This is a genomic window from Lysobacterales bacterium (genome assembly GCA_019634735.1).
In the GTDB taxonomy this organism is placed as follows: Bacteria; Pseudomonadota; Gammaproteobacteria; order Xanthomonadales; family UBA2363; genus Pseudofulvimonas.
Window position 1 is genome coordinate 1 of sequence record JAHCAT010000002.1, and the last position, 115,343, is coordinate 115,343.

At 71.6% G+C, this 115,343-nt stretch carries 87 protein-coding genes, 2 tRNA genes, 3 rRNA genes and 1 riboswitch (1 of these 93 running past the window's edge); of the genes, 55 read left to right on the forward strand and 37 right to left on the reverse strand.

The annotated features are described in order from the left end of the window. The 5 genes from KF823_02745 to rrf form a co-directional block, all read left to right on the forward strand. Positions 1 to 458, forward strand: a 16S ribosomal RNA gene (locus KF823_02745); the annotation flags it as partial. Positions 459 to 604: 146 nt separating this feature from the next. Further along, positions 605 to 681 (forward strand) — tRNA-Ile (locus KF823_02750). A 7-nt stretch (positions 682 to 688) separates the two neighbouring features. After that, a tRNA-Ala gene (locus tag KF823_02755) sits at positions 689 to 764 on the forward strand. Positions 765 to 950: 186 nt separating this feature from the next. Beyond that, a 23S ribosomal RNA gene (locus tag KF823_02760) occupies positions 951 to 3,832 on the forward strand. A 92-nt stretch (positions 3,833 to 3,924) separates the two neighbouring features. Further along, positions 3,925 to 4,039, forward strand: a 5S ribosomal RNA gene (rrf, locus tag KF823_02765). A 179-nt stretch (positions 4,040 to 4,218) separates the two neighbouring features. Here rrf and KF823_02770 read toward each other — a convergent pair. Both KF823_02770 and KF823_02775 read right to left on the reverse strand, forming a co-directional pair. Then, complete coding sequence (locus tag KF823_02770; GenBank protein MBX3724818.1) at positions 4,219 to 5,853, reverse strand: acyl-CoA dehydrogenase family protein; 1,635 nt, start codon at positions 5,851 to 5,853, stop codon at positions 4,219 to 4,221. A 4-nt stretch (positions 5,854 to 5,857) separates the two neighbouring features. Beyond that, complete coding sequence (locus KF823_02775) at positions 5,858 to 8,224, reverse strand: prolyl oligopeptidase family serine peptidase (GenBank protein MBX3724819.1); 2,367 nt, start codon at positions 8,222 to 8,224, stop codon at positions 5,858 to 5,860. Between the two features lie 185 nt (positions 8,225 to 8,409). On the opposite strand from KF823_02775, the gene KF823_02780 reads away from it, so the two are divergent. Next, entirely contained in the window at positions 8,410 to 11,538 is a 3,129-nt protein-coding gene (locus tag KF823_02780) for an ankyrin repeat domain-containing protein (protein ID MBX3724820.1), read from the forward strand. 195 nt (positions 11,539 to 11,733) lie between these two features. Here the strand turns inward: KF823_02780 and KF823_02785 are convergent, their stop codons facing one another. The 3 genes from KF823_02785 to trxA form a co-directional block, all read right to left on the reverse strand. Further along, complete coding sequence (locus KF823_02785) at positions 11,734 to 13,227, reverse strand: hypothetical protein (GenBank protein MBX3724821.1); 1,494 nt, start codon at positions 13,225 to 13,227, stop codon at positions 11,734 to 11,736. Between the two features lie 174 nt (positions 13,228 to 13,401). Continuing rightward, positions 13,402 to 14,658 (reverse strand): transcription termination factor Rho, encoded by a 1,257-nt coding sequence (gene rho / locus KF823_02790; protein MBX3724822.1) that lies wholly within the window; start codon positions 14,656 to 14,658, stop codon positions 13,402 to 13,404. A 212-nt stretch (positions 14,659 to 14,870) separates the two neighbouring features. Next, entirely contained in the window at positions 14,871 to 15,206 is a 336-nt protein-coding gene (gene trxA, locus KF823_02795; protein ID MBX3724823.1) for a thioredoxin, read from the reverse strand. Positions 15,207 to 15,377: 171 nt separating this feature from the next. On the opposite strand from trxA, the gene KF823_02800 reads away from it, so the two are divergent. The 8 genes from KF823_02800 to KF823_02835 all read left to right on the forward strand — a co-directional run bounded on the left by KF823_02800 (position 15,378) and on the right by KF823_02835 (position 25,477). Further along, positions 15,378 to 17,105, forward strand: a complete 1,728-nt coding sequence (locus KF823_02800) for a DEAD/DEAH box helicase (protein MBX3724824.1) — start codon at positions 15,378 to 15,380, stop codon at positions 17,103 to 17,105. A gap of 114 nt (positions 17,106 to 17,219) precedes the next feature. After that, a complete protein-coding gene (gspC, locus tag KF823_02805; GenBank protein MBX3724825.1) occupies positions 17,220 to 18,125 on the forward strand; it encodes a type II secretion system protein GspC in 906 nt (301 codons plus the stop codon). Further along, positions 18,122 to 20,155 carry a type II secretion system secretin GspD gene (gene gspD, locus KF823_02810; GenBank protein MBX3724826.1) on the forward strand — a complete coding sequence of 678 codons (2,034 nt, stop codon included), beginning with the start codon at positions 18,122 to 18,124 and terminating at the stop codon, positions 20,153 to 20,155. The genes gspC and gspD overlap by 4 nt, the downstream gene beginning before the upstream one ends. Next, complete coding sequence (gene gspE / locus KF823_02815; GenBank protein MBX3724827.1) at positions 20,142 to 21,620, forward strand: type II secretion system ATPase GspE; 1,479 nt, start codon at positions 20,142 to 20,144, stop codon at positions 21,618 to 21,620. The genes gspD and gspE overlap by 14 nt, the downstream gene beginning before the upstream one ends. A gap of 467 nt (positions 21,621 to 22,087) precedes the next feature. Then, the gene (locus tag KF823_02820; protein MBX3724828.1) at positions 22,088 to 22,942 is read left to right on the forward strand and encodes a hypothetical protein; all 855 of its coding nucleotides are present in this window, start codon (positions 22,088 to 22,090) and stop codon (positions 22,940 to 22,942) included. 11 nt (positions 22,943 to 22,953) lie between these two features. Then, positions 22,954 to 24,174 (forward strand): DUF4785 family protein, encoded by a 1,221-nt coding sequence (locus KF823_02825; protein ID MBX3724829.1) that lies wholly within the window; start codon positions 22,954 to 22,956, stop codon positions 24,172 to 24,174. 151 nt (positions 24,175 to 24,325) lie between these two features. Beyond that, positions 24,326 to 24,832 carry a hypothetical protein gene (locus KF823_02830; protein ID MBX3724830.1) on the forward strand — a complete coding sequence of 169 codons (507 nt, stop codon included), beginning with the start codon at positions 24,326 to 24,328 and terminating at the stop codon, positions 24,830 to 24,832. A 105-nt stretch (positions 24,833 to 24,937) separates the two neighbouring features. Then, positions 24,938 to 25,477 (forward strand): hypothetical protein, encoded by a 540-nt coding sequence (locus KF823_02835; GenBank protein ID MBX3724831.1) that lies wholly within the window; start codon positions 24,938 to 24,940, stop codon positions 25,475 to 25,477. Positions 25,478 to 25,523: 46 nt separating this feature from the next. On the opposite strand, the gene KF823_02840 is transcribed toward KF823_02835, so the two are convergent. The 3 genes from KF823_02840 to proB form a co-directional block, all read right to left on the reverse strand. Next, a complete protein-coding gene (locus KF823_02840; protein ID MBX3724832.1) occupies positions 25,524 to 26,219 on the reverse strand; it encodes a hypothetical protein in 696 nt (231 codons plus the stop codon). Positions 26,220 to 26,371: 152 nt separating this feature from the next. Beyond that, positions 26,372 to 27,646, reverse strand: coding sequence for a glutamate-5-semialdehyde dehydrogenase (locus tag KF823_02845; protein MBX3724833.1), 1,275 nt, complete (start codon positions 27,644 to 27,646; stop codon positions 26,372 to 26,374). Positions 27,647 to 27,724: 78 nt separating this feature from the next. Continuing rightward, positions 27,725 to 28,822 (reverse strand): glutamate 5-kinase, encoded by a 1,098-nt coding sequence (gene proB / locus KF823_02850; GenBank protein ID MBX3724834.1) that lies wholly within the window; start codon positions 28,820 to 28,822, stop codon positions 27,725 to 27,727. A gap of 68 nt (positions 28,823 to 28,890) precedes the next feature. Continuing rightward, a riboswitch (cobalamin riboswitch) is annotated at positions 28,891 to 29,097 on the forward strand. Positions 29,098 to 29,327: 230 nt separating this feature from the next. Here proB and KF823_02855 point away from each other — a divergent pair. The 3 genes from KF823_02855 to KF823_02865 are packed head-to-tail and all read left to right on the forward strand — an operon-like array spanning position 29,328 to position 33,098. Beyond that, positions 29,328 to 31,739: a ribonucleoside-diphosphate reductase subunit alpha gene (locus KF823_02855; protein ID MBX3724835.1), complete on the forward strand. Its 2,412-nt coding sequence runs from the start codon at positions 29,328 to 29,330 to the stop codon at positions 31,737 to 31,739. After that, a complete protein-coding gene (locus KF823_02860; GenBank protein MBX3724836.1) occupies positions 31,736 to 32,755 on the forward strand; it encodes a ribonucleotide-diphosphate reductase subunit beta in 1,020 nt (339 codons plus the stop codon). Before KF823_02855 ends, KF823_02860 begins: the two co-directional genes overlap by 4 nt. After that, complete coding sequence (locus KF823_02865) at positions 32,742 to 33,098, forward strand: acyl-CoA thioesterase (GenBank protein ID MBX3724837.1); 357 nt, start codon at positions 32,742 to 32,744, stop codon at positions 33,096 to 33,098. Before KF823_02860 ends, KF823_02865 begins: the two co-directional genes overlap by 14 nt. A 280-nt stretch (positions 33,099 to 33,378) precedes the next feature. On the opposite strand, the gene KF823_02870 is transcribed toward KF823_02865, so the two are convergent. The 4 genes from KF823_02870 to KF823_02885 all read right to left on the reverse strand — a co-directional run bounded on the left by KF823_02870 (position 33,379) and on the right by KF823_02885 (position 38,651). Next, positions 33,379 to 33,654: an EF-hand domain-containing protein gene (locus KF823_02870; GenBank protein ID MBX3724838.1), complete on the reverse strand. Its 276-nt coding sequence runs from the start codon at positions 33,652 to 33,654 to the stop codon at positions 33,379 to 33,381. Between the two features lie 174 nt (positions 33,655 to 33,828). Further along, entirely contained in the window at positions 33,829 to 35,049 is a 1,221-nt protein-coding gene (locus KF823_02875; protein MBX3724839.1) for a hypothetical protein, read from the reverse strand. A gap of 277 nt (positions 35,050 to 35,326) precedes the next feature. Further along, positions 35,327 to 36,307 carry a PQQ-binding-like beta-propeller repeat protein gene (locus KF823_02880; protein MBX3724840.1) on the reverse strand — a complete coding sequence of 327 codons (981 nt, stop codon included), beginning with the start codon at positions 36,305 to 36,307 and terminating at the stop codon, positions 35,327 to 35,329. Positions 36,308 to 36,344: 37 nt separating this feature from the next. Beyond that, the gene (locus tag KF823_02885; protein ID MBX3724841.1) at positions 36,345 to 38,651 is read right to left on the reverse strand and encodes a hypothetical protein; all 2,307 of its coding nucleotides are present in this window, start codon (positions 38,649 to 38,651) and stop codon (positions 36,345 to 36,347) included. A 618-nt stretch (positions 38,652 to 39,269) separates the two neighbouring features. Between KF823_02885 and KF823_02890 the strand changes: the two genes are divergently transcribed. The 8 genes from KF823_02890 (at position 39,270) to KF823_02925 (ending at position 46,437) form a co-directional block, all read left to right on the forward strand. Continuing rightward, positions 39,270 to 39,941, forward strand: a complete 672-nt coding sequence (locus KF823_02890) for a Bax inhibitor-1 family protein (GenBank protein MBX3724842.1) — start codon at positions 39,270 to 39,272, stop codon at positions 39,939 to 39,941. 133 nt (positions 39,942 to 40,074) lie between these two features. Beyond that, complete coding sequence (locus KF823_02895) at positions 40,075 to 41,013, forward strand: hypothetical protein (protein MBX3724843.1); 939 nt, start codon at positions 40,075 to 40,077, stop codon at positions 41,011 to 41,013. 60 nt (positions 41,014 to 41,073) lie between these two features. Next, on the forward strand, positions 41,074 to 42,036 hold the full coding sequence (locus KF823_02900; protein ID MBX3724844.1) for a pyridoxal-phosphate dependent enzyme: 963 nt from the start codon (positions 41,074 to 41,076) through the stop codon (positions 42,034 to 42,036). Positions 42,037 to 42,551: 515 nt separating this feature from the next. Further along, entirely contained in the window at positions 42,552 to 42,989 is a 438-nt protein-coding gene (locus KF823_02905) for a cell wall hydrolase (protein ID MBX3724845.1), read from the forward strand. A gap of 126 nt (positions 42,990 to 43,115) precedes the next feature. Next, positions 43,116 to 43,550, forward strand: a complete 435-nt coding sequence (locus KF823_02910; GenBank protein MBX3724846.1) for an META domain-containing protein — start codon at positions 43,116 to 43,118, stop codon at positions 43,548 to 43,550. Positions 43,551 to 43,557: 7 nt separating this feature from the next. After that, on the forward strand, positions 43,558 to 44,595 hold the full coding sequence (locus KF823_02915) for a PAS domain-containing sensor histidine kinase (protein MBX3724847.1): 1,038 nt from the start codon (positions 43,558 to 43,560) through the stop codon (positions 44,593 to 44,595). Then, positions 44,592 to 45,992 (forward strand): nitrogen regulation protein NR(I), encoded by a 1,401-nt coding sequence (ntrC, locus tag KF823_02920; protein MBX3724848.1) that lies wholly within the window; start codon positions 44,592 to 44,594, stop codon positions 45,990 to 45,992. The genes KF823_02915 and ntrC overlap by 4 nt, the downstream gene beginning before the upstream one ends. Continuing rightward, positions 45,982 to 46,437: a GNAT family N-acetyltransferase gene (locus tag KF823_02925; protein ID MBX3724849.1), complete on the forward strand. Its 456-nt coding sequence runs from the start codon at positions 45,982 to 45,984 to the stop codon at positions 46,435 to 46,437. Before ntrC ends, KF823_02925 begins: the two co-directional genes overlap by 11 nt. A gap of 56 nt (positions 46,438 to 46,493) precedes the next feature. Here KF823_02925 and KF823_02930 read toward each other — a convergent pair whose 3' ends face one another. The 4 genes from KF823_02930 to KF823_02945 all read right to left on the reverse strand — a co-directional run bounded on the left by KF823_02930 (position 46,494) and on the right by KF823_02945 (position 52,941). Then, positions 46,494 to 48,788 (reverse strand): hypothetical protein, encoded by a 2,295-nt coding sequence (locus KF823_02930; protein MBX3724850.1) that lies wholly within the window; start codon positions 48,786 to 48,788, stop codon positions 46,494 to 46,496. 59 nt (positions 48,789 to 48,847) lie between these two features. Next, positions 48,848 to 51,031, reverse strand: a complete 2,184-nt coding sequence (locus tag KF823_02935; protein MBX3724851.1) for a hypothetical protein — start codon at positions 51,029 to 51,031, stop codon at positions 48,848 to 48,850. 94 nt (positions 51,032 to 51,125) lie between these two features. Further along, the gene (locus tag KF823_02940) at positions 51,126 to 52,214 is read right to left on the reverse strand and encodes an alpha/beta fold hydrolase (GenBank protein MBX3724852.1); all 1,089 of its coding nucleotides are present in this window, start codon (positions 52,212 to 52,214) and stop codon (positions 51,126 to 51,128) included. After that, entirely contained in the window at positions 52,117 to 52,941 is an 825-nt protein-coding gene (locus KF823_02945; protein ID MBX3724853.1) for a 1-acyl-sn-glycerol-3-phosphate acyltransferase, read from the reverse strand. The genes KF823_02940 and KF823_02945 overlap by 98 nt, the downstream gene beginning before the upstream one ends. 115 nt (positions 52,942 to 53,056) lie before the next feature. Here KF823_02945 and KF823_02950 point away from each other — a divergent pair, with 115 nt between their 5' ends. Then, entirely contained in the window at positions 53,057 to 53,623 is a 567-nt protein-coding gene (locus KF823_02950; protein ID MBX3724854.1) for a DUF2845 domain-containing protein, read from the forward strand. 103 nt (positions 53,624 to 53,726) lie between these two features. Further along, positions 53,727 to 55,124, forward strand: coding sequence for a hypothetical protein (locus KF823_02955; GenBank protein MBX3724855.1), 1,398 nt, complete (start codon positions 53,727 to 53,729; stop codon positions 55,122 to 55,124). Positions 55,125 to 55,215: 91 nt separating this feature from the next. On the opposite strand, the gene KF823_02960 is transcribed toward KF823_02955, so the two are convergent. From KF823_02960 to rsgA, 3 genes are read right to left on the reverse strand one after another with little or no spacing between them, the layout of a single operon-like run. Further along, a complete protein-coding gene (locus KF823_02960) occupies positions 55,216 to 57,192 on the reverse strand; it encodes a UvrD-helicase domain-containing protein (protein MBX3724856.1) in 1,977 nt (658 codons plus the stop codon). Positions 57,193 to 57,250: 58 nt separating this feature from the next. Continuing rightward, positions 57,251 to 58,501, reverse strand: coding sequence for a DUF1704 domain-containing protein (locus tag KF823_02965; protein ID MBX3724857.1), 1,251 nt, complete (start codon positions 58,499 to 58,501; stop codon positions 57,251 to 57,253). Further along, a complete protein-coding gene (gene rsgA, locus KF823_02970) occupies positions 58,498 to 59,562 on the reverse strand; it encodes a ribosome small subunit-dependent GTPase A (GenBank protein MBX3724858.1) in 1,065 nt (354 codons plus the stop codon). Before rsgA ends, KF823_02965 begins: the two co-directional genes overlap by 4 nt. A 61-nt stretch (positions 59,563 to 59,623) precedes the next feature. On the opposite strand from rsgA, the gene KF823_02975 reads away from it, so the two are divergent. From KF823_02975 to KF823_02985, 3 genes are all read left to right on the forward strand, one after another. Then, on the forward strand, positions 59,624 to 59,995 hold the full coding sequence (locus tag KF823_02975) for a DUF4345 family protein (GenBank protein ID MBX3724859.1): 372 nt from the start codon (positions 59,624 to 59,626) through the stop codon (positions 59,993 to 59,995). 81 nt (positions 59,996 to 60,076) lie between these two features. Beyond that, positions 60,077 to 61,312: an aminotransferase class I/II-fold pyridoxal phosphate-dependent enzyme gene (locus KF823_02980; protein ID MBX3724860.1), complete on the forward strand. Its 1,236-nt coding sequence runs from the start codon at positions 60,077 to 60,079 to the stop codon at positions 61,310 to 61,312. Between the two features lie 9 nt (positions 61,313 to 61,321). Continuing rightward, positions 61,322 to 61,924, forward strand: a complete 603-nt coding sequence (locus tag KF823_02985) for an SGNH/GDSL hydrolase family protein (GenBank protein ID MBX3724861.1) — start codon at positions 61,322 to 61,324, stop codon at positions 61,922 to 61,924. 154 nt (positions 61,925 to 62,078) lie between these two features. Here the strand turns inward: KF823_02985 and KF823_02990 are convergent, their stop codons facing one another. From KF823_02990 to KF823_03025, 8 genes are all read right to left on the reverse strand, one after another. Next, a complete protein-coding gene (locus KF823_02990) occupies positions 62,079 to 62,903 on the reverse strand; it encodes a polysaccharide deacetylase family protein (protein ID MBX3724862.1) in 825 nt (274 codons plus the stop codon). A 36-nt stretch (positions 62,904 to 62,939) separates the two neighbouring features. Next, on the reverse strand, positions 62,940 to 63,701 hold the full coding sequence (locus tag KF823_02995; GenBank protein MBX3724863.1) for a hypothetical protein: 762 nt from the start codon (positions 63,699 to 63,701) through the stop codon (positions 62,940 to 62,942). A 139-nt stretch (positions 63,702 to 63,840) separates the two neighbouring features. After that, complete coding sequence (locus tag KF823_03000; GenBank protein MBX3724864.1) at positions 63,841 to 64,230, reverse strand: MAPEG family protein; 390 nt, start codon at positions 64,228 to 64,230, stop codon at positions 63,841 to 63,843. Between the two features lie 286 nt (positions 64,231 to 64,516). Then, positions 64,517 to 65,782: a hypothetical protein gene (locus KF823_03005; GenBank protein MBX3724865.1), complete on the reverse strand. Its 1,266-nt coding sequence runs from the start codon at positions 65,780 to 65,782 to the stop codon at positions 64,517 to 64,519. After that, a complete protein-coding gene (locus KF823_03010) occupies positions 65,779 to 66,939 on the reverse strand; it encodes a uroporphyrinogen-III C-methyltransferase (GenBank protein ID MBX3724866.1) in 1,161 nt (386 codons plus the stop codon). Before KF823_03010 ends, KF823_03005 begins: the two co-directional genes overlap by 4 nt. Before the next feature lie 147 nt (positions 66,940 to 67,086). Further along, positions 67,087 to 67,926 carry a uroporphyrinogen-III synthase gene (locus KF823_03015; GenBank protein MBX3724867.1) on the reverse strand — a complete coding sequence of 280 codons (840 nt, stop codon included), beginning with the start codon at positions 67,924 to 67,926 and terminating at the stop codon, positions 67,087 to 67,089. A 197-nt stretch (positions 67,927 to 68,123) separates the two neighbouring features. Further along, positions 68,124 to 68,705, reverse strand: coding sequence for a fibronectin type III domain-containing protein (locus tag KF823_03020; protein MBX3724868.1), 582 nt, complete (start codon positions 68,703 to 68,705; stop codon positions 68,124 to 68,126). A gap of 51 nt (positions 68,706 to 68,756) precedes the next feature. After that, a complete protein-coding gene (locus KF823_03025; GenBank protein ID MBX3724869.1) occupies positions 68,757 to 69,173 on the reverse strand; it encodes a hypothetical protein in 417 nt (138 codons plus the stop codon). A 360-nt stretch (positions 69,174 to 69,533) separates the two neighbouring features. Between KF823_03025 and KF823_03030 the strand changes: the two genes are divergently transcribed. The 5 genes from KF823_03030 (at position 69,534) to KF823_03050 (ending at position 72,880) form a co-directional block, all read left to right on the forward strand. After that, complete coding sequence (locus tag KF823_03030) at positions 69,534 to 70,025, forward strand: YiiD C-terminal domain-containing protein (protein MBX3724870.1); 492 nt, start codon at positions 69,534 to 69,536, stop codon at positions 70,023 to 70,025. Positions 70,026 to 70,029: 4 nt separating this feature from the next. After that, positions 70,030 to 70,446, forward strand: a complete 417-nt coding sequence (locus KF823_03035; protein ID MBX3724871.1) for a hypothetical protein — start codon at positions 70,030 to 70,032, stop codon at positions 70,444 to 70,446. 328 nt (positions 70,447 to 70,774) lie between these two features. Next, a complete protein-coding gene (locus KF823_03040; GenBank protein ID MBX3724872.1) occupies positions 70,775 to 71,206 on the forward strand; it encodes a rhodanese-like domain-containing protein in 432 nt (143 codons plus the stop codon). Between the two features lie 140 nt (positions 71,207 to 71,346). After that, entirely contained in the window at positions 71,347 to 71,847 is a 501-nt protein-coding gene (secB, locus tag KF823_03045) for a protein-export chaperone SecB (GenBank protein ID MBX3724873.1), read from the forward strand. A 7-nt stretch (positions 71,848 to 71,854) separates the two neighbouring features. Further along, complete coding sequence (locus KF823_03050) at positions 71,855 to 72,880, forward strand: NAD(P)-dependent glycerol-3-phosphate dehydrogenase (GenBank protein MBX3724874.1); 1,026 nt, start codon at positions 71,855 to 71,857, stop codon at positions 72,878 to 72,880. Between the two features lie 70 nt (positions 72,881 to 72,950). Here KF823_03050 and KF823_03055 read toward each other — a convergent pair whose 3' ends face one another. Both KF823_03055 and KF823_03060 read right to left on the reverse strand, forming a co-directional pair. Next, positions 72,951 to 73,670 carry an outer membrane beta-barrel protein gene (locus KF823_03055; GenBank protein MBX3724875.1) on the reverse strand — a complete coding sequence of 240 codons (720 nt, stop codon included), beginning with the start codon at positions 73,668 to 73,670 and terminating at the stop codon, positions 72,951 to 72,953. Positions 73,671 to 73,770: 100 nt separating this feature from the next. After that, positions 73,771 to 74,256, reverse strand: a complete 486-nt coding sequence (locus KF823_03060) for a tRNA (cytidine(34)-2'-O)-methyltransferase (GenBank protein MBX3724876.1) — start codon at positions 74,254 to 74,256, stop codon at positions 73,771 to 73,773. Between the two features lie 130 nt (positions 74,257 to 74,386). Between KF823_03060 and KF823_03065 the strand changes: the two genes are divergently transcribed. Continuing rightward, entirely contained in the window at positions 74,387 to 76,177 is a 1,791-nt protein-coding gene (locus tag KF823_03065) for a trypsin-like peptidase domain-containing protein (protein ID MBX3724877.1), read from the forward strand. A gap of 66 nt (positions 76,178 to 76,243) precedes the next feature. Here the strand turns inward: KF823_03065 and KF823_03070 are convergent, their stop codons facing one another. Then, positions 76,244 to 77,023 carry a hypothetical protein gene (locus KF823_03070; protein ID MBX3724878.1) on the reverse strand — a complete coding sequence of 260 codons (780 nt, stop codon included), beginning with the start codon at positions 77,021 to 77,023 and terminating at the stop codon, positions 76,244 to 76,246. Between the two features lie 135 nt (positions 77,024 to 77,158). Here KF823_03070 and KF823_03075 point away from each other — a divergent pair, with 135 nt between their 5' ends. Both KF823_03075 and KF823_03080 read left to right on the forward strand, forming a co-directional pair. Beyond that, the gene (locus KF823_03075; GenBank protein MBX3724879.1) at positions 77,159 to 79,990 is read left to right on the forward strand and encodes an insulinase family protein; all 2,832 of its coding nucleotides are present in this window, start codon (positions 77,159 to 77,161) and stop codon (positions 79,988 to 79,990) included. Between the two features lie 171 nt (positions 79,991 to 80,161). Continuing rightward, entirely contained in the window at positions 80,162 to 80,482 is a 321-nt protein-coding gene (locus KF823_03080; protein MBX3724880.1) for a DUF4156 domain-containing protein, read from the forward strand. A 543-nt stretch (positions 80,483 to 81,025) separates the two neighbouring features. On the opposite strand, the gene polA is transcribed toward KF823_03080, so the two are convergent. Further along, a complete protein-coding gene (polA, locus tag KF823_03085) occupies positions 81,026 to 83,770 on the reverse strand; it encodes a DNA polymerase I (GenBank protein MBX3724881.1) in 2,745 nt (914 codons plus the stop codon). A gap of 143 nt (positions 83,771 to 83,913) precedes the next feature. On the opposite strand from polA, the gene KF823_03090 reads away from it, so the two are divergent. Both KF823_03090 and KF823_03095 read left to right on the forward strand, forming a co-directional pair. Continuing rightward, entirely contained in the window at positions 83,914 to 84,453 is a 540-nt protein-coding gene (locus KF823_03090) for a TRAP transporter small permease subunit (GenBank protein MBX3724882.1), read from the forward strand. Beyond that, on the forward strand, positions 84,450 to 85,823 hold the full coding sequence (locus KF823_03095; protein ID MBX3724883.1) for a TRAP transporter large permease subunit: 1,374 nt from the start codon (positions 84,450 to 84,452) through the stop codon (positions 85,821 to 85,823). The genes KF823_03090 and KF823_03095 overlap by 4 nt, the downstream gene beginning before the upstream one ends. A 63-nt stretch (positions 85,824 to 85,886) precedes the next feature. Here KF823_03095 and KF823_03100 read toward each other — a convergent pair whose 3' ends face one another. Together KF823_03100 and KF823_03105 are read right to left on the reverse strand one after the other, a co-directional pair. Further along, positions 85,887 to 86,984, reverse strand: a complete 1,098-nt coding sequence (locus KF823_03100; protein ID MBX3724884.1) for a TRAP transporter substrate-binding protein — start codon at positions 86,982 to 86,984, stop codon at positions 85,887 to 85,889. Positions 86,985 to 87,116: 132 nt separating this feature from the next. Beyond that, a complete protein-coding gene (locus KF823_03105) occupies positions 87,117 to 87,944 on the reverse strand; it encodes a hypothetical protein (protein MBX3724885.1) in 828 nt (275 codons plus the stop codon). Positions 87,945 to 88,273: 329 nt separating this feature from the next. Here KF823_03105 and KF823_03110 point away from each other — a divergent pair, with 329 nt between their 5' ends. After that, entirely contained in the window at positions 88,274 to 89,737 is a 1,464-nt protein-coding gene (locus tag KF823_03110) for a hypothetical protein (GenBank protein MBX3724886.1), read from the forward strand. A 178-nt stretch (positions 89,738 to 89,915) separates the two neighbouring features. Continuing rightward, complete coding sequence (locus KF823_03115) at positions 89,916 to 90,605, forward strand: hypothetical protein (protein ID MBX3724887.1); 690 nt, start codon at positions 89,916 to 89,918, stop codon at positions 90,603 to 90,605. Between the two features lie 16 nt (positions 90,606 to 90,621). Here KF823_03115 and KF823_03120 read toward each other — a convergent pair whose 3' ends face one another. Then, complete coding sequence (locus KF823_03120) at positions 90,622 to 91,347, reverse strand: SIMPL domain-containing protein (GenBank protein MBX3724888.1); 726 nt, start codon at positions 91,345 to 91,347, stop codon at positions 90,622 to 90,624. Positions 91,348 to 91,518: 171 nt separating this feature from the next. Here KF823_03120 and KF823_03125 point away from each other — a divergent pair, with 171 nt between their 5' ends. From KF823_03125 to KF823_03170, 10 genes are all read left to right on the forward strand, one after another. Continuing rightward, positions 91,519 to 94,311 carry a molybdopterin-dependent oxidoreductase gene (locus tag KF823_03125; GenBank protein ID MBX3724889.1) on the forward strand — a complete coding sequence of 931 codons (2,793 nt, stop codon included), beginning with the start codon at positions 91,519 to 91,521 and terminating at the stop codon, positions 94,309 to 94,311. Further along, on the forward strand, positions 94,304 to 94,948 hold the full coding sequence (locus KF823_03130) for a 2-hydroxychromene-2-carboxylate isomerase (GenBank protein ID MBX3724890.1): 645 nt from the start codon (positions 94,304 to 94,306) through the stop codon (positions 94,946 to 94,948). Before KF823_03125 ends, KF823_03130 begins: the two co-directional genes overlap by 8 nt. A gap of 20 nt (positions 94,949 to 94,968) precedes the next feature. Then, on the forward strand, positions 94,969 to 96,738 hold the full coding sequence (locus KF823_03135; protein ID MBX3724891.1) for an SLC13 family permease: 1,770 nt from the start codon (positions 94,969 to 94,971) through the stop codon (positions 96,736 to 96,738). Between the two features lie 241 nt (positions 96,739 to 96,979). After that, positions 96,980 to 98,608 carry a DUF4394 domain-containing protein gene (locus KF823_03140; GenBank protein ID MBX3724892.1) on the forward strand — a complete coding sequence of 543 codons (1,629 nt, stop codon included), beginning with the start codon at positions 96,980 to 96,982 and terminating at the stop codon, positions 98,606 to 98,608. A 159-nt stretch (positions 98,609 to 98,767) separates the two neighbouring features. After that, positions 98,768 to 99,637 carry a response regulator gene (locus tag KF823_03145; protein ID MBX3724893.1) on the forward strand — a complete coding sequence of 290 codons (870 nt, stop codon included), beginning with the start codon at positions 98,768 to 98,770 and terminating at the stop codon, positions 99,635 to 99,637. 186 nt (positions 99,638 to 99,823) lie between these two features. Next, positions 99,824 to 102,877 carry a hypothetical protein gene (locus KF823_03150; GenBank protein MBX3724894.1) on the forward strand — a complete coding sequence of 1,018 codons (3,054 nt, stop codon included), beginning with the start codon at positions 99,824 to 99,826 and terminating at the stop codon, positions 102,875 to 102,877. Positions 102,878 to 103,055: 178 nt separating this feature from the next. After that, positions 103,056 to 103,982, forward strand: a complete 927-nt coding sequence (locus KF823_03155) for an SDR family NAD(P)-dependent oxidoreductase (GenBank protein ID MBX3724895.1) — start codon at positions 103,056 to 103,058, stop codon at positions 103,980 to 103,982. A gap of 190 nt (positions 103,983 to 104,172) precedes the next feature. Beyond that, on the forward strand, positions 104,173 to 106,938 hold the full coding sequence (locus KF823_03160) for a winged helix-turn-helix domain-containing protein (GenBank protein MBX3724896.1): 2,766 nt from the start codon (positions 104,173 to 104,175) through the stop codon (positions 106,936 to 106,938). A 209-nt stretch (positions 106,939 to 107,147) separates the two neighbouring features. Further along, positions 107,148 to 107,975, forward strand: a complete 828-nt coding sequence (locus KF823_03165) for a hypothetical protein (protein MBX3724897.1) — start codon at positions 107,148 to 107,150, stop codon at positions 107,973 to 107,975. 456 nt (positions 107,976 to 108,431) lie between these two features. Then, on the forward strand, positions 108,432 to 110,081 hold the full coding sequence (locus KF823_03170) for a hypothetical protein (GenBank protein MBX3724898.1): 1,650 nt from the start codon (positions 108,432 to 108,434) through the stop codon (positions 110,079 to 110,081). A gap of 36 nt (positions 110,082 to 110,117) precedes the next feature. On the opposite strand, the gene KF823_03175 is transcribed toward KF823_03170, so the two are convergent. After that, on the reverse strand, positions 110,118 to 110,669 hold the full coding sequence (locus KF823_03175; GenBank protein MBX3724899.1) for a CHRD domain-containing protein: 552 nt from the start codon (positions 110,667 to 110,669) through the stop codon (positions 110,118 to 110,120). A 131-nt stretch (positions 110,670 to 110,800) separates the two neighbouring features. Here KF823_03175 and KF823_03180 point away from each other — a divergent pair, with 131 nt between their 5' ends. From KF823_03180 to KF823_03190, 3 genes are all read left to right on the forward strand, one after another. Next, positions 110,801 to 111,703 carry an SDR family NAD(P)-dependent oxidoreductase gene (locus KF823_03180; GenBank protein MBX3724900.1) on the forward strand — a complete coding sequence of 301 codons (903 nt, stop codon included), beginning with the start codon at positions 110,801 to 110,803 and terminating at the stop codon, positions 111,701 to 111,703. A gap of 202 nt (positions 111,704 to 111,905) precedes the next feature. Then, positions 111,906 to 113,858, forward strand: coding sequence for a S9 family peptidase (locus KF823_03185; GenBank protein MBX3724901.1), 1,953 nt, complete (start codon positions 111,906 to 111,908; stop codon positions 113,856 to 113,858). A gap of 46 nt (positions 113,859 to 113,904) precedes the next feature. Then, entirely contained in the window at positions 113,905 to 114,729 is an 825-nt protein-coding gene (locus KF823_03190) for a hypothetical protein (protein ID MBX3724902.1), read from the forward strand. 81 nt (positions 114,730 to 114,810) lie between these two features. Here KF823_03190 and KF823_03195 read toward each other — a convergent pair whose 3' ends face one another. Together KF823_03195 and KF823_03200 are read right to left on the reverse strand one after the other, a co-directional pair. After that, positions 114,811 to 115,167: a multicopper oxidase domain-containing protein gene (locus KF823_03195; GenBank protein ID MBX3724903.1), complete on the reverse strand. Its 357-nt coding sequence runs from the start codon at positions 115,165 to 115,167 to the stop codon at positions 114,811 to 114,813. Between the two features lie 20 nt (positions 115,168 to 115,187). Further along, a protein-coding gene (locus KF823_03200; protein MBX3724904.1) for a tetratricopeptide repeat protein crosses the window boundary here: on the reverse strand, positions 115,188 to 115,343 show its final stretch. Its footprint extends 2,181 nt past the window's final position; 156 of the gene's 2,337 nt are visible here — the last part of the coding sequence; its start codon lies off the right edge, out of view; the stop codon is at positions 115,188 to 115,190.

Below are 115,343 nucleotides of genomic sequence, written 5' to 3' on the forward strand. Positions count from 1 at the left end.
GGGTTAAGTCCCGCAACGAGCGCAACCCTTGTCCTTAGTTGCCAGCACGTAATGGTGGGAACTCTAAGGAGACTGCCGGTGACAAACCGGAGGAAGGTGGGGATGACGTCAAGTCATCATGGCCCTTACGGCCAGGGCTACACACGTACTACAATGGTCGGTACAGAGGGTTGCGATACCGCGAGGTGGAGCCAATCCCAGAAAGCCGATCTCAGTCCGGATCGGAGTCTGCAACTCGACTCCGTGAAGTCGGAATCGCTAGTAATCGCGGATCAGCATTGTCGCGGTGAATACGTTCCCGGGCCTTGTACACACCGCCCGTCACACCATGGGAGTGGGCTGCTCCAGAAGCAGGTAGCGTAACCGCAAGGGGCGCGCTTGCCACGGAGTGGTTCATGACTGGGGTGAAGTCGTAACAAGGTAGCCGTATCGGAAGGTGCGGCTGGATCACCTCCTTTAGAGCATGGCTTCGCCGGTTCGAGGCGTCCACACAAGGCACTTGCACGTTCAGAGAAGCCGGCAGCACGGCGCTGAAACGGACGATCCGCGAGGAGCGTTCGTTTCGTTGCGTCTGCGCCACGGGTCATGGACCCGCAACAGATTTGGGTCTGTAGCTCAGGTGGTTAGAGCGCACCCCTGATAAGGGTGAGGCCGGTGGTTCGAGTCCTCCCAGACCCACCATTCCGCCGGGGCCATAGCTCAGCTGGGAGAGCACCTGCTTTGCAAGCAGGGGGTCGTCGGTTCGAACCCGACTGGCTCCACCAGACCTCTGAACGCAGCGCATACGAATTGAATGAAACCGGGTCGGCGTTGAGGCCGGTCGGGTGTTCTTTGAAAACTTGGGACGTAACAAGCGTTTTGGCTCGAACGAGTCGAACGTGTCGTTGAGGCAAGTAGGCGAAGCAACACGAGTTGTTTGCGTGTGACCCCGAGGCTTCTTGGGGTTATATGGTCAAGCGACTAAGCGCATACGGTGGATGCCTTGGCGGTCAGAGGCGATGAAGGACGTGGCAGCCTGCGAAAAGGGCCGGGGAGCTGGCAACGAGCTTTGATCCGGTCATGTCCGAATGGGGAAACCCACCGCGCAAGCGGTATCCCGTGCTGAATACATAGGTGCGGGAAGCGAACCCGGGGAACTGAAATATCTCAGTACCTGGAGGAAAAGAAATCAACCGAGATTCCCTGAGTAGCGACGAGCGAACGGGGAACAGCCCAAAAGTCGTGCAAGTTCTAGAGGAACGGCCTGGAAAGGCCGGCCATAGAAGGTGATAGCCCGGTACTCGAAAGGGCTTGTGCGATGAAAGTGAGTAGGGCGGGGCACGTGAAACCCTGTCTGAACATGGGGGGACCATCCTCCAAGGCTAAATACTCCTGACCGACCGATAGCGAACCAGTACCGTGAGGGAAAGGCGAAAAGAACCCCGGAGAGGGGAGTGAAATAGAACCTGAAACCGTATGCGTACAAGCAGTCAGAGCCCTGAAAGGGGTGATGGCGTACCTTTTGTATAATGGGTCAGCGACTTACGTTGTGTGGCGAGCTTAACCGTCTAGGGGAGGCGAAGGGAAACCGAGTCTGAACAGGGCGCACAGTCGCACGGCGTAGACCCGAAACCGGGTGATCTATCCATGCCCAGGGTGAAGGTCCGGTAACACGGACTGGAGGCCCGAACCCACTCCCGTTGCAAAGGTAGGGGATGAGGTGTGGATAGGAGTGAAAAGCTAATCGAACCCGGAGATAGCTGGTTCTCCTCGAAAGCTATTTAGGTAGCGCCTCGTGTATCACTGCTGGGGGTAGAGCACTGTTATGGCTAGCGGGTCATCGCGACTTAGCAAACCATGGCAAACTCCGAATACCAGCACGTGCAAGCACGGGAGACACACGGCGGGTGCTAACGTCCGTCGTGAAAAGGGAAACAACCCAGACCCGCAGCTAAGGTCCCAAAATCATGGCTAAGTGGTGAACGAAGTGGGAAGGCATAGACAGCCAGGAGGTTGGCTTAGAAGCAGCCACCCTTTAAAGAAAGCGTAATAGCTCACTGGTCGAGTCGGCCCGCGCGGAAGATTTAACGGGGCTCAAGCCATGTACCGAAGCTCGGGGTTCATCCGCAAGGGTGAGCGGTAGAGGAGCGTTCCGTACGCCTGTGAAGGTGAGTCGAGAGGCTTGCTGGAGGTATCGGAAGTGCGAATGCTGACATGAGTAACGATAAGGGGGGTGAAAAGCCCCCCCGCCGAAAGCCCAAGGTTTCCTCGCGCAACGTTCATCGGCGCAGGGTGAGTCGGTCCCTAAGGCGAGGCGGAAACGCGTAGTCGATGGGAAGCTGGTTAATATTCCAGCACTTCATCGTGATGCGATGGGGGGACGGAGAAGGGTAGGTGTACCGGGCGTTGGTTGTCCCGGGGAAAGGCGGTAGGCATGAGGGTTAGGCAAATCCGGCCCTCTTTATGCCGAGCACCGAGACGAGTCCTTTTGGACGAAGTCACTGATCCCACGCTTCCAGGAAAAGCCCCTAAGCTTCAGTCACGATGGAACCGTACCGCAATCCGACACAGGTAGGCAGGGTGAGAATCCCAAGGCGCTTGAGAGAACTCGGGTGAAGGAACTAGGCAACATAGCACCGTAACTTCGGGAGAAGGTGCGCCCGGAGGCGTGGCTCCATGCGGAGCTGAGCGTTTCCGGGCCGCAGTGACCAGGCCGCTGCGACTGTTTATCAAAAACACAGCACTCTGCAAACACGAAAGTGGACGTATAGGGTGTGACACCTGCCCGGTGCCGGAAGGTTAATTGATGGGGTCAGCCGCAAGGCGAAGCTCTTGATCGAAGCCCCGGTAAACGGCGGCCGTAACTATAACGGTCCTAAGGTAGCGAAATTCCTTGTCGGGTAAGTTCCGACCTGCACGAATGGTGTAACGACAGCGGCGCTGTCTCCACCCGAGACTCAGTGAAATTGAAATCGCTGTGAAGATGCAGCGTTCCCGCGGCAAGACGGAAAGACCCCGTGAACCTTTACTATAGCTTTACACTGAACGTTGAGTTCGTCTGTGTAGGATAGGTGGGAGGCTATGAAACCAGGACGCTAGTCTTGGCGGAGCCATCCTTGAAATACCACCCTGATGTGCTTGACGTTCTAACCTGGGCCCGTGATCCGGGTCGGGGACCGTGTATGGTGGGTAGTTTGACTGGGGCGGTCTCCTCCCAAAGAGTAACGGAGGAGCACGAAGGTGCGCTCAGCACGGTCGGACATCGTGCAGTGTGTGTAAGGGCATAAGCGCGCTTGACTGCGAGATCGACGGATCAAGCAGGTACGAAAGTAGGTCCTAGTGATCCGGTGGTTCTGTATGGAAGGGCCATCGCTCAACGGATAAAAGGTACTCCGGGGATAACAGGCTGATACCGCCCAAGAGTTCATATCGACGGCGGTGTTTGGCACCTCGATGTCGGCTCATCACATCCTGGGGCTGTAGTCGGTCCCAAGGGTATGGCTGTTCGCCATTTAAAGTGGTACGCGAGCTGGGTTCAGAACGTCGTGAGACAGTTCGGTCCCTATCTGTCGTGGGCGTTGGAGATTTGAGGGGGGCTGCTCCTAGTACGAGAGGACCGGAGTGGACGTGCCTCTGGTGTTCCGGTTGTCATGCCAATGGCATTGCCGGGTAGCTATGCACGGAAGAGATAACCGCTGAAAGCATCTAAGCGGGAAACTCGCCCCAAGATGAGATCTCCCGGGACACAAGTCCCCTGAAGGCACCAGGAAGACCACCTGGTTGATAGGCGCGATGTGGAAGGGTGGCAACACCTTGAGCTAACGCGTACTAATGCGCCGTGCGGCTTGATCCTATCCCTCAATCCTCACTGACACGTCTCTCCCACAGGCCTCAGAGCATGGACAAAATCCATGCACAAACCCTTGCTACATCCACCAACTTATTCCTGGCGACCATAGCGGTGTGGTACCACCCGATCCCATCCCGAACTCGGAAGTGAAACGCACAAGCGCCGATGGTAGTGTGGCCTAAGCCATGCGAGAGTAGGTCATCGCCAGGAGCTTCATCCAAACGCCCCGCGCAGCAATGCAGCGGGGCGTTTACTTTGCGCGGGATCAAATGGCGATGCGCGGGTGGAAACCCGGGGAAGAGAGGCCCGCGGAAACGCCGGGATCGAGGGCCATCGACACGCGACGGGATCGGTGGAACCCACCTGGCGGCGGGGGTCGGGAGTGCCCCTCAGGCGGCAGGCAGGGCCCGGTCGACGAGCGACCGACAGTCGATGCCGTCTGGAAGCTGGCCGAAACAAGCCGCCGGCTGTCCCAGCCGCGCGCCGATGAATGCGTGGGCGACGCTGGCAGGCGCGTGCTCGCGCAGGACGCCCGCCTGGACCAGTTGCGCGACATTGGCGGCCAGGCGGCGCGCCGACGCTTCAAGCGCATCGTCTGGCGTGGCTTCCAGCGCGGCGCGGCAGGTTCGCCAACGCGCCCGGGCGATGGCATCGCTGTCGCACAGCGGGGCCAGGAGGTTGTCAAGGGCGGCCAGGGTGCCCTGATCGCGTGTCGCTCGCAGCAGGTCGAGGCACTGGATGTTGCCGCAGCCTTCCCAGATCGAATTCAGGGGCGCCTCGCGATAGAGCCGCGCGAGTGGCGATTCCTCGACATAGCCGATGCCGCCCAGGCATTCCATGGCCTCGTTCACCACGGCCGGCGCGCGCCTGCAGATCCAGAACTTCCCGAGCGGGGTCAAGACCCGTGCAAGCGCCGCCTCGCCCGCATCGCCAGCGGAGGCGTCGATGGCACGGGCGGTGCGCAACGCAAGAGACATGGCCGCCTCGGACTCCAGCGCGAGGTCGGCCAGCACCGCCGCCATCAGCGGCTGCTCGCGCAACAGCCGGCCGAACGCGCGCCGGTGGCTTACATGATGCAAGGCCTGGAACAGCGCCTGGCGCATCAGCGCGGCCGATCCCACCATGCAGTCCAGGCGCGTCAGCGCCACCATCTGCAGGATGGTGGCGACGCCACGGCCCTCGTCGCCGATCCGCCAGGCCAGGGCCTGGTCGAACTCCACTTCGGACGAGGCATTGGCGTGGTTGCCGAGCTTGTCCTTGAGGCGCATCAGGCGCAGGCCGTTGCGGCTGCCGGCCGAGCGCCAGCGCGGCAGCAGAAAGCAGCTCAGCCCGCCTTCGGCCTGTGCCAGCACGACGAAGGCATCCGACATCGGTGCCGAGAAGAACCACTTGTGGCCGGTCAGCAGGTAGCTGCCGTCGGCCTGCCGGTCCGCGCGGGTGGTGTTGCTGCGGACATCCGACCCGCCCTGCTTCTCGGTCATCCCCATGCCGATCAGCAGACCGTGCTTGCCGGAGCGGTGGGCATCCGTGGCGTCGTAGTGGTCCGACAGGACACCGCGCAACCAGTCTTCGCCGAGCGCCCCGGCCTGGCGCAGCACAGGGACCGCGGCATAGGTCATGGTCAGCGGGCAATTGCTGCCGGGTTCCGCCTGGTGGTGCAGGTACTCCATGGCCGCGCGCGCGACGTGGGCGCCCGGCCGGTCATCCTGCCAGGGCCCGGCATGCAATCCGTGGCCGACGGCGATCGACATGACCTCGTGATAGGCGCGATCGTATTCGACGGCATCGACGCGGTGGCCGTAGCGGTCATGGCTGTGCAGCCGGGGCCGGTTGCGGGCGGCCAGCTCGCCGAGCGCCATCAGTTCGCCGCCGGCCAGCGCGCCGTAGGCCTCCAGGGTTTGCTCCGCCCACCCGGCACCGTTGGCGGCCACGGCTTCGACGAGCGGAAGGTCCGCGCGGTAGAGGTTGAAAACCGGGAAAGGCGGTGGCTGGTTGCTCACCTGGTGGGTCGCCGCCACCGCCACGTCCTCAGTGCACGCCGCGCAGGTTGCGCTCGAACAGCTTGAGCACCCGGCGGTACTGGTCCAGCCAGCTCTCCGGATGGACGTAGCCGTGCCGCTCCAGCGGGTAGCTGGCCAGCTCCCAGTCTTCCTTGCGCAGCTCGATGAGGCGCTGCGCCAGCATCACCGCGTCCTGGTAGAACACGTTGTCGTCCATCATGCCGTGCGCGATCAGGAGGTGGCCCCGAAGGTTCTCCGCGTATTCGATCGGCGAACTGATCCGGTGCGCTTCCGGATCGACGTCCGGAGTGTTCAGGATGTTGGCGGTGTAGCCGTGGTTGTAGTGGCGCCAGTCGGTGACCGGCCGCAACGCGGCGCCCGCATGGAAGCGGTCCGGCTCGCGGAACAGCGCCATCAGCGCCATGAAGCCGCCATACGAGCCGCCGTAGACGCCGACACGTTCCGGATCGCCCTGGTGATGCTCGACCAGCCAGTCGAGTCCGTCGACCAGGTCCTCCAGCTCCGGGTGGCCCATGCGACGGTAGATGGCCGTGCGCCAGTCGCGTCCGTAGCCTGCGGAGGCCCGGAAGTCCATGTCCAGTACGAGGTAGCCCCGCTCGACCAGCAGGTGGTGGAACATCTGCTCCCGGTAGTACTGCGGGAAACGGTGGTGGCTGTTCTGCAGGTAGCCTGCGCCATGAACGAACAGCACGATCGGGTAGCGCCTGCCGGGCTCCATGCGGGCGGGCCTGTAGAGCTTCGACCAGACCGCATCGGCCTGGTGGCTGGATGGTACGGCCACCACCTCCATGTCGGGCCACTCGATGGCCCGGTAGGCCGCGGTGCGGGTGTCGGTGAGCGTACGCAGCGATCGGCTGCCGAGATCCAGCACCGCCAGCTGCGTCGGCACATGGGTCGAGGAGTGCAGGACCAGCGCCCGGCGCTGGTCCGGCGACACCACGTAGCGCTCGACGCCGCGCAGTTCGGTCAGGCGACGGGGGGTGCCGCCGTCGACCGCCACTTCGTAGAGGTCGAACATGGTCGGCTGTTCGGCGTTGCCGATGAAGATGAACCGCCTGCCGTCCGCCATCAGCGTCGGAGACTGCGCTTCGAACCGGCCCTGGGTGAGCGCCCGGGCCGCACCGGTGCCCACCGGCTTCAGGTAGAGGTGCCCGAAACCGCTGCGCTCGCTCTGGAACCAGAGCGTACGGCCGTCGGGCAGCCAGCCGAAATCGTTGAAGGTCCAGCCGATCCATGCCGTGTCGGTGAGCCTGTCCTCGACCGCGAGGTCGGCGCCCTGCACGTCCGGAGCCATCGAGACCAGCCAGCGGTCCTTGTTGTCGACCGATCGGAGCATCAGGGCAAGACGGGATCCTTCCGCGTTCCAGCGGCTGCCCAGCAGAGACACGGCGCGTTGCTCAGGCGCCTTGGGAGCCGCGGGATTGCCCTCACGAAGAAAGGCCAGCGGGTCCTCGGCCACGCCCGGCAGCTTGCCCAGGTCGATGGGCTGGCGGGTACGCGTCTGGATGTCCAGCAATTCGAACTGCACGCCCTGAGGCAAGTTCCTGCCGACCCGCGTGCGCACCTCCTCGATCTCGGTGTAGCCGGATTCGGTGACGTACAGCGGCATCTTGCCCCGCTCACCCGCCTCGGCGGATTCGGCGGCAGTGACGATCAGGAGCCAGCGCCCGTTCGGGGACGGCTCGCTGGCAACCAGCCTGCGCCCCTTGCCCAGAAACCAGGGTGCCGGCGCCCGGCTGCTGTCGACCCCTCGCTGACGCAGGTCCTCGGAGCGCTCAGCTGCGCGATCGGCGCGTTGCCTCGCGAGCGTGTCGAACAGGCGAAGCTGCACCTGGCGCAGCAGCTCGTCCTTGCCGGCCGAGTCGGGCTCGTCTTCCATGCGCAGGTCGATCAGCGGCCTGGCCATGCCGGTGGCGGCGTCCATGATCAGCCAGCGCTCGCCGGCGCGGACCAGGACCCGGCCATCGGCCATGAAGCGGGGCTCGGCCAGGCCATCGACACCCCGGCTCAGCTGAGTCAGCCGGCCGCTGCGCAAATCGCGGATGAACAGGTCGCCATTGCGCAGGAACAGGGCCCGGCGGCGATCGCGATCGAACACAGGCGCCGCACCATCCAGGACAGCCAGGCGATCGTCGCCGACCGCGGCGTCGCGTTCGCCGCGCAGGTTGATCGCGCGCGTGTCCCGCAACGGACTGCCGGCGCGCTTGATGCGATAGAGCGCTTCGCGGCCGTCCAGGGACCACCATGCGTCCTCGACCGGAGGTCCGATCCAGTCCGGGTGTTCCATGATCTGCTCGAGGTCCGGCAGGGCGGCACGGGCCAGGGCGGGGATCAGGGCCATCAGGGCGGCCAGCAGGAGCGCGGTTCTTCGCATCGGCGTCGGGTTCCGGGTGGGGTGATTGCAGGATAGGACAAGGCGGCGCACCCGGCGGCCGAGCCGCCGCATGGACACGCCGATCGGTCGCGGCGGCGCCCGATCCGCTCGAAGCCCCCGGCGGACCCGCCCCGGATGCCGTCGCTGGCGGGAGGAGGCTGCCAATCCCCGGTAGACTTCCGGTCATGGTCGAACCTGCCATTCCGGACCGGGTGCCCCGAGCCTCAGCATCCATCGGCGTCCTGGCCGGCGCATCGGCCGCAATCCTGCTTCATTCCATCGCCGAGCCGTTGCCAGCCCTGCTGCTTTCGTTCGCCTGCTGGTCGCTGGCGCTTGCCCTGCTGCCTGCGTGGTCGATGCCGCACCTGCGCCTGGCCACCGCAGCCGGCCTCGTTCTTGCCCATGGCGCGGTGCTTGCGGTGCTGATTTTCCCTGCGCTGTGGTGGTGGTGGAACGCGGCATCCCTGTCGGCTGCCCTGGCAATTGCTCTGGCGATCGCACTGGCCGTGGTCCTGGCAATGCCCTGCTGGCTTGCGCCGGCCCTCTCCGAAGCGGACGGCAATGGGCGTTCAGGCGTGCGCGCGGCCCTCGCCAGGGCCAGGTCGCTGACCGCGCTGGACGAGGCGCTTCTGTGGCGGGGGCTGCTGCCGATGACGATGCAGGTGCTGGCGCTGGCAGCGCCGATCCTGATGGCCTCGGCCGCCGCCCGGGCCTCGGGCTGGCCGGTGCTGCTCGCCATCGCGGCAACCGGCCTGATGCTGGGGTTCGCCGCGCAACGCATGCAAGCGGGCGCAGCCACCCCGGCACCGGGCGACGCCGAGCAGCCGCCCGCGGCCATTCCGTTGCCGGTACCCGCCGACCCCGGAGAGCGGACCTGGCTGCTGCGGCAGTCCTTGCGCGCCGGCGAGGTGGACCATGCACTGGCCCTCCTTGCCGCAGGTGCCGACGTACTCGCCCCGGCCTGGCCGGACGAGCCGGAGCAGCGCTGCGCGTTGATCATCGCCGCCGGCATGAACGATTCGCGGCCGCTGCGCGCCATGCTGGCTGCCGGTATCGATGTCAATCACGCGGCACAGGGGATGACACCCCTGCTTGTGGCCACGCGCGCCAGCTACTACGGACGTCCGGAAACCGTGCTCGCGCTGATCGCCAACGGCGCCGACGCCATGGCGCGCTGTCCTGAGGGGCGCACTCCGCTGCACCACGCTGCGTTGAGCGTCGACCCGGCGGTCGCGGCCACCCTGCTCGACGCCGGCACCGCGATCGACGCGTCCGACGACGAGGGGCACACGCCGCTCTCGCTCGCCTGCTCGGTCGGCAATGCCGCCGTCGTGCGCCTGCTGCTCGAGCGCCAGGCGTCGCTGGCGGTGCCGGGCGCGTTGCCGGCACTTGCGGCGGCGGCGCAGGCGGGCGAGGGCGACCCGCGGATTCTCGGCTGGCTGCTCCAGGCCAAGGCGCCGTTGGCCGCTGCCGATGCCCAGGGTTGGACCGCCCTGCATCACGCCGCCGCCGCCGGCAACCGACTCGCCGCGGAGCGGCTGATCGATGCGGGCGCCGACGTCGGTGCCCGCGACCAGCGCGGGCGGACACCGCTGCACCTGGCCTGGCTTGCCTCGGAGACGGACGCTGCACTGTGCGAACTGCTGCTGCGGGCCGGCGCCGATGCGGACGTCGCCGACGACGAAGGCCACACTCCGCGCGCGCTGCAGGCGGCCCGCTCTCCTCAGCCGGCGTTGCCGCTCGAGGCGGGCGCCGCGGATCCCGGCGTCGAGCTCGGGGAGGTGCTGCTGGCCGACGGCCAGGCTGCGGCGCTGACCGCCTGGCTGGCCCGCGCCGGAGATCCGCAACGGGTCCGGCTGGCCCTCGCCGCCGCACGTCTGGGTGCCCGCCGGGCCCTGGCCGACGCACTGGCGCGGCCTTTGTCCGCAGACGCCGTCGACGACCTCGACCAGCCGGCTCTGGCCGCGGCCCTGGCCGACGCCGAACCTTCGCTTGCCCTGCTGCGCGCCCTGCCGGCCGCCGGCGTGAGCGTGGCCGGCGGCGCCTGGCTGGCCAGGCTGCTTGCCTGCGGCGTGGGGCCGGTGGAGCAGCTCGAGTCGGTGGCCCTTGCCTGGCTGGAAGCGGGTGCGGACCCGTTCGCCCCCTGCGAAGGTGCATCGCCGCTGACGTTGGCCAGCGCGGCCGGCTGCGAGCGCCTGCTGGGCGTGCTGCTCGAACGGGGGTGCGACCCGCGCCAGGCCGATCGGGCGGGGTCGACCCCCCTGCACCATGCGCTGCGCCAGCCCGACGAACTGGCTCTGCAGATGGTGTGCAAGCTGCTGGCCGCCGGTGCCGACCCGGGTCAGCCGGACTGTGCCGGGGAAACGGCGCTGGCGCAGGCCCAGGCCGAGGGCCGAACCACCCTGCTGCCCTGGCTGCGCTGGTCGGACTGGAGGCTGCCGGGCCGTCGCCTCTCCGGGCATGACCTGGTGGCCGCGGCGGCGGTGGGGGACCTGGCGGCGGTCCGCCGTCTGCGCGCGCTCGGAATCCCGGCCGAAGGTCGCGACCCCCAGGGCTGCACGCCCCTGATCCGTGCCGCCGGCGGTGGCCATGCCGGGGTGGTGGCGGCCCTGCTGGCCTCCGGGGCCGACCTTTCGTCGCGCTCGCATTCGGGCATGTCGCCGTTGAGCGCTGCCGTGGTGGCCGGCCACGAGGCCGTGGTCACGCTTCTGCTGGAGGCAGGCGCTGCGCCCGAGCAGCGGCTCGCTGGAGAGGCCACCGCCCTGGTCGTGGCTGCCGCCTGCGGTGCGGTTGGCAGCGTCCGCGCCCTGCTGTCCGCAGGCGCATCTGTGATCGCCCGCGACAGCAATGGCAACGCGCCCTTGCACGCCGCCGCCGGCTTCGCCTTCGGAAGCCGGGATGCGTCCCGTGTGCGCGCGTTGCTGCTTGAGCTGCTGTCCGCGGGCGCGACCGTCGATGCCAGCAACCATGCCGGACTGACGCCCCTGCACGTGGCCTGCGGTGCGGCGGCTGCGGCGCCACCGGACAGCGTCGGCGTCGAGGCGGCGCTCGACGTGCTGCTTTCCCGCTCCTCCGCGCATGCCATGGTCGACCGCAAGGGTTGCCTGCCGCTGCATTACGCGGCCGCGAACGGCCTGGCTGGCAGCGTGCGGCGTCTGGTGGCGCGGGGTGCCGACGCCGGCCAGCGCGACCATGGTGGCTGGAGCGCGCTGGACTACGCTGTCCGCTACGGCCACAGCGACGTGGTCAACGACCTGCAGCGGGCTGCCGGGTCCTACGCCGCGGCGCCCGCGGTGCCGTTACGCCCGGCCTGAGTCCTCGGGGGCGCGGGTCGGAAACCGGCTGACACGACCTGCAGCCACCTGGTCAGGACTGCGCCAGGCCGCTGCGCCGCCGGCAGGCCGGGCAGGCCAATCCGCAGCCATCCCCCATCGTCCCGAAGATGCGCAGCTCGGCCCTGCGTCCAGGCGGATCGCCGCTGCGTGCCCGCTGCGGCATGGCCGGACGGCTCAGTCGCCGGCGTGTCCCACAGGGCGTTCGAACGCCCCGCTTGCAACCGACAGGGATGTTCCGGCCGGCTGGGGCACGTGATCGGCGCAGGCGCCGTCCAGCGCCGGGCCTGCCAGCGACAGCACCAGCAGAGCCGTCGCTGCCAGTGCGGCAACCGGCGCGCGCCAGCCGGGCCACAATCCCCGGAGGGCTGTCGCGGCATGGGTCGTGGCGGCGGACTCGCCCAGTCGGACCAGAAGGTGCGCGGCGAACAGGCACAGCACCGGCAGCATGGGCACGAGGAAGCGCGTCTTCACATGCAGCCCGCCGAACAGCGCGAGCTGGTAGCCGAGAAAGACCAGCAACAGCCAGATCCAGGGGCGGCGCCAGTCACGCCAGGCGAGCAGACCCAGCCCGGCCATCAGCAGCAGCGCCAGGTGCCAGCCGCGGGCGAGGTGGTCGACCGCGGAAACCAGCCAGGGCGTGCGCAGGCTGTACAGGCCGATATGGCCACGGCAGGCCGGCCCCGGCAACTGCGCCGACAGCGTGGTACGGGCATCGAAGAGCCGGAAGTACTGTCGTCCGGCCTGGCGCGCCAGGGTGGCCACCACACCTTGCGCCTCCACGATGCCCAGCGCCTGTTCGCGCGCGTAGGCGGCGCGCCCGCTGGCGTCATCGGCGCTGGCGAGGTACTCGGCCATGCGTTCGCCGGTCTCGTCGAACACGTAGTCGCTGCGCCAGCGGTCGCCCAGGCCCACCCAGAGGTTGAACCACGAGGAATCGGCGATGGTCGCCCGGCCGGTTTCCTGCCAGCTCCGGTGCACGACCGGCCCGGTCACCAGCAGCGCGCCAAGCCCGAAGGCCGCCAGCGCGGCGAGGCTGCGTCCGGGTGCCCGGCGCTGCCAGAGCGTGACGAGCAGCAGCGGCCAGAATCCCGCCAGCAGGCTCTTGGCCAGCAGGCACAGGCCGAGCGCTGCGCCGGCCAGGCCTGCGACTGCGGTCGCGCGCCTGGCATCCGTAAGGCCGCGGCGCGCCAGCAGCAGCCAGGCCAGCAGCAGGCTGGCGAACAGGTGCATGATCTCCGGCCAGAGCCAGGTCGCGAAGGCGATGGTGGCCGGATTCACCACGAGGGCGATGGCCGCCCAGTCGGCGGTCCGGGTGTCGCCGGTCAGCAGCAGGCAGCAGCGCTGCAGCAGCACGCCCGACAGCACCAGCAGCGCGAGCTGGACGAGCTGCACGGCCAGCACGTGCGGGCCGGCAAGGGCGTAGACCGCCGCCATGAACAGACCTTGCAGGGGCGGCCAGAGCAGACGGGGATCGAACCAGTCGCCGCCGGCCAGTACAGACAGCGCCATCGGCTGGTAGACCGAGACCTCGTCGCCGGCCAGCTGCTTGGCCTGGGGAAACCAGTACAGAGCCAGCAGCCCGGCCGACAGCACCAGCCAGGCAAGGGCGGCGCCCAGCAGTCTGCGGCGGCGGTCGGACGAGGGGGCGGGTTGCGGCGTTTCCGGCATGACGGCAGGGCGGGGACCAACCGCCGATGCTAGTGCAGTAGCTTCCACCCGAGGGGTCGCTGCGGCGGCGCATTGCGCCCCTGGCCGCGGTCGGGTGCATCGGCGTGGCGGCGCGCCGGGAGAACCGGGCTGCGCGCGCCGCGACCGGCGGCCGCTGGTGCGCGGCCGCTTCGATCAGCGCTTCATGCTCGCGAAGAACTCGTCGTTGCTCTTCGTGGTCTTCATCTTGTCGAGCAGGAATTCCATGGCCGAGATGTCGTCCATGGGGTGGACCAGCTTGCGCAGGATCCAGATCTTCTGCAGGAGATCCGGCTCGATCAGCAGGTCCTCGCGGCGCGTGCCCGAGCGGTTGATGTCGATCGCCGGGTAGACGCGCTTCTCGGCGATCCGGCGGTTCAGGTGCACCTCCATGTTGCCGGTGCCCTTGAACTCCTCGTAGATCACCTCGTCCATCTTCGACCCGGTGTCGACCAGGGTGGTGGCGATGATGGTCAGCGAGCCGCCTTCCTCGACATTGCGCGCGGCGCCGAAGAAGCGCTTCGGCCGCTGCAGGGCATTGGCGTCGACGCCGCCGGTCAGGACCTTGCCCGAGCTCGGAACCACGGTGTTGTAGGCGCGCGCCAGGCGGGTGATGGAGTCGAGCAGGATGACCACGTCCTTCTTGTGCTCGACCAGGCGCTTGGCCCGCTCGATCACCATTTCGGCCACCTGCACGTGGCGCGCCGCCGGCTCGTCGAAGGTCGAGGAGATCACCTCGGCGCGCACGGTGCGCTGCATCTCGGTGACTTCCTCGGGCCGCTCGTCGATCAGCAGCACCATCATGTGGACGTCGGGATGGTTGGTGGTGATCGCGGTGGCGACCTGCTGCATGAGCATGGTCTTGCCGGCCTTGGGCGGCGACACGATCAGGCCGCGCTGGCCCTTGCCGATCGGCGCGAACAGGTCGAGCACGCGACCGGTGATGTCCTCGGTCGAGCCGTTGCCGCGCTCGAGCACGAAGCGCTGGCGGGGGAACAGCGGCGTCAGGTTCTCGAACAGGACCTTGTTCTTGCTGGCCTCCGGCGGCTCGTCGTTGATGTCGTCGACCTTCAGCAGGGCGAAGTAGCGCTCGCCTTCCTTCGGGCTGCGCACCTTGCCGCGGATGTAGTCGCCGGTGCGCAGGTTGAAGCGCCGGATCTGGCTGGGCGACACGTAGACGTCGTCCGGCCCGGCCAGGTAGCTGGCCTCGGCGCCGCGCAGGAACCCGAAGCCGTCAGGCAGGATCTCCAGCACGCCTTCGGCGTCGATGCCTTCGCCGCTCTTGGCCAGCTGCTTGAGCAGGGCGAAGATGACATCGTTCTTGCGGGCCCGGGCGACGCCCTCGATGCCCAGTTCCTCGGCCCAGGCAACCAGCTCGGCCGGGGGTTTCCGTTTCAGTTCGGTCAGATTCATGGCAGCACTCGACGCGCCGGGAGGGCGCGGATGGATCGATTCGGAGAAGCCCGTGCGGGACCGCGCGGGAGGGTTGAATCGGGAAGGCGACGGCCCGATGGGCGGTCGACGGCGTCTAACTTAACGGCGCGGCGCGGCGCTGTCCAGCCCACGGCGCGCGGCGATTCAGGCCGGCCGGCCGGACCCCGCCGATCCGGCCGGTCGGCTGGCGATCAGGCGATCGCCTTGTCCACGAACTGCCGGAGCGCGCTGCGGGCATTTCCGGACAGGCCGATCTGCGTGGCGTGCGGCTTGCCGTCGCGGAACACGATCAGGGTTGGGATGCTGCGCACGTTGTAGCTGACCGCCAGGCGCTGGGCCTGGTCGACATTCAGCTTGGCGACCTTGAGGCGGCCGGCATACTCGTCCGCCAGCTCGTCCAGCAGCGGGGCGATCGCCTTGCATGGGCCGCACCACTCGGCCCAGAAGTCCACCAGGACCGGCTCGCCGGCCTCCAGAACCTGGCCCTGGAAGTCGCTTTCGCCGACGTGGACGATGTGCTCGCTCATGAGGTCTCCTTGCCGTGCAACCGCGCGGCAAGGCACGGTTTGCGTTAATATTTGCCGGGTCGGCGCGCCATCCAGGCGGGCCCCTGCGGTCTCCGGCATTGTGGGACCGCCCTCCTGGCAATTCAAGAATGCCACCCACCATGCGGCGCGCGTCGCGCGTCGGAGACCCCCATGCAGCAACCCCTGACCGACGTCTTCTTCTCCAGCTTCGACCTCCATCCCGACCTGCTCTCCGGCCTCGAGGCCACCGGTTTCACGCGCTGCACGCCGATCCAGGCGCTGACCCTGCCCGAAGCGCTGCAGGGCGTCGATGTCGCCGGCCAGGCGCAGACCGGTACCGGCAAGACCGGCGCCTTCCTGGTCGCCGCCTTCCAGCGTCTGCTGACCCGCGACGCGCTGCCCGAACGGCGCACCGGCGACCCCCGCGTGCTGATCGTCGCGCCGACCCGTGAACTGGCCATCCAGATCCACAAGGACGCCATGGCGATCGGCCGCAACACCGGCCTGCGCATGGCGCTGGCCTACGGCGGCACCGACTACGACAAGCAGCGCCAGGCGCTGCAGGACGGCATCGACGTGCTGATCGCGACGCCGGGCCGGCTGATCGACTACTACAAGCAGGGCGCCGTCGACTTCCGCGGCGTCGAGGTGGTGGTGATCGACGAGGCCGACCGCATGTTCGACCTCGGCTTCATCAAGGACATCCGCTACGTGCTGCGCAGGCTGCCGGCCAGCGACCGCCGCCAGGGACTGCTCTATTCGGCGACCCTCAGCCACCGGGTGCGCGAGCTCGCCTACGAGCACATGAACAACCCGATCGAGCTCAAGGTCGAGACCGACAACGTGACCGCCGACCGCGTCAAGCAGGTCGTCTATTTTCCGGCCGCCGACGAGAAGAAGCCGCTGCTCCTGAACCTGATGAAGCACCTGGCGGTCGAGCGCACCATCGTGTTCGTCAACACCCGGCACTGGGTGGAGCGCGTCACCGAATGGCTGAAGCGCTACGGTTGGAGGGTCGGTGCGTTGTCCGGCGACGTCCCGCAGAAGAAGCGCGAGAGCCTGCTGCGTCGCTTCCAGGCCGGCGAGGTGGATGTCCTGGTGGCCACCGACGTCGCCGCGCGCGGCCTGCACATCCCGGCGGTCAGTCATGTCATCAACTACGACCTGCCGCAGGATGCCGAGGACTACGTGCACCGGATCGGGCGCACCGCGCGCCTTGGTGCGGAGGGCGACGCAGTCAGCTTCGCCTGCGAGACCTATGCGGTCAGCCTGCCCGACATCGAGGCCTATATCGGCCAGTCGATCCCGCGCGGCCAGATCGATCCGGCCTGGCTGGCGATGCCGGCGGCGCCGCCGCGCAGCAGCCTTGCCGGCGAGGTCGACGCCGATGATGCCGATGCCGACGACGGCAGCTCGGCCGCTCATGACCGGCCACCGCGGCGCGAGCGCGACGGCCGCGCCGGTGGCGGTCGTGGCGGCCGCAGCGGAGACGGCCGCGGCCGCGAAGGGCGGGGCGGCGGATCGCGCAGTGGTGCGCCTCGCGGCGAGCGCCGTCCGCGCAGCGCCGAGCCGGCCGGAACCGGGAACGTCGAGGCGACAGCCAGTGCCGGCGAGCCGGTCGCGGTCGAGGCCACGGCCCTCCCGGCGGCGGCCTTGGCCGGCGCCAGCGCCGGTACGCCCGGAAAGCGCCGCCGCCGCGGCGGCCGGAACCGTCGCAAGGGCGGCGAGAACGCATCCGGCGAGGCCGCGAACGCCGCCGCGCCGGCGCAGACGCAGGCCGCCCGCGGTCGCCATGAGCCGCGCCCGGCCGGCAAGCGCAAGGACCATGAGCAGGCGCATCGCAAGGAGTCCGGGCTGCGCAGCCTGGTCAACCGCATCCGTAACCTGTTCCGGCGCTGAGCGATTTCCCGGGTTGACAGGCCTGCCGGTGACCGGCAGGCCCGACTGCCGGGGCCCCGACCCCGGATTTGCTACGCTCCGCCCTCTCGACCTGGGGGGCGCGGAACCGGAGGCATGGCCAGCGTGATCGCATTCGACGGCGGACCTCACAGGCCCTGGCCGGCCCTGCTGGCGGTCGCCCTGCTGGCGATCGCCTGCCTTTGGCTGACCATCCGTCTGCTGGCAACCGCCCTGTCCGGACCCGGTGCCGGGGACGGCAGCCACGCGCTTGCGCCCGTCGCTGGGCCGGGGTCGGCAGCGGCAGCTGAGACGCTGTCCGGCTGGCATCTGTTCGGCAGCGCCTTCGGTGGCGGCGATCCCTCGAGCCGGGCCGCCCAGGCCCCGGAGACCGAGCAGGCGCTGGTACTGGTGGGCGTGCTCGCCGAGGGGGATCCCGGCGCGGGCGTCGCGCTGGTCGCCGATGCCGCGGGAGGGCAGGCCTACTACCGGGTCGGCGCCGAACTGCCGGGCGGAAGCCGCCTGCGCGCGGTGCTGCCGGACCGTGTCCTGCTGGAACGCAATGGCGTCGAGGAGTCGCTCAGCCTGCTCAGGCCGCAGGGCGCCGCGCCCGGCCTGCCCGCTGCCGCCCGCACCGGCGAGCAGGCGGCCCTGGACCGCATGCCGGCCCTGCTGGGCGTGGTGCCGCAGGCCGGCATGGCCGCCGGTGGCGAGGTCGACTGGCAGGCGGTGCAGCGACAGATCGCCGTCGATCCGGCCGAGCTGGCCCGCCAGGTGCAGGTGCTGCCGGTGATCGAGAACGGCCAGATCGCCGGCGTCCGTCTGTCCGGCGGTGCGGCCGCGCCCCTGGTGCAGCGCCTGGGCCTGCAACCCGATGATATCGTCACCGCCGTCAACGGCATCGACGTGCGCGACCCCGCGCGCGCCCAGGAGATCCTGGCCAGCGTCCGCGACGCCGGGCGCGTCAGCGTCACCCTGCGTCGCGACGGCCGTTCGCAGACGCTCAACGTGGACCTGAAATGACCAGCCACCCCGCTCCTTTCCTGCCGGTCCGCGTGCTGACGCTCGTCCTCGGCCTGGCGATGACGATGTCGACCCTCGCGCAGCCGCCGGCACCACCGGACGCCGGCGCGCCGCAGACGCTCAACCTGCGCAACGCCGACATCAACGTGCTGATCGCCACGGTCGCCGAGATCACCGGCCGCAACTTCATCGTCGACCCGCGCGTCGAGGGCAAGGTCACGGTGATCACCAGCGAGCCGATGACGCCCGCCGAGGTCTACGACACCTTCCTGTCGGTGCTGCGCATCAACGGCTTCGCCGCGGTGCCCAGCGGCCGGCTGGTGCGGATCGTGCCCGACGCCGTCGCCCGCCAGCTCGACATCCCGGCCGAGGTGCCCGGCGCCACCGCACCCGATGCCCTGGTGACCCGCGTCATCGCGGTCAGCAACGTATCGGCGCGGGAGCTCTCCGAGCTGCTGCGGCCGTTGTTGCCGCAGGCCGCGCAGGTCGCCGTGCACGAGGGCAGCAACGCCATCGTCGTGGTCGACCGCGCCGGCAACGTCGACCGCATCGAGCGCCTGGTCCGGCGCATCGACACCAGCGGCGGCGAAGACGTCGAGGTCATCCCGCTGCGCCACGCGAACGCGGCCGAGCTGGCGCGCACGCTCGGTGGCGTCGGCGGCGAGGCCGGCCCGCGCCTGGTCGCCGACGTGCGCAGCAACTCGCTGCTGCTGACCGGCGACAGCCGCGGCCGGCTGCGCCTGCGCACGCTGATCGCCCACCTGGACACGCCGCTGGAGTCGGGCGAGACCACCCAGGTGATCTACCTGCGCTACGCCGCCGCGCGCGACCTGGTACCGGTGATGGAGGCGCTGGCGCGCTCGCTCGAGGGCGCGCCCGGCGGCGAGGGCGAGGGCGTGCGGACCGCCACCGCGATCCAGGCCCACGAGCCGACCAACGCCCTGGTGATCTCGGCGCCGGGCGCGATCATGGAGTCGCTGCGCGGCGTGATCCGCCAGCTCGACATCCGCCGCGCCCAGGTGCTGATCGAGGCGGTGATCGCCGAGGTCGCCGAGGAGCGCGCCCGCGAATTCGGCATCCAGTGGCAGACCTTCGCCGAGGACAACGGCCAGGTCGGCCGCGGCATCTTCGGCGGCACCAACTTCACCGGGCCGGGCGGCGGCAACATCATAGGTGCCCTGAGCAACCCGACCGGGCTGCCGGGCGGCCTCAACCTGGGTTGGGTCGACGGCTTCATCACCATCCCGGGCCCGGGTGGCGACCCGATCGAGATTCTCAACATCGGCGCCCTGCTGCGCGCCCTGAACTCGCAGACCGGCACCAACATCCTGTCGACGCCGACCATCGTCACCCTGGACAACCAGGAGGCCCTGATCGAGGTCGGCCAGGAAGTGCCCTTCATCCAGGGCGAGTTCACCACGCCGGTCACCAGTGGCGGCGGCAGCAACAATGCGCTGGTCAACCCGTTCCGGACCATCGAACGCAAGAGCATCGGCCTGAAGCTCAAGGTGACGCCGCAGATCAACGAGGGCGACGCCGTGGTGCTGGCGCTCGAGCAGGAAGTCTCCAGCCTTGCGCCGCCGTTGGCCGGCGCCGCGGACCTGATCACCAACCAGCGCATTCTGCGCACCTCGGTGCTGGTCGGCGACGGCCAGATGCTGGTGCTGGGCGGCCTGGTCACCGAGGACCAGAACGAGCGCGAGAACAAGGTGCCCGGGCTGGGCAACATCCCGGTGCTGGGCAACCTCTTCAAGTACCGCAGCTCGGCGCGCATCCGCCGCAACCTGATGATCTTCCTGCGCCCGGTGATCCTGCGCGACGCCGCCACCGAATCGGCGGTCTCCGGCGCCAAGTACAACCAGGTGCGCGGCGAGCAGGAGCGGATGATCGACCAGGGCCGCGGCCTGCTGCGGCCCGACGAGAAGCCGCTGTTGCCCGAGCTCGAGGCGCTGCCGGCGCCGGGCGTCGCCGAGCCGCTGCCGACCGCGCCGCCGCCGCCCGAGCGCAGGTCGCGCCGTGGCCGTCGCTGAAGCCGCCACGGCGGTGCGCCCGCCGTACGCGTTCGCGCGGCGGCATGGGGTGGTCGTGCTGGCGGTCGAGGCCGGCCGGCTGCAGGTGATGCATCGCCCCGGGGTCGCCTTGCCGGTGCTGGCCGAACTGCAGCGCGCCGCCGGCCTGCCGCTGGCCCTGCTGCCCTGCGACGAGGCCGCCTTCGAGCGCCACCTGCGGCAGGTCTACGCCGGCGGCGACGCCGGCCAGGAGGCCGCCGCCATGGCCGGCGAGGACGCCTCCCTGGCGACCCTGGCCGAGGGCCTGCCCGAGCCCGAGGACCTGATGGAGAGCGCCGACGAGGCGCCGGTGATCCGCCTGCTCAACGCCCTGCTCACCCAGGCGGTGAAGGAGAACGCCTCGGACATCCACGTCGAGCCGTTCGAGCAGCGCGTCGCCGTGCGTCTTCGCGTCGACGGCGTGCTGCGCGAGGTGCTGACCCTGGCGCGCGGCTGGGCGCCGGCGCTGGCCTCCCGCGTCAAGGTCATGGCGCGCCTGGACATCGCCGAGAAGCGCCTGCCGCAGGACGGCCGCATCGCCCTGCGCGTAGCCGGCCGGCCGGTCGACGTGCGCGTCTCGACCCTGCCGTCCGGCCATGGCGAGCGCGTCGTCCTGCGCCTGCTCGACAAGCAGGCCGGCCGCCTCGACCTTGGCCAGCTCGGCATGGTCGACAGCGTGCGCGAGGCCCTCGACGCCCTGATCCACCGCCCGCACGGCATCGCCCTGGTGACCGGCCCGACCGGCTCGGGCAAGACCACCACCCTGTACGCGGCGCTGGAGCGCCTCAACGACGCGACCCGCAACATCCTCACCGTCGAGGACCCCATCGAGTACGACCTCGAAGGCATCGGCCAGACCCAGGTCAACACCCGCATCGACATGAGCTTCGCACGCGGCCTGCGCGCCATCCTGCGCCAGGACCCGGACGTGGTCATGGTCGGCGAGATCCGCGACCTGGAGACCGCACAGATCGCCGTGCAGGCCTCGCTGACCGGCCACCTGGTGCTGTCGACCCTGCACACCAACACCGCGATCGGCGCGGTCACCCGCCTGCGCGACATGGGCGTCGAGCCGTTCCTGCTGGCCTCCAGCCTGCTGGGCGTGCTGGCCCAGCGCCTGGTGCGCGTCCTCGACCCCGCGGTCCGCGAACCCTATACGGCGACCGCCGCCGACTTCACAGCCTTCGGGCTGCCCGTGCAGACCCCGGCGCCGACCCTGCACCGCCCGCGCGCCGGCGCCGCCGGCTACCGCGGCCGCACCGGTATCCACGAGCTGGTCGTGGTCGACGAGGCGATGCGCGCCCTGGTGCACGACAACGCCGCCGAGGCCGAACTCGAGCGTCTGGCCCGGACCCGTACGCCGGGGATCCTGGCCGATGGCTGGGCCAAGTGTCTGGCCGGGACCACGAGCGTCGAGGAAGTGCTGCGGGTGACCCGCGAAGCCTGACGACGCACTGGAACACGACCATCCCGGAGGTTCGGGCCTCCGCCCGGTATCTGTCCCGCCCCGTCGCCGCGCGGGACGACCAGGGCGACGGCCCGTCATGGCGACGGCAGGCCATCTCCCGCGGCCTGTCAGGCCGCACGGGGCTGTTCACCGACCGCCCGACAGGGCGTCCTCCCCCTGGCGGCGTCGGCCACCAGGCGTACGGGCAGGCGCAGCGGTGCCGTTCGGTCCTGCGCGGTTTCCATTCATGTACTTCATGGAGAGGGCGGCTTCGGCCACGTTGCGCTGCGTCATGGCAAGTGGACGGCGTCGTGCTAGCGTCCATACGCCGGCGTCTGGAGGGGGTCGGCAGCCGGGCCTGCAGGGGCCCCGCCGCGGTCAGGGATGGCCGCCCGTCAAGGACGAGCAACCCGGCGCGGATGCCGCATCCGCGCCGTCCATCTGTCCGCACTGGAGGGAGTCGATCCATGCTTCGAATCATCCGCGTCGCACTGCTCGTGCTCGCGCTCGCGCCGGCCGGCGCCTTCGCCAACAAGGGCGTCGCCTTCGTCCACGGCACCGGCAAGCAGACCAATGCCCTGGCCGACTACTGGACCAGCGCCTTCGTCAATTCGGTGCGCCAGGGTCTGCCGAATACCGCCAACTTCGTGGTGGTCAATTGCGACTTCACCCAGTACATGTGGGACAGCCGCGCCGCCGGTTGCCTGGCCGGCCAGCTGCACTCCTTCGTCACCACCCGCAACATCACCGACCTGGTGATCATCACGCACAGCAACGGCGGCAATGTGATGCGCTGGATCCTGTCGAATCCGACCTTCGACAGCCGCTACCCGACCATCATCCAGCGCACCCGCTGGGTGAACGCGCTGGCGCCGTCCAGCGCCGGCACGCCGCTGGCCGATGCGGTGATCTCCGGCAACGTCTTCGAGGCGGCGCTTGGCTGGCTGCTCGGCTACCAGAGCGATGCCGTGCGCCAGCAGCAGGTGAGCTGGATGGCCTATTACAACGCCAACAATCTGCTTGGCACCTCCGGCCGGCCGGCCCTGCCGAAGGGCTTCTGGAACGTGGTCGGCACCGATGTCTCCTCGGCGCCCTGGAGCACCCAGGCCTACTGCGCCGGCTATACGCAGAGCGTCGGCCTGGAGTTCACCCAGAACTGGCTGGCGAGCTGCTCCGACGGCTTCCTCAACTGCACCAGCCAGCGTGCGGCGGGGACCTTGTGGTTCAACGACGTCAACCGCACCGGCGGCCGCTTCCTCAACCACAACCAGAGCCGGCGCGACTGCTTCGGCCTGGATGTGATCCTGCGCAACGACCTGTGAGGCCTGCCGTCATGAACAAGACTTCCAAGGCCTCCTGCCTGCGCCTGCTCATCCTCGGGCTGTTGCCGGTCGCCGGCCTCGCCCTCGCCCAGCGCGGCCCGACGCTGGCGCCTTCTGTTGCCGACGACCTGGTGATCAGCCAGCTGGCTTCGGGCGTGCGCGCCCCTGTTGCCGACATCGAGCGCAGTGCGCTGTCGTACTTCCAGCCGTTGTCGGCGGACACCCGCCTGGAGACCGCACCACCGCACCAGGCGGAGAGTCGCGAGTACTGGCAACGCGTCGACGGTCAGGTGCTGCGCGGAGGCTATGCGCTGGCGCTGACTGCCCCAGGTGCCGTGGTGCTGGTCAGCCCGGCGTCCGGCGCCGAACCGCTGGTACGCAGCCAGTTCGCCATTGTCAGCCGCAGCGGCCCGGTGGCACTGGACCAGGCCGCCGACACCCTGGTCGACGCCGCGGCCCTTCAGGCCGCCGGCATGGGCGTCGCACCGGGAAGCGTCGGCTTCCGCCTGCGACCGGGCTTCGAGGCCGATGCCGCACTGGTGGTGGCCGGCGCCCTCGGCCACTACCTGGTGCACGTGTTCGAGCCGGGCAGCGCCGACGTCGTCACCGCGCGTGCCGTCGCCGATACGGTGCACGGCGGCAGCACCGTCCGGGTTCAGGTCGCGCTCGCCGGCGGCGCCCGCATCGAGGCGGCCACTGGCGTGCTGCTGTCGCCGTCCGGTCAGGCCTTCGACGTCGTATACACCAGCGCCAGTGACGGCAGCCTGCTCGGCACGGTGGCGCTGCCGGCAGATGTGGGCGGCGAGCCGGGGCTGTGGGACCTGCGTACCAGCGTGGCAGCCAGCGGGCGCGCCGGCGCGTTCCAGCGCGACGTCCGCACCGCGGTTGCGGTGGTCGCGCCGGTGGCGCGCCTGAACGGCGCCGTCGAACGGGTGGTGCGCCGGGTCGATGGCGCGATCGAGCTGCGCTTCGGCATCGAGGTGGCCAGCGTCGGACGTTACGAGCTGCGCGGCGTCCTGCACGGGACCGACGACAAGGGCGCCCTGGTGCCGCTGGGCCTGGCCCAGGCCGCAGCCTGGCTGGAGCCGGGAACTGGCACGCTGGCGCTGGCTTTTCCGGTGCTGTCCCGTGACGGCATCAACCCGCCGTTCCAGCTGCGCGACCTGCGCCTGTTCGACCAGGCCCGGATGGGTCTGCTGGAACGCCGCGAGCTCGCCCTGACCTTCGACTGACGGGCAATGGCCGCCCGGTGCCCCAGAGGGCGCCGGGCGGCAGCCGGGTACGGTATCGCTGCGCGCAACCGCGTGCGACGGGCCTGCCGGTCGCGTCCGAAGGACGGGCCAGCAGGCCGGCGTGGATCCATTCCAACGGTCGGAGTCGGCAGTGAACGACGGCCACTGGCAGGCGCGGGCAGGTTGGCTGATCGGCAGGGCGATCCTGGCCCCCTCCAGCCACAACACGCAACCGTGGCGATTCCGGGTCTCGCCGTCGTCCATCGAATTGCGTGCCGACTGCCGATACGCGTTACCGGTCAACGATCCGGCGGGTCGCGAGCTGGTCATCAGCTGCGCTTGCGCCCTGACCAACCTGAGGATCGCGGCAGCGGGCCGGGGACTGGCGATACGGGTCGCACTGCTGCCCGAGACCGACGACCCCGATCTCCTGGCCCGCGTGACGATCGACGATGGCGCGGCGACCGATCTCGACGAAGAGGGCCTGGCCGGGTACATCCAGGACCGGCACACCTGGCGCAGGCGCTTTGCGCCGGATCCGGTCGACGGGACGGTGGTCCAGGCGCTGCTGGACGCCGCAGCAAGCGAGGGTACGCGTCTGCAGCCCCTTGTCGGGGAGTCCATCCGCCGTGACATCGCGACCATTGCAGCTTGTTGAAAAACGACCTTCCTGGTCGTTTTTCAAGTCGCCCGTCCGGCGCAGGTCCGGACGGGCTCCCGTCGAATCAACTGCTTACGCACTTGCTTCGCCGAGCGGCCATCCATGGCCGCCGCTAGCAGGCTGTTCTTCAACAGCCTGCTAGTGTCGGAAGGCAACGCCCGGCAGTGGCGCACGTCTGCATGGCGCAAGGAGCTGGCTGCGTGGATGCGGACCCGCCGCCGTGGCGATGGCCTTGGCCTGCCGGCCCTGGTGGCCCCCCTGGTGCGCTCGGCGGTGCGCTCGTTCGACCTGGGCACCCTGGTCGCCGCCCAGGACCGACGCCTGCTCGAGGCATCGCCCCTGCTGTTGGTGCTGGAGACCGAAGACGATCGGCCCCTGGACTGGTTGCGGGCCGGCCAGGCCTTGCAGCACGTCCTGCTGGCGGGCTGTGCGCGGGGCCTGCAGGCCTCGTACCTCAACCAGCCGATCCAGGTCGACGCCCTGCGAGGCCGGCTCGCCGAACTGACCGGGACGCGGGTACCGCAGGTCCTGCTGCGCATGGGACGGATACCCGGCGCGCCGCACGCATCGCCCCGGCGCGCGCCGGCCAGCGTCATCGAATGGCGAGGCGACCAGCGCAGGTGCCGCGGGGGGCGATGCTGACCGCCACGGCTTTCGGCCGGGTTGCCGGGCATGCGCGGGCGGGAGATCAGGGGGCAGGTTCGCTCCCTTGCTGGAAGCCGCTCGCGAAGATCCGGTCGATGCCCTGGGCGACGAACACCCACTGCATCGGATAGCTGAAAGGATTGTTGAGACCGTCGAACGACTGGATCACGCCGGCGAAACGGGCGTTGTCGCCGTTGACGACACCGTTGAGCGGCACCAGGCTGCGGACCGGGAAAAGCACTTCGAGCAGGTGGCCGGTGGGCACCGGCCACGCCGGACCGAAGGCCGGGTTGGGGTTGTAGGACCAGCGCCCGTTCGGGGCGACGGCCGGTGTCAGCGGGCAGCTGCCATCCAGGTACTCCTGGCGCTGGTTGGTGCTCAGGTTGGTCAGGAAGCAGCGGGTCCGGAATTCGTTGTTGCCGACCACGGGCTGGGTGGCGAGCGGCATCAGCACTTCGATGCGGACCTGGGCGCCGCCAGGGCAGGGATTGCCCACGGTGCCGACCAGCACGCGCGCGTAGTAGGGCTCGCCCACGAACGGTCGGCTGGCGTCGCTGGCGCCGAAGTAGCCGATGCTGGCCATGGTCAGCACCTGGGGCGTGTTGAGCACGCAGCTCAGGGTGTGGGTTTCGGCGAAGTTGCCGTCGAACCACTGGAAGGTCTGGGCCAGGGCATTGCCGGCAGACAGTGCGGCGGCAAGAGTGAGACAGAGCGCGTGCAGACGGGAGAGCTTCGACATGATGGCGGGTCCGGATGAGGGGACCACGACACGGCAACCGGCGTGCCAACGCCCGCACAACGTCGGGTGGGCCAGGTCATGCACGTCCTGCGCGACTGCCAGGTTCCGGAACGCGAACCGGGCGGGGCCCGGTGGGCCGGCCGGGGTTCGCCTCAGCGGACGTGGTAGTCGCCCTCGACCACCCACTTCCAGCTGGTGAGCTGTTCAAGGCCCATCGGCCCGCGCGCATGCACGCGCTGCGTGGACACGGCGACCTCGGCGCCCAGGCCGAACTCGCCGCCGTCGGTGAACCGGGTGCTGGCGTTCCAGTACACCGCGGCGGAATCCACGCGGTCCAGGAAGCGGGCGGCCTGATCGGCATCGTCGGTGAGGATGCCGTCGGAATGGCCGCTGCCATGGCGGGCGATGTGGGCGATCGCGGCATCCAGGCCGTCGACCACGTCGATGCCCAGCACCAGGGCCAGCCATTCGCGGTCGAAGTCGCCGGAGCCGGCCTCGACCACGGCGGCGGCGCCCGGAGTCGCCTGGAAGCCGGCGGCGTCCAGCGCCGCGCGCACCGCCGGCGCCAGGCGCAGCTCGACACCGCGCGTGTGCAGGTCCGCGGCCAGCATCGGAAGGAAACGCGCAGCCACCGCCTGGTGCACCAGCACGGTATCGAGGGCGTTGCACACCGTCGGTCGCTGGGTCTTGGCGTTGGCGATCACCGCCAGGGCGCGCGCCAGGTCGGCGGCGGCATCGACGTACAGGTGGCAGATGCCGATGCCGCCGGTCACCACCGGCATCCGCGCATGCTGCCGGCAGAAGGCGTGCAGGCCGGCGCCGCCGCGCGGGATCATCAGGTCGATGTCGTCGCCGGCGGCCAGCAGTGCGGCGACCGCGGCGCGGTTCGGGGAGTCGACGAAGCCGACCGCGTCGACCGGCAGACCGGTGTCCGCCAGCGCCGCGTGCACCGCCCCGACCAGCGCCCGGTTGCTGGCCAGCGATTCGCTGCCGCCGCGCAGCACCGCGGCGTTTCCGGTCTTGATCGCCAGCGCGGCGATGTCCAGCGTGACGTTCGGGCGCGCCTCGTAGATGGCGCCGAGCACGCCCAGCGGTACCCGCCGGCGATGCAGGCGCAGGCCGTTGGCCAGGGTGCGCTGGTCGAAGCGCACGCCCAGCGGATCGGCAAGGGCGGCCAGCGCATCCAGGCCGTCGGCCAGGGTCGCCAGACGATCGCCGTCCAGGCGCAGGCGGTCGCGCATCGGCGCATCCAGGTGCGCGCCGGCGGCCAGGTCGGCCGCGTTGGCCGCCAGCACCGGTTCCGGGTCGGCGCGCAGCCGCGCGGCCAGGGCACGCAGGAAGGCATCGCGCTGCTCGCCAGGTGCAGCGGCCAGCGCGGGCAGGGCAGCGCGCGCACGGCGCGCCAGGGCGGTGATGTCCTGGGTCATGGGCTTGGGGCCTTGCTGCTCCGGCTCCGTGCTGGGCCGGCATCGGCGTTCATTGTCGCCGACCCGCGCCGCCGGCGTTCAGAGCAGGACCAGATCGTTTCGGTGGATCGCCTCGGGACCGTAGCCGTAGCCGAGCACCGCCTCGATCTGCCCGGACTGGCGTCCGGCGATCCGCTCCAGCTCGGCCTGCGCGTAGTTGGCGATACCGCGCGCCAGTGGCTGGCCATCCTGGCCCTCGACCTCCACGGTGTCGCCCCGGCCGAAGCCACCCTCGCAGCCGGTGACGCCGACCACCAGCAGGCTGCGGTCGCCGCGCAGGGCGGCGCCGGCACCGGCGTCGACGCGGATCCGCCCACGCGCCCGGCCGCCAGCCAGGATGTAGCGTTTGCGCGCTTCGCGTGGCGCCAGCAGCGCACCGATCCGGGTGCCGATCGCTTCACCGGCAAGCAGGCGCGCCACCACCGCGGGATCGCCACCATGGGCGATCACCGTATCGGTGCCGGCGCGCCGGGCGATCTGCGCGGCCTTGAGCTTGGTCAGCATGCCGCCGGTGCCGAGCGTCCCGGCGCCGCCGCCTGCCGCCTGCCAGATCGACTCGGGGATCTCCTCGCCGTCGATGCGCTCGATCAGCGCGGCATCCGGGTGCAGGCGCGGATCGGCCTCGTACAGGCCCTGCTGATCGGTCAGCAGGATCAGCAGCGGGGCGTCGACCAGGCCGGCAACCAGGGCCGACAATTGGTCGTTGTCGCCGACCCGGATCTCGGCGGTCGCCAGGGTATCGTTCTCGTTGACGATCGGCACCACGCCGGCGTCGAGCAGGCCGAGCAGGGTGGTGCGGGCATTGAGGTAGCGGCGCCGATGCTCGACGTCGGCGTGGGTGAGCAGCACCTGCGCCACCGCCAGCCCTTCCGCCGCGAACAGCTCGCCGTACAGGGCCATCAGCAGCGGCTGGCCGATCGCCGCCAGCATCTGCTTGTGCGGGACGTCGCGGCCGGCGGTGATGTCCGGCCGGCGCATGCGCCCGGCGGCCACCGCCCCGGAGCTGACCAGCACCGGCGCGTGACCCTGATCGATCAGGGCGCGCAGGACACGCACCAGGGCGGCCAGGCGGCCGCGGTCGGGCGCGCCCGCGGCATCGGTGACCGTCGAGGTGCCGAGCTTGATGACCAGTCGCATCCCCTGTCCTGCCTGTCGAACCGTCGTGGGCGTTCGCAATATATGCGATTGACGAAGGCTCGGCGACCCAATATGTTGTGGTCGCTGGTTTCCGTGGTCGTCGATCGCGGAACGAAGAGGGAAGCCGGTGGAAATCCGGCGCTGCCCCGCAGCGGTATGGGGAAACGACCGTCGAACAGGCACTGGCGCGCAGGCGCCGGGAAGCCCGGCCACTAGGTGGAGGTCCGCCTCCAGGTCCCCGAGCCCGAAGACCTGCCAGCACCCGCGCGCAGCACGAACGCGCGGTTCCGGTCCAGCGACCCTCGCGGGAGGGCGGCCGGACGATCCGGCTGGCCGCGCGGCGGCACGCCGGGCGTCCATGCGCGTCATCCCGATGCGGTCCTGGCCGGCGGGCGGACGATGGTGCGGGCCGAGGGGCCGGCGTCGTCGGATGCCCGCCAACGCGTTGCCGCGTGGGCGGTGGCGCGGCCCGTGCGTTGCCGAGGACGCCCGCATGACCCATTCCATGGAAACCCCCGATCTGGCCGCGCCGGAGGTCCGCCCTTCGTCGAGCGCGGAGCCGACATCGGCACTGGTGCTGTCGCCACCCCACCACCCCAGCGTCATGACCGTCGCCAAGCGCGATGGACGGCGCGAGCCGGTGGATCTCAACAAGATCGTCCGGGCCGTCACCCGCTGCACCGACGGACTTGCCGGAGTCGATCCGATGCGTGTCGCGACCCGAACGATCTCCGGTCTCTACGATGGCGCGACCACCCGCGAACTCGACGAGCTGTCGATCCGCACCGCGGCATCCCTGGTCGCAGAGGAGCCCGAGTACGGGCGCCTGGCGGCACGCCTGCTCGCCCAGGTCGTCGAGAAGGAAGTGGCTGGCAACGGCATCCATGCCTTTTCGCAATCGATCGCCCGTGGTCACGACCTCGGCCTGGTCTGCGATCGTCTGCTGGGCTTCGTGCAGGCGAACGCGCGCAAGCTCAACGACGCGATCGACCGGCTGCTCGATGCCGAGTTCGACTATTTCGGCCTGCGTACGGTCTACGACCGCTACCTGCTTCGCCACCCCCAGCAACGCACCGTGATCGAGACGCCGCAGCAGTTCTTCATGCGCATCGCCTGTGCGCTGTCCGGCGAGGACACTGGACTGGCGCTCGACCTGTACGGTCGCATGGCGCGGCTGGAGTACCTGCCCAGTTCGCCGACGCTGTTCAACGCAGGCACCCGTCATGAGCAGCTGTCCAGCTGCTTCCTGCTCGATTCTCCCGAGGACACCCTCGACAGCATCTACCAGCGCTACGCCGACATCGCCCGGCTCTCCAAGTTCTCCGGCGGCATCGGCCTGTCCTACTCGCGGATCCGCTCGCGCGGCTCGCTGATCCGAAGCACCAACGGCCTGTCGAATGGCGTGGTGCCCTGGCTGAAGACCCTCGATGCCTCGGTGGCGGCGGTCAACCAGGGCGGCAAGCGCAAGGGCGCGGCCTGCGTGTATCTGGAGCCCTGGCATGCCGACGTCGAGGAGTTCCTGGAGTTGCGCGACAACACCGGCGACGAGGCGCGGCGCACCCACAACCTCAATCTGGCGAACTGGATCCCCGACCTGTTCATGCGCCGTGTCGAGGCCGATTCGGCCTGGTCGCTGTTCGATCCCCGCGACGTACCGCAACTGGTCGACCTCTGGGGTGACGAGTTCGACCGCGCCTACGAGGCGGCCGAGGCGGCCGGGCTGGCCCGGAAATCGCTTCCCGCGCGCGAGCTGTACGCCCGGATGATGCGCACGCTGGCGCAGACCGGCAACGGCTGGATGACCTTCAAGGACAAGGCGAACCGGGCTTGCAACCAGACCCGGCTCGCCGGCCGGGTGGTTCACCTGTCGAACCTGTGCACCGAGATCCTGGAGGTGACCTCGGCCGAGGAGACCGCGGTCTGCAACCTGGGTTCGGTCAACCTGGCCCGGCACGTCGACGAACACGGTTTCGACTTCGACCGGCTCGCGGCGACCGTGCAGGCTGCCGTGCGTCAGCTGGATGCCGTCATCGACCTGAACTTCTATCCGATCGAGTCGGCGCGGCGCGGCAACCTGCGCTGGCGGCCAGTCGGCCTGGGCGTGATGGGCCTGCAGGATGTCTTCTTCCGGCTTCGCCTGCCGTTCGATTCGGCCGAGGCCCTGGCGTTGTCGACCCGGATCGCCGAGGAGATCTACTTCAACGCCCTGGCCGCGTCGGTCGACCTGGCGATCGCCGACGGCCCGCATCCGGCGTTCGCGGAGACCCGTGCCGCCGAGGGCGAACTGCAGTTCGACGCCTGGGGCACGCAACCGGGGGATCCGGCCCGCTGGGACGCCCTGCGCGTGCGGATCCGCGAGCACGGCTTGCGCAACTCGCTGCTGGTGGCGATCGCGCCGACCGCCACGATCGCCTCGATCGCCGGTTGCTACGAGTGCATCGAGCCGCAGGTCAGCAACCTGTTCAAGCGCGAGACCCTGTCCGGCGATTTCCTGGTGGTCAACCGCTACCTGGTCGAGGAGCTCAAGCGGATCGGTCAGTGGACGCCCGGGATGCGCGATCGCCTGAAGCTTGCCGAGGGTTCGGTACAGGGCGTAGAGGAGATTCCCGAGCCCCTCCGACTCATCTACCGGACCGCCTGGGAGCTGCCACAGCGGTCGCTGATCGACCTGGCCGCGGCCCGAGGCGCCTATATCGACCAGAGCCAGTCGCTCAACCTGTTCATCGAGAGCCCGGGCATCGGCCAGCTGTCGTCGATGTACATGTACGCCTGGAAGGCCGGGCTCAAGACGACCTACTACCTGCGTTCGCGACCGGCGACCCGGATCGCCAAGACCACGGTCGCCGACCGGCCGACAGCAACGGCAGCCGTGGCCTGCTCGCTGGAAAACCCCGAATCCTGCGAGGCCTGCCAATGAGCGCCCCGTCCACCGCCCGTCTGCTTGACCCGGGCTTCGACCTGACCCTGCGGCCGATGCGCCATCCGCGCTTCTACGAGATGTACCGGGACGCCATCCGCAACACCTGGACCGTCGAGGAGGTCGACTTCTCCTTGGACGTCAACGACCTGCGCAACAAGCTTGGCGACGCCGAGCGGCACCTGGTCGAGCGGCTGGTGGCCTTTTTCGCCACCGGCGACTCGATCGTCGCCAACAACCTGGTGCTGAACCTCTACCGGCACATCAACGCGCCGGAGGCGCGCATGTACCTGTCGCGACAGCTCTTCGAGGAGGCGCTGCACGTGCAGTTCTACCTGACCCTGCTGGACACCTACCTGCCGGAGCCGCAGGCCCGCAACCGCGCTTTCGCGGCGGTCGAGAACATCCCCTCGATCCGGCGAAAGGCGGAGTTCTGCTTCAGGTGGATGGACTCCGTGGCCGACCTGGGGCCGCTGCAGGACCGTACCGGACGCCAGCGCTTCCTGCTCAACCTGATCTGCTTTGCAGCCTGCATCGAGGGACTGTTCTTCTTCGCGGCGTTCGCCTACGTCTACTACCTGCGATCGCGGGGATTGCTGCCCGGTCTTGCCGCCGGCACCAACTGGGTGTTCCGCGACGAATCAGGGCACATGGCGTTCGCCTTCGAGGTGATCCGCACCGCCCGTGAGGAGGAACCGGATCTGTTCGACGAGGCACTGGGCGCGCGGATCGTGGAGATGCTCGACGAGGCGGTCGAGTGCGAACTGGCGTTCGCGCAGGACGTGCTGGCCGGCGGCGTCGCCGGCCTGTCGCTCAAGGACATGCGCGAGTACCTGCAGTACGTGGCCGACCAGCGGCTGGCCACGCTCGGCCTGCCGCGCCGCTACCACAGCCGGAATCCGTTTCCATTCATGGACCTCCAGGACGTACAGGAGCTCACCAACTTTTTCGAGCGGCGGGTCTCCGCCTACCAGGTGGCGGTCTCCGGCGAGGTCGAGTTCGATGCCGCATTCTGAGGCATGCCCGGACCACGCCCGGCTGTCCACCTGGGAGATCGTGTTTCCCGACCACGCCAACCACCTGGGCACGCTGTTAGGCGGTCAGGCCCTGGCCTGGATGGACAAGGCGGCGTTCCTGGTCGCCTCCCGGGTGGCCCGCTGCGTGGTGGTCACCGCGCGCGCTGAGCCGGTCGACTTCCACGCGCCGGTGCGAATCGGCCAGGCGGTGGAGCTGATCGCCCGGCTGGTGGGCCGTGGCCGGACGTCCCTGCGGGTGGAGGTGGAGATGCATGCCGAAGACCTCGATACCGGGGAACGGCGGCGGTGCGCGCGCGGTGGTTTCGTCCTGGTCTCACGCTAGCCCGGGTATTGCAGGAGACCGCTACTGCGGCCGCCGATCTTCGCGCCACGTCGCGATCTCGGCGGCCTCGCTACGAGATCTCACGAAACATCCGGGCTGGCGCAGAACGCCGTGCCGTTGAGCCGACCGGAGCAGGTCGCCCCGACCGGGTCCAGGCGGCCTGCTGCCGCCGTCGCGGCGGCCCCGGACTCCCAGCGCAGCCGCCTCGCACCCGGTGCGCTGGCCTCCGCGAGGCGAGCCACCGCGTGCGCGTCGATCGCGCGAGGGACGGCCGTCCGGCTCAGCGCGGCGGCTGGTTGTGGCGCAGGTACTCGTGGAACTCGTCGAGTTCGATGGCGCCGGTGCCGTCGACATCCCAGCGGTCGAATTCCTGGTAGAGGCGCAGCTCGGGGTTGATCTCCTCGCGGGTCAGCACGCCGTCGTTGTTGCGGTCCATGGCGTTGAAGTGGCGTTCGACGCCTTGCGCCGTGCTGGGTGTGCGCGGCGCGGCACAGGCGGCGAGCAGGCCGGCGAAGGTCAGGGTGGCGAGGACGGGCACGAAAATCGGTCTGGTCATGGCACTCTCCTTTGCTTGCTGGTTGCGCAGGCTCCTCTGCGGGTGGTGCAGGGCGGCTTGGCCGGCCGGGGGGCCGGCGCGTCCACCATCGACGTGCCGGGCTGAACAGGTCCGGAAACCGACCGGATCGGGCCGCGCCACGTTCAGCCTGACGACACCTTAGGCCGGCGTGCGCTATTCGAAGCCGTTGACGAACAGGGCCTCGGTCGGGCCGACCAGACGCGGTGCCGCCACCAGCACGATGTCGTCGTCGCCGTCGGCCTGCGGTCGGAAGGCCAGGTTGGCCGTGGTCCCTGCCTCGGCCCGGAACGGCGGGCCGGCGACCAGGGTCCACTCCGGCCCGACGGTGACCTGGAAGGTGCCGGGCTGCTGCCCGGTGAAGGTGCCGTCCGCGGCGAACACCGGCACGTTCACCAGGACCTGCTGCGCCGAGCCGCCGGCGTTGCCGGAGCGCAGGAAGACCTCCGCGTAGTAGAGATGGCCGGGCAGCAGGCGCGCGCGCGCCAGTTCGTGGTCGAGGGCGGCGCTGCCGCCGTCGCCACTGCCTACCGCCATGCGCATGGCGCTGGCGGGTGGCGCGCCCTGAAACAGGGTGTGTGCCGGCAAAGACACCCGTTCCAGCGACAGGCTGGTCGAGTTCAATGCGAACGCCCGCCAGTGGTCGGGCACGGTGCCGGTGACCGCCCCCCCTGCGACGCCGCCGCTGCCCACGAACTGCGGGTTCGGCACGTCGTTGCCGACCGGCGGGCCGGGCACCCGGGGCAGCGCCACCAGCAGGATGTCCTGGCCACCGTCGTCGGCCAGGCGGATGGCGATCTGCGCATAGGCATCGCCGGCCTCGGCAACGGCCAGTGGCCCCTCGACCCAGGTCCAGTCGGGGCCGGCGATGCCTGCAAAGGCCCCCGGATCGCGCCCCGTGTACGCCAGGTCGGCATCGAAGAACGGCATCGACACGGAGAATCCCTGGCTGGCCATGCCGGGATTTCCCGAGCGCACCCAGACGCCTGCGCGGTAGCCGCGCCCGGGCTGCAGGGCGAACAGCCAGGGCGCGTTGTCGAAACCCTGGTCCGCACCGCGTGCGGTGACCGTCACGCGCATCGCGAAGGTCGCGGGACTGCCCGGGAACAGCGCGTCGGCGGCGATCGGGTCGGCCTGCAGGCCGAGTGCGGCGCCGCCGACTGCGAAGCCCCGCCACGCGGCCGGAACGGTACCGGTGACATTGCCCTCCACGGCTCCGCCGCTGCCCAGGAAGCGGCTGTTGGGCAGCAGGTTGAGGTCGGCGCCGCCGGGCGGCGGCGTGCCCGCCTGGGCGGAGGCGGCGATCAGCAGGGCAAGCAGGACCCAGGGCCGGATGCCGGGGCGGCACCGGGTGGGCAAGGGGCTGACGTGGCTCATGACGACACTCCTCGGATCCGGGCTCCCTCGGAGCCCCTGATCCCAGATAGCGTCGTTTCGCCCCGGACTGGCTCAGCACTGGCGGGCGCGGCGACCTGCGCGCGCATCCAGGTGGCAGGGCGGCAGGCCCGGTCCGGTCGCATCTGCCCGGCGGTCCGGGGTCCGCAAGGCCGCATGGCACAGCGGATGTGCAGCGGTCGAGTTGCCGGGCGCCCGTCCGGGCAGGCGCCGGACGGGCAGGTATGGCCTGATCGGGACGTCGTCCGCCGGTGCGTCGTCAGGGCGGTGGCGGCAGGCGGTGCTCGGGATCGGCCAGCTCGATCGCCCAGAGCTGACGTCCGGTCGCCAGATCCATGGCCAGCAACCGGACGCCCAGCTCGATGGCATTGCCGTCGCCGTCGCGATAGGCGACCGGCTCCTCGCGCAGCAGCAGCGTCGAGCCGCGTACCAGGAAAGGACTGGTGGCATGGGTTGCGACCACGCTGGCGCCGGCCGGCCCGCCGCCGGCACGTTCGTGAAGCTGCCAGCGCCAGCGATGGCCGAAGACCGGGTCGGGAACCGGGCTGCTGGTCTGCACGTGGCCGTCGTCGGCAGCGCGGAACTGCACGCCGGGCAGGTCCGGCAGCCGCTCGTCCCCGGTCAGATCGGGCCGGCGGAACGGTATGGCGTCGAGAGACGGCGCCTGGGCGAGTCGAGCCTGGTCCGGGTCCAGGCGCAGCACGCCCGAGGACAGGGACGCGGCATCGTCATCGTCCTGGTCGGCGGCGACCAGGTTGGCGCCGCGCAGCGGCCACTGCTCGAACTGCCAGTGCAGCTCCAGCCCCCCGGCGCCGGCCAGGGCCAGGACATGGAAGCGGCTGGCGGGCAGCGCCATGGGGGAGGCGATGACCTCCGGCGGCAGCTCGCCGACCAGTTGGCCGTCGACGGCGCCGGAGCCGGCATCGACGCGCAGCAGGCGCAGGCTGCCGGGTCGCTCCGGATGCCCGAGCACCCACAGCGTGTCGCCGTCCAGTGCCAGGGGCTGACCGCGTGCCGGCCCGGCCCAGAGCACGCCGCCGTCGTCGAGGTCGATGGCGGCGACCCGGCCGCGGGCATCGCTCACATAGGCGCGCGGCTGGCCGGCGGCGACCAGCACGCCGGGCGACAGCACCAGGGCATCGCCGCCATCGGCTGGCGTCGGTGGCGGGATGGCGGCGACCACCAGTGCCGGGACGAGCAGGAGGGCGAGCCGGATGACGTTGCGGCTGTTGCGGATCATGGCTGGGGTCCTCGGGGGGTCGGGGCGGGCGGGCGCGTCACTGGAAGCCGTCCGCGAAGATCAGGTCGAGCTGGCTCACATCGGTGAGCTTCCAGGCGCCGCGTCCGAGCATGCCGGCGATCAGCACGTCGCGGCCGGCGTGGTAGTCGAGTTCGAACACCACCGCGTTGGGCAGGCCGGTGCCCAGCCGGGCCCAGGTCGAGAAGCCGCCTGGCTCCAGGGCCACGAACACGCCGCGGTCGGTGCCGACCACCAGGGCGTCGTGCGCCGCACCCGGCACGTAGGCCAGGGCGCGCAGCTCGCCCGGGCCGAACGCTGGCAGGTTGCCGGTCACCGGCGCGAAACTGCCGCCGCCATTGCTGCTGGCGTGGATCACGGTAGCGGTGGCGGCGAAGATCCGGAGCGGCTGGTCGGGATCGACGGCGACATCGCGGATCCAGTCGTTGCCGGCGCCGAAGCTGGCCACCAGGGTCAGGGGGGTGCCGGCGCTGGTGCGCCGGTGCAGGGTGTTTTCGATCGCGACCAGCACGTAATCGGGATTGCCGGGCAGTCCGTAGACCATGGGGTCGCCCACGAAGCGGTTGACGCGCAGCTCGGAGATGCGGGTCACCGTGCCCCCCTGGTCGAGCGATTCGTAGACGCCGTTGTTGGCGCCGAACAACAGGCGCAGGCCATTGGCCTGGTTCACCGCCAGCGGGGTGTAGAACTGCGCCTGCATGGACGGGCTGCCGCCGATCGGGGTGCGCGGCGGGAACACCTGGGACTGGAAGACGTTGTTGGCGTTGTAGCTGCGGCGCCTGAAACTCGACAGGTTCTGGAAGCTCGAGTAGCGGAACGAAAGGGTCGGAGAGGAATGGTCGTCGACCACGGTGTCGCCGCCGTCGGCGGTGGAGACGCTGACGAAGGTGGTCGACGACAGCGTCTGCTGTTCGGTGGTGCCGGTGTCCTGGGCACCGCCGATCACCCGGTCGGACAGGCCGTCGTAGGCGATGCCGTGGTACTCGGTGGTCTGCATGTCGCCGTTCAGCGAGGTCCAAACGCCGTTGCCGCTCTGCGGGGAGTTCCGCTTGTACACGCCGCCGTCGTCGGCTTCCAGCAGGTTGCCCTGGGCATCGAACGCCAGGTACCTGGAGTCGGCGTGCGGCGCCGAATTGTTGCTGGTGCCCGAGTGGGTGATGGAGGACCACCGGGTGGCAGGGGGCTGTGCGGCGTCGCCGCGGAACAGCCGTCCGGTGTAGTCCTGGGCGCCCAGCGAGTTGGGCCAGAACTGGTTGCTGCCCGGCACGCCCTCGCCGAAGTAGGGTTGGCGGTCGCCGCCGATGTACACCAGGTTGCCGTTGCCGGGATCGGCAGCGATCGAGAAATGGATGTTGCCCTGGCCGCCGGGATGGGCGCCGAACAGCACGCCGTTCTGCTCTGCCGTGGTCGGCACGCCGAGTTCGGTCCAGCTGCCTCCGCCGTCGCCCGATCGATACACCTGGCCGAGACGTCCGTTGTTGGATGCCAGCATGATCGCGGCGAACACGCTGTTGGCGGGGCCGGTGGCCAGCCGGGTGCGGCCGTTGCTGTTGAGCAGGGTGTCGATCGCGGTGCTCGAGACCTTGCTCCAGCCCGCGCCGGTGTCGGTGCTGCGATAGATGCCGACCGCACTGCCGGAGACCACGGCGGTGAACAGGCGCGCCGGGTCGCCCGGATCGCCCACCAGGTCGGTGGTGCGGCCAGCGGGCAGTCCGCTGCCGCCGGCCCCGGACACCAACGCGAAGCCGGCACCGGTGTTGGTCGAGCGATAGATTCCGTTCTCGGTGGCGGCCAGCAGGGTCGCGCCGCGCGCCAGCACGGCGTGGATATCGCGACCGGCCAGGACGCCGCCGCCATCGAGCACCGTCCAGTTGTCGCCGCCGTCGGTGCTGCGCAGCAGGCCGATCCGGGCGCCGCCGATGCGCGCGAAGCTGGACGTGCGGGCGGTGCCGGCGACCAGGGTCTGGTGGCTGGCATCGGTGGGGTCAAGACTGAGCGCGCCGAACGACAACGAACCCAGGCCGTCGGTCAGGCTGGTCCACGACGGGTTGTTGGCCGTCGCGTTGTCGGTCCGCCACAGGCCGCCGTTGACCGCGGCGGCCCACAGCACGTCGGCATTGGCGGGGTGCGGTGCCAGCGCGTTGATGGCACCGACCACGGGCCGGTTCGGAATGCCCTCGACCTGGCCATTGATGGCCGGACCCGGGCCGAGATCCTGCCAGGCGCCACCCAGGGCCCGTCCCTTCGGGCCAGCGCCGGCGGTTGCGGCACCCAGTACCAGCAGCGCCGGCAACAGCAACGCCCCCAGCCGTATGTTCCTCTTCATCTCATCGTTCTCCCTATGGCTGTCCCGTTGTGCGTGCCCTCCGGCGTGCGCGCCCTGGCGGTCCCATGAAGAGCTGCCATCCTGGCCGCCCCCGAAATCCCCCCGTCCGGCGCATGTCCGGACGGCCCTGCGTGGCCGCAATCAGCAGGCCGCTCTCCAACAGCGCGCCAGCCGCCGGTGGCGAACGGCGAAGTCCGGCAACGCATGGATCACGGCCTGTCGATTGGACGTACGACGGGATGTGGCTGTCACCGATGTCCGGTGCCGCCACGTGCCCGAGTCCCCCCGCAACGACCGTGACGTCCTCGCGATTCCGTGGCGACCGCGGTGGTCCGATTTGCGACCGGCCGGTGCGCCCCGGCACGATGAAGCCGGCGCCATGGGCACCCCGACTATAGCAACGGCCCCTGAAACGCGTGTCCGTTCCTGCGGCGGGGCGCTTGAACCCGGGGATCACCTTGCTTAAGGTTGCGCCGTAGCGCATCGTGCCCCAGGGTGCGCTGGCGCGCTGCGGCCACGCTTGGACGGCGTTGCCGTGGCGCGTCCAGGCACCCGGGCCACGCCCGATCCGTGGCGGCAGCCTGGCCGTCGCCACCCACAATCCAAGGATAGTCACGCATGAGCGCCTCACTTCCGACCTCCCGTACCCGCACCGCGAATGCCGCGCTGCCAGGTGTGGTCCGCAACACCTACCTGCTGCTGGCGATGGTCATGGCCGTTGCCGCGGTGGGCGCCCTGCTCGGGCTGCGCAGCGGCATCGCGTGGAGCATGGGCATGTGGCTGGTGTTCATGGTGGTGTTCATCGGCGGTCCCTTCGCCATCAACGCCGCGCGCAAGGGCGATGCCGCGATCTGGCTGACCTTCCTGTGGGCGGGTCTGGTCGGTTTCCTGCTCAGCCCGATGATCGCCGCCTATCTGTCGATACCCGGAGGCGCCGCGATCGTCGGCAATGCCCTGACGGCGACCGCCGTGCTGTTCGCAGGCCTTTCCGGCTACGCCCTGGTCAGCCGCCGCGATTTCGGTTTCCTGCGCAGCTTCCTGGTGGCCGGCGTGATCGTGGTGCTGCTCGGCATCGTCGCGTTGCTGGTGTTCAAGCTGCCGATGCTGTCCGTGGTGATCTCCGGTCTGGCCGTGCTGCTGATGAGCGGTTTCATCCTGTACGACACCGGCCGCATGATCCACGAGCCGGGCGCCAATCCGGTCTACATCACGGTGTCCCTGTTCGCCAACATCGTCGTGCTGTTCTCGCACCTTCTGAACCTGATGTCCTTCCTGGGCGGCGACGACTGAACGGCATCGCACGCCCGCGATCCGGTTCCGTTCCGGGGCCGGCCAACAGCAGGACGCCAGGGATCGGCGTCCATCTGCCCGCAAGACGACCTGCCCGACGCCGGGGCAGGCCATTCCAATGAAGGAGTTCCCGATGCCGACCAACCGAACCCAGGCCGCCAAACTGCTCACCAAGGCCGAGCTCGACCTGTTCGACGCCAGCGCCCCGGCCAAGGCCCGTACGCTGACCGGCGCCCAGCTCAAGGCCAAGGTCGATCGCGCGCGTACCTTGCGCGACAAGGCGCGCGACCAGTTCAAGCGCCAGCGCCTGGGTAGCCGCAGCGAGACAGGCAGCAAGTCCGGGGCCAGCGGCGTGGCCAACCAGCGCAGCCAGCAGAAGGCGCACATCCTGGACGAGGTGCTTGAACGCCTGCAGGCCGCGCAGGCCAAGGCCGAGGCGAAGGGGGCGGCTGCCAGCAAGGCAACCCGTACGTCCGATCGCACGAAAACCCACAAGGCCGAGCGCGCCAAGGTGCGCAAGGCGAATCGCACCGAGGTGAAGAAGGCGACCGCAAAGAAGGTCGCCAAGAAGACGGCGGCCACTAAGACCGCAGCCGGCAAGGCCCCGGCCAAGAAGGCGTCGACGAAGAAGGTGGCGGCCAAGAAGACTACGACCAAGAAGGCCACGGCCAAGAAGGCCACGGCCAAGAAGGCCACGGCCAAGAAGGCCACGGCCAAGAAGGCCACGGCCAAGAAGACTACGGCAACGAAGGCCACGGCCAAGAAGACGACAGCCAAGAAGACGGCCGGCAACGCTGTCCGCGGTGGCGCCCAGAAGTCGAGCGCGGGCAATCCGGCCACCGGTCCGGCGCCTGGCCTGTTCGGCATTTCCTCGCTGTCGCCCAAGGCGCCGGTGCCCATCGAGCCGCCTGGCACGTCCCGTTCGAAGAAGGCGCGCACCGGCTATGTCAGCAAGAAGGCCAAGGGCGTCGCCCAGGAACGGCATTTCGCCGAAGCTGCCGGCAACAAGGCGATCCTGGGCCATGTCGGGGCGGCGAACAGGCGCGCCCAGGGCAAGCGGGACAAGCGCTGAGTGCGGGACGCGGTCGGCTCCGGCCGGCCGCGTCCTGTCGCCGGCGGCGACGGCGCGCAGATGCATCCGCAGACCCTGCCGGACCTTGCCGCGATCAGGGCGGCAGCCGAGCGCATCGCGTCCCATGCCCGTCGCACCCCGGTGCTGACCGCGCGGTCCCTCGATGAACTCGCCGGCTGCAGGCTGTACTTCAAGTGCGAGAACCTGCAGCGCGCCGGCGCCTTCAAGTTCCGGGGCGCGAGCAATGCCGTGTGGTCGCTTGACCCGGCCAGCGCGGCACGCGGGGTGGTCACCCAGTCGTCCGGCAACCATGGTGCCGCGGTGGCGCTGGCCTGCCGCGAGCGCGGCATTGCCGCGACCGTGGTGGTGCCGGCCAACGCGCCGAAGGTCAAGCTGGCTGCGATCGCCGCTTTCGGCGCACGCATCGTTCCTTGCCAGGTCGCCCAGTCCGACCGCGACCGGGTGACTGCGCAGGTGCTGGCCGAGCACGGTGGCAGCCTGGTGCATCCATTCGACGACGGTCGGGTGATCGCCGGGCAGGGTACGGCAACGCTGGAGCTGCTGGAACAGGTGCCGGAGATCGACACCCTCATCACGCCGGTCAGCGGCGGTGGGCTCCTCTCGGGGGCCTGCCTCGCGGGCCACGGCCTGCGACCGGGGCTGCGCCTGTTCGGCGCCGAACCGCGTGGCGCCAGTGATGCCCACGACGGCCTCCGGGCCGGGACGCGCATTACCGGGCGGACTGCGGACACCGTGTGCGACGGGCTTCGCGCCGAGCTGGGCAGACTGACCTTCCCGGTCCTGCACGACCATCTGGAGGACGTGCTGCTGGTCGACGACGACGACACCGTCGCCGCCATGCGCCTGGTGTTCGAGCGACTCAAGCTGGTCGTCGAGCCCTCCGCGGCGATCGTCCTCGCGGCCGTGCTGGGAGCGCACGGGCGATTCGCCGGTCGCCATGTCGGGCTGATCCTTTCCGGCGGCAATGTCGACCTGGACCGACTGCCCTGGCAACACGGCTGACCCCTGGCGGCGTGTCGACCGCGTCTCCACTGCGGCCCGTGGCCCGCACCACAGCGCGATTCCGATGCCCTCGCCACGCGCCCGCACCCCGGGACCCGTTGATGGGCGCTAGTTCAGGCTGAACGTAAAGTCAAGCCTTCCGGCCACTTGTTTCAGGTTCATTAAGCCGCGTCGCAGCATAGTCCGCCCCGATCTGCTGCCTTGCCGGCCGGGTCCGCATGTCCCGACCGGCAAGACGACACCCCACAGACGCGGCCGCACCCAGGGTGCCGCCGCCGCCCCAAGGGCCGGAGCGCGTCGCCGCTGCACCGGTCCCAGGGTCCGGATTCCAACCGCGAGCCCAGGCGCGCGGCCCCGGACCCGCATCCCGGTCGCTCCGACCGGATCTTCCCGGGGAAACACCAGGAACGGTGCGCCGTCGCGGCGGCACTGTGTCCGGGTGGATCCCGGCCGCACAGCGGCCGCCAGCGACAAGGTGCTGGTGGCCGGACACAGTTTGCAAGGAGTCCGATCCGATGAAACTCGAATGGTTGCTCTGGCTGGCCTCGCTGCTACCGCAGCCGCTGGCCGACCGTACCTGCCTCGCCACCACGGTCTATCTGGAGGCACGCAGCGAGCCGGTGCTGGGTCAGCGGGCAGTCGCTGAAGTGGCGATGCGTCGACTCGAGGCCGGCCGCTGGGGCGATTCGGTGTGCGCGGTCGTCAACGCCCGAGGGCAGTTCGCTCCCTCCCTGGTCAATCCGCGCTACACGCTGCGCAACGCCAACGCCTGGGGGCGCGCCTGGCGCATCGCCGGCGATGCCATGGCCAACTGGGCGCTGCCACCGACGCAGCGCCAGCTGGTGGTTCCCGACGCGGACCATTTCTACGCCCAGAACATCGCCAATCCGGCCTGGAGCAGCGCCCGGGTCGTCGCGGTGATCGGCGGACACGCCTTCCTGCACGTGCGTTGACCGGACCGTTCCGGTGGCCCAGGGTGCGGCCCTGCGCTGCTCCCGGACCGCACAGGCAGGCGGCTTCCCGGCTAGGATGACGAAGGCGCCGGTCACGGGCGCCGACCGCCGCATCCGGAGCCTGCCATGTCACGCGAGAACCCTCGACATCGCCTCTTCCGCGCGAAGGCTGCGCTGCCCCTGGCTCTGGCGCTCGGTGCCTGCAGCGCCAGCGGCGTCCGCGAGGAGGCGCCGACCGGGGCCTGGCGCCTGGCCGGAGCCGGCGCCGACGCCCGCGGCCCCACCCTCGAGTTCCTGAGCGACGGGCGCGTTGCCGGACATGCCGGCTGCAACCGCTACAGCAGTCAGGCGCAGTGGCTGCCGCCCGACGGCCTGCGTTTCGGCCCGGCCGCGGCGACCAAGATGGCCTGCATGGACGAGGCGGTGATGGCTCAGGAGGTCGCCTTCCTGCAGATGCTCGGTCGCGTCGCGGCATGGCGGCGCGAAGGGAGCGAGCTCGTGCTGCTCGCCGCCGACGGCACCGGGCTGGCCCGTCTGGAGCCGTCTCCTGTCAGCGACTGATCGGACCATGGCGCAGGACCCCGGGGTTTCCTGCGGCAGCGGCCTGCCTGACGAGCTGCTCGATGCCCTGCCGGTGCTCGAGCTGCTGGCCACCGGTGTCGGCTACCTGGATGCCGGCGCCCGACTGGCCTGGGCGAATCCGGCGCTGTCCGACCTGCTGCCGGCGATCGATCGCCCGGGGCGCGCGGCCGCGCCCGCGTGCTGGCAGGGCCTGGGTGCCGCACTTCGGCGGGTCCGCCCGGACGGCCAGCCGGTCCGTCTGCTGGTGCCCCCGGCGCGGCCGGGCGAGGCGCCCCTGCGCGTCGTGTTGTGCCCGCTCGGCCAGGCACCCGGCGCCCTGCTCGAGGTCCAGCAGGACGATGCCGTGACCGGCGTGCCGATCAGTGCCAGCCTGCAGGCGCTGGCGCACGAGCTGAAGAACCCCCTGGGCGGCCTCCGGGGCGCCGCCCAGCTGCTGGCGCGGCGCGTTCTCGACCCCGACCTGCGCGCCTACGCCGACATCATCGTCGCGGAGGTGGACCGGTTGTCGGAACTGACCGCCCGCCTGCTCGCGCCGGCACGGCCCGCCGCGCCCATCCAGGTCAACGTCCACGGGCTGCTCGAGCGCGTGCGCCTGCTGGTCGGCGCGGAGGTGGCGGCCATCGAGCGGGACTACGATCCCAGCCTGCCCGACTGCCCCGGCGAACCCGACCGGCTGGTGCAGGTGTTGCTCAACCTGCTGCACAACGCCCTGGCCGCCGGCGCCCGCCGGATCGTCCTGCGCACCCGCGCCGAGCATGCCGCGCGGCTGGCCGGCGGGCGCGGTCGCGCCGTGCGCGTCGACGTCATGGACGACGGTGCCGGCGTCCCCGAGGCCGTACGTGCCACCCTGTTCCTGCCCCTGGTCAGCGGTCGCGAAGGCGGCACCGGCCTGGGCCTGGCGCTTGCCCACGAGATCGTTTCCGAACATGGCGGCCGGATCGCCTACGACAGCCGACCCGGCGCCACCGTGTTCTCGGTCTGGTTGCCGCTTCCTGCGAGTGAAGCCGACGGAGGGGGCGGATGAGCCGTGCCATGGTCTGGGTGCTCGACGACGACCGGTCGCTGCGCCTGGTGGTCGGTGACAGCCTGCGCGATGCCGGACTCTCGGTCAGGTCCTTCGAGGACGCCGGGCAGCTGGCATCCGCGCTGGCTCAGGAGCGCCCCGACGTCCTGCTCACCGATGTCCGCATGCCCGAGGGCGACGGCCTGGCCGTGCTCGAGCAGGCGCGTGCGCGGCACCCCGACCTGCCGGTGATCGTGATGAGCGCCTACACCGACGTCGCCACCACCGCCGGCGCATTTCGCCACGGTGCTTTCGACTATCTCGCCAAGCCGTTCGATCTGGACACCCTGGTCGCGGTGGTGCGCAAGGCGCTGGGTGGCGGAGCCGGCGTGCCGCGCGGCAACCTGCCGGCGACTCCCGGCCTGGTCGGCGAGAGCGCGGCGATGCGCGACGTGTTCCGCGCGATCGGCCGGCTCGCCCAGCTCAATCTGCCGGTGCTGGTGACCGGCGAGACCGGTACCGGAAAGGAACTGGTCGCGCGCGCGCTGCATGGCCACAGCCCGCGCGCGGGCGGCCCGTTCGTGGCGCTGAACACCGCGGCACTGCCGGCCGAGTTGCTGGAGTCCGAGCTGTTCGGACATGAGGCCGGCAGCTTCACCGGCGCCGCCCGCCGTCATGTCGGCCGTTTCGAGCAGGCTGCCGGCGGCACGCTGTTCCTGGACGAGATCGGCGACATGCCGCTGCCCTTGCAGACCCGCCTGCTTCGCGTGCTGGCGGAAGGCGAGTTCTACCGGATCGGCGGTCGCGAACTGCTCGCCATGGACGTGCGGGTCATCGCCGCAACCCACCAGGACCTCGAGGCCAAGGTCGCGGCCGGCACCTTCCGGGCCGACCTGCTGCACAGGCTCGATGTGGTCCGCCTGGCCCTGCCGCCGCTGCGCGAGCGTATCGAGGACATTCCTCTCCTGGCCGACTGGTTGCTGGCGCGCGCCGCACGCGAGCTCAGCATGCTGGGCAAGCGCGTCGGCCCCGATGCCATGGCGCGTCTTCGCGCCTATTCCTGGCCGGGCAACGTCCGGCAACTGGAGAACCTGTGCCGGCGGCTGACCGCCCTGCTGCCAGGGCGCGAGATCCGCGCCGACGACCTGGAGCCGTTGCTGCGCGACCGGGTCCTGCCGGGAACGCCTGTCGCTGCCGGCGAGTGGGATGCGGCGCTTGCCGCGTGGCTGGACCGCGAGTGGGAGGGTGCCGAACCCGGCACCCTGTGGACCCGTGCCCAGGACCGTTTCGAGCGGGCGCTGCTGGGCGCCGCCCTGGCACGCACCGAAGGCAATCGCGTGCGCGCTGCCGCCCATCTGGGCATCGGCCGCAATACGCTCACCCGCAAGCTTGGCGCAAGGCAAGGCGATGACCACTGAGACGATCCGTGCCGCCGTCCCGACGGACATCGACGCCATCGCCGGTTTCAACGCGGCGATGGCCCGGGAGACCGAGCAGCGCACGCTCGACATGGCGACCCTGCGCGCCGGGGTCGCCACCGTGTTCGCCGAGCCCCAGCACGGCTTCTACCGCGTCGCCGAGTGGGATGGCCAGGTGGTCGCCTGCCTGCTGGTCACCTACGAGTGGAGCGACTGGCGCAACGGCCGCTGGTGGTGGTTGCAGAGCGTCTACGTGACGCCGGCGGCACGTGGCCATGGCCTGTTCGGTCGCATGTATCGCGCCGTGCGCGCGGAGGCGCGCGCATGCCCTGGCGTGTGCGGCCTGCGTCTGTACGTCGAACACGACAACGCCCGCGCCCAGGCGGTCTATGCGGCGCTCGGCATGGCCCCCGAGCCCTACCGGATCCTGCACGAGGCCTTTTGAGGCGCTGCCGCATCCCTTGTCGGCCGGCAAGGGTCGACACGGGCGGCGAGCGGGCTTCAGGGTTGCAGCGACTGCCCGCACCACGCGCCGCGTGGTGTCCGGCGCAGGCAGGGCGGCGGGCGCTGTGCAGTGCCGCCCAGGCGCGCCAGGCCGAAGGTGCCACCGGCGAACACCTGGTCCTGGCTGGCCGCCAGTGCCAGCACCACGCCGGGCAGCTCGCCGCCCAGCCTCTGCCAGGCGGCCCCGCCATTGCGCGAGGTCCACACGCCCGCGTTTCCCCCGACATGCACCACGCCGGGCGACGCCGGGTCGGCCAGGATCGCGCGGAGGTCGCCGGGAGGCAGGCCGGCGTGGGCGGGTCGCCAGGTTCGGCCGCCGTCGTCGCTGGCGAACACACGGTTGGCCGGCTGCCCGTTGGCGTCGGACTCGTTGCTGATCGCCCACAGCCGGTCGCCATTGGCAGGGTCCACGGCCAGGGCGACGACGCCGGTGGAAACGGTCGATCCCGGGTGGCTGGGCAATCCGCTGCTCGCCGGAGTCCAGCTCGCGCCCGCGTCATCGCTGCGGAACACCCCGCCCGGTTGGCCTGGCGGCTGGTCGGGGAGGTGGCTGTTCGGCACCGTTGCGAGATAGGCGCGGCCCGGCGGATTGGCGGCGAAGCGGACGTCCATGCTGTCGGACCCGCTGTTGCCGGGCAGGTAGCCGGGCAGACCCTGGGTGTTCCCCTGCCAGGAGCTGCCGGCGTCGGCGCTGCGTAGCACCATGGAATGCAGCAACTGCGTGTGGGTGGCCAGCAGGCGGCGGCTGGCTGGCGTGCCCCGCCAGACATCCACGGCCAGGCTGCGCTGGACTTGCCCGCCGCCGCCGGGAGTGAACAGATCGCCGGCCATGTGCGTCCAGCTCGATCCGCCATCGACGCTCTTGAACAACCCCATGCCGGGGATCATGCCGGACACGCAGAAGGGCACGTTGGGGCAGCCGGCACCGGCCGCATACAGCACCACACCCGGGCCCGGCAGCGCCGGGTCGGCGTCGACGGCGAGCGCACGCAGGTGGGCGGCGCGCCTGTGCAGGTCGCCGGTGCGCCAGCTCGCGCCACCATCGCTGCTGTGCCAGGCGACCCGGCCATGCGGGGCAACCCTTTCGCCCAGCGTGAATATCGATTCGCCCGCACCGGCCCAGATCCGCTGGGGCTCGGCCGGATGCACCGTCAGCGCCCGGATCGCGCTCCAGCCGATGCCGGCCTCGTTGCGCTGCCAGGCTGTGTCGGCGCCGGGGGCGTGGAACAAGCCGTCGTCGTTGCCGAGCAGCCAGGCGGTCGGCTGCGTGAACCCCGCCACCAGCCAGGGCCGGGCGCCGGCGACGCCGTCCAGGCCGGCGGTTGCGGTGTCGATGCGTGCCCAGGTCTGGCCACGGTCGGTGCTGCGCAGGGCGGCGTCCCCGGTCAGCCGGACCACACTGCCGTCGCCGGGGAGACGCAATCCGCGGGCATCGTCGGCGATCGCCACGGCGTCCTGCCCCGAGCGCGCCATGCGCCAGGCGTGGCGCTGACCGCGCACGAACAGGTCGCCGTCCTGCACCAGCAGGTCGCTGGATGCCCGCAGCCCCGAGCCGGGCATTTCGCCGGACAGACGCAGCGACAGTTCGCCGTTCCACTGGTGCAGGCGCAGCGCCGGGCCGTCCTCGGCGGGCGGGAAATGGATTCCGGCGACCCGGCAGTCGTACAGGTGCGTGTAGTACAGCGTGCCCTGGGCGAAGGCCGCACTGGTGACGTCCTCCCAGGCGTTCGGCACAGGCGGGCCGCAGTGCGGCGCGCGCGACGGCAGGCGCTCGTCCACCTCGGTGGCGCCACTGGCGGAGCGCAGCCAAAGCCAGGTCTCCCGCTGGTTGCTGCTGCCCGACCGACGCATCACCCGGAACACGGCGATGCGCCCGGGCGCTTCGGCATCGACGGCGATGGCGGCGATGAACAGCTGGGACAGGCCAGGAAACGCCGCTTCGGGGAGCTGCACCTGGGTCCACGCGCCGCCGCCGTCGCCCGACCGGTAGACGCGGGTGCCGTCGGTGAGCAGAACCAGGGCCGGATCGCGACTGGAGGTCGCGACCTGCATCAGCCGGCCTGGTGGCGATGCGGACCCGGGCAGGCGCAGGCGCGACCATTGCCGGGCGCGGTCGTCGCTGCGGAACAGGCCGGTCTGGGCCAGCGCATAGGCGACCTGGCCGTTCGGATCGGGCACGTGCAGCGATTCGGGGCGTCCGCCGTCGGGGCCGATAAGGGTCCAGTCCTGGCCATGGACCGGTGCGGCGGTCAGGATCGGCGCCAGCAGGGCGGCCAGCAGCAGGTTTCTCACGATGCATCGGCCTCGGAGCTTGCGCGCCCACCGACCGTCGGCGTGCTGCGGGTGGGGCGTCATGGGGCAAGGGCTTCGCCACACCACTGCCCCCGGGGCGTGCGGCGCAGGCAGGGTGCGGGGCGGGATGGGGCGGCGGTGGCGTAGCGGTGGACACCGGTGGCGGTGCCGGCGTGGATCGCGTCGCTGCCGACTTCCAGGGCGTACACCGCCGGCAGGATCCGGCCCAGGCGGTGCCAGCCGTCGCCGCCGTCGATGCTGCGGAACACGCCGCCGTCGCCGCCCGCGTACAGGCGGCGCGGGTCGGCGGGATCGACACGGAGGACGCGCAACCACGGGCCAGTCGGCAGGGCGCCCGAGGGTTGCCAGGTGGAACCGCCATCCCGACTGGCGAACACGGCGTTCCGGGCCGGCTCGCCCTCGGTGCCCGCCAGCAGTGCGATCGCCCATACGCTGTCGGGGTCGTGGGGATGCACGGCGACGGCGTACGCGCCCCGCAGACTGCCCTGCGGCGCCGATGGAATGCCGGTCGATGCGTCCTGCCAGGTGCGTCCGGCATCGTCGCTGCGCAACACGCCGCCCCGCTCCACGCCGGTGTAGGCCATGTAGACACGCGTCTGGAGGGAGGGCGCGACGGCCAGCCCCCGGGTCCGGGCCTGGCCGGTGCGCGGCAGCAGACCGTCGATCGTCGCTCCGGTCCAGGACTGGCCGCCATCGACGCTGCGCGCCACCACGCGGTCTTCGGAGAAGGTGCCGTCCAGGCTGGCGATCAGCACCGCCGGTGCACCGGCCTGCGTGGACGCGGCAAGCCCGGCGATCTGCACGGTCTGGTCGAGACCGGCGCCGGTCGCCTGCCATTGGCGACCCCCGTCGGTGCTGCGCATCAGGTTCTGGCCGAAATGGGATGTCCAGGTGCAGGTCTGGCCGAACGATTCCGGGCATCCCGACCCGGCCGCGACCAGGACGCCGCCGCCCTGGCTGGTGGGCGCCAGGGTCAGGCTGCCGACCAGCATGGCGTGGGGCGCGCCGGCGGCCGCCGACCATTGCATTCCACCATCCTCGCTGCGGTGCACGGGAACCGGATGCGCGCGGCTGAACTCCTTGCCGGCCGCCAGGCCGGTGCCGGCCCACAGGCGGCGGCCGTGTTCGGGGTCGAGCAGCAGGGCACTCACCACGGTGCCATGCAGGCCACGGGAGGCGGATGTCCAGCCAATCCCGCCGTCGGCGGAGGCCTGGATGCCCTCGATCGAGGCGGCCAGCCAGCGAGCGGGTTGGGAAAAGGCGGCGATGACGCCTCCGGGCAGGCCGGCACTGCCGGCCAATGCCTGCCAGCTCTGGCCGCCATCGGTGGACCGGTGCAGGCCCGTCGACTCGCTCGACACCAGGCTGCCGTCCGGTAGCGCGGCAAGTGCAAAGGCGCCCTCACGCAGCACGCGGTAGGCATTCGGCGTGTGCAGATCACCGTAGCCGTCCACGCGCACGATGCGGCGATGGCTGCGAACGAGCACCTTGCCTGCGTGCAGTGCAAGGTCGCCGGCGGTGGCATGGGTGGACGGGCCAGGCAAGGCGGTGGCCCCTTCGTGCTCAAGGTGCCTGAGCCAGGGGTTCGGCTGGGGGTTCGCCTGGCAGCCATGGAAATGCAGGAAGCGCGGCTCGCCGCCCAGGAAGGCCGCTGCGTAGACACGGTCCTGGAAGCCGCGCCTGGGCGGGTCGAACGGTCCGCAGGTCCTCGGCACCACCCGGTGCTCGCCGCTTGCGCCGGCATCCCCGCTGCGCCATACCCAGGCATCGAGCGCGCCCTGAAGGACGACGTTCCGGAACACCATGATGTGTCGGGCATCGTGCGGGTCGACCGCGACCGCGGTATAGCCGGCGAGCCAGGCTGCGCCGTGCATGTCGTCGTGTGCGGCCAGCGCGGTCCAGCTGGCGCCGGCATCGGCGGAGCGCATCACCCCGCTCGAATGGAGCGCCACGATCACATCCGGATCAGCCCCACTGGTGGCGATGTCGGCGGTCCAGAACAGCCGGTCGTCGACGACGATCGGCAGGTGGCGCCAGGTGTCGCCGCGATCGTCGCTGCGGTACACCATGCCATTGCCGCCCAGGGCGTACACCCGGCTTCCAAGCGGATCGGGAATGTTCACCTCGGCCACCTGGCCGCCCTCCGGACCGGTCGCCTGCCAGTCCTGGCATGCCGCTTCGGGCAGCCAGCAGGCAAGAAGCAGCGTCAGGAGCGATCGCATCAGCCAGGACATGGGGCACCGGATTATCCGAAACGCCGCAAAGGGTAACATCGAGACAAGGCCGGGTCGTGCCGGCCGGCCGGGTCGAGCCCGCTCAGGGCGCTGCGACGGGCGGCGCGGCGGCCTCGAAGGTGGCCAGCAGGAAGCGCTCGGCCCAGCTCTCCAGTCGCCAGTTCTCCAGGAAGCCGCAGTGGCCGCCGGTGCCGACGATGTGCAGGCGGGCGTTGTCGGGCAGACGCAGGGCCTGGAAGTCGGAGACCGGGATGATCGGATCGTCGGCGCTGGTCAGCACGGTCACCGGCACGGTCAGGCCGGCCAGGCGGTCGTGGGCGATGGAGTAGCCGTCCAGGTAGGCCTCGAGCGAATCGAACTCGCTGTAGCGGACGATCAGCTCCCGGGTCATCGCGCGCAGGCGCAGGCCGCGCATCCACGGCCCGAAGTCGTAGAGATCAGGGAAGGCGGCCTGCTTGAGCGCCAGCGAGCGCCGCCACTTGAGCAGGAAGTACTGCTGGTAGAACCAGGGGGCGCGTTCCATCGCCACCAGCACGTTGGCCGGGTCGATCGCCGGGCACACCGCAAGGACATGGGCAAGTTCGATACCGGCAGCGGGCGCGCGCAGGGCGACGCGCAGGGCGAAATTGCCGCCAAGCGAGAAGCCGGCCAGCAGCAGCGGACGGGTCGGCCAGCGCGCGGCGACCGCCCCGACCGCGCCGACCACCTCGTCGATGCGACAGGAATGGAACAGCCCGGGATTGAGATGCTGGCCCTCGCCGTGGTCGCGGAACTCCAGGCGGAACACGTCGAAGCCCTTGCGCCCCAGCGTCAGGGCGGCATTGCACAGGTAGCTGGACTGGGCGCTGCCCTCCCAGCCGTGCAGCAGGACCACCAGACCGCGTGCCGGCGTGTCCCCGGGTGCGGTGTTGTGCCAGCCCTGCAGGCGGACGCCGTCGCCGCAGTCCAGGACCACGTGTTGGGCGCGCCGCTGCAGGTCGGCCAGATCGGCGCCGCGCAGCCAGCGGCGCACGCGGTGGCTGGCCAGCACCGATTGCAGGTGCGGATTGCCCAGCCAGCGGGCAGGGCGGAAGTCAGCCGTTTCCACGGCCGTCGCCCGGGTCGCCGTAGAGCGCCGCCGCGATGCGTGCGCGGGACTCTTCGGCCAGCCGGCGGCGGCCGTCGCCGGCATCGGCGGCGGACAGCACCGGCAGGAAGTGGATCTCGGCATCCATGGCGCGCTGCCCGAGCAGGCGCAGCGCATTGGGCAGGAATTTCTCGCCCGGCTGGAACGGCACCGACAGGTCCATGCGGCCGTCGCGGCCATAGCGCAGGGCCACCGGCTGCACCGGCACGCCGGTGTCCAGGGCCACCTGGAAGATGCGGGCGTGGAAGGCCCGGACATGGTCGCCCCGGCCCGTTCCGCCTTCCGGAAACACGACCACCGACTGGCCGGTGGCCAGGCGCTGGCGCATCACGTCCATGACCCGTGCCAGCGAGGCGGTGTCGCCGCGCTGGTGGAAGATGGTGCCGGCCTGGGCGGCCAGCCAGCCGACCAGCGGCCAGCGGGCGATCTCGGCCTTGGCCACGAAGCTGGCGCCGCGCACCGCGTGCAGGGTCTCGATGTCCAGCCAGGATACGTGGTTGGCCACGAACAGCACCGGGTCGGCCTGGGCCTGCCCGAACACCCGGGTGCGGAAGCCGAACAGCCGCAGCATCGAGCGCGACCACAGGTGCACCAGCGGTTCCCACCAGGCCAGAGGCAGCAGGCCGCGCTTGCCGGTGACCGGATTGGACACCACCAGGGTGAGCAGCAGGCCGACGACGATCAGCAGGACCAGCAGCGGCAGCCGCAGCAGGAACCGGAAGGGCCGCAACAGGTCGGGCAGGCGTGTGCGGCCAGGGGCAAGGGCATCCATAGGCGGTCTACTCTACCGCAATGCAACATCGGTTCCCGGGCCGCGCGCGCCCCGCTGCCTGCCATTCATGCCGCTGCAGCTACCCTGCACCGGTCTGGCAGGAAGGAGACCCGCCGTGAGCCTGCGTACCGTCCTGCTGGTGCTGCTGTCCCTGGCTGCCGCGGAGGCTTCCGCCATGCGCTGCGGCAACCGCGTGGTGACCACCGGCGACCGCGATTTCCAGGTGCGTGAGCGCTGCGGCGAACCGTTCTACGTCGGCAGCTACAGCGAGCTCGAGGTGCGTGGCCAGTACGGGCCGTTGGAGCAGCGCGTCGAGCGCGTCTTCGAGGAGTGGTACTACAACTTCGGTCCGCGCAGCCTGGTGCGCCGGCTGCTGTTCGCCGATGGTCGCCTGGTGCGGCTGGACACCGCAGGCTACGGCAGCCACTCGGTCGGCGACGCCTGCAGCGACGCCGCCCTGCGCCCGGGCCTGACGCCGGGCGAGGTGTTCCTGCGCTGCGGGTCCCCCGAGGGGCGCAGCCACCGCTACGAAGACACGGTGCTGCGCGACGGTGCCGGCAATGCCCTGATCCGGCCGGCGCGGCGGGAGGAGTGGCGGTACCGCCTGCCCGGCTCACGCTTTATGCGCCTGGCGGTGTTCGTCGACGGGCGGTTGCAGCAGGTCGACCGGGTGCCGCGATGAGCCGGTAGCCCGGTCCCCGGCGCGGCTGCTCCCGCAGCCGTGCCGGTTCGGTTTCCGTGGCCGCCGTGCGACCATGCCGTCCTCACGCAGGGGGCGGCGCACCATGGCGGACAGCACACCGGAATCCGATCGGTCGGGGCGGGGCGACGCGGAAGGTGCGGCGTCAGCGCCGCGGATCGCCTTCGAACGCCTGCGCGAGCGCACCGACGAGCTGGAGCTGATCATCTCCGGCCTGATCGCCTTCGCGCTGCTGGCGGTGCCGTCGCGGCTGTTCGAGGCCTGGGCGCAGGCCGACGTGCACGCCGGAAGCTTCGGCCAGTTCGTGCTGATGTTCGGCTACATGATCGGTGCTGGCCTGTGCTACACCCTGGCCGGTGCCTTCATCGTGCACCTGGCGGTGCGCGGCTACTGGGTGGGCCTGATCGGACTGAAGGCCTGCTTTCCCGAGGGCATCCGCTGGGAGCGCATCGGGACCCTGGGCCCGATCGCGCGCGATTACTACCGCGCCCGGCTGCCCGACCTGATGTCCGCCATCGACCGCGCCGACCGTGCCGCCTCGGTGCTGTTCGCGATGGTCACCCTGATCGGCCTGCTGATCCTGTGGTCGGGCGTGGCGCTGATCGCGGTGCTCGGGCTGGCCTGGCTGTTCGGCCTGGCCAGCGGCGCGGGCGAATCCACCGCCCTGCTGGTGGCGTTCGGCCTCTACGTACTGGTGATGAGCGCGGTGACGGTCAGCGCCCTGGTCGACGCGGTGCTGGTGCGGCGCCGCCCGGCGCTGGCGCAGCTGCCCTGGCTGCGGCGCCTGGTCGAGCGCCTGCTGGCCTTCTACGGCTGGCTGCTGCCGCAGCGCCTGATCCTGCCGGTTCAGCTCACCCTGCACAGCAACACCTCGGGGCGGGCCTTCGTGGCCGCGCTGTTCGTCATCATGTTCGTAGCGTCCCTGGTCGGCATCGGCCATGTCGTCGGCTCGCGCGCCTTTACCGTGATCGGCGCCTACGAGGCGATCGACACCGACGCGGTCGAGCACGGCATGGCCAGCGCCCACTACGAGGACCAGCGCGGTCCGGGCGACCGCCTGCTGCGCTGGCCGATGATCCCCTCCGACCAGGTCGGCCGGGCGCATCTGCGCCTGTTCATCCCGCACCTGCCGGCGCGCGACAACCCGTTGCTGGCCAGTCGTTGCCCGGCGCCGACCGGCGACGACGCCGGCGCCGGCGCCGCACGCACCGCGCGGCTGGCCTGCCTGGCCGGCCTGTGGACCGTGACCCTGGACGGTGCCCCGGTCGACCTCGGGACCTTCCTGCCCGCCGAGCGCCGCGACCTCGGCCTGCGCGGCCTGCAGGGCTACCTGTCGATGGCCGGGCTGGCGCCGGGCCGGCACGACCTGCGCCTGGTCTGGAACGCCGGGGCCGGGACAACGGGGGCATCGCGCGAGCGCAGTTTCCTGATTCCCTTCTGGCTGTCGCCCGGCTACGACATCGGGCGCGACGAGGCGCCCTGAGCGGCCCCGGCGTATCCGCGCGACGCCGGGCGCGGGCGACCCGCAGGCCCCTGGCTGGATTTCCGGTCGCCGCTTCCTGGCCGGCGGCGGCTCAGTCGCCGAGCAGGGCCGCCAGACGGTCCAGGTGGTTTCGCGCAAGCTGCCGGGAGTGGACGGCATCGCGGTCCGGATCCTCGCCTTCGCGATGCAGTTCCGCGGCCGGCAGCTCGTCCAGGAAGCGGCTGGGCGTGCAGGCCTCGATGCTGCCGTAGCGGCGCCGGCGCAACGAATGGCTCAGCAGCAGCCACTCCTTGGCCCGGGTCAGGGCGACGTAGAACAGCCGGCGCTCCTCGTCGACGCGGCCCTCGTCCTGGGCGGCGTCGTGCGGGAAGGTGCCGTCCTCCAGGCCGACGATGGCGACGTTGCGGAATTCCAGGCCCTTGGCCGAATGCACGGTCATCAGGCGGACCGCGTCCTGGTCGGCCTGGTCGCGCTCGCTGAGCAGGCTGACCGCCTGGGTGAGCTCGGCCAGGCCGCCGCGGCCGTGGCGCGCGAAGCCGGCCAGGATCTGGCGCAGGGCGTCGAGGTTGCGCAGCCGGCGTTGCCGCTGGTCCGGGTTCTTGTCGCTGCGCTCGATGTGCCCGGCATAGTCGACCTCCTCGAGGATCCGCGCCAGCAGGCTGTCGGCCGGTTCGCTGGCGGCCCGCCTTCGCCACTGGCCGAGCTGCTGCTCGAACGCCGCCAGCCCCGCCGAGGCGCGCGCCGGCAGGGCCGCCAGCGCGGCGTCCTGGCCGGCGGTCTGGGCCAGCGAGAGGTTCACGCGGCCGGCCAGCTCGCCGAGCCGCTCCAGGGTGGTGGCGCCGATCTCCCGGCGCGGCACGTTGACGATGCGCAGGAAGGCGCCATCGTCGCTGGGGTTGGCGACCAGGCGCAGGTAGGCCAGCGCGTCCTTGACCTCGGCGCAGTCGAACAGCGAGTCGCCGCCGGCGATCTGGTAGGGGATGGCGGCCAGGCGCAGCGCCTGCTCGAGGGCGCGCGCCTGGTGGTTGCCCCGGTACAGCACCGCGCAGTCGCTCCAGCGGCAGCCACTGGACTGCCGACGGCCGACCAGTTCGGCGACCACGCGCTGGGCCTCGTGCTCGTTGTCGCGGCAGGCCAGCACGCGGATCGGCGGGCCGTCCGGCAGGGCGCTCCACAGCGTCTTCGGGTGCGGCCTGGGGTTGTTGGCGATCAGCGCGTTGGCGGCGCGCAGGATGCGGCCGGCGCAGCGGTAGTTCTGTTCCAGCTTGACGATGCGCAGGGCCGGCCAGTCCTGCGCCAGGCGCGCCAGGTTGGCCGGGTCGGCGCCGCGCCAGGCGTAGATCGACTGGTCGTCGTCGCCGACCGCGGTGAACGCGCCGCGCTCGCCGGCCAGCGCCTTGAGCAGGCGGTACTGCGCGCCGTTGGTGTCCTGGTACTCGTCGACCATCAGGTAGCGCCAGCGCCGCTGCCAGCGGCCGCGCAGGCCGTCGTCCGACTCCAGCGCCGCCAGCGGCAGGCGGATCAGGTCGTCGAAATCGACCGCGTTCCAGGCGGTCATGCGCTTCTGGTAGGCGGCGTACAGCTCGGCGGCCTGCAGCTCGCGCGGGCTGGCCACCGCCTGCAGGGCCTGCGCCGGGTCCATGCCAGCGTTCTTGAGCGTCGAGACGGTCTGGCGCAGCCAGTACAGGTTGTCCGGGCTGATCCCGGCCGGCGCCAGTTCCTTCAGCGCCTTCAGGCTGTCGTCGGCGTCGAGCACGGTGAAGCCCGGGCGCAGCCCGGCGAAGCGCGCCTCGGCCTGCAGCAGGCGCAGGCCCAGGGCATGGAAGGTGCTGATGGTCAGCGCCTCGGCGTCGCCGCGCAGGCGCGCCGCGGCGCGCTCGCGCATCTCGCGGGCGGCCTTGTTGGTGAAGGTGATCGCCAGCAGCTCGCCGGGCGGGAAGCCGCGCGCGACCAGCCAGGCCAGCTTCTCGGTGACCACCCGGGTCTTGCCGGAGCCGGCGCCGGCCAGGACCAGCAGGGGGCCGTCGAGGTGCTCGACGGCGGCGCGTTGGGCGGGATTGAGCGACATCGTGCGGGGGTCGGGCGGGCGGCAATGATCGCACGGCGCCGGCCCCGGCCTTCGGGGTTCAGACCCCGACCACGATGTCCTCGGCGGCCAGGGCGTCCAGCCGGATGCGGTTGGCGAACAGCGAGAACGCCAGCAGGCCGGCCAGGTTGCCGGTGCGCTCGGCCCAGTGCGGCAGGTAGGTCGGCGCCGCGATCCAGCCGGACTCGAACAGCGGCTGCAGCGCCAGCACGTCCTGCAGGGCCAGCTTGCCGGCGAACAGCCAGTGCAGCAGGTTCAGGCGCCGGTGCTTGAGCGCCCAGCGGAAGAACGTGTGCACCGACAGCAGTCCGTGCAGGTAGACGGTGTCCTTGCAGAAGGCGCTGCCACCGGTCACCGGTACGCCGCGGAACACCCGCATCGCCGAGGCGAAGCTGTCGGTCGCGCCCTGGCCGGCGTCGCGGAAGAAGCGGAAGGTCTCGACGAAGTCGGCCCCGCCCTGGACCCGCTGGATCGCCAGGATGCGCAGCGAGATCCGCTTCATGCGCCGGATGTCGATGCAGCCGGTGATCTGCTCGGCGAAGGTCGCCAGTCCTTCCTGGGTGGCGGTGACCCGTGGCGAGGTCTGGCCCAGGCTCTTCAGGTGCGGCTGCTCGCGGCCGTTGATGGCGGTCAGCGTGTGCACCAGCACCTCGTGCTCGAACAGCTGGCGCTGGTCGGCTGCCGAGAACCGGCTGCCCGAGCGCAGGCGGATCCGCGCCGGGCCGGCGGCGGCCTTGGCGACCAGGTCGGGATCGAGCACCACCTCGACCCGGTGCCGGTCGAAGACCTGGTCGACCTGGGCCTGCAGGGCATCGCGCACCTGCCCGGCCGGGATCACCGCCTGGCTGTCGGCATCGTCCAGCTCGGCATCGAGCTCGTCGGCCAGCACGGTGAACAGGCCGGCGGCATCGACGTTGGTCCAGTCGCTGCCGGGCAGGGCCTCGCCCGGGGTGCCGTACAGCCGTGCCGACAGGCTACCGACCTGGTGGCTGCCCAGCGCCTCCATGATCTCGGCGGCCAGGTGCCAGGCGCCTGCGCTGCGCCGCAGGTAGGCGCCGACCGGGTGACCGGGATCGGCGGCACCGGCGACCGCATCGAGTTCGCGCCGGGTCTCGGCCAGTTCCAGGCGCGGGTACTCGACCTTCGGCAGCACCGGCTCGCCGCCGCGCCATCCGGCCAGGAAGCCGGCCTGGACGCTGGCCGGCCAGCTGGCCGCGGCGAGCAGGCGCAACGGCCGGACGGCGGCGACCAGGCGGGCATCGAGGCTGGCCAGGTGGTCGAGGGTGGTCACCGCCGGGTCGGTCTTTCGGTGGCGCGCCGGCCCTGGGCGCGGCCGGGGCCGCCTTCGCCGGCCCTGCGGGCCAGCGCGTCGCGCTGCGCGGCGGCGGCATCGCGCTCGCCAGACAGCTTGCGGAAATGCGCCAGGCGCCCGGGGTCGAGGCGGCCGGCGGCGATGGCGGCCTGCACCGCGCAGCCCGGCTCGCCCTCGTGCCGGCAGTCGCGGAACCGGCACTGGTCGACCAGGGCGTCGATCTCGCCGAAGCACTCGACCTCGACCGCCTCGTCGCCGGTGAACTTCAGCTCGCGCATGCCCGGCGAATCGATCAGGCAGCCGCCGCTGGGCAGCTGCAGCAGGGAGCGCACCGTGGTGGTGTGGCGGCCGCGGCTGTCGTGGGCCCGGACATCGCCGGTCTTCTGGCGGACCGTGCCCATCAGGCTGTTGCTGAGCGTCGACTTGCCGGCGCCCGAGGAACCCAGCAGGACGCCGGTGCGGCCGCTACCCAGGCGCGCCGCCAGCGGCGCCAGCGCCTGCGGATCCTTGGCGTTGACCGCCCAGACCGGTACCGGCGCCGACAGCGCCGCCAGCGCCGCGCAGCGCTGCGCGGCGTCCTCGTGGCGATCGGCCTTGGTCAGCACGACCACGGTCTCGATGCCGGCAGCGCCGACCAGGGCCAGGTAGCGCTCGAGCCGACGCGGGTTGTAGTCGCCGTCCAGCCCCATCACCACCACGGCCAGGTCGATGTTGGCGGCCAGTACCTGCTGCCGGTAGCGCTCGCCGGCGGCGCCGCGGCGCAGCACGCTGCGCCGGGGCTGCAGGGCGAGCAGGGCCAGCGGCTCGCTCTGCCCGGCGGCGATCACGAAGTCGCCGACCGCCGGGCGCACCGGCGTGCCGTCGCTGCCGGCGACCAGGCCGCGCGGCGCCTCGGCCCGGGCCGGGGCGACCCCGTCGTGGACGACGAAGCCGTTGCGGTGCTGCTCGATCACCCGGACCAGGCGCTGGTCGCCGGACAGCGTGGGCAGCGCGTGCCCGGGCTGCCAACCGATCGTGGCCAGGGCGACGGCGTCGCTCATGACGCGGCATTCATGCCGGCTGGTTCAGCGTCGCGGTCATCGCCGAAGGTCGGGAGCGCTCATGCTGGTGAAGTCTACGTTGTTCCTGGCCGTCCTGGGCCTGGCCGGCTTCGGCCTCGCCTTCCTGCTGGTGCCGGTGCAGACGCTGGCCCTGGCCGGCCTGGCGATGGAGGGGGTCGGCGCCCGCACCGAGCTGCGCACCTTCTACGGCGGCCTCGAGCTCGGCCTGGCGGCGGTGCTGCTGGCCTGCCTGCGCGACCGGCGCCGGCACCGCGACGGACTCTGGCTGGTGCTGGCGGTGTTCGGCGGCCTGGCCGCGGCGCGTCTGCTGGGCCTGGCGCTGGACCGAGAGTGGAGCAGCTTCCTGGGCCTGGCGCTGGCCACCGAGCTGTTCCTGGCGGCGCTGGCGGCGCTGGCCCTGCGCCGCGCCTGAGCGGTCCGCCCGGCGGCCCGGACGTTGCCGCGCGCGCCCGCGCGGCTACACTGCGCGTCTTTCACCCGCCTCGGGCCCACCATGCCGCACCCGATCCGGCCCAGCCGGCGCCTCGACCAGGTCAGCTACGACATCCGCGGCCCGCTCAGCCGGCGCGCCCATCAGCTCGAGCGCGAGGGCCGGCAGATCCTGCGCCTGAACATCGGCAACCCCGGCGCGTTCGGCTTCGAGACACCCGAACCCCTGCACCGCGCGGTGGCCGCCGGCCTGCGCGCCAGCGAGGCCTACTGCCACCAGCAGGGGCTGCCGCAGGTGCGCGAGGCGATCGCCGCCCGCGAGACGGCGCGCGGCGCGCGGGCGGTCTCGGCAGACACCGTGTTCATCGGCAACGGCGTCAGCGAGCTGATCGACATGAGCCTGCGCGCCCTGCTCGACGGCGGCGACGAGGTCCTGGTGCCGGCGCCCGACTACCCGCTGTGGAGCGCCGCGGTCCGCCTCAACGAGGGCGTGCCGGTCTACTACCCGTGCGCCGCCGCCGACGGCTTCCTGCCCGACCCGGCGCGCATCGAGGCCCTGGTCGGTCCGCGCACGCGCGCGCTGGTGCTGATCAACCCCAACAACCCGACCGGCGCGGTCTATCCGCGGCCGCTGCTGCAGGCGCTGGTCGCGCTGGCGCAGCGCCATGGCCTGCTGCTGCTGGCCGACGAGATCTACGACGGCATCACCTACGACGGCGCCGTCGCCACGCCCCTGGCCGCGCTCACCGGCGACACGCCCTGCCTGAGCTACGGCGGCCTGTCCAAGGTGCACCGCGCCTGCGGCTACCGGGTCGGCTGGCTCAGCGTGTCCGGCGCGCCGGCGGCGACCTTGGCCCTGCGCGAACGGCTCGAGCTGCTGGCGGCCCTGCGCCTGTGCAGCAACGTCGCCGGCCAGTGGGCGGTGCTGCCGGCGCTGGCCGGCGACCGCAGCATCGAGGCGCTGACCGCGCCGGGCGGCCGCCTGCACGCCACCCGCCAGGTGCTGCTCGACCATTGCGCCGCCAGCGACCTGATCGACCTGGTGACGCCGCAGGGCGCCCTGTACGCCTTCCCGCGCCTGTGCGTGGACGGCATCGACGACCAGCAGTTCGCGCTCGACCTGCTCGAGCACGAATCGGTGCTGCTGGTGCCTGGGCGCGGTTTCAACATCGAACGCAGCGACCATGTCCGCCTCACCCTGCTGCCGCAGGCGCAGGTCATGGCCGAGGTGCTGGTCCGGATCGAACGCCAGCTCGAACGCTGCGCGGCCGAGGCCGCACCCCTGGCGCTGACCGCCTGAGGCCGGTCGATGGCCTCCGGTCTGCTTGCGCTGGGCGATTCCTACAGCATCGGCGAGGGCGTCGAGGCGGTCGCGACCTGGCCGTTCCGGCTGGCGCAGCAGCTGGCGATGCCGCGGCCCGACGTCGTCGCCCGCACCGGCTGGAGCGCCGACGAGCTGCTGGCGGCCCTGGACGAGGCGTCGCTGGCGCCGCCGTATGCGCTGGTGACGGTGCTGGTCGGCGTCAACGACCAGTACCGCGGCCGCGAGGTCGCCGAGCACCTGCCGCATTTCAACGTGCTGCTGAGCCGGGCGGTGGCGTTCGCCGATGGCGATCCGCGCCGGGTCCTGGTGGTGTCGATCCCGGACTGGGGCGTGACCCCGTTCGCCGCCGGCGACGCCCGCGGCAGCGAGGCGATCGCCGGCCGGATCGATGCCTACAACGCCGCGCAGCGCGAGCTGTGCGAACTGCGCGACATCGCCTGGGTCGACGTCACCGCGGCCAGCCGGCGTTGCGGTGGCGCGCCGGCGATGCTGGTCGACGACGGGCTGCATCCGTCCGCGGCGCAGTATGGCGCCTGGCTGGAAGCGATCGGGCCGGCGGCGCGACGCTGCCTGGATCGCGCGAGCTGAAGGCGCGGGGCCGGCGCGCGCGTTCAACGCGGTCCGTAGGACACACCGAACAGCCCGCGCAGGTAGGCGCGCTCGCCCTCCAACTGCACAGCTGGCACGACCCGCCGCGGCGGCAGCCGGGCAGCGGCTCAGCCTGGACGGCGTCGCCACCGGCTCAGCGCTGCAGCGCTTGCCCGCCGGCGGCGAGCAGTTCGGAGACGGTGACCAGGCGGTAGCCCTGGGCGCGCAAGCCTTCGACGATGCCGGGCACCGCCCGCAGCGAGGCCTGCCGACTTGCGTACATAACGTGCAGCAGCACGATCGACCCGGACCGGGCGCGGTCGAGCACGTGGCGCACGATCGCCTCGGTGTCGGCGCCGACGCCCGGCCAGGATTCCGGCTCGACATCCGCCAGCACCACCGCCCGGCCGCGGGTGTGCAGGTACCAGGACAGCCCGGGCAGTCGGCGGAAGTACGGTGGCCGGAACAGGACGGGCCCGGCCTGGCCGGCGGCACGAATCAGCGCGTCGGTGCGCTCGATCTCGGAGGCGATCCAGGCAGGCGAGCGGAACAGCATGCGCCGGTGCGACCAGCCGTGGTTGCCGAGTTCATGGCCGGCCGCGACGAAGCGCCGGGCCAGGTCCGGCTGCCCGGCCAGTTCCTGCCCGGTGAAGAAGAAGGTGGCGCGCACCTCGAGGGCCTCGAGCAGGTCCAGCACCGCCGCGCCGCCCTGCGCGCTCGGGCCGTCGTCGAAACTGAGCGCGATCAGACCGGGGGCGTCCTCCACCCTCTTCACCAGGGTGCCGGGCCATTGCAGGCTGCGCGAATCCGAGACCTGCCAGGCGATCAGCAGGGCAGCCGGGACTGCCAGCACGAGGCAGGCGGCGCGCCGTCGCAGGCGTGCGTCGCGGCCAGGCGCTGCGGCCAGGCGCGACAGCAGCGCCAGCGCGCAGGCGGCGAGCGCCAGCGCCAGGACGGCCACGACGACGACATCGATCATGGTGGCGGCGATCCCACGGCGGGCCCGCCCTGGCCGCTATGTCTCGTCGCGGCCATACCGGGCGATCGCGGTCGCGAAGTCGATCCGCGGCGCCCGCAGGCGGCCGTCGCCCAGCCGCTGTGCGGCGCGGATGTCGACGAAATCGCCCCAGCGGGTGGTGCGGCCCGGATCGAGGTCGAGGACGATGAAGTCCAGCGTGTAGGCGGCGGCGGACCGGGCGACCAGCCAATGCACGTTGTCGTGGTGGTCGGACACCGTGGTCGCCTCGCCCGGTCCGGAATGACGGTCGATGGTGGGCCGCAGTACCAGGGCGGCGTCCTCGTCGCGCTCGCGCTGGTAGTGGCGCACGTGCATCTCGCCTTGCACCACCAGATGCGCCGAGACCATATTGGCGTGGCCATGCGGAACGATGGCGCGGCCGCGCGCCATGCCGAACAGGCGCAGCCCGCACTCGGGCCAGCGCGGTAACCCGGCGATGTCCGGCAGCGTCGGATCGATCGTCCCCGCCCGGTCCCCGGGCAGCGAAAGTGCGGCCGCCAGGACCGGGAAATCGATGCTGGCGAGCAGGTCGGCCAGCGGAACCCGCGCGAACAGATCGGCCAGGGCCTGCTGCCAGTCCGCCTGTGCGAGGCTGCCGCCCCGCAGCCCCTGGGTGGCCGCGGCGACCTCGCGCAACCAGGTCAGCGCCTCCGCCCGCACCGGCGCCGCCACGGCCCGGGCGGTCAGCGCGCGCGGCAACAGGGCCGCAACCGCCATCGAGGCCAGTCCCCCGCCGCAGAGAAACGCGCGCCGCTGCATGTCCTGCCTCCGCCTCGTCCAGTCGGTCGGACTGTGCCCGGGTCATCAGACAGGCACGAGGCGGAATGTGGCGGAAATCGGGCAGGCGCCCGTCGTCGCGGACCGGCCGTGGCGACCGGTCGGCGACGCGGCCGCAGGCTCAGACGCGCGCGGCGGCCACGAACAGCGCGACCACGCAGGCGAAGCCGGCGGTCCAGGCCAGGCTGCGCAGCATCGCCTGGTTGGCCAGATACAGCAGGCCGTGCACGATCCGGGCGGCGATGAAAGCGATCGCCAGGGTGTCGACGGTGCCCTGGGCGACGCCGGCCTTCTCGGCGACCAGCACCGCGGCGGCGAACGGCGCGAACGCCTCGAAGGCGTTGAGGTGCGCCCAGTGCGCGCGTGCCGCCAGGCCCTGCACCCTGCCCAGGTACTCGCGCGGTGCGGCGTTGTCGTAGCGGCCGGCACCCCCGCGGCTGAACTTGGCGACGCCCACCCACAGGTAGGGCATCACGGCGGCGATCAGGATGCAGGTCTCGGCAAGGGTCATGGCGCGGCTCCCGGATAGTGGCGCCGGGGCGGACGCCGCCGGCCAGCGCCATCTTGACCGATTCCAGGGGGTCCGCGCGCCGGTCGCCTTGCCACCCGGAGATCAGGGTGGCGCGTGTCCGGGCCGCTGGCGGGTGTCCGCGCCGTGCCTGCGGCGACCGCACGGTCCACGAAATGCACGGACGGTTATGCTCGGGCAAGGCGAGCCGGTATCGAAACATGCCCGGCCGGTGCGCCCCGGCAGCGCGCGATGGCCGCCGGCAGGCGGCCGGACCCGGAAGGGCAGATCAGTGGCCGCCAGGCAGGCGCGGCACGCCGTGCTCGCTGCGTTCCTCGGCGACCGCGAACAGGCCCAGGTGCTCGGCGCGCGCCGCGACCCCGGGCAGCGCCATCGGCGGCAGGCCGCGACGCAGGCGCAGCGCGTTGCCCAGCGCCACCCGGGCGCGCTCGGCCTGCTGCTGGCGGCTGTAGACCTCGGCCAGCAGCTCCCAGGCGGCGCCGTCGCCGCCCAGCGCCAGGGCGTGACCCAGGAACTCCTCGGCCTGGGAGAGGGCCTCCTGCTGCAGGCTGATCTGGCCCAGCGCCAGGTGCAGGCCGATGCTGTCGGCATGGCTGGTCAGCCACTTCTCGGCCTGGCGCAGGCGCTGCGCCGGTTCGGGCTGCTCGAGCTGCCCGTAGCGGCGCACCAGGGCCTCCGACCAGTCCTGGCGCAGGTGCTCCTCGATCAGCGCCGCGGCATCGCCGCCGCCGCCCAGGCCGAGCACGCGGTCGACGTAGGCCTCCAGCACGGTGCCGGTGCGGCGCAGACCCTTGGGCAGGCCGGCCCAGACCTGCTCGAGCGTGGCACGGTCGCCGGTATCGGCGATCGCCTGCAGGGCGACTGCCAGCTCCAGCTTGGCCCAGGCCAGGCCGTCCAGCAGGTGGCTGCGGTGCAGCTCCGGCAGCAGGGCCAGCGCTTCGCCTGCCCGGTGGCTGGCGCACAGGGCCTGGACACGCAGCAGCATGCCACTGGGCGGCAGCGCCTCGACGCCGGCCAGCAGTGCGCAGGCCTCTTCGGGACGATCGCTGGCCAGGGCCTCGCGCGCCCGCTCGAGCTGGACCAGTCGGCGACCTTCCGGTTCGGCATCCAGGCGCGCCAGATGGGCCTGCGCCTGTTCGGCATCGCCACGGCTGTGCGCGGCCTGGGCGGCCTCCAGCAGGGCGGGGATGCGGAAGTCCGGATCCTCGGCGGCGCGCAGGAACAGCTTCTCGGCCTTGCCCCAGAGGCCCTCGCGTAGCCGGAGCTCGGCCTGCGCGAAGGCGTGCCGGGCGCGCCGCCGCCGCCGCCCGGCCAGCCATTGCAGCGGCGCCCGAAGCAGCCAAAGCAGCAGCCACAGCGCGGCGAACGCCAGCAGGCCGAACACGGCGGCCACGACCACCGTGGTCTCGATCAGGTAGCCGCGGATCTGCACCTGGACCTGGCCCGGGTCGGCCGCCAGCCACTGCCAGCCCAGCGCGCCAAGCAGAAGGACCGCCAGCAACAGGACGATGCGGAAGAACCACTTCATGTTCATGCCGAAGGCTCCTGGTCGGGCGGAGCATCGCCCCCGGGTCGGGTATCGATCGGATCGAAGGATTCGAGCGGCGATGGTTCCGGGTCGGGCTCGGGCGTCGCTCCGATCGCTGCGGCGCCGTCCAGTTGCTGGCGCAGGGCATCGAGGTCGGGTCGGGCGCGATGCCAGTCGATCGCCAGCAGGCGCTCCAGTCGGGCTTGCAGTGGCGCTGCCGCGGCGCGCTCGCAGCAGGCCGTCAGCGCCTGCCGTGCAGAGGCCAGCGCCGTGGCCAGCGCGGCGCTGTCATGGTCGATGGCGGCGCGCCGTGCGCGTTCCAGGGCGCGACGGACGCCGGCCCGGTCCGGTGTGGTGTCCGTGGTCAGCTCGTCGATACGGCGCACGCTGACCAGGGAGTCCAGGCGATCGAACTGGCGCGCCCACCAGCCCAGCGAAGGGTCCTCGCCGCTGCCGGCACGAGCCATCGGCGGCAACGCGTCGACGCCGTCGAGCAGGATATCGATCTCGGCGAGCACGGCGGCGTCGGAAGGGCGGCTATCGGCGTCGAGCGCGGCACGCGCGTCGATCACGGCATGGCGCAGGTCGGCGTGCTGGACGCCGGCACGGGCAAGGGCGAGTTCGGCGAGGTCCAGGGCCGCGACGGCGCCGGGACGGTCGCCGAACAGGCGCAGGCGGGCATCGGCCTGGCCGAGCAGCAGGGCGGCATCGGCCACTGCGAGCTGCTGGCGGGCGCCACCCCGCTCCCGGCTGAGTTCAGCGAGCATCGCCTCCGCACGCGCGGCACGATCGGCCAGCGCGACCAGGTCGCTGCGCAGGCGTTCGCGCAGGGCTTCGCTCTCGCCGAGCTGGGTGCGCAGGGTGCCGGCCAGTTCGTTGCTGCGGGCGGCGCGCCGCTCGTTTTCGGTCAGCCGCGTCTCGATCGCATCCAGGCGCTGGCGCAGTTCCGCCTGGCTGGTGTCGTCGCTGCGTCCGGCCAGGTATTCGCGCCAGGAGGCATGGCCGGCCAGCAGCAGGGCGAGCAGGGCGAACGCGAGGGCCAGCACGGCGACGCCGCCTCCGCGCCGCGGCTGCTCCGGTGCCGTCGTCCGTCCGGCAGGCGGGGGCGGATCGTCGGCGTGGCCGGTGGTTGGCGGGGACGCGATGTCGTCGTGTTCGCTCATGGCGAAATGTTAACCCGAATGTCCCGCAAGTCGTCCGCGAGTACCGCCAATCATGCTTTGCCGGGTAGCCGGGTAGCCGGGTCGTCGTGTGGTCCGGGGTGGATCGCCCGCCGCGGCCGTTCCCTGTCGCCTTCGCGGGGGACAGCCTCACCGGCGGTCGGGAGAGTCCGGGCCGGAATGTTGCGAGAGCACCCCGGCGGTCGCCAAGGCCAGGGCGGTGGGCGTCGCGGAGCCGGCGATGGCGACGACCGACAGCCCCAGCGAGGTCGCGGCGGCGGCGATGCGCGGGCTGGCCGCCACCAGTCGGCCGCTCCGCCGCAGGTGCTCCCGAAGGCCGGCCGGAAGCGCCAGCCACAGGGCCTGGAGCAGGGCGGCACTGCTTGCCACCAGCAGCGGTTCGGGGCTCGCCGCCAGATCGCGCAGGGCCGCCGCGGCCGGCACCGACTGCTGGCGCCGGTAGACCATCAGTTCGGTCACCGCCGCGCCGCGGGCGGCCAGCGCCGGCGCCAGCACACCGCGGCCCTCGGGCGCCCCGACCAGGGCGAGGATGCCCGTCAGGGTGGGCGCCAGCGCCGGCAGGCCCAGCAGTCCCTCGCTGTCGTGCGAAGACAGCGGATGGCGGGCGCCGACGACACCCGCACGGGCCAGGGCCCGGACGGTTCCAGGGCCGGGCGCGAACACCCGGCCCTGGGCGGCCAGGCGAGCCAGTGGGCCGGTCGCTGCGAACAGGTCTGGCGCAGCATTGCGGGCCACCTGCAGCAGGAAGCGGACTGCGGCAGGACTGGTGAACAGCCAGCGGTCGGCCGCGGTCGCGGCTGCCAGCGGCGCCGAGCCGGGATCGATGGCCACCAGGCGGACGGCTGCCAGGTTGCGCGCCGACACGCCGCGAGTGCGCAGGGCGGCCAGCAACGCGCGCGCCTCCCCGGCCGGACGCACGGTGAATGTGCCGGGGGCCTGCGTGGGGTGGACCGGGTGCTGCCTGGGCATCGCCGCATTATGGACGCCCGGCGCGAAGGCAGCTCGGAGCGGCGCCGGCAGTCCTGGGAACCCGGTGCGCGGCGCCGCATCCGGGGCGGCGTCGTGCGGTCAGGAGGTTCGTCGCCGCACGGCGGGTCACTGCCCGCCGCCTGGTGCCGGTCGGCGCGCCGTTGCCGGCGCGCAGGGCGCCGGCAACGGCGATGCGCCTACGGGAACGCCTGGTAGTACCAGTGGTTGGCCCAGATGAACGGCGTGACCCCGGCGGGGACCGCCTGGACGAAGCAGTTCGCGCCGTCGTACCAGCTCCCCGGGTAGGGGCAGGCGTTGCCGGGCAGGGCGGTGTGGTAGTAGTTGCCGCCCCAGATGAAGGCCGTGGTGCCGTACGGAGCCATGCCGATCTGGCAGTTGGCGCCGTCGTACCAGCCCCCGTGCGGGCAGGCGACGCTGCCGCAGCCGGTCGTGCGGACGGTGATCTTCCGCTCGAGGCGGCCCTTCATCCGCACACTGAAGTCGTAGCTGGTGTTGCATTGCAGGCCGTTGACCCAGTAGTACCAACGGTATCCGGCGCCGACCGTCACATGCGATTCGGTCACGTTGTTGCTGACCGTCTGCCAGGCGAACATGCCCTCGCTGGACTTCTTGTACTTCACCACGAAGGTCTTGCCGGGATAGCCGTTCCAGCTCAGGCTGACCGAGGTTGCGTACGGTTGTCCGCTCAGGTCCAGGTAGTCGGCGAGCGCCAGGCCGCTGTGCAACAGCAGCAGGATGCCGATGAGTGCCTTTTTCATGCGTTGCTCCCTGTGGAATCGCCGGGGCACGGAGTGCGCACCCGGCTGGCGTCAGCGGATACGGTCGAGCTCGGCCTCGTACTCGTCGGCGCGGTACCGGTTGCGGACCTCGCGAAGCGCGTCCAGCACGCGGTTGGCGTCCTGCAGGCTTTCCTCCGGGCTGCTCGGGTCGATCGCGAACGCGTGTTCGCGCTCCATGCGGATCCGGCCGAACGGCGGTCGGTAGCTGCATGGATTGATTTCGGTCACCGTCCAGCCCCAGTCGTTCACGCGAAGGTTCAGCGCCTGCTGGAAGTAGTAGTTGCACTCGGCCCAGGTCGGATAGGCGCCAACGACGATCCCCTGGTTGGTGTTGAACCAGGCGGTGCCGTAGTAGCCGCCGCCGCTGCCGGGCACGGGTGCGGCGGATGCCGCTGACGCGCCTGCGAGCACGGCAAGGCCGAAGAGTGTGGAAATGGGACTGCGCATGGGTTCGCTCCTTGGTCGGGGTTTCGTGGCGCCGCCGCCCGGGGCGGCGCGGACGCCGGCTGGGCGTCCTGTCCAAGCTAGGCCCGGGCGGCTCGGCCGGGCCAGAGCGAAGCCGGGTCGAAGTCGGGAACAAATGGGCAGGATTCGCCCCAGGGTGCGGGCGACTCGGCCCCGGCAGGCCGGGCTGCCTTGCTGAAGGGAGAGCGGGACAGATCGCGCCCAGCCTCCAGAATCCCGACCCCCGACGCGCAGACCCCGAGTCCCTGATTGCCAAGCCACGAACCAGGCCACCAGCCAGTTGACCGCCGGCCTCCGCCGCCGCACAGTCGCCGGCCTTCGCCACCGGTTGCCGCTCACGCCATGGACCCTGCCCGTTTTCAGCAGCACCTGCTCGACGCCATCCCGCTGGCGCGGGCCATGGCACTGTCCGTGACCCGACTCGACGCCGGCGGCATGGAGATGCGGGCGCCCCTGGCCGACAACCGCAACGACAAGGGCTGCGCCTTCGGCGGCAGCCTGGCCAGCCTGCTCACGCTGGCCAGCTGGGGCAGCGTGCTCGCCGTCCTGGGCGAGGACGCCGAGGGCGCCGAGGTCTATGTCCAGGACAGCCACATCGAGTACCTGGCGCCGGTCTTCCAGGACCTGCGCGCCCAGGCCGGCCTGGCCACGGACGACGACGCGGCTGCCTTCCTGACCGCCTGGCGCTCGCGCGGCAAGGCGCGGGTGGCGACCTGGGCGGAAGTCGTCCTGGACGACGGCAGCGTGGCGGCGCGCCTGACCGCCCGCTTCGTGGCGCTGGACCCGGCGCGGCGGTCTGCCACAATCGCCGCGTCCGAACCGCGGGGGGAATGACCTGATGACCAAGACCATGCGCCTGGGCTGTGTGCTGCTGTTCGCCGTGCTGACCGCCTGTGGCGGCGTCGGCACCGAGAAGAACCGCATGGAGGAGACGCTCTACCACTACGGCAGCGCGGTGCGCTGGGGCGAGGTCGAGCAGATCATCGCCTTCCATGACCCGGAGACGCTGGCCAGCCGGCCGGTCCCGGCCCTGGAGCTGGAGCGCTGGCGCCAGCTGCGGGTGAGCGGTTATCGGGCCCGCGGCCGCGAGCCGCAGCCGGACGGCACCATCGTGCAGTTCGCCGAGATCGAGTTCGTGAATCGCCACAACCAGACCACGTTCGCGATCCTGGATCGCGAGCAGTGGCGCTACGACGCCGACGCCAAACGCTGGTGGCTGGTGTCCGGGCTGCCCGATCTGGATCGCCGCCGCTGAGGCGGGGCGCCCGGCCAGGGCCGGCGCGCTGGGCGGCCGGGCCGCGGGTGGTTCGCCCGGCCCGGACATTTCACGGGGCCGCTGCTGCGGACGCCGAGCCGTGTCGCGGCCCGCTCCCGCCGGCCCGTTCGACCTGGTGTCGGCTTCGCAATCATCGCCCCACGTTCCGCTGCCCGCAATACGAAGCGATCTCGACCGCCTCGCCAGGCATCCTCGTGAAACATCCGGGCTTGGGCCCGGGCGATCGACGCTTTCGCGGCGGCCGCGACCGTGCCCTGTGGCGGCCGTGGCTGGCGGCCGCGCGCCGGTTCCCGGATAATCCGCCGCCATGGATCGTCTCTCAGAATTCGTCGCCCAGCAGATGTGGCTGGTGCTCGGCATGGCTGGCCTGACCGTGTACCTGCTGGTCTCGCTGCTCGGCCGCTTCAACCGTGGCTACCAGGAACTCACCCCGGCGCAGCTGACCCTGCTGGTCAACCGCGAGGATGCCCTGGTGGTCGACATGAGCCCGATCGCCGACTTCGAGAAGGCGCACATCCCCGGCAGCCGGCACGTCGCGCCGAGCCAGTTCGATCCGGAGAACAAGGTCCTGGCCAAGGTCAAGGACCGCCCAGTGGTTGTGGTCTGCCGCAATGGCATCACCGCCGGGCCGGCGGCCCGGCGCCTGGTCAAGGCCGGCTTCAACCGGGTCCACGTGCTGTCCGGCGGCGTCAGCCAGTGGCAGGCCGCCGAACTGCCCCTGGTCAAGGGCAAGGCCTGAGCGGCGCGCACTGCAGCCAGCGCCAGCGCCAAGGGCGCGGCCGGGCCCTTGCGAACCCGAGCCGCCGGGCCCATCTGCCGGGTGTGGGATAATCGCCGGTCCAGGCGACCCGCCACCCTCTTATCCTCCAGGAGTCACCGATGAGCAACGAGAACCCGGCCGCGAACGGCCAGGCCGGCGCCCAGCCGTCCGCCCAGCTGGCCATCCAGAAGATCTATCTCAAGGACGCCTCGTTCGAGGTTCCCGGTGCCCCGGAGGTGTTCCAGGAGCAGGGCCAGCCGCAGTTCAAGCTCGAGCTCAGCCAGCGCGTCAACACGATCGGGCAGTCCGTCTACGAAGTCGTGCTCGGCGTCACCCTGACCTGCGAGTTGAACGAGAAGACGGTGTTCCTGGCCGAGATCAAGCAGGCAGGCATCTTCTCCATCGAGGGCTTCGACGAGGCCAACCTGCAGGCGGTGCTGGGCGCCTGGTGCCCGCAGTCGCTGTTCCCCTACGCGCGCAGCGCGATCAGCGATCTGGTGCTGGCTGGCGGCTTCCCGCCGTTCCTGCTGCAGCCGATCAACTTCGAGCAGCTCTACGCCGAGCAGATGCGTCGCCGCGCCGCCGAGGCGCAGGGCGAAGGTCTGGTCGGCCACGCCTGATACGGCCATGGGCCCCGCAGCGCGCCGCCCGGTCGCCGTTCTCGGCGCCGGCTCCTGGGGCACCGCCCTTGCGGCGCTGCTGGCGCGCAACGGCGTCGAAACCGTGCTGTGGGGTCGCGACGCCGCGCAGATGGCGGCGATGGCGGCGACCCGCCGCAACGCTCGTTACCTGCCCGATCTCGAGCTGCCGGCAACGCTGGCCTACGAGACCGATCTGGAATGCGCGGTCCAGGGTTGCCGGCACCTGCTGCTGGTGACGCCCAGCCACGCCTTCGCGGACCTGCTGGCGGTGGCGGCGCCGATGCTGGCAGAGGACGCCGGCGTGGTCTGGGCCAGCAAGGGCTTCGAGCCCGGCACCGGTCGCTTCCTGCACGAGGTGGCGGTCGGCATCCTCGGCGAGCGCCGGCCGCAGGCGGTGCTGACCGGTCCATCATTCGCGCGCGAAGTGGTGCAGGGCCTGCCGACCGCGGTAACCGTGCACTCCGGCGACGCCGGGTTCGCCACCGAAATCGCCCGTCTCTTCCACTGCCCGACCTTCCGCGCCTACACCGGCACCGACCTGCTCGGCGCCGGCCTGGGCGGCGCCATGAAGAACGTGCTGGCGGTGGCGGTCGGCGTCTCCGACGGCATGGGCATGGGCCTGAACGCCCGCGCCGGACTGATCACCCGCGGCCTGGCCGAGGTGCTGCGCCTGAATGCCGCGCTGGGCGGCCGTCCCGAGACCATCATGGGCCTGGCCGGCCTGGGCGACCTGGTGCTGACCTGCACCGGCGACCTGTCGCGCAACCGCCGGCTGGGCCTGGCGCTCGGCCAGGGCGTACCGCTGGACGAGGCGGTCGCCCGCATCGGCCAGGTGGTGGAGAGCGTGCAGACCGCCAGCGAAGTGATGCGCCTGGCGCGGCGCCACGGTGTCGAGCTGCCGATCAGCGCCCTGGTGGAGCGCGCCCTGAACGGCGAGATCACCCCCACCGAGGGGGTCCGCCTGCTGCTCTCCCGTGAGCAGAAGGCGGAATTCGGCGACCTGCCGGCCTGAGCCTGCCGGCGGTCGCCGGGAGCGGCCCGGAGAGGCCCGAGGCGCGCTCCGGTGCCGCGGTACGGCGGGTTCAGTAGCTCAGGCGTGCGCCGGCGAACACGGTGGTGTAGTCGCCGCTCAGCTCGGCCTCGGCCAGCAGTCCCCAGCCGTTGCCGAACTTGAATTGCCCGTAGAGGACGCCCGCGGTCGTGCTGCTGCTGGCGATGAAGGCCTGCCCGCCCGGGAACGGCTGGCCGTCCAGGCGGACCTCGGCGTCGTCGAGGCGGGTGTAGCGCACCGAGGCGCCGGCCTCGAAGCGCGGCGTGAACGCCGAGCGCACGCCGACCTCGACACTGGCGCCGTCGGTCTTCTCCAGCTTGCCGCGGCTGGTGGTGTTGCCGACCGTGATCGCGAAATCCGCGCTGCCGACCCGCTCGTAGGCGGCACGCACGAACAGGTCGGTGCGCGGGCCGACTGGCAGGTTGTAGCCGATGCCGACGTTGAAGCGGTCGACATCGTCGTCGACCACCAGCGCGCCCGGCACGGCACCGACGCCGATGAACGAGCGGTTGCCTTCCAGGGGGACGCGGTTCCAGCCCAGGAACAGGTGCCAGTTCTCGCTGATCTGGCCTGAGCCGCGCACCTGCAGGCCGGTGCCGCTGTCGAGGTCGGATTCGTCCGGGTTGACGTGCAGGGCGCCGATGTCGAAGTACGACCAGCTCACGGCATTCGGGTCGCCCGGGCCCTGGGCAAGGGCGGCGCCGGCCGGCAGGGCCAGGGCAAGGGCGAGCAGAAGGGGTGTTCGGTTCATCAGGGGCGCACTCCTGGGAGGGGATGGATCCGGCCACCGCGGCCGGGCGGCCATTGTATGGACGGATGACCGTCCGGCGGCGCGGCCCGTTGCCGGCGATTCATGACGACGCGGGCGGTGCCGGCCAGCCACCGGCGTAGTCGTGCTGGCGCCAGGCCTCGAACACCGCCACCGCCACGGCATTGGACAGGTTCAGGCTGCGGTTGCCGGGCAGCAGCGGCAGCCGCAGGCGCCGGGCGGGCGGCACCGATGCCAGCACCTGCGCGGGCAGGCCACGGGTTTCCGGGCCGAACAGCAGGGCATCGCCGGGCCGCCAGTCAGGACGGTCGAAGCGCACCTGGGCGTGTGCGCTGAACGCGAACAGGCGCGGCTGCCGCAGCGACGCCAGGCAGGCCGCCAGGTCCTCGTGCACGCGCACGGTCGCGTACTCCCGGTAGTCCAGCCCGGCGCGGCGCAGGCGCGCATCGTCCAGCTGGAAGCCCAGCGGCGCCACCAGGTGCAGCCGGCAGCCGGTGTTCGCGCACAGGCGGATGGCGTTGCCGGTGTTGGGCGGGATTTCCGGCTGATAGAGGATGACGTCGAACACGGCGGTCGGGGCACAGGGACGGGATGCCGATGATGACCGGCCGGCGGTGCGCTTGCCCGCCCGCTTTTCGCGTTACCTTCTGCAGCGATGTCCCGCGCCGTTGCCGGCGCCCCTTTTCCAAGGATGCGTCATGAGCGCCCGCCCGCCCCTGCTTCCGTTCCGTCGCCTTCTCGGGGCGGTTCCACTGCTCGCCACTCTGGCCGCTGCGCCGCTGCTTGCCGACCCGGGCGCACCTGCGGTACCCGGCGAGCTGGCCTGGCCGCAGGCGCAGGCCAAGGCGGCACCGGCCTGGCGCGCGCCCGGTGCGGCGGTCGCGGTGCTGACCCTGGGGCGCCTGGACCCGGCCCGGGTCGAGGCGGTCCAGGCCGGCAATCGCGCCGCCGGCCTGCGCCGCATCCAGGTCGGTCTGCACCGCGCGCTGGCCGGCGAGCTGGCCAGCGGCGGCCCCGACCTGACCTGGCAGGTCGTCGCTGGCGGTCGGGTGGCGCGGATCGAGGTGGTCGATCCGGGGGCGCTCGGCCTGCGCGTGGCCTTGCGCGGCGACCGCCTGCCGGCAGGGGTCGAGCTGCGGGTTGCCGGCAGCGGCCGACCCGAGTCCGTGTACGCGGTCGAGGGCGGGTCGCCGCACGACCAGCTCGACGGCTGGGGCCGCTACTGGACGGATGCCACCGACGGCGATCGCCAGCTCATCGAGCTGTTCGCGCCGCACGGCGTCGAGGTCGCCAGCCTGGGCACCGGTGTGGTCGCCGCGGTGTCCCACCTGCTGGTCGCCCCGCAGAGCGACGCCGCCCTGGTCGGCAAGGCCCTGGGCGACTCGGGCAGCTGCAACATCAATGTCGCCTGCCGGGTCGACCAGCTCGGCGCCACCTTCGTCGTCGCCAAGAACGCCGTCTCGCGGATGCTGTTCGAATCCGGCGGCGGCACCTTCACCTGCACCGGCACCCTGCTCAACGACCAGGACACCAGCACCCAGATCCCCTGGTACTTCACCGCCCACCACTGCATCGGCAACCAGGCCGAGGCCAGCACCCTGCGCACCTTCTGGCAGTACGAGAGCCCGAGCTGCAACACGGTCGGCGCCGGCGCCAACGTCCAGGTCGGTGGCGGCGCGCAACTGCTGTATTCGCAGGCCGGCACCGACGCGGCCTTGCTGCGCCTGAACGGCACCGTCCCTGGCGGGACCGGGTACGCCGGCTGGAGCGCCGCGGCCCTGCAGGCCAACACCCCGGTGGTGGCGATCCACCACCCCAGCGGCGACGCCAAGAAGTACAGCCGGGGCAACCACTCCGGGCACACCGCCAACGTCAACATCGAGGGCCAGGTGGTGGCCAGTGCCGCCCGTGCGTCCTGGACCGAGGGCACCACCGAAGGCGGCAGCAGCGGCTCGGGCCTGTTCACCTGGGACGCCGCCAGCTATTACCTACGAGGCGGGCTGTTCGGCGGCGGCGCCTCGTGCGCCAACACCGGCCAGAGCGAGGCGGCCGGCAACCGCGATTTCTATTCGCGCTTCGACCAGGTGTATCCATCGATCCAGTCCTACCTGACCGGCACCGGCGGCACGCCGCCCGGGCCCACCCGCGACCACACCGGCCAGTGGGACGTCGCCACCGAGGGCGGTCGCGGCCTGTCGATCTTCCAGTTCCCTGCGCCCGGCAACACGCTGTTCGTGCTGTGGTTCGTGTACGACAGCCAGGGCCGGGCGTCCTGGTACCAGCTCGACCCGTCGTGGACCGGCCAGAACGTCGCCAGCGGCCGCGTGGTGCGCTGGACTGGCCCGCCCTGGGGACCGACCTACAACCCGGCCAACCGCAGCTTCGTGGAGACCGGCAGCTTCACCCTGAACTTCACCTCCGCCGGCAGCGCCACCTTCAGCTACAACGTCGACGGCGTGAACCGTACGGTCACCCTGCAGAAGCTGTAGCGGCAGACGCGGTCGGGCGGGCGGCGACAATCAGCGCACCTGCTGCGCCTGCGCGTCGATCCCGGTTCAGCCGCAGCTGTCGGCGAGCGGAACGACCAGGGCCTCGGCCAACACCGTGGCGGCCGCACCCGCCTGCCGCTGCGCGGGCGGGAAGTCGATGCGCAGCTTGGGATTTCCTCCACCGGGCTGGCGCAGGTTGCTGGGTCCCTCGTAGCGCAGCAGGCGCCCGGTCTGGCGGTCGTACCAGCCATCGACGTGCGGCGCCAGGAACCGGTACCAGGCGCCCAGTTCCAGCCGGTACAGCGAGGCCGGGCGGCCCAGCGTCTCGCCCTCGCCCAGCTTGCGCACCTTGAGGGCGCGCGGCCGGTCCTCGCCGGGCAGCAGGAAATCGAAGCGCAGCGCCTGGCCCGCCTCAAGCGCATCGCGCCGGGCCATGATGAAGGCGTCGAAGCCGGCGTCGGCGACCAGGTCCGGTGCCGGTGGCGGCAACCGACGCGGCGCCGCCGGCTGGTCCAGGCGGCCGGCGAACACCAGCAGTCCTTCCGCGCCGGCATCGATACCTTCGCGCCAGCCGCCGCGGCGGTCCTCGAGGGTGAAGCGCGGCAGGAAGCTGTCGGCAGGCCTGATCAGGCGTTTGCGCGCGAACGGCACGCCGTCGGGACAGCGATACAGCACCACGCGCTGTTCGCCGCCGTCGGCGGTCGGCTGCAGCAGGTGCTCCTCCAGGTGCGCGGTCCGCCCACCGGCATCGGTGGCGACGCCCAGGTAGCGCAGCACGCCCGTCGCGTCCGCCGGGCCGGTTGTCAGCATCAGGATGAGCAGCAGGCCCGGTCGGCGCAGGTACATGGCGGCAGCCTTGCCCGGACTGCGTCAAGGCGACGTCATGCCCGGCAGCGGGCTGCCGCGGCCGTGACCTCTTTCCTATCGACGCGCGCGGGCCACGGGTTACCCTTGGCGGCCCCAAGCCTGTCCGGAACGCACATGCGCACCCTCCTGCTGGCCGCCGCGCTGGTCGCCGCCCCCGCTGCCGCCGTCGACATCCCGTTCGAGACCTTCACCCTGGACAACGGCCTGCGCGTGGTCGTGCACACCGACCGCAAGGCGCCGATCGTCGCGGTCAACGTCTGGTACCACGTCGGCTCCAAGGACGAGCAGCCCGGCAAGACCGGATTCGCGCACCTGTTCGAGCACCTGATGTTCCAGGGCAGCGAGAACTACCCGGACGAATACTTCAAGCCGTTCGAGCTGGTCGGCGCCACCGACATGAACGGCACCACAAACCAGGACCGCACCAACTACTTCCAGAACGTGCCGACCACGGCGCTCGACCTGGCGCTGTGGATGGAGTCCGACCGCATGGGCCACTTCCTCGGCGCGGTCGACCAGGCCCTGCTCGACGAGCAGCGCGGCGTCGTCCAGAACGAGAAGCGGCAGTCGGAGAACCAGCCCTACGGGCAGGCCTTCGAGCGCCTGCTTGCGGCCAGCTACCCGGCCGGGCACCCCTACCGGCACAGCCCGATCGGCTCGATGGCCGATCTCGAGGCGGCCACCATGGACGACGTTCGCTGGTGGTTCCGCAGCTGGTACGGCCCCAACAATGCCGTGCTGGTGCTGGCCGGCGACATCGATGTCGACACCGCGCGCGAGCGGGTGACCCGCTACTTCGGCGACATCCCGGCCGGGCCGACCCTGGCGCAGCCGGCGGTGGCGGTTGCCGCGCGCACGGAATCGACCCGCGAGGAGATCGCCGACCGCGTCGCCCAGCCGCGCATCTACCGGGCCTGGAACGTCCCGGAGTTCGGCCAGGCCGAGCTCACCCACCTGCGCCTGCTGGTGCAGGTGCTGGCCGGCAGCGCCGCCTCACGACTGGACCGCCGCCTGGTGCACGGCGAGCAGCTCGCCGACCTGGTCAGCGGTTTCGTGCAGGGACAGCAGCTCTCCGGCGGCGTGATCCTGGTCGCCAACGTCAAGCAGGGCATCGATCCGGCCCGCGTCGAGGCGATCCTCGACGAGGAGCTGGCGCGCCTGCTGCGCGAGGGACCGACCCGCGAGGAGCTGGAGCGCGCCCGCACCGCCTGGCGCGCGGGTTTCGTGCGCCGGATCGAGCGGATCGGCGGTTTCGGCGGCAAGGCCGACGTGCTGGCCGAGTGCGCGGTGTTCACCGGCGACCCGGGCTGCTTCCGCGCCGAGCTTGGCCAGGTCGAGCGGGCGCGGGTCGCCGACCTGCGTCGTGCCGGCCGCCGTTGGCTGGCGCAGGGCGACCACACCCTGGTGGTGCTGCCCGGCGAACGTCTGCCGACGCCCGACGATGCGCCCACTGCGCCGCATGTCGAGGCGCCGCCGGTGCCGGCCGCCGACCCGGCGTTCGCCGTGGTCGAGACCGATGTCGACCGCAGCGCCGGTCCGCCGGTCACCGAACGCTTCCCGGACCTGGCCTTCCCGACCCTGCAGCGCGCCACCCTCGACAACGGCCTGCGCCTGGTGCTGGCGCGACGGGAGGGCCTGCCGCTTGTGCAGATGAGCCTGGAGTTCGACGGCGGCTTCAGCGCCGATGCCGGCGCCACCCTGGGCACCTCGGGCTTCGCCATGGCCATGCTCGACGAGGGTGCCGGCGAGCGCGACGCCCTGGCCTTCGCTGCCGCCGCCGAGGCGCTGGGCGCGCAGATCGGCAGCGGCGCCGCGCTGGATGCGCATTCGGTCTCCCTGTCGGCGCTGCGCGACACCCTGCCGGCCGCCCTGGACCTGTTCGCCGACACCGTGCTGCGGCCACGCTTCGACGCCGCCGAGATCGAGCGCGTGCGCGCCCAGTGGCTGGCGCAGATCGCCCAGGAGAAGACCCAGCCGGCCAGCCTGGCGCTGCGCCTGCTGCCGCCGCTGATGTACGGGGACGGCCATGCCTACGGCATTCCGTTCACCGGCAGCGGCACCGAGTCCTCGATCTCCGCCCTGAGCCGCGACGACCTGGTCGGTTTCCATCGCACCTGGCTGCGGCCCGACACCGCCACCCTGGTGGTGGTCGGCGACATCGCCATGGCCGACCTCAAGGCCCTGGTGGAAGCGCGCTTCGGACAGTGGGCCGCGCCGGCCGCGCCGGCGCCCGCACTCGACCGCCATGCCGTCGAACTGCCGGCCGGCCAGCGCGTGTTCCTGATCGACCAGCCCGGCGCGATCCAGGCCAACATCCTGTACGGCCAGGTGGTGCCGCCGACCGGCGATGCCTCCGCGCTGGCCTTCGACCTCGCCAACGGCGTCTACGGCGGCACCTTCACCTCGCGCATCAACATGAACCTGCGCGAGGACAAGAGCTGGTCCTACGGCGCCCGCAGCAGCGCCAGCAACGCCGTCGGCCAGCGCCCCTGGATCGGCACCGCGCCGGTGCAGATCGACAAGACCGCCGAGGCGATCGCCGAGATCCGCCGCGAACTGGCGGCGTTCATCGGCGACAACCCGGCCAGCGCCGAGGAGATCGCCAAGATCCGCGACAGCCGCATCCGCAGCCTGCCGGGCGCCTATGAAACCGGCAGCGCGGTGCTCGCCGCGGTCGCCGGCATCGTCCGCTACGGCCGCCCCGACGACTACGTGCAGACCCTGCGTGCGCAGATCGCCGGCACCAGCGACGAGGCGGTGCGCGCCTCCGCCAGTGTGCTCGACCCGGACCGCCTCACCTGGATCGTGGTCGGCGACCTGGCGCAGACCGCCGCGCCGGTGCGCGCGCTGGCGCTGGGCGAGGTGCAGGTGCTCGATGCCGACGGTGCGCCGGTCGGGGAGGGCGACGCCCCGGACCCGGGCGAGGGGGCGCCGGCCGACGACTGAGCGCGTACCGGCAGGCCGGGCGAAAGCGCCGGGTGCGTGGGGTCCGGGCAGGCCCGGGCGCCGCGCGCCGGTGCGGACGCGGCGGCGGTCCGCAGCCGCTACGATCACTGCATGTTCAGCAGCCGGGCGCACACTGGGCGCCCGGTCGTCCCCCGTTCCAGGAGTCCTTCCATGCCCCAGCGCCGTTTCCTGCCGATCGCCCTGGTCGCCGCCCTGTCCACCGCCTGCACCTGGGTGAAGCCGGACGAGGCCGGCAGCCGCGTGCGGGTGGCCTATGACGGCAACGCGACCGGTTGCACCAAGGTCGGCGAGATCGGCGTCGGTGTGCGCGACCGGCTGATGCCGGGGGTCGAGCGCAATCCCCTCAAGGTCCGCGACGAACTCGAGTCGCTGGCCCGCAACGAGGCCGCCGCGCTGGGTGGCGACACCATCGTCGCGGTCGACGAGCCGCGCGGCGGCGAGCAGCGCTTCATCGCCTACCGCTGCCGCTGAGGCGGCGCGGCTGCTTTCCCGGGCGGGTCGACCAGGGCCCGCCAGGTGGCGCGCGGCCCTGGGAGCCTGGCGCTCCATCCGCACTTCTCCCCTCCCCCGCCCGCGGGGGGGCGGGGAGAGGCTGCCCCGGCCAGCGCGCGCTGCCGGGCCGGCAACGATGTAGTTCCCACAGACCGCGCGGCGGCCAGGAGATTGGCGAGGGCAGCAGCGGCCTTGCGAAGAAGGCCAGGCAAGGCACGGCCCAGCGACGGCGATCGGCGCGCGCTGCGCCGTGTCCGGAGGGCTGTCGATCGCGATGGGCATTGCTGCGTCGCGGCACCGCGTGCCGGATGCCTCGACGGGAGGCGGAAAAGAAAAACCCCGGACGCCAGGGGTGGACATCCGGGGCTGTTGCTACTCCAGGCTGCCTAGGGGAGGAAGCAGCCCTGTCTTGGTCGGTTCACCAGGGAGGAGTGTGAACCTGACGGACCTCACGGCCAGTCGCGATCATAGATACGCGGGTCATCCTTAAGTTCCGGTGAAGATCGCGGCGCCGTTCAGCCCTCAGTGGGCTTCGTCCCAGTCGGCGCCCTCGCCGACCTCGACGACCAGTTCGACGCTGAGCTCGGCGGCGCCGGCCATCTCTTTGCGGATCATGGTCTTGGCCTCTTCCACACGGCCGTCACGGACCTCGAACACCAGTTCGTCATGGACCTGCATGATCATCCGCACCGACCTCGCATCGGCGCCCAGTCGGGCGTGCAGGGCGATCATGGCGCGCTTGATGATGTCGGCGGCGGTACCCTGCATGGGCGCGTTGATCGCGGCGCGCTCGGCCGCCTGGCGCAGGTTGGCGTTGCGCGCGCGGATATCGTTCAGGTACAGACGGCGGCCGAACACGGTCTCGACGTAACCGCGCGTGCGCGCCTGCTCGCGGGTCTGGTCCATGAACTCGCGGACGCCGGGATAGCGGGCGAAGTAGCGGTCGATCCAGTCCTGCGCCTCGCCGCGCTCGATGCCGAGCTGGCGCGCCAGGCCGAACGCACCCATGCCGTAGATCAGCCCGAAGTTGACAGCCTTGGCGGCGCGCCGCTCCTCGGCGGTGACCGCCTCCAGCGCCTTGCCGGCGACCTCGGCGGCGGTGGCGCGGTGGATGTCGTGGCCGAGCCGGAAGGCTTCCAGCAGGCCGGGGTCGCCGGACAGGTGCGCCATGATGCGCAGCTCGATCTGCGAGTAGTCGGCCGAGACTATCCGCCATCCCGACGGCGCCACGAAGGTCTTGCGGATCCGCCGACCCTCGGCGGTGCGCACCGGGATGTTCTGCAGATTGGGGTCGGAGGAGGACAGCCGGCCGGTGGCGGCGACGGCCTGGTGGTAGCTGGTGTGCACCCGGCCGGTCTCCGGGTTCACCTGCAGGGGCAGCTTCTCGATGTAGGTGGACACCAGCTTGGCCAGGCTGCGGTACTCCAGGACCACCCGCGGCAGCGCGTGCTGGTCGGCGAGCGCCTCCAGCGCCTCCTCGTTGGTCGAGGCCTGGCCGGTGGCGGTCTTCACGGTCACCGGCAGGCCCAGTTCCTCGAACAGGACGGCCTGCAGCTGGCGCGGCGAATCCAGGCTGAAGGCGCGCCCGGCCAGGGCGTGGGCCTCGCCTTCCAGTTCCCGCATGCGTTCGCGCAGGGCCTTGCCCTGGGCGGCCAGCAGGTCGGTGTCGACCAGCACGCCGGTGCGCTCCATGTCTGCAAGCACCGGCACCAGCGGCATCTCGATCGCGGAGAACACGCTCGCCAGCGCAGGCTCCGCCTGCAGCCGGGGCCACAGCGCCTCGTGCAGGCGCAACGTGATGTCGGCGTCCTCGGCGGCGTAGGCCAGGGCGCTGTCCAGGTCGACCTGGTTGAACGGGATCTGCCGCGCGCCCTTGCCGGCGACATCCTCGTAGCGGATGGTGGTGATGCCCAGGTGGCGCGCCGCCAGCGTGTCCATGTCATGGCGGCTGGCGGTGGCGTTCAGTACGTAGGATTCCAGCATGGTGTCGTACGCGAAGTCGCCCGCCGGCAGGCCGGCACGGCGCAGCACGTGCAGGTCGTACTTGCCGTGCTGGGCGATCCGCTCGATGCCCGGATCGGCGAACAGCGGCGCCAGGTCGGCGAGCACCCGGGCGGCGCCGAGCTGCGCCGGCGCGCCCGGGCCGTCGTGCGTCAGCGGGACGTAGCAGGCCTGGCCCGGGGCAACGGCGAAGGACAGCCCGACCAGGCCGGCGCGATGGGGGTCCAGGCCGGTGGTCTCGGTGTCGAAGGCGAAGCGCCGTGCGTCGTGCAGCCGGTCCAGCCATGCCTGCCAGCGGTCGGCGTCCAGGACCAGTTCGTACTGCCGTTCGACCGGATCGCCGTTGCCGTTCGATGCCGACGGTGCGGGCGCCATGGCGGCTGGCGTGCCGGCGTCCTGCGGCGCCGCCGACGCCACGCCGCTCTCGCCATCGAGTTCGCGCAGCGCTGCGGTGAAGCCGTAGCGGCTGTACATCGACCGCAGCGTCTCGCGGTCCGGATCGGTGCGGCGCAGATCCGCCGGCCCGGCCTCCAGCGGCACGTCGGTCCGGATGGTGACCAGTTCGCGGTTCAGCGGCAGCCTGGGCAGGGCCGCACGCAGGTTCTCGCCCAGCTTGCCCTTGAAGCTGTCCGCAGCGGCGATCACCGCATCCAGCGAGCCATGTTCGGCCAGCCACTTGGCCGCCGTCTTCGGCCCGCACTTGTCGACGCCGGGCACGTTGTCGATGCTGTCGCCCATCAGCGCCAGCAGGTCGACGATGCGTTCGGGCGGCACGCCGAACTTCGACGCCACGCCGGCACGGTCCAGCCGGCTGCCGCTCATGGTGTTGACCAGTTCGATGCCGTCGCCGACCAGTTGCGCGAAGTCCTTGTCCGAGGTCGAGATGGTCACCGCCATGCCGGCCGCGTGGCCCTGCCGCGCCAGCGTGCCGATCACGTCGTCGGCCTCGACGCCGGGCACGCGCAGCAGGGGAATGCCCAGTGCCGCCACCAGGTCGAGCAGCGGTTGCACCTGGGCGCGCAGGTCGTCCGGCATCGGCGGTCGGTTGGCCTTGTACTGGGGGTCGAGCTCCTCGCGGAAGGTCGGGCCTGAGGCATCCATGACCATCGCCAGGTGCTCGGGCGCCTCCTCCAGGTGCCGGCGCAGCATGTTGAACACGCCGAACAGCGCGCCGGTCGGCTCGCCGTCGCGGTTGCTCAGCGGCGGCAGGGCATGGAAGGCGCGGTACAGATACGAGGAGCCGTCGATCAGCAGGAGTCGGGTCATGGCCGGATTGTAAGGCGCCACGCAGCGCCCCCCCGCCGGCACGCACTGCCGGGGGCGCCACCCAGCCCAGCCCTGGCATGGTGCAGGCCTGGCCGTTCGGGCCTATGCTGCGCGGCCGTGGCAGGGGCGGGCAGGAGGCGAGAATGACGGCGGAATCGGCAAGACAGCGGCTGGCGCACCGGCTGGAAGCGCCGCTGCGGGCGCTGGGCTGGCTGTGCGGCGCCTGCGTGCTGGCCGTGGTGCTGGTCACCTTCGCGCTGGTGGCGCTGCGTTACGGCGCCGGGCGCGGCAGCATCGCCGCCCAGGAACTGGTCCTGCATCTCAATGCCGTGGCCTTCATGCTGGGCGGCGCCTGGACCCTGCTGCGCGACGGCCACGTCCGCGTCGATGTCCTGCAGCAGCGCTGGTCGCCACGCACCCGGGCGCGCGTCGAGCTGGCCGGTCTGCTGCTGTTGCTGCTGCCGTTCTGCGCGGTGCTGTTCTGGACCAGCCTCGACTACGTGGCCGCGTCCTGGCGACTGCGCGAGGCCTCGCGCGAGGTCGGTGGGCTGCCCGGGCTGTACCTGATCAAGGCGTTGATCCCGCTTTCGGCGCTGCTGCTGGCGATGGCCGGGCTGGCGCGTGGCCTGCGCCTGGACTTCAGCGCGGACCGGGGTGGCGATCCGGCGGTGCCGGCCGCATGAGCGCGGTCCTGGCGGTCGGATTGTTCCTGGCGCTGTGCGCCGCGCTGCTGGCCGGCTTTCCGGTGGCCTTCACCCTGGGCGGCGTGGCGCTTGCCTTCGCCGGCCTGGGCTGGCTGCTCGGCGCATTCGACCCGGTGTTCCTGCAGGCGATACCGAACCGCGTGTTCGGCGCGATGGCCAACGAGACCCTGCTGGCGGTGCCGCTGTTCGTATTCATGGGCCTGATGCTGGAGCGCTCGGGCGTCGCCGAGGACCTGCTCGAGGCCATGGGCCGGCTGTTCGGCCGGGTGCGCGGCGGGCTGGCGGTGTCGGTGATGCTGGTCGGCGCCCTGCTGGCTGCCAGCACCGGCATCGTCGGCGCCACCGTGGTGGCGATGGGCCTGATCTCGCTGCCGGTGATGCTGCGCCACGGCTATGACGCCCGCCTGGCCACCGGCACCATCTGCGCGGCCGGCACCCTGGGCCAGGTGATCCCGCCCTCGCTGGTGCTCGTGCTGCTGGGGGACCAGCTCGGCAACGCCTACCAGCAGGCGCAGTTGCGGCAGGGCAACTTCGCGCCGGAGTCGGTGTCGGTGGGCGATCTGTTCGCCGGCGCGCTGCTGCCCGGCCTGGTTCTGGTCTGCGGCTACATCGCCTGGCTGCTTTGGACGGCCTGGCGGAACCCTGCGCGGGCGCCGGCGCTGGCGGCGCGCCCGGCACCGCTGCCGCGTCGCCAGGTACTGCTGGCCGTGTTCGCGCCGCTGACCCTGGTGCTGCTGGTGCTGGGCTCCATCCTCGGCGGCTACGCGACGCCCACCGAGGCGGCCTCGGTGGGCGCGGTCGGCGCGCTGGCGATCGCCGCCCTGGCCGGCCGTCTGGACCGCGCCCGCCTGCGCCAGGTGCTCGACGGCACGGTGTCCACCACCTCGATGGTCTATTTCATCCTGATCGGTGCCGCCCTGTTCACCGTGGTGTTCCGCGGCTTCGGCGGCGACGACCTGGTCCACGATGCGCTGGCGTCGCTGCCCGGCGGCCTGTGGGGTGCGCTGGCCCTGGTCATGCTGGCGATGTTCCTGCTCGGCTTCGTGCTCGACTTCATCGAGATCACCTTCGTGGTGGTGCCGATCGTCGCCCCGGCCCTGCTGGCGCTGGGCGCCGACCCGGTCTGGCTGGGCGTGCTGATGGCGATCAACCTGCAGACCTCCTTCCTCACTCCGCCGTTCGGCTTCGCACTGTTCTACCTGCGTGGCGTCGCACCTGCCAGCGTTCCGACCACCGCCCTGTATCGCGGCGTCGCGCCGTTCATCGCCATCCAGCTCGCCATGATCGCCCTGGTGATGGCCTGGCCGGCCCTGGCCACCTGGCTGCCCGGCGTGCTGTATGGCCGGTAGCGGGGATCAGGGAGCAGGGAGCGGGTAGCGGAGAGCGGGGCTCCGACTTCCCTTGGGGCGAGTTCAACCGCGCGCCAGGTAGTAGGGCAGCTCGCTGCTGCGGTGCCAGGCCGCGGCATCCGTCTGGAAGGCGCGATAGGACTCGAGCACCCGGCCGGCGAAGGCATCGCGCGCGGCGACCTCGGCGACCACCTGGTCGGAAGCCTCCTTCAGCGCCGCCAGCACCGGGTCCGGCAGCGCCCGCACGTCGACCTTGTGCTCGTCGCGCAGCTGCTCCAGCGCCCGGCCGTTCTGCGCGGTCATCTCGGCCAGCACGTCGTCGTTGATCGCCCGGCAGCAGGCTTCGACGATCGCCTGCAGATCCTCGGGCAGGGACTCGAATGCCGTCTTGTTGACGATGCACTCCAGCGTCGCGCAGGGCTCCTGCCAACCCGGGTAGTAGTAATGCCGGGCCGCGCGGTGCAGGCCGAAGGCCAGGTCGTTGTAGGGTCCGACCCATTCGGTGGCATCGATCACGCCGGTCTGGAGGGCGGTGAACAGTTCGGCGCCGGGCAGGTTGACCGGCGTCGCGCCCAGCCGCGCCATCACCTCGCCGCCCAGGCCGGGAATGCGCATCTTCAGGCCGCGCAGGTCGGCCGCGGTGCGGATCTCGCGGTTGAACCAGCCGGCCATCTGCACGCCGGTATTGCCGGCCGGGAACGGCACCAGGCCGAAACCCGCATACAGCTCGCGCCACAGTTCAAGCCCGCCGCCGTGGTACAGCCAGCCGTTCATCTCCTGGGTGTTGAGGCCGAACGGCACCGCCGCGAAGAACGGACAGGCCGGCGACTTGCCGCCCCAGTAGTAGGCGGCGCCATGGCCCATCTGCGCGGTGCCGCGCGCGACCGCGTCGAAGGTCTCGAACGGCGGTACCAGCTCGCCGCCGCCGTACACGCGCACGCTCAGCCGGCCGCCCGAGGCGGCCGTGATCATCCGCGCCAGGCGTGCCGCGCCGGTGCCCAGCGCAGGGAAGTTGGCGGGCCAGGTGGTCACCATGTTCCACTGGAACCTGCGCGCATCGCGTTCGCCCGCAGCGGGGGCGGAGGCCTCACGGGTGCAGGCGGCCAGGGAACCGGTGGCGGCCAGGGTGCCGCCGGCCTTCAGGAACTGACGTCGTTGCATGGCGGAGTCGGCAGGTCGGGCGAAGCGCCCATCCTGCGGCCGGTCGCGGCGGCTTGCAACCGTTGGCGGCCCTGGCTCGACCGGCCGCCAGGCATCCTCGGCTGCGACCGGAGACCCGCGGCCCGGCTCCGGTCAGCGTTCCGCCAGCGCAGCTTCGAGGTCCAGCAGCCAGGCCTGTTTCAGTTCATCGACGCGCGCCTGATCGGCCACCACATCGCGCAGCCCGGCCAGCCCTTCGCGGGCGACGACGAAATCGACGAACGACCAGGACAGGGCGTAGAAGGGCCGCGCGTAACGGGTGCGATCGGTCAGCACCTTGGTGTTGATCGCCTCGAGCGCCGGCGGCAGGTGGCGGCGCCGGCCGGGCGGACCGATCAGCGCCAGCACTTCGCGGCCCTCCGGCGTCGCCAGGTGCAGATGGACGTCGTGCAGGCGTTCCGGGACGACGTTGGAATGGTGGTAGCCGCCGCTGACCGGTTCGACCGCGGCGGCGACATGGTTGGCGAGGCCCTCGCCCAGCCACTCCGAATGCCGCCAGGACCAGCTCGCAACGGCGTGCACCAGTTCGTGCAGGTACGGGGCGGAGCGGTCGGCGATGCGCCAGGTGGGGATGTAGACCATGGTCGGCACATCGAAACGCACGTGCGACATGCCCACCTTCGGGCTCATGAAGACCTCGACCCGGCGCGGCGCCTCCGGTTCGTCGAGCAGGCCGCCCAGATGTCCCTGCACGGCGGCCAGGCCGCTTTCCAGCTGCGCCAGGAACGCGGCAACGGTCGCCTCGTCGAGGCCGTCGGGATCGATCCACAGAGTGAGCCCCTCGGCCTCGTGACGCTGTCCGCCGGCATGCAGCGCCTCGGTGACCTCCAGAGCCCGCTGCATCTGCCTGGATTGGGCGGGCAGCCATCCGGCGTGCAGCCACAGGACGAGCAGGGCAAGAGCGAGGCGTCGGTTCGGCATCGGGGTATCCGGTGATCGGGCGGCGCAGGTTACGTGACCAGGCCCGCCATCGTGTTCACCGTTTGTTGTCGTGCTCCGACCTCCTTGGCAACGGCGCCATTCTCCTCCCGATCCGGAGCGATCGGCTCCGCTGCCCGCTGGATCGTTCACCATCACCGCGGATTGAAGCGCGCCCAAGTGCCCTTGGCCGGATTCCGGTGCAAGAACCGGATTCGCGGCAAGAGCGGCGAGACACGGCGGGTCGTCACTAGAATCCGCGATCCCCTGCCGGCGCAGTGAGCAGAGCATTGAGCGGAGTTACTCGAAACACCCTGCAGTCCGACACCAGGATGCGCGCCCTCCTGGCCGTGCTGGCCGGCCTGGTTCTCGCGAAGGCGGCGTTCTTGCTGGTCGACCCGGATCCGCGGTTCTTCTTCGGCGATTCGGCCAGCTACATCAACGCCGCAACGCGCGGCTGGGGATTGCGGGACCGCAGTTCCACCTACCCGTTCCTGATCTGGCTGACCGCGCTGCCGAGCCGGTCCCTGCACGTGCTGGTGTTGCTGCAGAGCGCACTGGGCGCCGTGCTCGCGGCCTTGCTGTACCGCCTGCTGGTCCGCGACCTCGGGGTGCGCGCCGGGCTGGCGGCGCTGGCTGCTGTCCTGATCGCGCTCGAGCCGATGCAGCTCTACTACGAGCGGACGGTGATGGCGGAGACGTTCGGAACCGGCTTCCTGGTCGCCATGTTGCTCGCGCAGTGCAGCTACTTCCGGCGGCCGATGCCGGCGAAAATCCTACTGGCCGTCGGTCTGGGGCTGGTCGCGGTGAGCTTCCGCCTGTCACTGCTGCCGACCGTGCTGGTGCTGGGATCGGGGTTTCCGCTGCTGTGGCTGCTCGCGCGGCCAGGCCTGCCCGCGCCGCCGGGCGGACCTGCCGCGCACCGCCCCTCCGGTCGGTCGCGTCCCGCTGCACGGCGCATCGTCGTTCATTTCGGCCTGGCCCTGCTCGCGACCTGCGCGCTGCATCAGGGCTACCGGGTGGCCTATGGCAAGGCCGTCGGCGTCGATCCCGGCTACATCGCCAGCAGCGGCCTGTTCCGGCTGGCCTGGCTGGCACCCTTGCTGACCCCCGGGCACCTCGATCGCCAGGGCGTGCCGCCGGCGTTGCTGCAGGGCCTGGCCGAAGACCCTGGCGATCGACGCAGCCGCGAATGGCAGATGTGGCACCCCGAGGGCCTGATCGCGCGCCTGCGCGCCGCACGGCCCGACGATGCCGACGCGGTGGCCGGCCGCATTGCCGGCGACCTGTTGCGGCGACAGCCGTCGGCGGTGCTGGCACTCGGCCTGGCCACCTTCGCCGATCATTTCGATGTCGCCTACGCCGATGACCGGATGCAGGACGACCTGGGCATCCGCCCGCCGGACCAGCGCTTCATCGGTCAGGTGCAGGACCTGTTCGGACATGACGCCAGCGCATGGCGCCATCCCGACGGGCTGGTACACCGAATGATGGTCGCCTATCGCCCGGTGCTGACCCTGCAGGTGCTGATCGCGCCATTGCTGGCTCTGGCGCTGCTTGTCCTGGCACGAGCACGCGCCACGCCGTCTCTGGCGGTGCTGGCGCTCGCGATCCTCGGACTGGCGGCTTCCAACATCCTGTTCGGCCACGCGCTGGTGTTCCGCTACCTGCACCCGTTGCCGCCCCTGTTGATGGTCGCAGTGGCGGTGCTGGCCGACGCGGCGCTGAGGCGTCGTCGAAGCGTCGACCGCAGCATCGTCGATGTTGCCGATCCGGGCGCCCAACCGCGGTCTTGATCGCTGTCGGAGCGGTGGGGAAAGGACGCCGGGGGGCTGCTGGCGCAGCCCATGGGGCGAGACACTGTTATGAGGCTCGCCGCGTTTAGCAGGCGGTTAACGCAGCAGCCGCTAGCCTTCGCGCTCCCCGGGCATCGGCCCGTGTGCAAGGGCGCGAATGCGCGAGCGCGGACAGCTGTTGATCCTTGCCGTCGTGGTGCTGGGCCACGCCGGGTTGCTGGTCCTGCTGGTGCGGGCGATGGCGCCCTGGCAGCCGGCGCTGGTCGCCGACCGGCCGCTGGAGGTGGTGAGCTGGATCGAATTCGAGCCGCAGCCGTCCCGGTCCGATCCGCCTGCCGAACCCGAGCCGGCCGAGTCCCTGCCGCCGCGCGAGGTGCGTGCGCCAGTGGTCCGTCGTCCCGTGCGCAGCCAGGCGCCGGCGCCGGCGATGGAGGCGGTGTTCGTCGAGGCGCCGGTGGAGCCGTCACCGGAAGCCGCCACCGGACGCATCGCCGAGCACGAGGACCCCTTCTTCAGCCCGCCCGATGCGGCGCCTGCCCAGGGATTCGGCCGTCGCGACCAGGCGGCGCTGCCGCAGGTGCGGCGGCCGCGTGTACCGGGTGCGCGACCGCCGGGTTCGGCCCTTCCGGAACTGCGGGCACAGGCGCCGCTCGGTGTCCGGAGCGTCGTGGAAATAGTCGGGGGGCTCATCGGTGGTGGGCCGAACGCGCCGGTCGAAGCACCCTGTGCCGGCCGCATCGGTGGTGAGGTGTCGGTCGCCGGTGGCGCGTCTCCCGCGTGGCAGGGCCGCTACGGATGCAGCGATACGCGCGACGGCTACGACGGCCGGGTGTCCCTGCCGCCGGGCCACCCGGACGCCCGTCGCTGAACGAATGCGGCGCGGCTCAGCGGCCCAGTTCGAAAACCACCTCGATCGACACCGACAGCGTGTTCTCGCCAGGCATGACCGGGGTCGAGGCGCCGCTGTCGGCCTCCATGCGCATTGCCATCATCGGCATCGGCCGCACGCCGCCGCCGACGCCCTCGTTGATGCTGACGATGCGGCGCACCGCCAGACCCAGGGCCTCGGCATAGGCCTCGGCGCGTGCCCGGGCGCTGGCCACGGCGGCGCGGCGGGCCTCGTCCTGCACCGGCTCGGGCTGGTCGATGCCGAAGCTGGGCCCGTGGATCTGGTTGGCGCCCTGGCCGGCCAGGGCATCGATGACATCGCCCAGCTTGGCGAGGTCGCGCACTTTCAGCGTCACCGTGTTGGTGGCCTGGTAGCCGGTGATGCGCGGTGCCTGGCGGTCCTGGTACTGGTACTGCGGTCCGACCGTCACGCCGCTGGTCTGTACGTCGCGTTCGGCGATGCCGGCGGCGCGGATCGCCGCGACCACGGCGGTCATGCGCCGGGCGTTCTCGCGCAGGGCGGCATTGGCGTCCGGCGCCTCGGTGACCACGCCGGTGGACAAGGTGGCGATGTCCGGCTTGCGGCTGGCCTCGCCCTGCACCTGGATGGCCAGCAGGGTGGCATCGGCGGGCAACGTGTAACCGGTGGCGTTTTGCGCGTGGCTGGTCATGGGCAGGCTTCCGGCAAGCAGGGCGAGACTGGCGATCAGGGAACGGACCATGGGTGGCTCCTGGAAACGGCGCGACCGGGCGGCCGCGCATGCAGGAACGTACCTTGGCCCGCCCGGGGGCTGGCGGCAAGGGGCGGCGTTCAGCGGCCAGCCGGCTGCGACCGGGCCGCGAGCGCCGCGCCGGGGCAATAGACTGTCCGGCCAGCCGCAAGGGATTAGCCCGTGACAGCCATCGGTGACCAGGTCAGGACCACCACCTGCTACATGTGCGCCTGCCGCTGCGGCATCAAGGTGCACCTGCGCGCGGGCAAGGTCCGCTACATCCAGGGCAACCCGGCGCATCCGGTCAACCGTGGCGTGCTGTGCGCCAAGGGCAGCGCCGGGATCATGCAGCACAACTCGCCGGCGCGGCTGCGCAAGCCGCTGCTGCGGGTCGGCGAGCGCGGCGAGCGGGCGTTCCGGGAGATCGAGTGGCACGAGGCGCTGGCACTGGCCACCGACTGGCTCGCGCAGACCCGCGCGCGCGATCCGGACCGCCTGGCCTTCTTCACCGGACGCGACCAGAGCCAGGCGCTGACCGGCTGGTGGGCGCAGCAGTACGGCACCGTCAACTACGCCGCGCACGGCGGCTTCTGCTCGGTGAACATGGCCGCCGCCGGCATGTACACCTATGGCGGTTCGTTCTGGGAGTTCGGCGAACCGGACTGGGAACACACCCGCTACCTGATGCTCTGGGGCGTCGCCGAGGATCACGATTCCAATCCGATCAAGCTGGGCCTGGGCCGGCTGAAGGCGCGCGGCGTCAAGATCGTGGTGGTCAACCCGGTGCGCAGCGGCTACGGCGCCATCGCCGACGAATGGATCGGCATCCGGCCGGGCACCGACGGCCTGCTGGTCGGCGCACTGATCCACTGCCTGCTGCGCGCCGATCGCATCGACCTCGACTACCTGGTGCGCCATTGCAATGCGCATTGGCTGGTGATCGACGATCCCGGCGCCGCCGATGACGGCCTGTTCGCGCGCGATGCGTCCGGCAATCCGCTGTGCTGGGCGAAGGGGGGGCAAAGGGGGTCAGAGTCACTTTCCGGCGGGTTGGCGCCAGCACTGTCCATTCATTGGGGGCCGGAAAGTGACTCTGACCCCCTTTCCCCGGCGGTGGTGGGCGAGTACAGGCTGCCGGACGGTCGCCGCGCGCATCCGGCCTTCCACCTGCTTGCGCAGCGCTACCTGGATCCGGCCTACGCGCCGGAGGCCGTCGCCGCCCGGTGCGGGGTCGAGGCCGCGACCATCCACCGGCTGGCCGCCGAGCTGGCGCACGCCGCCTTCGACCAGTCGTTCTTCCTGGAACAGCCCTGGACCGACGTGCATGGCCGCCGCCACGAAGGCTTCCAGGCGCGGCCGGTCGCCATGCATGCCATGCGCGGCATCGCCGCCCATGCCAACGGCTTCCACACCTGCCGCGCCCTGCACGTGCTGCAGATGCTGCTGGGCGCGATCGACTCGCCCGGCAGCCACCGCTTCCAGCCGCCCTATCCCAAGGGCACGCCGCCGGGCAACCGGCCAGGCAAGGCGCGTGGCGAAAACGGTGCCCTGGATGCCGCGCCGCTGGGCTATCCGCAATCGCCCGCCGACCTGCTGGTCGACGCCGCGGGCGCGCCGCGTCGGCTCGACAAGGCGTTTTCCTGGGAGCATCCGCTGGCCGTCCACGGCATGCTGCAGGGTGCGATCCGCAATGCCTGGGCCGGCGATCCCTATCCCATCGACCTGCTGTTCCTGTTCATGGCCAACATGGGCTGGAACTCGGCGATGAACACCACACAGACCCGGGCCATGCTGACCGACCGCGACCCGGCCACCGGCGAGTACCGGATCCCGCGCATCATCTATGTCGATGCCTACGATTCGGAGACCGTCGCCTACGCCGACCTGGTGCTGCCCGACACCACCTACCTGGAGCGATACGACTGCATCTCGGTGCTGGACCGGCCGGTCTCCGAGGCCGACGCCGCCATCGACGCGATCCGCCAGCCGGTGGTGGCCCCCGACCGCGACGTGCGGCCGTTCCAGGACGTGCTGCTCGACCTGGGCGCGCGCCTGGGCCTGCCCGGCATGGTCGATGCGCAGGGCCGGCCGCGCTACCCGGGCGGTTACCCCGACTACATCGCCAACCACGAGCGCGCGCCCGGCGTCGGCCTGCTGATGGGCCATCGCGGTGCCGACGGCCGGGCGGTCGGCAAGGGCGCGCCCAACCCCGCGCAGCTCGATGCCTATGGCGCGGCCGACTGCTACTTCGCAGCGCCGGTGCCGGCGGCCGGCCGCTACCTGAAGATGGCCAACCAGGACTATCTGGACTGGGCGCAGGCCCTGGGCTTCGTGGCCCCCGCGGCTGCGCCGGGCGAGCGCGAGGCCCTGGTGTTCCAGCTGTACAGCGAAACCCTGCAACGCTTCCGGCTGGCCGGCCAGGGCCATGGCCCGGTGGTCCCCCCGGCCAAGGACCGCGACCGGGTGGTGCGCTACTTCGATCCGCTGCCGTTCTGGTACCCGCCCTTCGAGCACGCCGACGCCGAGGCTGCCGGCCTGCCGCTGGCGGCGATCACCCAGCGGCCGATGTTCATGTACCACGCCTGGGGTTCGCAGAACCGCTGGTTGCGCCAGATCGCCGCCCGCAACGTGCTCTACGTGCATCCGGCCACCGCCGCCGCGCACGGCCTGGCCGACGGCGCGCGCGCGGCTGTGGTCAGCGGCAACGATCGCATCGAGGTCGAGCTGGGCCTGCACGAGGGCGTCGAACCCGGCACCGTGTGGACCTGGAACGCGATCGGCAAGGCGCGCGGCGCCTGGAAGCTGTCCGCAGACGCGCCGGAGTCGCGGCGCGGTTTCCTGCTCAACCCGCTGATTCCCGAGACCCGCGACGACGGTTACGCCAACGCCGACCCGGTCACCGGCCAGGCCGCCTGGTTCGACCTGCGCGTGCGCCTGGAGCCGCTAGCCGCCACGGAGCATCGCCATGACTGAGCCAGTCGACTGGTACTTCGATCCGATCTCTCCTTTCGCCTTCCTGCAGTGGCGGCGCATCCACCGCGACCACGCGGCGCTGGCGGCGCGGCTGCGGCCGGTACCGGTGCTGCTGGCCGGCCTGCTGGCCCACCACGGCACGGTCGGCCCGGCCGAGACGCCGGGCAAGCGCCGCCACACCTATCGCCAGGTGCTGTGGCGCGCGCGCCGCGACGGCATCGCCCTGGCGTTCCCGCCCGCGCACCCCTTCAATCCCCTGCCGGCCCTGCGCCTGTGCCTGGCCGCGGGCGCCGACGCCCGTGCCGTCGAGGCCGTGCTCGACCATGTCTGGGGCCGTGGGCAGGCCGGCGACAGCGTGCCGGCGCTGGCACCCGTCGCCGCCACCCTGGGCATCGACGATGCCGCCGCCGCGCTCGATGCCGCGGCGGTCAAGGCGCGCCTGCGCGCCAATACCGAGGCGGCGATCGCCGCGGGCGTGTTCGGCGTGCCGACCCTGGTCGCAGGTGGCGAGCTCTTCTGGGGCGACGATGCCACGGCGATGGCGCTGCACTGGCTGGCCGACCGCAGCGATTTCGAGGACCCGGCGATGCGCGCCCTGGATGCGCTGCCGGTCGCGGTGCAGCGCAGCCGCGGCTGAGCCCGGCGAGGCGGCCGGCCATGGGTCCCGACGCGCTGCTGGTGCTTGGTCTGCTGGTGCTGGCCATGGTGCTGTTCGCCAGCGAGAAGCTGCCGGTCGACATCGTTGCCCTGCTGGTCCTGGTGCTGCTGCTGGTGCTGGGCCTGGTGACCCCGACACAGGGACTTTCCGGGTTCTCCAGCCAGGCCACCATCACGGTGGCGGCGATGTTCGTGCTCAGCGCCGGCCTGCAGCGCACCGGTGCGCTGCGCTTCGTCGCCGGCGCGATCGCACGCTGGGGTCACCGGCCCTGGCTGCTGGTGCTGATGGTGATGGCCAGCGTCGGCCTGGTCTCGGCCTTCGTCAACAACACCGCGGCGGTCGCGGTGTTCCTGCCGCTGGTGATGGCGGCCACCGCGCAGCGCCGCCTGTCGGCCTCGAAGGTGCTGATCCCGCTCTCCTACGCCTCGCAGATGGGCGGCGTATGCACCTTGATCGGCACCTCCACCAACCTGCTGGTGCATGCCATCGCCCGCGACATGGGCCTGCCCGGCTTCTCGATGTTCGAGTTCACCCTGCTCGGCCTGGTGACCATGGCGGTCGGCTTCGTCTACCTGTTGCTGGCCGGCCCCTGGCTGCTGCCGGAGCGCCGTGGCGGTGAGCTCACCGCCGACTACCAGCTCGGCAAGTACATCACCGAGCTGCGCGTGCCGCACGGCGCCGGCCTGGTCGGTCGCAGCGTCGAGGAGGCCAGGCTGGGTGAGCAGGGCGTCTTCGTGCTCGAGCTGCTGCGCGACGACGGCAAGGTCTGGTCGCCACGCAGCCAGCGCCTGCGTGCCGGCGACGTGCTGCTGGTGCGCGGCGACTGGCGCGACATCCAGGCCCTGCGCGAGCGGGAGCGGCTGGCCTTCGAACCGGAGTTCCGGCTGCGCGACGAAGCCCTGGAGGAGGACGACCGGGTGCTGGTCGAGGCGATGGTGGCGCCGACGTCCCGTCTGGCCGGCACCAGCCTGGCCGCGGCCGAGTTCCACTGGCACACCAGTGCCGCCGTGCTGGCCATCCAGCGCCGCGGCGAGGTGATCCGCGAAAAGCTCAAGCACGCACCGCTGGCGCTGGGCGACGTGCTGCTGCTGCTGGTCCCGGCTGGCGAGCTGGCCGAGCTGCGCCGCAATCCCAACCTGCTGGTACTGACCGAGAAGGAGGACGACACCGCCTCCCGACGTCGGGCGCCGCTGGCGCTGGCGATCATGGCCGGCGTGGTGGCGTTCGCGGCACTCGGCCTGGCCGACATCGTGGTCACCGCCCTGGCCGGCTGCGTGCTGATGGTGCTCACCGGTTGCCTGCGCGCCGACGACGTCTACGACGCCATTGACTGGCGGGTGATCATCCTGCTCGCCGGCATCCTGCCGCTGGGCATTGCCCTGACCAGCTCCGGCGCGGCCCAGGCGATCGCCGGCCAGGCCCTGGCCCTGGTCGGCGGCGCCGGCCCGGTGGCCGCACTGGCGGTGGTCTACCTGTTGACCGCGATCCTGACCGAGGCGATGAGCAACAACGCCTGCGCGGTGCTGATGGCGCCGGTTGCGGTGGCGACCGCCCAGGGCCTGGGCGTCGATCCGACGCCGTTCCTGGTAGCGGTGGCGTTCGCCGCCTCGACCAGCTTCGCCACCCCGGTCGGCTACCAGACCAACACCATGGTCTACAACGCCGGCGGCTACCGCTTCGCCGACTTCGTGCGGATCGGCGTGCCCCTGAACGTCCTGTTCGCGGTGGTCGCGATCACCCTGATCCCGGTGCTCTGGCCGCTGGGCTGAAGCCACGGCATCGTCGGGGGGCAAGCGGCATCGACCATTGGATCCGGCGCGACACTGAAGCGGAAGAGGCCTTTTTCACGCAACCTGGATGTTTCGTCGACGCAGTCTGCACGCCAGGTCGACATTCGACTTCTCCAAAGGCCGATAAAGCCCGCGTTGGAGAAATTTTCTACGCACGCTGCATCCGATCGACAGCGCCGCCCGTAGGCATGGGGCCCACCCAACCAAGGGAGATCCCCGCATGCTTCAACGTCTGTTGCTCCTGGCCTTCGTGCTGCTGTCCAGTACGGCGGCGTACGCGCAAACCCTCGTCGGCCTGACCGACGGCAATACCCTGGTCCGCTTTCCCGCGACCGCACCCGGCACGGTGCTCGCAAGCACGCCGGTGACCGGCCTGCAGGCCGGCGAAACCCTGGTCGGCCTGGACGTCCGTCCCGCCACCGGCGAGCTCTACGGACTGACCACCGCCGGACGGCTGTATACCGTCGATCCCGCCACGGGCGCGGCGACACTCCGCTCGACACTTGACGTGGCCCTCGCCGGGGCGGCTTTCGCGACCGACTTCAATCCGGTGCCGGACCGCCTGCGGGTGATCTCGGACACCGGCCAGAACCTGCGCATCAACGTCGATACCGGCGCCACCCTCGTCGACGGGCCGATCAACCCCGCCGGACCTGTGATCGCTGCAGCCGCTTACATCAACAGCGTCGCCGGCGCCGCAACCACCGCGCTGTACGACATCGACGTCGCGGGTAGCCAGTTGCTGTTGCAGAACCCGCCCAACGACGGCACCGTGGTGCCGGTCGGACCGCTGGGCGTGACCCTGGATGCCGACGGCAACCACGGTTTCGACGTGCGCACCGCCGCCGGCATCGACACTGCCTACGCCGTGTTCCGGGTCGGCGGCAGCACCGGCCTCTACACGGTCGACCTGAGCACCGGCGCCGCGAGCCTGGTCGGTGCGGTCGCCGGCAACCCGGCCCTGCGCGGCCTGGCCGTGCTCGGCGCGCCGGTGCTGCCGCCCGCGCCGGCAGGCGCGACCGGCATCGGGCTGACCGGTACCAACCTGCTGGTGCGCTTCAGCGTCACCGCGCCGGGCACGGTCCAGGCGACGGTGCCGGTGACCGGCATGCAGGCGGGCGACACCCTGGTAGGCATTGACTTCCGGCCCGCCAACGGACTGCTGTACGGGCTGTCCGGCAGCGGCCGCCTGTACACGATCAGCCCGGCCACCGGCGCCGCCACCCTGGCCAGCACGCTCAGCGTCACGCCGACGGGCACCCGCTTCGGGGTCGACTTCAATCCGGTGCCTGACCGCCTGCGCGTTGTGTCCGATACCGGCCAGAGCCTGCGCATCAACGTCGACACCGGCGAGACCCTGGTCGACGGGCCGGTCAATCCCGGCGGCTTCCTGGTCGGCGGCTCGGCCTACACCAACTCCCTGGCCGGCGCGACCAGCACGGCGCTGTTCAACATCGATGCCGCGGGCGACCGCCTGCTGCTGCAGAATCCGCCCAACGACGGCACCCAGGTCGCGATCGGCCCGCTCGGCGTCGCCGTCGACGCGGCCGCCGGCTTCGACATCCTCACCAGCGCCGGCAACAATACGCCGCTGGCGGCCTTGCGCGTGGCGGGCAGCACCGGCCTGTACGGCATCGACCTGGGCTCCGGCCAGGCGCAGCTGGTCGGCGCCATCGGCGGCAACCCGACCCTGGTCGGGCTGGCGATTTCGCCGGTGCCGATCACGGGCGGTCCGCAGCCGCCGCCGGTCGGCACCCAGGCGGTGCCGGTCGACAACCCCCTGGCCCTGCTGTTGATGGTGCTCGCTCTGCTTTCCGTGGGCCTGGTCGCCAGGCGGCGCTTCGCCTGAGGCCCGCTGGCCAGCGCCAGCGCGCGTTCGGTCCGGCCGGCACCGCTGCCTGCCGGTCGGACTGAGGCATCGCGCGCGCTTGGCGCTCGACATCGCTTCACCCTCCCGGCTTCGAAGGCGCTAGATTGTCGCCAACGGGACTGGAGGCCTGGCGACGCGGTGTCGACGAGACGGATCAAGATCGCCCTGTGCGCCCTGGCCGGGCGCGAGGAGCGCCTGCTGAAGGTGGCCCTGGGGCGGCTGGGCGACGAGGCCGTGCGCTTCGAGGCGGTGCTGGCCGACCAGGCCGCGCAGGCGCAGATCGCCATCGTCGACGTCGCGTCGGAGCGTTCGATGCGCCTGCTCGGCCGGCTGCGCGAGGCACGTCCGGCGCTGCCGGCGATCTGCATCTCCGACGACGGCCAGGGCGGCAGCAGCCGCTACCGGCTGTCGCGCACCGGGCTGCTGGTCGGACTGCAGGGCCTGCTGGCATCGGTGGTCGCCGACGGCCTGCCCGCGGCTGCGCCGGCACCTCGCGCCGGCAGCCCTGCCCCGGAGGTCCCGGGGTCGCGACTGCCCTGGTCGACCGAGCCGGTGCCGCGGACCGGTCCGCGGCCGGCCGCGCCCCTCAATGCCCTGGTCGCGGATGCCGAGGAGGCCATCCGAAATGCCCTGGCCGATGCCCTGCGTCGCTGCGGCATCGGCACCACGGCGGCGGTGAGCGCGCCGCGGGTTCTGTCGCTGGTCACCAACGGCAATTTCGACCTGGTGTTGCTGGATGCGGCGATGGCGGGCACCGATGGCTACGAGCTGTGCCGGCAGATCAAGCGCGATCCCTACACGCGCAGCCTGCCGGTGGTGCTGCTCAGCTCGCGGCTGTCGCCGTTCGACCGTTCCAAGGCGGCGCTGGCCGGCTGCGACGGTTATCTGGTCAAGCCACCCTCGGAATCCGCGGTGCATGCGGTCGCCGAGGCGGTGCTTCTGAAGCGCTCCGCCGACGGCATCGGCGGGCTGATCAAGCGCGGCTTCCGGACCGCGGCGCTGCGCTGAGAAGGGGTCAGAGTCACTTTCCGGCCGAGCCATTTCCGCAATTGCCGGGCAAGTCGTGCCGGAAAGTGACTCTGACCCCGGTTTGCCCCGCTCCACGCGCGCCCGGCGCCCCCTCCGGCGCCACCACCCGAGTCTGCACCGCCTGTCGGCCCGCTAAAGTCGTTGCCTGCCCAGGAGGAGTTTCCGATGCGCTTCATGTCCTCGCCGGTCGCCACCGGCATCGTCCTGCTGTTCGCCTGTGCGCTGGCCGCCAGTGCCGCCCACGCCCGGCCGCGCGGCCACGGTCCGGCCACCACAGCAGAGCGCGAGGCGGCCTGGCAGCAGCACCAGCGCATGGAGCAGGCCTCGCCGTTCCGCGGCCTGGCCTGGCGCAGCATCGGCCCGGTCGTGCAGGGCGGCCGGGTGGTCGACATCGAATCGGTACCCGGGGAGCCCTACACCTTCTACGTCGCCTATGCGACCGGCGGCGTGTGGAAGACCACCAACAACGGCGGCAGCTTCGAGCCGCTGACCGACCGCCTGTTCAACACCGTCACGGGCGACATCGCGGTCGACCCGTCCCGTCCCGACACCCTGTGGCTGGGCGCCGGGGAGCCCAATGCCGCCCGTTCCAACTACGGCGGCCACGGCATCTACGTCAGCCACGACGGCGGCGCCAGCTTCCAGCACAAGGGCCTGGCCGATGCCGACCGCATCACCCGCATCCTGGTCGATCCGCGCGACGGCGACCGCGTGCTGGTCGCCGCGGCCGGCCGGCTGTACTCGCCGGGCGGCAGCCGTGGCGTGTACCTGACCGAGGACGGCGGCACCACCTGGCGCCAGGTGCTGGCCGGCGAGGGCGAGTGGACCGGCGCCAGCGACCTGGTCATGCACCCCACCGATCCCGACACCCTGTACGCGGCGCTCTGGGACCGCAAGCGCACGCCCTGGCACTTCACCGAATCCGGTCCGGGCAGCGCCGTGCACAAGAGCAGCGACGGCGGCCGCACCTGGCAGCGCCTGGCCGGCTTCCCGTCCGGCGCCGGCATCGGCCGGATCGCCCTGGACATCGCCCGCTCCCGGCCGGATACCGTGTACGCCTCGATCGACCTGTGGCGCGAGCTGCCCGACGGTCTGCAGCATGCCGGCGACCGGCCGCTGTCGCCGCGCCGGCTGGCGGCCATGGACCGCGAGGAATTCCTGCGCCAGGACCCCGAGGAGATCGAGGCCTTCATCCGTCGCAGCGACCTGCCGGTCGAGATCGACGCGAAATCCCTGATCGCCGACCTGCGCAGCGGCAAGGTCACCATGGACGCCCTGCGCGCGCGGCTGCGCGACGCCAACGCCGCGCTGTTCGACACCGACGTCTGGGGCCTGACCGTCTGGCGCAGCGACGACGCCGGCGGCGCCTGGCGGCAGACCCACCAGGCGCCGCTGCGCAACGTCGTGCACAGCTTCGGCTACTACTTCGGGCAGATCCGGGTCGACCCCGCCAATGCCGATCGCGTCTACGCACTGGGCGTGCCGCTGATCGTCTCCGAGGACGGTGGCGCCACCTTCAGCGGCTACGCCAACCACCGCGACGTCCACGTCGACCACCACGCGCTGTGGATCGACCCCAACTATCCGGACCGCATCCTGCTCGGCAACGACGGCGGCATCGACATCAGCCACGACCGCGGCGTCACCTGGCGGCGCATGGACGGCCAGCCGGTCGGCCAGTTCTACACGATCTACGCCGACATGGCCGAGCCCTACAACGTCTACGGCGGCACCCAGGACAACGGCACCATGAAGGGCTCCAGCCGGACCCGCTGGGAACTGGGCCAGGACTGGACCTTCATCAACGGCGGCGACGGCATGTACGTGGCGGTCGACGACGAGGGCAAGCACACCTACACCGGCTGGCAGTTCGGCAACTACTCGCGGATCGACGCCGACGGCAAGCGCCACGAGGTACGGCCGCGCTCGCCGCTGGCCGAGCCGCCGCTGCGCTACAACTGGAACAGCCCGGTGATCCTGTCGCCGCACAATCCGCAGATCGTCTACTTCGGCAGCAACCGCCTGTACCGGTCGATGGACAAGGGCCGCAGCTTCACCGCGATCAGCCCGGACCTGAGCAGCGCAACCGAGCGCGGCAACGTGCCGTTCGCCACGATCACCACGGTCAGCGAGTCGCCGCGGCGCTTCGGCCTGCTGGCGGTCGGCACCGACGACGGCCACGTGCACGTCAGCCGCGACGGCGGCCTGGCCTGGCAGGCGGTCGATGCCCGGCTGCCGGCGCGCCGCTGGGTCAGCCGCGTCGAGCTGTCGCGGCACGTCGAGCAGCGCCTGTACGTCAGCCTCAACGGCTACCGCCAGGACGACGACCGCGTGTACCTGTTCGCCAGCGAGGACCTGGGCCGCCGCTGGCGCGACATCGGTGCCGGCCTTCCCGCCGAGCCGGTCAACGTGGTGCGCGAGGACCCGGTCAATCCCGAGGTGCTCTACGTCGGCACCGACCGCGGCGTCTACGTGAGCCTGGACCGCGGCGGCAGCTGGGCGAGCCTGGACGGCAACCTGCCGAACGTGCCGGTGCACGACCTGTTCGTGCATCCGCGCGACCGCGAGCTGGTCGCCGGCACCCATGGCCGCAGCGCCTGGGTGGTCGACGTGCTGCCGGTGCAGGAACTGACCCCGGCGGTGCGTGCCGCGCCGGTGCACCTGTTCCACCTCGATGCCGTGCAGGCCGATCGCGGCTGGCGTCGCGAACCCGACCCGTGGTTCGACCGGTCCGAATACCTGCCGAGCCTGTCCGGCACCGTGTGGGCCGCGGCGGCCGGCACCGTGCGCTTCAGCCTGGTCGACGGCAACGAGCAGCCGGTCGCCCGCTTCGAGCGAGAGGTGGTGGCCGGGCTGAACAGCTTCGAGTGGGACCTGGCGCTGGACCGCGACCTGGCGCTGGCCGCCGAGGCCGTGGCCCTGGACAAGGTCGCCGCCGACCAGCGCGACCAGCGCCAGCACCATCGCTATGCCGAGTCGGTGCGCCTGGGCCATCGCCTGTACCCGCTGCCCGCCAAGTACACCCTGCGCGCCGAGGCCGGCGGCGGCAGCGCCGCGACGCCGCTCGAGGTCAAGGCGCCGCGCGCCCAGGAGCCGCGCCTGGTGCCGCGCTACCGCTTGCGCGGCGAAGGCGGCGAAGCCACCCGCAGCCAGCCCGAGCCGCTGCCGCACCCGCGGGCGAACAGCCGCGCCCGGCCCTGGACCGTGCCGGGGCGCTGAGGCCGGCCGCCTGCGCCAGGCCGCGCCCGCGCCCCCGAACGGGGGCCGCGGCGCGGCCAACCGGCGCCTGAACCCGTCCGGTCTGGCGCGACCCTCGTCCTTCGCCGGGACTCTATGCTTGCCGCCCGCCGGCAGGCACCCCCAGGTGCCGGCGCCCGGCAATCCAGGAAGCGCCTCGATGACCCTGCAATCTCCCTACGCCCGCCTGCGCCATCTGGCCTGCGCCCTCGTCCTGGCCGTGCTGATGATGGGCGTCGCCGCTGCCGCCCCACCTGAGGATGGCGCGGCGTCCTGGGCCGGCCGCACGGTGCTGGTCACCGGTTCGACCGATGGCCTGGGTCGGGACGTGGCGCTGGCGCTGGCCGCGCGCGGCGCGCACGTGATCGTGCACGGTCGCAACCGGGAACGCGGGGCGGCGGTGCTGGCGCAGATCGCCGCCGACGGGCGCGGCTCGGCGGAATTCATCGCCGCCGACTTCGCCTCGCTGGCAGCGGTCGATGCCTTCGCCGACCAGGTGCTGGCGCGGGCGCCGCGCCTGGACCTGCTGATCAACAACGCCGGCATTGCCCTGCCGGCCGACGCCGGCCGGCAGACCAGCGCCGACGGCCACGAACTGCAGTTCGCGGTGAACTACCTGGCCGGCTGGGTGCTGGTGCATCGCCTGCGTCCGGCGCTGGTCGCGGCGGCGCCGTCGCGGGTGCTCAATGTCGCCTCCGGCAGCGCCCACCCGATCGACTTCGACGACGTGATGCTGGCGCGACCCGGCGCCCATCGCCGCGGCTACGGCCAGAGCAAGCTGGCGCAGATCACCATGACCGCCGCCCTGGCCCCGGACTTCGCCGAAGACGACATCACCATGATCGCCCTGCACCCGGCGACCCGCATGGACACCACCATGGTGCGCGGCCTGGGCGCGACGCCGGAGGCCAGCATCGACGAGGGCCGCGACCATGTGCTGGCGCTGGCCGAAGCGGCGACGTTGCAGGCCGGCCGCTACTACCGTCACGGCGTACCTGCCGTACCGCACGCCCAGGCCGGCGACCGCCAGGCGCAGCAGCGCCTGCTGGCGCTCAGCGCCGCGTTGACCGGCATCGGCGGCGATTGACGGCGACCGCCGTCTGCCACGGCCTGGGCGCGCCGCCCTGCGGCCCCGCCCCCGGTCACCCGCGCACTTGCTACGATAGCCTTCGTCGTCGCGCCAGGGACCCGGTGCGAATCCCGCCCTGCGCCCGGCGCGGGCGGGGCCGCTGCCGCGGTGTTCCGGCACGACCCCCTGCCCAGCCATGAACAGACCGATGGACAACGCCGCAGCTCTGGCAGGCCACCTCACCGGCGCGTCGCCGCCGCCGCGCTTCAGCTACCGGTTCGGCACCGCGGAGTTCGACGAGGCGCGCTACGAGCTGCGCGTCGCCGGCCTGCCGGTCGAAGTCGAGCGGCGCGCGCTGGAGGTGCTGGCCTGCCTGCTGCAACGCGCAGGCGAGGTGGTCGGCAAGGACGAACTGCTGGATACGGTGTGGGCCGGACGGGTGACCGTCGAGAAGGTGCTGGCCAACGCCGTCGCCAAGCTGCGCCGCGCCCTTGGCGAGGCCAACGCCGCGCAGATCGTCACCCAGGCGCGCGTCGGCTATCGCCTGGCCGGGCCGGTGTCGCGGCAGCCGGTCGGCGCAGGGCACCGCATCGGGCTTGCCCTCGCCTCCGGCCAGGCGGTGCCCGGTCGCGAGAACTTCGTGCTGCGCGAGGCGCTGGCCGCGCGCCGCGGCAGCGAGGTCTGGCTGGCGGCGCATACCAGGACGCGCGAGCGGCGGGTCTACAAGTTCGCGCTGGAGGGCGAGGGGATCCGCCAGCTCAAGCGCGAGGCGACCCTGCTGCGCGTGCTCGACGCCGCCGCTGGCGAGGCCGGCTGTTTCGTCGAGCTGATCGACTGGCGCTTCGAGGCGCCGCCGTACTTCCTGGAACTGGCCTGGGCCGGAGAAAACCTGGCCGAGTGGGCCGGTCGGCATCTGGCGGGCATGGACCGCCGGCAGCGACTGGATCTGTTCCTGGCGATCGCCGATGCCGTCGCCATCGCCCATGCCGCGGGCGTCCTGCACAAGGACATCAAGCCGGCCAACATCCTGGTCGAGGCCGGACCCGACGCGCCCGTGGTCCGCCTGTCGGACTTCGGTATCGGTCGCCTCGCCTCGCCCGATGGCCTCGAGCGTCTGGGCATCACCGCGCAGGGCCTGACCGTGACCGACAGCGTCGGCAGCGAGCTGGGCTCCGGGACGCTGCACTACGCGGCGCCCGAAGTGCTGGCCGGACAGGCGTCGACCACCCGCAGCGATGTCTATGCGCTGGGCGTGCTGCTGTTCCAGCTGCTGGCCGGCGACCTGCGCCGGCCGATGGCCTCGGGATGGGAGCGCGACGTCGACGATCCGCTGCTGTGCGGGGACATCCGCGCGGCCACCGACGGCCGCCCCGAGGAGCGTCCCAGCAACGCCGCCGAGCTGGCCGAGCGCGTGCGTTTGCTGCAGGCCCGCCGGGAAGCGACGGAGCAGGCGCAAGCACTCGAACGCGACATGGCACAGGCCCGCGAGGCGCTGTCGCGCAGCCGCGCACGCCGCCCCTGGGTGGTCGCCTCGCTGCTGGTGCTGGCGGGTGCCCTGCTCGTCGTGCTCGGCCTGCAGCAGCGCACCGACCTGGCGCGCAACCAGGCGCAGGCGCAATTGCAGCGCGCCAACGCCATGCTGCGTTTCCTGGAGGAGGACCTGGTCGGTCGCGGCAATCCCCTGGTCGCGGGCCAGGGCGCGCAGGTGCCGTTCCGCGACGTCCTGCTGGCCGCGCGCGATCGCCTGACGGCGCGCTTCGCCGATCAGCCGCTGACCGCCGCGCGGATGCGGCTCAGCCTGGCCACCCTGTTCAATACCCTGGATCTGTGGCCGGAGGCGCTGGCCGAGACCGGGCAGGCGCTCGCGTTGCTGGAAGGACAGGGCGCGGCCGGCGCGGACGACGCCGTTCGCGCCCGCGCAATGCGGGTCAAGCTGCTGACACGGCTGGCGCGCATGGAGGAGGCACGCACCGAACTGGCGGCACTTGGCGAGCCTGGCCTCGCTGCCGAGTCCCAGGCCTGGCGGCGCTTCCACCGGGCCTCCGCGCAGGCGAGCTACCTGATGGTCACGGGCGCGCTGGCGGAGGCGGCGCCGGTGCTGGAGTCGGCTCTTGCCGCGCACGATCTGATCTGGCCGGAGGGCGGGGCGCAGCGCGACAGCCTGGTCCTGGACCTGATCCACGTGGAGTCCTTCGGCGGCCAGGGCGAGCGCGCGATCGCCCGTTTCGAGGCGTTCGTGGCCGAACTGGCGGCACGGCCGGGCGACCACGCCAGCCTGCGTGCACTGGCGCAGTTGCGGGTGGCACGGGCAGTGAGCCTCGGCGGCGACCATGCCAGGGCTGAGGCCCTGCTGCTGGCCGCACGGCCGGTGATCGCCGAACGCTTCGGCGAGGAGCACAGCCAGATGCTCGGCCTGCTGGCCGAACTGCTCGGCGTGCACTTCCGGCAGGGTGCCTGGACGCAGGCCCTGCCCCTGGCCCGGGACGTCCATGCGCGCATGGCGGCGACCCTGGGCGAGCAGCACATCCTGACCCTGGTCAGCCTGTCCAACGTCGGCCGCACGCTGTTCGAGGCGGGCCAGGCCCAGGCGGCGGCCGATGCGCTCGACCAGGCGCTGGCGGGCCTGGCGGCAACGGCCGGGCCGGACTCGCCGCAGGCGCACGACGTGCTCTTCTACAGGGTCGCCACGGCGCTGGCCCTGGACGATGCCGATACCGCGCGGACCGGGCTCGCGCGCCTGCAGCCGGGTCAGCTGGAAAAGCTGCGCGCCACCGGCGTCTGGGACGAGGCGGTGGCGGTGCAGGAGGGCCTGCTGGCGAACCTCGAGGGCGACGCGCCCCGGGCGCTGCACCTGCTCGACCAGGCATTGCCGGTGATGGCGACCGCCGAGGGCCATGCCCGAAGCCGACTGCTGGCCAGGGCCCTGCAGGTGAGGGAGGGACTGGCAGCCGCCAACGCGCCGGCGGTACGCTGAGCCCATCGCGCCGGGTCGCACCGGTCCGACGGTTGCGCGCCGGCATGCGCACGATGCCGATCCGTTACCCGGCCGGGGAGATTCGCGCAGGCCGCTGGCCCAGGATGGCCGTCGCGCCGCGGGCAGGTCGTTGCGCTGGCCTCACCCCCTGGAGGTCCTGCGCGGGACACCCGCGGCGATTCTTCCGCCACCGCCCACAGGAGCCCCCTATGCGTATGCCTGTCCTCACCCTGTCACGGGCCGCCGTCGTCGCGCTGGCGGTACTGGCCGGGCCGGTCGCCGCCGAGCCGGCGTTCGAGCTTGGCGTGCCGCAACCGGACGGCAGCCTTGCCGCCAGCCTGGTGGCCGGCACCAGCCAGACCCTGGAACTGCGCGGGGTCTGGCGCGACGGCTGCGTGCCGCGGCTGGCCGGTGTTGCCGGCACCGGGCTGCGCCGGACCGTGCACCTGGAGGTCGCGGACGCGGGCAACCGCGTATGCCTCCAGGTCCTCACGCCCTTCCGCATCGATGTGCCGGCGGTCTGGTTCGATGAATCGACCGTCGGCGTGGCGGAGGTGGTGGTGGTCGAAGTCGGTGCCAACTGGCTCAGCCGCAACAGCCTGGCGGTGCAGCCGGCCCAGGGCGGCGACGCGGTCAGCGCCCACCCGGTCGCCGGCGGCTGGTCCGACCCCGCGGTGCCCGGCTCCGGCCTGTTCCTGTTCCACGACCGCGGTGAGGAACGCGACCAGGTCTGGGGCTACTGGCTGAACTTCGCCCCGGACGGCAGCTCCACCTGGTACCTGCTCACCGAGGCCCGCTGGCTGCGCGCCGACCGCCTGCGCGGCAGGCTGGTCGCGGTCGAGGGCGCACCCTGGAACTGCGGCTTCCTGCCCTGGCCGGCCTGCCAGCTCCCGGCCCGGCCCGCCGTGCGCATGGTGGGCGACGTCTGGGGCTTCCAGATGACCCTGTCCGGGCCGGACCGGGCGACCGTGGTGTTCGGTCCCCAAGACGCTGCCGCGGGCGGGCCCTCGATCACCGTCGAACTGCAGCGCTTCTGAGCTGCCGCGGGCGCGCCGGCCAGCGGTCCGCGCGCCCGCGCCCTTCCGCTTCGAACACTGCCGGGGTCGGCCCCATCGGGGCCTGCGCCGGTCGGCCGCCTGCGCGCGCCCGAACGCTTCGCCGACGACGCCTGCCAGCGCCGACGCTGACTGAGGTCGCGTAACGCGGCCGTCGGGAACGCACCACGGCGCGAACATCGCAGCGGCCTGCCTGGATCATCCGGGCCAGCGCCCCCTCGGCGTTCGCCGGCCCGGACCGGACGGTGGCGGACGCCCGGCACGCGCGCTCCGCCGCGATCGGCGTGCGCCGTTGCCGATCCGTTACCGCGACGATGCCGCGGCGCGACGACCCCGGGGGCGCAATCGCCCACGCTGCGTTCCACCCCGGCGCTGCCGCAGGAGCGACACGGCTGCGCGGCACGACGAGATCCTCCCCTCATGTCCCGGAACGCCATCATGCTTCGACGCCTCCTCCTTCTCGCCGCCGGCAGCCTCGCCCAGGCGGCCCAGTCCCAGCCGACCGACCCCGCCTGGCAGGTCGTGCTGGCCAACAGCGGCGCCGACCTGGTGCTGCCCGCCCTGCTGCCCGCGCCCGCCAGCTTCGAGCTGCGCCAGGTCAGCCTGGGCGACGCCGATGGCGGCATCGGCTTCACGCGCTGGACCGGCAGCAGCCAGCAGGCGCTGTGGGCGCAGCGTCTCGGCACCCTGGTCCCTTATGCGGAGCTGCTCGCCACCGGCCAGCTTGGGCCGGGCCGCACCGGCGCCGAATCCGGCCATGCCTTCCGCACCCTGTGGTGGCGGCAGGACGCGGGGGCCGGTCCGCACCGGGTGTTCGGCGCCCGGGCCGGCGACCCGACCCAGCCCGTCGACGCCGCGACCTTCGGGATCTGGACCTGGAACGGCCAGCGCAACCTCGAGATCGCCCGGCTGGCCGCTGCCGGCGCGCTGGCGCCCGGTTTCGATCCGGGCATCGAGTTCACCAGCTTCGGCAACACCGCCAGCGCCGGCTACCCCAACGCCCGGGCGCTGCCCGACGGCCGGACCCTGATCCAGGCCAGCGTCACCGGCGGCTGGCGGGCGCTGGTCGCGCATTCGCCGGGCACCGGCAACCGGGGTTGCCTGCTGGAAGGATCGAGCCATCCGGCCTGGTCGCCCGGCATCGAGGCGAACGCCTTCTTTCATGCCGGCGCCAACGGCAGCCTGATCCAGTTTCCCGCAGCAGGCAGTGGCGGCGAGGTTCTGGTCGCCGCGGCGTGGCGCGTCACCGGCAGCGGCAGCAACCGCTTTGGCGTGTTCCGCATCTGCGCAGGACCGCCCACGGCGCTGGCCCTGAGCGGCGTGTCCGGGGCCCAGGGTCCGGGCCTGGCCGACCCCGGCGCGGTGATCACCGAATTCGGCAGCGTGCGCGCCGGTTACGACGGCAGTGCCTTCTTCTGGGCGCGCGGCACCGGTGCCGGCGGCAGCTTCATCGGCGGTTTCCACCACGCCGGCGGCCTGAACCGGCCGCTGTGGCTGAACGGCACCCAGGGCGACCTCGGTCCCGGCTACGCCACTTACAGCTTCGACCAGGGCTCGGCGCCGATCCTGCAGGCGGCCGGCGGCGTCGCCCTGCTCAACACCACGATCCGGCCGGCCGCGGGCACCACTTCGGTGCGCGGACTCTGGCGCATCGTGCCGGGCCAATCGCCGCAACCGCTCGCCATCGTCGGCGACACCGGCGCCTATTCCCCGGCCCCGGGCCGTGCCTGGCGCAGCTTCGCGCACACCCAGGTCCTGGACGACGGCACGGTCCTGATCCTGGCCGAGGTCGGCAACCCGGTCGCCGTCGGCGTCTGGCGGCTGACGCCTGGCGCGGCCCCGGTGCAGGTGCTCGCGGTCGGCGACCCGGTGCGCGTGCCGACCCCGTCCGGCCTGCAGATGCGCGCCGTCACCGGCATCATCGACACCTTCTTCGACACCCCCGAACCGGGCATCGACGGCTGGGCCAGCCGGCAGGGCGAGCTGCTGGTGCGCGCCAACGTCGAGGGCCTGCCCGGCACCGCCCAGGTCGTCCTGCGCGGCCGGCCGGCGCGCGGCGACCGGCTGTTCGGTCACGGCTTCGATTGAGGGTGCCGGCTCGCCCACCGGCACGGGCGGCGGAAGTCAGGATCCGAACCCGTCCGCGAAGATCGGTTGCTCGACCAGGTTGCCGCGCAGCTCGCCGCCGGGGAAGGCGCTGGTGTGCAGGTTGAAGTAGGCGCGGCCGGTGCCCATGGCGTCGACCAGGGCCGCCCGCGCGGCCGCGAGGTTGGGATGGATGCCGAGGAAGGCGGAGTTGTAGCTGCCGGGCGCGTCCATGTCGAAGCCCTGGTTGTAGTTGCCGGCCTGCACGCCGGCCGGGAAGCCGGGGAAGCTGGGGGTTGGAGAGGCGACGCCGATGTTGCTGCCGCCGGGCGTGGCGGTGCAGCAATGGATATGGGCGGCCGTGGTGCCCGCGGTGAGGCCGGCAAAGCTGGTCGAGACCACCATTACCAGACTGGCCGGGTCGAAGCTGACCGTGACGCTTCCGGTGCCGGCGGAGGCGTTGGGCGGGATTTCGGCCGCACCCGACAGGGTGGCGGTGTAGACGACCTGGGCCAGGCCCGGGCCCGGGGCCAGGGAGGCGACCGCGGCGAGGGCGGCCAGGACGAACGCGGTGGGACGCAGGGTGGCCATGGGCACCTCCCGGAAAGGCGTCGGCCGCCGGTCGGGACGGCCGGCGCCCGCCCAGCATAGTCCCGTGCGGCGGCGCCTGCCTGCCGGCCGGGACTATAGTCGGCTGCGTCCCGTCCGATGGAGCCGCCCCGATGCGCCCGACCGCCCCGCTTTGCCTGCTGGTCCTCGTCCTCGCACTGGTCGCGCCGGTTCCTGCGGCGCAGGCTGCGGAGCCGCCCGCCCGATCCGGCAGGACCGCACTGGTCACCGGCTCCACCGACGGCCTGGGCCGCGAGCTGGCGCTGGCGCTGGCGGCGCAGGGCGCGCACGTCATCGTCCATGGCCGCAACGCCGCCCGCGGCCAGGCGGTGATCGACGAGATCGCCGCCGCGGGGCAGGGCTCCGCGGAGTTCGTCGCCGCCGATTTCGCCTCGCTCCAGGGCGTGCGCGACTTCGCGGACGCCATCGCCGCCCGCCATCCCCGGCTCGACCTGCTGGTCAACAACGCCGGCATCGCCATCACCGGCGCCCAGCCGCGGCGGACCAGCGAGGACGGCCACGAACTGCAGTTCGCGGTCAACTACCTGGCCGGCTGGATCCTGGTGCATCGGCTGCGCCCGGCGCTGTCGGCGGCGGCGCCGTCGCGGGTGGTCAACGTCGCCTCGATCAGCGCCCACGACATCGACTTCGACGACGTCATGCTGGAGCAACCCGGGGCCAGCGCCCGCGGCTATGGCCAGAGCAAGCAGGCGCAGGTGACCATGACCGCGGCGCTGGCGCCGGCGTTCGCCGCCGACGGCATCACGATGATCGCGCTGCACCCGGCGACCCTGATGGACACCACCATGGTGCGCGAGATCGGCGTGCCGCCGCGCACCACCGTTGCCGAGGGCCGGGACACGGTGATGGCCCTGATCGATGCCCCGACCCTGGTGCCCGGTGCCTTCTACGTCGACGGCAAGCGGGCGCCCCTGGCGGCGCAGTCGGAAGATGCCCGGGCCCAGGCCCGACTGCTGGCGCTGAGCCGGACGCTCACCGGCGTCGGCAGCCACTGAGACCCAGCAGCGGCCACCCGGGCAGCCGGTGCCTGATCGATGCCGGCCACCCGGGGCGCGCATCCGGGGGCCGGGAGCGGTCCACCCCCCAGGACTCCGCCAGCGTGCCGGTGCTGGATGCGTTCCGGCCATGACTTCCGGCCCGTTCCCCGACACCGCCGAAGCCCGATGCTGGGCGTCCTGTCCTGTCCGGAGCCTGCTGGTGAAAGCCGTCCTGTCCGTGTTGCCGCTGAGTGTCGTCCTGCTGGCCGCCTGCAGCCAGTCCCCGGCACCGGCGGACACCGCCGCCACGCCCGCCGTGGCCACGGCCGCGCCGGAGGTCCAGCGTCCGGCCCGCACCTATCGCATCGAGGATTTCGTCGAGAGCACCAGCATCGGCGGCGCCAGCTTCTCGCACGACGAGTCGCGCATCCTGTTCTCCTCCAACCGCAGCGGCACCTGGAACGTCTACCACCTGCCGGTGGCCGGCGGCGACTGGACGCCGGTGACCCAGGGCAACGGCGACAACAGCTACGCGGTGGCGTTCTTCCCGGCCGACGACCGCATCCTGCTGACCCGCGACCAGGGCGGCAACGAACTCAACCACCTGTACGTGGTGGAGGTCGACGGCAGCGAGCGCGACCTGACGCCCGGCGAGAACCTGAAGGCGATGTTCGCCGGCTTCAGCCAGGACGGCGACCGCTTCTTCGTGCTCAGCAACGAGCGCGACGCACGCTACTTCGACGTCTACGCCTACGACGCCGGGAGCTACGCGCGCGAGATGATCTACCGCAACGACACCGGCTTCCAGCCCGGCCCGGTCAGCGGCGACGGCCGCCACATCGCGCTCGCCAAGCCGGACACCACGGTCAACAACGACATCTACCTGCACGACCGGCAGACCGGCCAGACCGTGCACCTGAGCCCGCACCAGGGCAACGCCCAGTTCGCGGTCGAGGACTTCGCGCCCGACGACAGCCACCTGCTGTACACCAGCAACGACGGCAGCGAGTTCTTCCGGCTGCGCCGCTTCGACCTGGCCAGCGGCGAACACGCCGACGTCCAGCGGGCCGACTGGGACATCGTCTACGCCCGCTACTCCCAAAACGGCCGCTACCGGGCGGTCGGCATCAATGCCGACGGTTCGGTGATGGTCGAGCTGTACGAGGCCGCCAGCGGCGCCCGGGTGCCGTTGCCGGCGCTGCCGGCCGGCGAGATCCGCGGCCTGTCGATGGCCCGCTCCGAACAGCGCCTGGCCTTCTACCTCAACGGCGACCGCCAACCCAGCGACCTCTACGCCCTCGAGCTGGGCGGCGAGCCGCGGCAACTGGTCAGGGCGCTGAACCCGGCGATCGATCCGGCCGACCTGGTCGACTCCACCGTGGTGCGCTTTGCCAGCTTCGACGGCATGGACATCCCCAACATCCTCTGGAAGCCGCACCAGGCCAGCGCCGGCACGCCGGTGCCGGCGATCGTGCTGGTGCACGGCGGCCCGGGCGGCCAGACCACGCGCTCCTGGAACTACGTGGCGCAGTACCTGGCCAACAACGGCTACGCGGTGCTCGGCATCAACAACCGCGGCAGCTCCGGCTACGGCAAGACCTTCTTCGCCGCCGACGACGGCAGGCATGGCCGCGAGCCGCTGTGGGACTGCCTGGAGGCGCGCAAGTGGCTGGCCGCCCAGGACTGGGTTGACGGCGACCGCATCGGCATCATGGGCGGCAGCTACGGCGGCTACATGACGCTGGCGGCGCTGGCCTTCCACCCGGAGGAGTTCGATGTCGGCGTCAACATCTTCGGCGTCAGCAACTGGATCCGCACCCTGGAGAGCATCCCGCCGTGGTGGGAGAGCCAGCGCGAGGCCCTGTACGCGGAGATCGGCCATCCCGAGCGCGACCGCGAATTCCTGATGGCGACCTCGCCGCTGTTCCATGCCGACAGGATCGTCCGGCCGCTGATCGTCCTGCAGGGCGCCAATGACCCGCGCGTCATCCAGGCCGAGAGCGACGACATCGTCGCCGCGGTGCGGGCCAGCGGCGTGCCGGTCGACTACGTGCTGTTCGACGATGAGGGCCACGGCTTCACCCGCAAGAAGAACCAGATCGAGGGTTACTCCCGCGTCCTGGCCTTCCTCGACACCCACCTGAAGGGCAAGCAGGTGGCGCCGGGCGGCTGAGCCCTGCGCCAGGGCGGCCGGATCGTCCGGCCGCCACGCGCGCCAGGTGGCGCGCCGACCCGCCATCAGGTCGTCAACGCTCCGGCGCTGTAACGCGCCGGTTTCAGTCCCGTCCCGCCTGGCGCGCGCCACCGCGGCGCTTCGGGACGGCACGCCGCCCGATGGCGCCGCCGACACCGCCCAGCAGCGCCTGCTCGCCCGCCTGGCGGCACGGCCGGCGCGACAGGCGCGACCGATCCGCGGCGGGCTGTGGGCCCTGGCCGGCACCGCCTGCCTGGTGCTGGCCCTGGCCCTGCTGGGGCTCCCCGGTGGCGGCAACGGCCAGGCCTTCGCCGCCGTGCAGCGCCATCTCTCCGATTTCCAGGCATTGCGCATGCGCATCGACCAGCCCCGTGGTTCTTTCGGCACCGCCGGGCAGAACGTTCAGGTGGCGATGCTGCGCAGCGGCCCCATCCGCGTCGATGTCGAGGGCGAGGTCAGCGTGGTGGTCGACCCGGTCGCCGGCCAGGCACTCACCCTGCTCCATGGCCCCCGCCAGGCCCTGCAGTTCCCGCTGCCGGTCCAGGACCTCCTGGGCGACATCGATCCCATGGCCTGGATCGCCGAGATCCGCGACTACCAGGGCCTGGCCGACCGCCTGCCCGAGCCGCGCCTGATCGGCGGGCGCACCGCCTGGGGCTGGGCACTGGAGGTCGACGGCACCCGCGTGCTGCTGTGGGCCACCGAGGACGGCCTGCCGCTGGAACTGACCGTCGATGGCCAGTCGCTGGTCGATATCGGCTTCGAGTTCGACCCTCCCGGTGGCCTGGATCCCGCGCTGTTCTCGATGGCGGTTCCGCCCGGCTACGCCGTGCTGTCGATGCAGCCCTGACAGCGGCCGCGGCGTGCCAGGCGACGGCCCGGGCACGCCGCGGCGGCGTCCGGGAGCCACGCCGGACCGGTGGCTGCGGAATCAGCCACCGGACTCGAAGCCGTCCGCGAACAGGCCGTCGCCCACGACGAAGTTCTGCATCATCCCCTCGTCCTCGTGCTCGAGGTTGTGGCAATGCAGGACGAACAGGCCGGGAACCTCGAAGGACAGGCGCACGTCGACGGTCTCGCCGACCCGCACCAGGACCGTGTCCTTCCATCCGGCATCGGTGGCCAGCGGCGGTCCGCTCCGGGCGGTCACGCGGAACCGGCTGCCGTGCAAGTGCATCGGATGCGGCTGGTTGCCCCGGTTGATGAAGCGCCAGGTTTCGGTGGCGCCCAGGGGCGCAAGGACCTCGATCCGCCCGCCGTCGCGGCTGGCGCCGTGGTTCAGGCCCATGGCGACCCACCCGCTTGCTCTCAGTCGTTCCGCTCGCCCGCACCCAGTTCGCGCCAGAGTGCCTCGTCGAGATCGGACCAGGCTTCGCCGGCAAGTTCCCGTTGCCGGCGCAGCCAGTGCCGGGCGCGGGCAGGATCGCCGCTGGCCAGGGCATGGCGTGCGAGCGCCGCAGCCGC

Coding starts and splice junctions, on each gene's coding strand:
- KF823_02775 (MBX3724819.1), bottom strand. CDS start 8,224: ATGCGAAGAACCGCGCTCCTGCTGGCCGCCCTGATGGCCCTGATCCCC.
- KF823_02780 (MBX3724820.1), top strand. CDS start 8,410: ATGGTCGAACCTGCCATTCCGGACCGGGTGCCCCGAGCCTCAGCATCC.
- KF823_02785 (MBX3724821.1), bottom strand. CDS start 13,227: ATGCCGGAAACGCCGCAACCCGCCCCCTCGTCCGACCGCCGCCGCAGA.
- rho (MBX3724822.1), bottom strand. CDS start 14,658: ATGAATCTGACCGAACTGAAACGGAAACCCCCGGCCGAGCTGGTTGCC.
- trxA (MBX3724823.1), bottom strand. CDS start 15,206: ATGAGCGAGCACATCGTCCACGTCGGCGAAAGCGACTTCCAGGGCCAG.
- KF823_02800 (MBX3724824.1), top strand. CDS start 15,378: ATGCAGCAACCCCTGACCGACGTCTTCTTCTCCAGCTTCGACCTCCAT.
- gspC (MBX3724825.1), top strand. CDS start 17,220: ATGGCCAGCGTGATCGCATTCGACGGCGGACCTCACAGGCCCTGGCCG.
- gspD (MBX3724826.1), top strand. CDS start 18,122: ATGACCAGCCACCCCGCTCCTTTCCTGCCGGTCCGCGTGCTGACGCTC.
- KF823_02820 (MBX3724828.1), top strand. CDS start 22,088: ATGCTTCGAATCATCCGCGTCGCACTGCTCGTGCTCGCGCTCGCGCCG.
- KF823_02825 (MBX3724829.1), top strand. CDS start 22,954: ATGAACAAGACTTCCAAGGCCTCCTGCCTGCGCCTGCTCATCCTCGGG.
- KF823_02835 (MBX3724831.1), top strand. CDS start 24,938: ATGGCCGCCGCTAGCAGGCTGTTCTTCAACAGCCTGCTAGTGTCGGAA.
- KF823_02840 (MBX3724832.1), bottom strand. CDS start 26,219: ATGTCGAAGCTCTCCCGTCTGCACGCGCTCTGTCTCACTCTTGCCGCC.
- KF823_02845 (MBX3724833.1), bottom strand. CDS start 27,646: ATGACCCAGGACATCACCGCCCTGGCGCGCCGTGCGCGCGCTGCCCTG.
- proB (MBX3724834.1), bottom strand. CDS start 28,822: ATGCGACTGGTCATCAAGCTCGGCACCTCGACGGTCACCGATGCCGCG.
- KF823_02855 (MBX3724835.1), top strand. CDS start 29,328: ATGGAAACCCCCGATCTGGCCGCGCCGGAGGTCCGCCCTTCGTCGAGC.
- KF823_02860 (MBX3724836.1), top strand. CDS start 31,736: ATGAGCGCCCCGTCCACCGCCCGTCTGCTTGACCCGGGCTTCGACCTG.
- KF823_02865 (MBX3724837.1), top strand. CDS start 32,742: ATGCCGCATTCTGAGGCATGCCCGGACCACGCCCGGCTGTCCACCTGG.
- KF823_02870 (MBX3724838.1), bottom strand. CDS start 33,654: ATGACCAGACCGATTTTCGTGCCCGTCCTCGCCACCCTGACCTTCGCC.
- KF823_02875 (MBX3724839.1), bottom strand. CDS start 35,049: ATGAGCCACGTCAGCCCCTTGCCCACCCGGTGCCGCCCCGGCATCCGG.
- KF823_02880 (MBX3724840.1), bottom strand. CDS start 36,307: ATGATCCGCAACAGCCGCAACGTCATCCGGCTCGCCCTCCTGCTCGTC.
- KF823_02885 (MBX3724841.1), bottom strand. CDS start 38,651: ATGAAGAGGAACATACGGCTGGGGGCGTTGCTGTTGCCGGCGCTGCTG.
- KF823_02890 (MBX3724842.1), top strand. CDS start 39,270: ATGAGCGCCTCACTTCCGACCTCCCGTACCCGCACCGCGAATGCCGCG.
- KF823_02895 (MBX3724843.1), top strand. CDS start 40,075: ATGCCGACCAACCGAACCCAGGCCGCCAAACTGCTCACCAAGGCCGAG.
- KF823_02900 (MBX3724844.1), top strand. CDS start 41,074: ATGCATCCGCAGACCCTGCCGGACCTTGCCGCGATCAGGGCGGCAGCC.
- KF823_02905 (MBX3724845.1), top strand. CDS start 42,552: ATGAAACTCGAATGGTTGCTCTGGCTGGCCTCGCTGCTACCGCAGCCG.
- KF823_02910 (MBX3724846.1), top strand. CDS start 43,116: ATGTCACGCGAGAACCCTCGACATCGCCTCTTCCGCGCGAAGGCTGCG.
- KF823_02915 (MBX3724847.1), top strand. CDS start 43,558: ATGGCGCAGGACCCCGGGGTTTCCTGCGGCAGCGGCCTGCCTGACGAG.
- ntrC (MBX3724848.1), top strand. CDS start 44,592: ATGAGCCGTGCCATGGTCTGGGTGCTCGACGACGACCGGTCGCTGCGC.
- KF823_02925 (MBX3724849.1), top strand. CDS start 45,982: ATGACCACTGAGACGATCCGTGCCGCCGTCCCGACGGACATCGACGCC.
- KF823_02935 (MBX3724851.1), bottom strand. CDS start 51,031: ATGCGATCGCTCCTGACGCTGCTTCTTGCCTGCTGGCTGCCCGAAGCG.
- KF823_02940 (MBX3724852.1), bottom strand. CDS start 52,214: ATGCCGGCGACGGCCGCCGCCGGCTGGCCGAAGAGTCCCGCGCACGCA.
- KF823_02945 (MBX3724853.1), bottom strand. CDS start 52,941: ATGGATGCCCTTGCCCCTGGCCGCACACGCCTGCCCGACCTGTTGCGG.
- KF823_02955 (MBX3724855.1), top strand. CDS start 53,727: ATGGCGGACAGCACACCGGAATCCGATCGGTCGGGGCGGGGCGACGCG.
- KF823_02960 (MBX3724856.1), bottom strand. CDS start 57,192: ATGTCGCTCAATCCCGCCCAACGCGCCGCCGTCGAGCACCTCGACGGC.
- rsgA (MBX3724858.1), bottom strand. CDS start 59,562: ATGAGCGACGCCGTCGCCCTGGCCACGATCGGTTGGCAGCCCGGGCAC.
- KF823_02975 (MBX3724859.1), top strand. CDS start 59,624: ATGCTGGTGAAGTCTACGTTGTTCCTGGCCGTCCTGGGCCTGGCCGGC.
- KF823_02980 (MBX3724860.1), top strand. CDS start 60,077: ATGCCGCACCCGATCCGGCCCAGCCGGCGCCTCGACCAGGTCAGCTAC.
- KF823_02985 (MBX3724861.1), top strand. CDS start 61,322: ATGGCCTCCGGTCTGCTTGCGCTGGGCGATTCCTACAGCATCGGCGAG.
- KF823_02990 (MBX3724862.1), bottom strand. CDS start 62,903: ATGATCGATGTCGTCGTCGTGGCCGTCCTGGCGCTGGCGCTCGCCGCC.
- KF823_02995 (MBX3724863.1), bottom strand. CDS start 63,701: ATGCAGCGGCGCGCGTTTCTCTGCGGCGGGGGACTGGCCTCGATGGCG.
- KF823_03000 (MBX3724864.1), bottom strand. CDS start 64,230: ATGACCCTTGCCGAGACCTGCATCCTGATCGCCGCCGTGATGCCCTAC.
- KF823_03005 (MBX3724865.1), bottom strand. CDS start 65,782: ATGAACATGAAGTGGTTCTTCCGCATCGTCCTGTTGCTGGCGGTCCTT.
- KF823_03010 (MBX3724866.1), bottom strand. CDS start 66,939: ATGAGCGAACACGACGACATCGCGTCCCCGCCAACCACCGGCCACGCC.
- KF823_03015 (MBX3724867.1), bottom strand. CDS start 67,926: ATGCCCAGGCAGCACCCGGTCCACCCCACGCAGGCCCCCGGCACATTC.
- KF823_03020 (MBX3724868.1), bottom strand. CDS start 68,705: ATGAAAAAGGCACTCATCGGCATCCTGCTGCTGTTGCACAGCGGCCTG.
- KF823_03025 (MBX3724869.1), bottom strand. CDS start 69,173: ATGCGCAGTCCCATTTCCACACTCTTCGGCCTTGCCGTGCTCGCAGGC.
- KF823_03030 (MBX3724870.1), top strand. CDS start 69,534: ATGGACCCTGCCCGTTTTCAGCAGCACCTGCTCGACGCCATCCCGCTG.
- KF823_03035 (MBX3724871.1), top strand. CDS start 70,030: ATGACCAAGACCATGCGCCTGGGCTGTGTGCTGCTGTTCGCCGTGCTG.
- KF823_03040 (MBX3724872.1), top strand. CDS start 70,775: ATGGATCGTCTCTCAGAATTCGTCGCCCAGCAGATGTGGCTGGTGCTC.
- secB (MBX3724873.1), top strand. CDS start 71,347: ATGAGCAACGAGAACCCGGCCGCGAACGGCCAGGCCGGCGCCCAGCCG.
- KF823_03050 (MBX3724874.1), top strand. CDS start 71,855: ATGGGCCCCGCAGCGCGCCGCCCGGTCGCCGTTCTCGGCGCCGGCTCC.
- KF823_03055 (MBX3724875.1), bottom strand. CDS start 73,670: ATGAACCGAACACCCCTTCTGCTCGCCCTTGCCCTGGCCCTGCCGGCC.
- KF823_03065 (MBX3724877.1), top strand. CDS start 74,387: ATGAGCGCCCGCCCGCCCCTGCTTCCGTTCCGTCGCCTTCTCGGGGCG.
- KF823_03070 (MBX3724878.1), bottom strand. CDS start 77,023: ATGTACCTGCGCCGACCGGGCCTGCTGCTCATCCTGATGCTGACAACC.
- KF823_03075 (MBX3724879.1), top strand. CDS start 77,159: ATGCGCACCCTCCTGCTGGCCGCCGCGCTGGTCGCCGCCCCCGCTGCC.
- KF823_03080 (MBX3724880.1), top strand. CDS start 80,162: ATGCCCCAGCGCCGTTTCCTGCCGATCGCCCTGGTCGCCGCCCTGTCC.
- polA (MBX3724881.1), bottom strand. CDS start 83,770: ATGACCCGACTCCTGCTGATCGACGGCTCCTCGTATCTGTACCGCGCC.
- KF823_03090 (MBX3724882.1), top strand. CDS start 83,914: ATGACGGCGGAATCGGCAAGACAGCGGCTGGCGCACCGGCTGGAAGCG.
- KF823_03095 (MBX3724883.1), top strand. CDS start 84,450: ATGAGCGCGGTCCTGGCGGTCGGATTGTTCCTGGCGCTGTGCGCCGCG.
- KF823_03100 (MBX3724884.1), bottom strand. CDS start 86,984: ATGCAACGACGTCAGTTCCTGAAGGCCGGCGGCACCCTGGCCGCCACC.
- KF823_03105 (MBX3724885.1), bottom strand. CDS start 87,944: ATGCCGAACCGACGCCTCGCTCTTGCCCTGCTCGTCCTGTGGCTGCAC.
- KF823_03110 (MBX3724886.1), top strand. CDS start 88,274: ATGCGCGCCCTCCTGGCCGTGCTGGCCGGCCTGGTTCTCGCGAAGGCG.
- KF823_03120 (MBX3724888.1), bottom strand. CDS start 91,347: ATGGTCCGTTCCCTGATCGCCAGTCTCGCCCTGCTTGCCGGAAGCCTG.
- KF823_03130 (MBX3724890.1), top strand. CDS start 94,304: ATGACTGAGCCAGTCGACTGGTACTTCGATCCGATCTCTCCTTTCGCC.
- KF823_03135 (MBX3724891.1), top strand. CDS start 94,969: ATGGGTCCCGACGCGCTGCTGGTGCTTGGTCTGCTGGTGCTGGCCATG.
- KF823_03140 (MBX3724892.1), top strand. CDS start 96,980: ATGCTTCAACGTCTGTTGCTCCTGGCCTTCGTGCTGCTGTCCAGTACG.
- KF823_03150 (MBX3724894.1), top strand. CDS start 99,824: ATGCGCTTCATGTCCTCGCCGGTCGCCACCGGCATCGTCCTGCTGTTC.
- KF823_03155 (MBX3724895.1), top strand. CDS start 103,056: ATGACCCTGCAATCTCCCTACGCCCGCCTGCGCCATCTGGCCTGCGCC.
- KF823_03160 (MBX3724896.1), top strand. CDS start 104,173: ATGGACAACGCCGCAGCTCTGGCAGGCCACCTCACCGGCGCGTCGCCG.
- KF823_03165 (MBX3724897.1), top strand. CDS start 107,148: ATGCGTATGCCTGTCCTCACCCTGTCACGGGCCGCCGTCGTCGCGCTG.
- KF823_03170 (MBX3724898.1), top strand. CDS start 108,432: ATGCTTCGACGCCTCCTCCTTCTCGCCGCCGGCAGCCTCGCCCAGGCG.
- KF823_03175 (MBX3724899.1), bottom strand. CDS start 110,669: ATGGCCACCCTGCGTCCCACCGCGTTCGTCCTGGCCGCCCTCGCCGCG.
- KF823_03180 (MBX3724900.1), top strand. CDS start 110,801: ATGCGCCCGACCGCCCCGCTTTGCCTGCTGGTCCTCGTCCTCGCACTG.
- KF823_03195 (MBX3724903.1), bottom strand. CDS start 115,167: ATGGGCCTGAACCACGGCGCCAGCCGCGACGGCGGGCGGATCGAGGTC.